The 115,343-nt window shown below is 47.4% G+C and carries 74 protein-coding genes, 3 tRNA genes and 1 riboswitch (1 of these 78 running past the window's edge); of the genes, 16 read left to right on the top strand and 61 right to left on the bottom strand.

The features are described from left to right. Positions 1-355, top strand: the end of a protein-coding gene (locus M3629_RS25800; protein WP_154960183.1) for a cation:proton antiporter. The gene continues 836 nt to the left of window position 1, outside the view; the window shows 355 of its 1,191 coding nt (coding positions 837-1,191); the start codon falls outside the window, past its left edge; it ends in the stop codon at positions 353-355. 460 nt (positions 356-815) lie between these two features. Next, on the top strand, positions 816-1,478 hold the full coding sequence (locus M3629_RS25795; protein ID WP_251511416.1) for a transcriptional regulator: 663 nt from the start codon (positions 816-818) through the stop codon (positions 1,476-1,478). Between the two features lie 966 nt (positions 1,479-2,444). Here the strand turns inward: M3629_RS25795 and M3629_RS25790 are convergent. The 10 genes from M3629_RS25790 to M3629_RS25745 form a co-directional block, all read right to left on the bottom strand. Further along, complete coding sequence (locus M3629_RS25790; protein WP_251511413.1) at positions 2,445-2,930, bottom strand: DedA family protein; 486 nt, start codon at positions 2,928-2,930, stop codon at positions 2,445-2,447. Positions 2,931-2,945: 15 nt separating this feature from the next. Beyond that, positions 2,946-3,491 carry a CDP-diacylglycerol--serine O-phosphatidyltransferase gene (gene pssA, locus M3629_RS25785; protein WP_090924293.1) on the bottom strand — a complete coding sequence of 182 codons (546 nt, stop codon included), beginning with the start codon at positions 3,489-3,491 and terminating at the stop codon, positions 2,946-2,948. Between the two features lie 21 nt (positions 3,492-3,512). Next, on the bottom strand, positions 3,513-5,276 hold the full coding sequence (locus tag M3629_RS25780; RefSeq protein WP_251511411.1) for a sensor histidine kinase: 1,764 nt from the start codon (positions 5,274-5,276) through the stop codon (positions 3,513-3,515). Further along, positions 5,273-5,953 carry a response regulator transcription factor gene (locus M3629_RS25775; protein WP_251511408.1) on the bottom strand — a complete coding sequence of 227 codons (681 nt, stop codon included), beginning with the start codon at positions 5,951-5,953 and terminating at the stop codon, positions 5,273-5,275. The genes M3629_RS25780 and M3629_RS25775 overlap by 4 nt, the downstream gene beginning before the upstream one ends. 286 nt (positions 5,954-6,239) lie before the next feature. Further along, positions 6,240-7,052, bottom strand: coding sequence for a bifunctional hydroxymethylpyrimidine kinase/phosphomethylpyrimidine kinase (thiD, locus tag M3629_RS25770; RefSeq protein WP_251511405.1), 813 nt, complete (start codon positions 7,050-7,052; stop codon positions 6,240-6,242). Between the two features lie 119 nt (positions 7,053-7,171). Then, positions 7,172-7,879, bottom strand: a complete 708-nt coding sequence (locus M3629_RS25765) for an ABC transporter permease (protein WP_251511402.1) — start codon at positions 7,877-7,879, stop codon at positions 7,172-7,174. Then, a complete protein-coding gene (locus M3629_RS25760; RefSeq protein ID WP_251511399.1) occupies positions 7,872-8,795 on the bottom strand; it encodes an ABC transporter ATP-binding protein in 924 nt (307 codons plus the stop codon). Before M3629_RS25760 ends, M3629_RS25765 begins: the two co-directional genes overlap by 8 nt. A gap of 178 nt (positions 8,796-8,973) precedes the next feature. After that, complete coding sequence (locus M3629_RS25755; RefSeq protein WP_251511449.1) at positions 8,974-9,933, bottom strand: sensor histidine kinase; 960 nt, start codon at positions 9,931-9,933, stop codon at positions 8,974-8,976. Between the two features lie 2 nt (positions 9,934-9,935). Continuing rightward, positions 9,936-10,652, bottom strand: a complete 717-nt coding sequence (locus tag M3629_RS25750; protein WP_285889021.1) for a response regulator transcription factor — start codon at positions 10,650-10,652, stop codon at positions 9,936-9,938. 220 nt (positions 10,653-10,872) lie between these two features. Further along, positions 10,873-11,715 (bottom strand): DegV family protein, encoded by an 843-nt coding sequence (locus tag M3629_RS25745; protein WP_251511396.1) that lies wholly within the window; start codon positions 11,713-11,715, stop codon positions 10,873-10,875. A 310-nt stretch (positions 11,716-12,025) separates the two neighbouring features. On the opposite strand from M3629_RS25745, the gene M3629_RS25740 reads away from it, so the two are divergent. The 4 genes from M3629_RS25740 to M3629_RS25725 all read left to right on the top strand — a co-directional run bounded on the left by M3629_RS25740 (position 12,026) and on the right by M3629_RS25725 (position 15,415). After that, the gene (locus tag M3629_RS25740) at positions 12,026-12,802 is read left to right on the top strand and encodes an ABC transporter permease (protein WP_251511394.1); all 777 of its coding nucleotides are present in this window, start codon (positions 12,026-12,028) and stop codon (positions 12,800-12,802) included. After that, positions 12,799-13,599, top strand: coding sequence for an ABC transporter permease (locus M3629_RS25735; RefSeq protein WP_251511392.1), 801 nt, complete (start codon positions 12,799-12,801; stop codon positions 13,597-13,599). The genes M3629_RS25740 and M3629_RS25735 overlap by 4 nt, the downstream gene beginning before the upstream one ends. A 62-nt stretch (positions 13,600-13,661) precedes the next feature. Continuing rightward, positions 13,662-14,630, top strand: a complete 969-nt coding sequence (locus tag M3629_RS25730) for an ABC transporter ATP-binding protein (RefSeq protein ID WP_154960701.1) — start codon at positions 13,662-13,664, stop codon at positions 14,628-14,630. Positions 14,631-14,737: 107 nt separating this feature from the next. Continuing rightward, positions 14,738-15,415 (top strand): succinylglutamate desuccinylase/aspartoacylase domain-containing protein, encoded by a 678-nt coding sequence (locus M3629_RS25725; RefSeq protein ID WP_251511390.1) that lies wholly within the window; start codon positions 14,738-14,740, stop codon positions 15,413-15,415. 127 nt (positions 15,416-15,542) lie between these two features. Here the strand turns inward: M3629_RS25725 and M3629_RS25720 are convergent, their stop codons facing one another. The 12 genes from M3629_RS25720 to M3629_RS25665 form a co-directional block, all read right to left on the bottom strand. Beyond that, positions 15,543-16,046, bottom strand: coding sequence for an SMI1/KNR4 family protein (locus M3629_RS25720; RefSeq protein ID WP_090924304.1), 504 nt, complete (start codon positions 16,044-16,046; stop codon positions 15,543-15,545). Positions 16,047-16,109: 63 nt separating this feature from the next. Continuing rightward, positions 16,110-16,439 (bottom strand): hypothetical protein, encoded by a 330-nt coding sequence (locus tag M3629_RS25715; protein WP_251511388.1) that lies wholly within the window; start codon positions 16,437-16,439, stop codon positions 16,110-16,112. Positions 16,440-16,669: 230 nt separating this feature from the next. Continuing rightward, positions 16,670-17,062, bottom strand: coding sequence for a MerR family transcriptional regulator (locus M3629_RS25710; protein WP_285889025.1), 393 nt, complete (start codon positions 17,060-17,062; stop codon positions 16,670-16,672). 33 nt (positions 17,063-17,095) lie between these two features. Beyond that, the gene (locus tag M3629_RS25705; RefSeq protein ID WP_251511384.1) at positions 17,096-18,592 is read right to left on the bottom strand and encodes an alpha/beta hydrolase family protein; all 1,497 of its coding nucleotides are present in this window, start codon (positions 18,590-18,592) and stop codon (positions 17,096-17,098) included. An 84-nt stretch (positions 18,593-18,676) separates the two neighbouring features. Next, positions 18,677-20,164, bottom strand: coding sequence for a glycoside hydrolase family 32 protein (locus tag M3629_RS25700; RefSeq protein WP_251511382.1), 1,488 nt, complete (start codon positions 20,162-20,164; stop codon positions 18,677-18,679). Positions 20,165-20,209: 45 nt separating this feature from the next. Then, positions 20,210-21,040: a carbohydrate ABC transporter permease gene (locus M3629_RS25695; RefSeq protein ID WP_435368275.1), complete on the bottom strand. Its 831-nt coding sequence runs from the start codon at positions 21,038-21,040 to the stop codon at positions 20,210-20,212. Then, positions 21,037-21,921: a carbohydrate ABC transporter permease gene (locus M3629_RS25690; protein ID WP_251511380.1), complete on the bottom strand. Its 885-nt coding sequence runs from the start codon at positions 21,919-21,921 to the stop codon at positions 21,037-21,039. The genes M3629_RS25695 and M3629_RS25690 overlap by 4 nt, the downstream gene beginning before the upstream one ends. 168 nt (positions 21,922-22,089) lie before the next feature. Then, on the bottom strand, positions 22,090-23,421 hold the full coding sequence (locus M3629_RS25685; protein WP_251511377.1) for an ABC transporter substrate-binding protein: 1,332 nt from the start codon (positions 23,419-23,421) through the stop codon (positions 22,090-22,092). 136 nt (positions 23,422-23,557) lie between these two features. Further along, a complete protein-coding gene (locus M3629_RS25680) occupies positions 23,558-24,538 on the bottom strand; it encodes a LacI family DNA-binding transcriptional regulator (protein ID WP_251511374.1) in 981 nt (326 codons plus the stop codon). Positions 24,539-24,629: 91 nt separating this feature from the next. Further along, entirely contained in the window at positions 24,630-25,073 is a 444-nt protein-coding gene (locus M3629_RS25675) for a FixH family protein (protein WP_251511372.1), read from the bottom strand. Between the two features lie 5 nt (positions 25,074-25,078). After that, the gene (locus tag M3629_RS25670) at positions 25,079-25,528 is read right to left on the bottom strand and encodes a disulfide oxidoreductase (protein ID WP_251511369.1); all 450 of its coding nucleotides are present in this window, start codon (positions 25,526-25,528) and stop codon (positions 25,079-25,081) included. Positions 25,529-25,766: 238 nt separating this feature from the next. Then, entirely contained in the window at positions 25,767-27,407 is a 1,641-nt protein-coding gene (locus M3629_RS25665) for a copper amine oxidase N-terminal domain-containing protein (protein ID WP_154891820.1), read from the bottom strand. A 406-nt stretch (positions 27,408-27,813) separates the two neighbouring features. On the opposite strand from M3629_RS25665, the gene M3629_RS25660 reads away from it, so the two are divergent. After that, on the top strand, positions 27,814-28,020 hold the full coding sequence (locus M3629_RS25660) for a hypothetical protein (protein ID WP_090924310.1): 207 nt from the start codon (positions 27,814-27,816) through the stop codon (positions 28,018-28,020). A gap of 3 nt (positions 28,021-28,023) precedes the next feature. Here the strand turns inward: M3629_RS25660 and M3629_RS25655 are convergent, their stop codons facing one another. Beyond that, on the bottom strand, positions 28,024-28,173 hold the full coding sequence (locus M3629_RS25655; protein WP_251511364.1) for a hypothetical protein: 150 nt from the start codon (positions 28,171-28,173) through the stop codon (positions 28,024-28,026). Between the two features lie 268 nt (positions 28,174-28,441). On the opposite strand from M3629_RS25655, the gene M3629_RS25650 reads away from it, so the two are divergent. Continuing rightward, positions 28,442-29,545 carry a stalk domain-containing protein gene (locus tag M3629_RS25650; protein ID WP_251511361.1) on the top strand — a complete coding sequence of 368 codons (1,104 nt, stop codon included), beginning with the start codon at positions 28,442-28,444 and terminating at the stop codon, positions 29,543-29,545. Between the two features lie 176 nt (positions 29,546-29,721). Here M3629_RS25650 and M3629_RS25645 read toward each other — a convergent pair whose 3' ends face one another. After that, positions 29,722-30,834 (bottom strand): formylglycine-generating enzyme family protein, encoded by a 1,113-nt coding sequence (locus tag M3629_RS25645; RefSeq protein WP_251511359.1) that lies wholly within the window; start codon positions 30,832-30,834, stop codon positions 29,722-29,724. Between the two features lie 100 nt (positions 30,835-30,934). After that, positions 30,935-32,668: a DUF6138 family protein gene (locus M3629_RS25640; protein ID WP_145334713.1), complete on the bottom strand. Its 1,734-nt coding sequence runs from the start codon at positions 32,666-32,668 to the stop codon at positions 30,935-30,937. Positions 32,669-33,150: 482 nt separating this feature from the next. On the opposite strand from M3629_RS25640, the gene M3629_RS25635 reads away from it, so the two are divergent. After that, positions 33,151-33,429, top strand: coding sequence for a hypothetical protein (locus M3629_RS25635; protein WP_251511357.1), 279 nt, complete (start codon positions 33,151-33,153; stop codon positions 33,427-33,429). On the opposite strand, the gene M3629_RS25630 is transcribed toward M3629_RS25635, so the two are convergent. From M3629_RS25630 to M3629_RS25605, 6 genes are all read right to left on the bottom strand, one after another. After that, a complete protein-coding gene (locus M3629_RS25630; protein WP_123065934.1) occupies positions 33,401-33,589 on the bottom strand; it encodes an aspartyl-phosphate phosphatase Spo0E family protein in 189 nt (62 codons plus the stop codon). The genes M3629_RS25635 and M3629_RS25630 overlap by 29 nt on opposite strands. Positions 33,590-33,838: 249 nt before the next feature. Next, positions 33,839-34,873, bottom strand: a complete 1,035-nt coding sequence (locus M3629_RS25625; protein ID WP_251511354.1) for a hypothetical protein — start codon at positions 34,871-34,873, stop codon at positions 33,839-33,841. A gap of 75 nt (positions 34,874-34,948) precedes the next feature. Beyond that, positions 34,949-35,947, bottom strand: coding sequence for a BtrH N-terminal domain-containing protein (locus M3629_RS25620; protein WP_251511345.1), 999 nt, complete (start codon positions 35,945-35,947; stop codon positions 34,949-34,951). Then, on the bottom strand, positions 35,940-36,854 hold the full coding sequence (locus tag M3629_RS25615; protein WP_251511443.1) for a helix-turn-helix transcriptional regulator: 915 nt from the start codon (positions 36,852-36,854) through the stop codon (positions 35,940-35,942). The genes M3629_RS25620 and M3629_RS25615 overlap by 8 nt, the downstream gene beginning before the upstream one ends. Before the next feature lie 140 nt (positions 36,855-36,994). Beyond that, positions 36,995-37,189, bottom strand: a complete 195-nt coding sequence (locus M3629_RS25610; RefSeq protein WP_123065938.1) for a hypothetical protein — start codon at positions 37,187-37,189, stop codon at positions 36,995-36,997. Between the two features lie 181 nt (positions 37,190-37,370). After that, positions 37,371-37,697 (bottom strand): ArsR/SmtB family transcription factor, encoded by a 327-nt coding sequence (locus M3629_RS25605; protein ID WP_145334701.1) that lies wholly within the window; start codon positions 37,695-37,697, stop codon positions 37,371-37,373. Between the two features lie 207 nt (positions 37,698-37,904). On the opposite strand from M3629_RS25605, the gene M3629_RS25600 reads away from it, so the two are divergent. After that, the gene (locus tag M3629_RS25600) at positions 37,905-39,272 is read left to right on the top strand and encodes an MFS transporter (protein ID WP_251511334.1); all 1,368 of its coding nucleotides are present in this window, start codon (positions 37,905-37,907) and stop codon (positions 39,270-39,272) included. Positions 39,273-39,404: 132 nt separating this feature from the next. On the opposite strand, the gene M3629_RS25595 is transcribed toward M3629_RS25600, so the two are convergent. From M3629_RS25595 to M3629_RS25585, 3 genes are all read right to left on the bottom strand, one after another. After that, complete coding sequence (locus M3629_RS25595) at positions 39,405-39,857, bottom strand: nuclear transport factor 2 family protein (RefSeq protein WP_251511333.1); 453 nt, start codon at positions 39,855-39,857, stop codon at positions 39,405-39,407. A gap of 172 nt (positions 39,858-40,029) precedes the next feature. Then, positions 40,030-40,437: an RrF2 family transcriptional regulator gene (locus M3629_RS25590; RefSeq protein ID WP_090924327.1), complete on the bottom strand. Its 408-nt coding sequence runs from the start codon at positions 40,435-40,437 to the stop codon at positions 40,030-40,032. A gap of 132 nt (positions 40,438-40,569) precedes the next feature. Then, positions 40,570-41,409 carry an AraC family transcriptional regulator gene (locus M3629_RS25585; RefSeq protein WP_090924328.1) on the bottom strand — a complete coding sequence of 280 codons (840 nt, stop codon included), beginning with the start codon at positions 41,407-41,409 and terminating at the stop codon, positions 40,570-40,572. Positions 41,410-41,527: 118 nt separating this feature from the next. On the opposite strand from M3629_RS25585, the gene M3629_RS25580 reads away from it, so the two are divergent. Both M3629_RS25580 and M3629_RS25575 read left to right on the top strand, forming a co-directional pair. Next, positions 41,528-42,532 carry a Gfo/Idh/MocA family protein gene (locus M3629_RS25580; protein WP_154891798.1) on the top strand — a complete coding sequence of 335 codons (1,005 nt, stop codon included), beginning with the start codon at positions 41,528-41,530 and terminating at the stop codon, positions 42,530-42,532. 31 nt (positions 42,533-42,563) lie between these two features. Further along, positions 42,564-43,514, top strand: coding sequence for an aldo/keto reductase (locus M3629_RS25575; RefSeq protein ID WP_251511331.1), 951 nt, complete (start codon positions 42,564-42,566; stop codon positions 43,512-43,514). Between the two features lie 63 nt (positions 43,515-43,577). Here M3629_RS25575 and M3629_RS25570 read toward each other — a convergent pair whose 3' ends face one another. From M3629_RS25570 to M3629_RS25560, 3 genes are all read right to left on the bottom strand, one after another. Continuing rightward, the gene (locus M3629_RS25570) at positions 43,578-43,877 is read right to left on the bottom strand and encodes a hypothetical protein (RefSeq protein ID WP_251511330.1); all 300 of its coding nucleotides are present in this window, start codon (positions 43,875-43,877) and stop codon (positions 43,578-43,580) included. A 567-nt stretch (positions 43,878-44,444) separates the two neighbouring features. Next, positions 44,445-45,467 carry a Gfo/Idh/MocA family protein gene (locus M3629_RS25565; RefSeq protein ID WP_090924332.1) on the bottom strand — a complete coding sequence of 341 codons (1,023 nt, stop codon included), beginning with the start codon at positions 45,465-45,467 and terminating at the stop codon, positions 44,445-44,447. A gap of 71 nt (positions 45,468-45,538) precedes the next feature. Continuing rightward, positions 45,539-46,315, bottom strand: a complete 777-nt coding sequence (locus M3629_RS25560) for a sugar phosphate isomerase/epimerase family protein (protein ID WP_145334688.1) — start codon at positions 46,313-46,315, stop codon at positions 45,539-45,541. A 226-nt stretch (positions 46,316-46,541) separates the two neighbouring features. Between M3629_RS25560 and M3629_RS25555 the strand changes: the two genes are divergently transcribed. Beyond that, entirely contained in the window at positions 46,542-47,372 is an 831-nt protein-coding gene (locus M3629_RS25555; RefSeq protein ID WP_251511329.1) for a helix-turn-helix domain-containing protein, read from the top strand. Positions 47,373-47,605: 233 nt separating this feature from the next. Continuing rightward, the gene (locus tag M3629_RS25550) at positions 47,606-48,778 is read left to right on the top strand and encodes a hypothetical protein (RefSeq protein WP_251511322.1); all 1,173 of its coding nucleotides are present in this window, start codon (positions 47,606-47,608) and stop codon (positions 48,776-48,778) included. 159 nt (positions 48,779-48,937) lie between these two features. Here M3629_RS25550 and mmuM read toward each other — a convergent pair whose 3' ends face one another. From mmuM to M3629_RS25515, 7 genes are all read right to left on the bottom strand, one after another. Next, on the bottom strand, positions 48,938-50,014 hold the full coding sequence (mmuM, locus tag M3629_RS25545) for a homocysteine S-methyltransferase (RefSeq protein ID WP_251511317.1): 1,077 nt from the start codon (positions 50,012-50,014) through the stop codon (positions 48,938-48,940). Beyond that, the gene (gene mmuP, locus M3629_RS25540) at positions 50,011-51,405 is read right to left on the bottom strand and encodes an S-methylmethionine permease (RefSeq protein ID WP_251511316.1); all 1,395 of its coding nucleotides are present in this window, start codon (positions 51,403-51,405) and stop codon (positions 50,011-50,013) included. Before mmuP ends, mmuM begins: the two co-directional genes overlap by 4 nt. A gap of 92 nt (positions 51,406-51,497) precedes the next feature. After that, positions 51,498-51,599, bottom strand: a riboswitch (SAM riboswitch). 137 nt (positions 51,600-51,736) lie between these two features. After that, positions 51,737-52,939 (bottom strand): Ger(x)C family spore germination protein, encoded by a 1,203-nt coding sequence (locus M3629_RS25535; protein ID WP_251511315.1) that lies wholly within the window; start codon positions 52,937-52,939, stop codon positions 51,737-51,739. Then, entirely contained in the window at positions 52,936-54,036 is a 1,101-nt protein-coding gene (locus tag M3629_RS25530) for a GerAB/ArcD/ProY family transporter (protein ID WP_251511314.1), read from the bottom strand. Before M3629_RS25530 ends, M3629_RS25535 begins: the two co-directional genes overlap by 4 nt. A 90-nt stretch (positions 54,037-54,126) precedes the next feature. Then, positions 54,127-55,839: a spore germination protein gene (locus M3629_RS25525; protein ID WP_251511313.1), complete on the bottom strand. Its 1,713-nt coding sequence runs from the start codon at positions 55,837-55,839 to the stop codon at positions 54,127-54,129. A gap of 234 nt (positions 55,840-56,073) precedes the next feature. Further along, positions 56,074-56,994, bottom strand: coding sequence for a methyl-accepting chemotaxis protein (locus M3629_RS25520; RefSeq protein WP_251511312.1), 921 nt, complete (start codon positions 56,992-56,994; stop codon positions 56,074-56,076). Positions 56,995-57,292: 298 nt separating this feature from the next. Then, entirely contained in the window at positions 57,293-57,736 is a 444-nt protein-coding gene (locus M3629_RS25515) for a VOC family protein (RefSeq protein ID WP_251511311.1), read from the bottom strand. Positions 57,737-57,843: 107 nt separating this feature from the next. Here M3629_RS25515 and M3629_RS25510 point away from each other — a divergent pair, with 107 nt between their 5' ends. Next, the gene (locus tag M3629_RS25510; protein WP_251511309.1) at positions 57,844-58,890 is read left to right on the top strand and encodes a helix-turn-helix transcriptional regulator; all 1,047 of its coding nucleotides are present in this window, start codon (positions 57,844-57,846) and stop codon (positions 58,888-58,890) included. 69 nt (positions 58,891-58,959) lie between these two features. On the opposite strand, the gene M3629_RS25505 is transcribed toward M3629_RS25510, so the two are convergent. The 14 genes from M3629_RS25505 to ppc all read right to left on the bottom strand — a co-directional run bounded on the left by M3629_RS25505 (position 58,960) and on the right by ppc (position 113,852). Continuing rightward, positions 58,960-77,898, bottom strand: coding sequence for a non-ribosomal peptide synthase/polyketide synthase (locus M3629_RS25505; protein WP_251511307.1), 18,939 nt, complete (start codon positions 77,896-77,898; stop codon positions 58,960-58,962). 227 nt (positions 77,899-78,125) lie between these two features. Next, positions 78,126-79,859 (bottom strand): ABC transporter ATP-binding protein, encoded by a 1,734-nt coding sequence (locus M3629_RS25500; protein ID WP_251511305.1) that lies wholly within the window; start codon positions 79,857-79,859, stop codon positions 78,126-78,128. Then, positions 79,856-81,685, bottom strand: a complete 1,830-nt coding sequence (locus M3629_RS25495) for an ABC transporter ATP-binding protein (protein ID WP_251511303.1) — start codon at positions 81,683-81,685, stop codon at positions 79,856-79,858. The genes M3629_RS25500 and M3629_RS25495 overlap by 4 nt, the downstream gene beginning before the upstream one ends. Continuing rightward, a complete protein-coding gene (locus M3629_RS25490; protein ID WP_251511301.1) occupies positions 81,675-84,983 on the bottom strand; it encodes a non-ribosomal peptide synthetase in 3,309 nt (1,102 codons plus the stop codon). The genes M3629_RS25495 and M3629_RS25490 overlap by 11 nt, the downstream gene beginning before the upstream one ends. A 154-nt stretch (positions 84,984-85,137) precedes the next feature. Then, on the bottom strand, positions 85,138-99,930 hold the full coding sequence (locus tag M3629_RS25485; RefSeq protein ID WP_251511441.1) for a non-ribosomal peptide synthetase: 14,793 nt from the start codon (positions 99,928-99,930) through the stop codon (positions 85,138-85,140). Positions 99,931-100,685: 755 nt separating this feature from the next. After that, positions 100,686-101,969 (bottom strand): diaminobutyrate--2-oxoglutarate transaminase, encoded by a 1,284-nt coding sequence (gene ectB, locus M3629_RS25480; protein ID WP_251511300.1) that lies wholly within the window; start codon positions 101,967-101,969, stop codon positions 100,686-100,688. 874 nt (positions 101,970-102,843) lie between these two features. After that, positions 102,844-104,676, bottom strand: coding sequence for a glutamine--fructose-6-phosphate transaminase (isomerizing) (gene glmS, locus M3629_RS25475; RefSeq protein ID WP_090924350.1), 1,833 nt, complete (start codon positions 104,674-104,676; stop codon positions 102,844-102,846). Positions 104,677-104,832: 156 nt separating this feature from the next. Next, positions 104,833-105,069, bottom strand: coding sequence for a hypothetical protein (locus tag M3629_RS25470; RefSeq protein WP_251511299.1), 237 nt, complete (start codon positions 105,067-105,069; stop codon positions 104,833-104,835). A 373-nt stretch (positions 105,070-105,442) separates the two neighbouring features. Next, positions 105,443-106,783, bottom strand: coding sequence for a phosphoglucosamine mutase (gene glmM, locus M3629_RS25465; RefSeq protein ID WP_251511298.1), 1,341 nt, complete (start codon positions 106,781-106,783; stop codon positions 105,443-105,445). An 81-nt stretch (positions 106,784-106,864) separates the two neighbouring features. Further along, positions 106,865-108,364 (bottom strand): CdaR family protein, encoded by a 1,500-nt coding sequence (locus tag M3629_RS25460; RefSeq protein WP_251511297.1) that lies wholly within the window; start codon positions 108,362-108,364, stop codon positions 106,865-106,867. Beyond that, on the bottom strand, positions 108,357-109,196 hold the full coding sequence (cdaA, locus tag M3629_RS25455) for a diadenylate cyclase CdaA (protein ID WP_251511296.1): 840 nt from the start codon (positions 109,194-109,196) through the stop codon (positions 108,357-108,359). The genes M3629_RS25460 and cdaA overlap by 8 nt, the downstream gene beginning before the upstream one ends. Before the next feature lie 291 nt (positions 109,197-109,487). Further along, on the bottom strand, positions 109,488-110,102 hold the full coding sequence (locus M3629_RS25450; RefSeq protein ID WP_251511295.1) for a zf-HC2 domain-containing protein: 615 nt from the start codon (positions 110,100-110,102) through the stop codon (positions 109,488-109,490). A 136-nt stretch (positions 110,103-110,238) separates the two neighbouring features. Further along, positions 110,239-110,805, bottom strand: a complete 567-nt coding sequence (gene sigW, locus M3629_RS25445; RefSeq protein WP_090924356.1) for an RNA polymerase sigma factor SigW — start codon at positions 110,803-110,805, stop codon at positions 110,239-110,241. 254 nt (positions 110,806-111,059) lie between these two features. Further along, positions 111,060-113,852, bottom strand: coding sequence for a phosphoenolpyruvate carboxylase (gene ppc / locus M3629_RS25440; protein WP_251511294.1), 2,793 nt, complete (start codon positions 113,850-113,852; stop codon positions 111,060-111,062). 581 nt (positions 113,853-114,433) lie between these two features. On the opposite strand from ppc, the gene M3629_RS25435 reads away from it, so the two are divergent. After that, the gene (locus M3629_RS25435) at positions 114,434-114,793 is read left to right on the top strand and encodes a WGxxGxxG family protein (RefSeq protein WP_251511293.1); all 360 of its coding nucleotides are present in this window, start codon (positions 114,434-114,436) and stop codon (positions 114,791-114,793) included. Positions 114,794-115,049: 256 nt separating this feature from the next. On the opposite strand, the gene M3629_RS25430 is transcribed toward M3629_RS25435, so the two are convergent. The 3 genes from M3629_RS25430 to M3629_RS25420 form a co-directional block, all read right to left on the bottom strand. Next, positions 115,050-115,120, bottom strand: a tRNA-Gly gene (locus M3629_RS25430). Between the two features lie 11 nt (positions 115,121-115,131). Then, positions 115,132-115,205, bottom strand: a tRNA-Pro gene (locus M3629_RS25425). Positions 115,206-115,221: 16 nt separating this feature from the next. Beyond that, positions 115,222-115,298 (bottom strand) — tRNA-Arg (locus M3629_RS25420). Positions 115,299-115,343: the final 45 nt, after the last annotated feature.

Raw genomic sequence — 115,343 nt, 5'->3', positions numbered from 1 at the left:
CAATGTGACATTTGAAGGTGTTGGCTCTCAAATTTGGCTCATTGTGGTTATTAGTATAATTGCTATTATTACCAAGCTGCTTGGTGGCGGTGCAGGGGCTCGTTTAACCGGATTTGACCGCACATCTTCCCTTGCCATCGGTTCAGGTATGATCTCCAGAGGGGAAGTTGCCTTAATCATAGCCTCAACAGGTCTTGCTTCCGGACTACTTGATCCCGAATACTTTACCAGCGTAGTGATCATGGTCATTGTAACTACACTTGTCACTCCACCGTTGCTCAAAATCACGTTTGCTCGTAAAAAAGGTGATAAACGTGTAGAACGGGGTATTGAGGAATCTCATCTGAACGGGTAAGGTTCATGATAAATGTAAGATATTAACCTGTGAGATTCTACTTGTGTCAGGCATAGGATTCTCCAAAATTGGTGATATTCCTTAAATGATATAAAGATCGTATGATTTATTGCTAAATCAATTAGATTTTATAAGCATTGCCCTCAATACTTGGTGTGAGCTATACTTGTTCGAGACACCGAATCTAGAATAATCTGGATGCTCAGCCTTTTGACTGGACCTAATGCGTTACCTTCTAAGAAGGTTATAAACTTCCCGTAGTTTAGCTTGGAATTTACTTTAATTAATTTAGAAGTACAAGGATAGTAACTACTCTCTAATTCAAGCTACTGTCATAACACCTAATTGGTCGTGAAGCACACGCCGCTTTGTTCATTTCAACTCCTCCTATGAAGAGGATGAAATGAATAGAGCGGCTTTTTACATTTTTCCACTAACTTTTCTAGGAGGTTTTCATGCCATGAGCACAAAAAGCCAAAACTTTGATGAGGCATATGAGGAATGGACTAAAGCGCTACTTGCAAAAGAAACCAACCCCCGCGTTCGATCACGGATTGAACATGGACTTGAACATGGTACATTGGAATTTTTGCGCTCCGTCTGGTTTCCCGTCATGAAAAATTTCAACCATTTGCATCCCGAGTGGGAAGTTCGAGATTTTCACAACGGTTATCGTTATCTGGATCTTGCCTACTTACCAGGGAACGGTGTGAAAGGCGGTATTGAGATTCAGGGTTATGGGCCTCATGCTCGTGATCTTGATGTGAGACGTTTCAAAGATCTATGCTGGCGACAATGTCTCCTAACATTGGAAGACTGGCTTTTCCTGCCGATTGCCTACCTCTCCATTAAAGATGAACCAAAACAGTGTCAGCAACTGGTGCTAGCATTTATGGGAAAATTTATGGCTTCAGATGCGCCCGCAGCCCTCAACTGGTTGGATGCTGAGGCCGTGAGGTATGCGAGACGTATAATCCGGCCGTTTACACCTTTGGAATTGGCAACACATCTGCGAATCTCTGACGCACATACGAGAAGAGTCCTCCGCAGCCTGTTGGATCAAGAAATTATATATGTTGCGAGCGGCATTCAGCGGTATCGAACTTATGCTCTACGAATGTAAACGGGTGGGGTGCGGGTGGCTCGGATGTGGCTACGTTACACAATCGAATTTGCTCATTACAGTGTTAGCACTTGTTACAAACCTATTGAATGTAGTTCCGTAGTGTAGTAGTTGGATGTTCTTGGAGAACGTTGTCCCACGGCAAAGTGGTTGGACGTGCTTGGAGGAAGTTGTCCCGCAACGTAGTAGTTGGGTGTGCTTGATCGCGTAGTCGTGGCAAGGTGGATGTAGCATGGCAGTATTTATGTTTATGTTAATGATTACTTGCTCGTGGCTGATTTATGAGTGAATGAGGCTACGCTATGTCACGTTGGAAGTATTTCCTTATGTGTGAACTTATCTCCGCAATTCTAACGATCACCAGAGACGCTATTCGGCGTATATCACACCTTTTTATATTCTAACGGTCTCAGGGAAGCTTATTTCGATAATTTAGTGCAAAATCAGACCTAATTCATGAGTTTTTGCTGAAATAAGCTCCCTGGTGAGCGTTAGAATTTCAGAGAGCTCAAAATCGTGCAAATAAGCTCATCTGTGATCGTTAGAATTATTAGGAGGAATGTTACATCTCATTGGCTTTACTTTAGCAGGTTTTGCGGAAACTTCTAATTAAGATTTCTAATGGAGACTTCCACTTTCTGCGTATTGCGTTTATGTTTTGTTTCTGAGTTTCCATCTGTATGGTAGTGATGTCCTCAGATGTTTGCAATGTGCAAATCAGATCCGCTCCCTGGTTGGCACAGATAAGAGGGTTGGGTTGGGTTCGGTATCTTGTTTCGAAGAATAACAAAAAAAAAGACCACCTTACACACGAAGAGGTCTTCCATCCTAAGTTGTATTTGTCAGTTTACTGAGTAACTTCCTACACATTTGTTGCTACTGTACGCACAGCTTGAAGACGATCTCACCAACTATCAGAACTCTTTCATGCAACAGTCTCTCCCTCTGCTCTTCGGCTTGTCCAGCCTAAGTTAACACACCTACATAGAAACCGATCGAGATAAACACAACGCACCAAACAAATGCACCGATTCCGGAAATAACAGCATATCTCCCCATCCTCATGCGACTCATGCCAGAAAAACAGCACATTAGATTACGCACGCCTGGGATGAAATAACCCAGAATAACGGACCAGGACCCATATTTGAGAAACCACGTTTCTACCCTGCTAAATCGCTTGGCATTTACCCCAATCCATTTACCATATTTGTCAAACAGGGGCCTGCCGGCTTTTCGGCCAATCGTATAACTCAGTATGCCTCCCGTAAACGCCCCGCCAAAACAGACAGCGATGGATACGGAATAATCCAGAACGGAGATCGAGGCGAGATAACCGACAAAGGTCATCAACACCTCATCCGGAATCGGTAGCCCAATAACACCAAGAGCGAGTAAACCATATATTGCGAAATACCCATATTGACTAATAATTTCTTTAGCAAATTCCATAACTTAACTCGCTCCTTATTTCGGTTCCACAATATCCTTCTCATGAGAGGGCAGTATTTGCTTCAATGAAGGGAAACGGATTTGACTAACCATGAGACCGGATAATACCACAATAACAAGATATGCTACAGCATGATTAAAATAAGGACTCCATAGAGCGAAGAAGGACATCAGTCCACCTGCAAATGTAATCGGCATTCCGACAAAACCACTAACTGGTGTTTTCTGGCAGTTATATCTTGCAAGACGAAGCGCTCCGCACACCGGGAACAGTGCTGTCAATGCCATACCCAGCATACCAACTTCAGTCATCGAATTAAGGTACAGAATTAGCACAGGTGCTGTCCCGAAGGAAACGACATCAGCGAGTGAATCAAGTGCTTTACCGAATTCCCCTTCACAATTAAGCTTGCGTGCCGCATATCCATCAAATAAATCAAAGAACATCGCTACCCATATCATTGTCACAGCCAAGGCAAACTCCCCATGAATCGCCATAATGACCGCGAGCATCCCCGAACTTAAATTCCCCAAGGTTAAAATGGATGGTAAAGACTTCATAAAATTTAACTTCCTTTCATACTAGGCTTTAGGAAATGTAATATAAAAACGTACGCCATCCGGTGTATTCTCCACTCCATAACCACATCCGTGCAGATCGAGAATCTGTTTTGAAATGGCCAGGCCTAGCCCGGTCCCTCCCATTTTGCGATTGCGCGAACGCTCTACACGGTAGAACCTCTCCCATATATATTGCCGTTCCTCTTCCGCAATGTGTTCACCTTTATTTTCAATCGTGACGTGAACACAACCTTCATGCCTGTTAATCTCAATCATTATATCGGTTTGCGAAACCGCGTGACGTATAGCATTCATCATAATATTGTAAAATACTTGCTCTAGCTTGCTTCGATCTCCTTCCACCGTCTGCTCCGTCGTGGATATAAGCACTACTTCAAGCCCTTTATCTTTCAGCTGAGGCCCGAGGCGCCCAGCAATATCTTCGATCATGTCGGCCAAAGCAATCGCCCCGGTATTTAATTGAATCGCAGCAGATTCCAGTCGGACCAGATCCAGCATTTCTTCAACCATCGTTTCCATCTTGATGGCTTCATCTACAATGACTTCAATGTAGCGCTCCCGCTTGTTTTCACTCACACCGTCTTTCAGCCCTTCAGAATACCCCTTAATGATACTGATCGGTGTTTTGAGTTCATGAGAAGCATCGGCAAAAAACTTACGCTGACGCTGTTCAATTTGCTGTTTCAATTCCATATCGGTACGCATCTGCTCATTGGCCTGTTTAAGCTCTTCCAGCGTCTGACCCAGTGTACCTGATAAAGCGTTCAGACTATCAGAAAGGCTCCCAATCTCGTCCTTGCGCCGGATCGATGATCTCACCGTGAAATCCAGTGTGGACATCTTTTTCGCCACATGATTCAATGCGAGCAGCGGCTTCGTTATAATTTTGGACAATAACAGGGCGAGCAACAGAATCAGTACAAACGCACCTATACCAAAGTATCCGTAAAATAAACGTGTTGCCTCGTTGGCTTCTCGCATCTCCTGTAGCGAGGTGAGTGAAAAAATCAACTGTTGCTCCGCTCCTGCACGGTGCACAGGAGCAATCGTAATAACGTTACGAACACCGCTCCAGCTGTCCGTCCATTCTTCGTTGATCATTTTCCCTCTAGACAACATCTGCTGATCTTCTGACGACAAGGGGAATCGACTTTCAAGAGCCTGCACAAGCAGCCCTTGCCTCTGACTCCACGTAGCCAGGTCAGGTAGTACAACTTCCGTTAGTACCCCCGTCCATTCCTGAACAGGCAGCAGTGATTCCTGAAAAGTTTCTGTGCCCCATGCAGCAGAAGCCCCATCCTGAATTTTGAATGGATACACCATAGGTTCCGATTTCTCTTCAACGCTGGTGGGTCCCTTTACGATTAGTTTTTGCCCAAATTTGAGATGAGACCGAATCCACCCAGCATTTTCACTATTGATGAATAGTGACAGGGACACCTTTACACGTTTGCCATCTTCCTGAAGGAGCGTGATGTGAAAGGGATCATCCACAAGCTTGCCTGTATTCGTCAAAATGACGAGATGAGACTGATTTTGTCTCATGAACCTGCCCGTTTCCTTCGCAAGCTGTAAATCGCTCCAGCGACTAGCTGAGTATTGCTGTTCGAACTTGGACAGTTTCTTTTTCATACTGGTAACCTTCTGATGCTGGTAGAAATCGGGGAACCAGATCAGTTGGGCAAGAACCGTTGTCCCATACAGCAGGACCACAAATCCGGCCATGACCAGAAACAGCTTCATCGTTACGCCATTTCTTCTCATGCTTCAGCCTCAAACCGGTACCCCGTACCAATAACGGTACGTATGCACTTTGCTTCATCGCCCAATTTGCTACGTAGCTTCTTAATATGCGTATCTACCACACGAGAATCACCTTCAAAATCAAATCCCCATACCCGATTTAATATGGCTTCTCTAGATAAGACAATGCCCGCATTTCGAGCCAGATAGAGTAGCAGATCGTATTCCTTAGGTGCAAGCTCCACCTCAATCCCGTCTCTCTCCAAACGTCTGGCCCAAGGATCAAGGGTAACTTCTCCAAAACGAATCACACCCTGCTCCCGCCCTATCGCGCCTTCCACCCGTTTCATCAGCGTCTCCGCTCGTGCAACCAGAACTCGGGGGCTGAATGGCTTCGTAACATAATCGTCTACACCTAACTGGAAGCCGTGGATCTTATCATCATCCTCAGACTTAGCGGTGAGCATGATAATAGGTACGGTAGAAGTGGAGCGAATATGACCACATAATGTCCACCCGTCCATTTCAGGCATTAATACATCCAGAATGACCAGGTCTACCTCATGTAGAGCTAGTTGTTCCAGTGCCTGCACGCCATCCTCGGCTTCAATCACATTCCACTGTTCTTTTATAAAATAATCGGCCACAATCTCACGAATGCGGCTTTCGTCTTCTACCAGAAGCACGGTTCTGATCATGACCGACTCTCCTTCTTTATTTCTATAGATAACATACCTGCTCAATGTGTCGTTCATGTGTCCTGATTTCTCCAGATAAATCCATTCATATTCAGGAACCGGCTCCATCATATATACGATTAATATATACCAAAAGTTACTATTTTTTATCAAAATACGCAAAAAAGAAGCAGCCAACAGATACTACACTGTTCGTTGACCGCTCCTGAGATGAAATTCTGGATATTTTATCAATGCGCTCTAAGCTAGCCCGTCCTGTTCTGGACAAATGCGTTTCATACGCTGATTAACGTTGATGCTCCAAACGATGTGCCACGTGCAGTGTAGGGCCAACGAAGCGGTTCAACGGGAACCCGCCAGCAATGGCTTTGGTTACGAAAGCTTTCCCTTCACGCACAGCCTCTTTCACGGAAAGTCCGCGAGCGAGCCCGGCAGTAATGGCCGCAGATGTTGTGCATCCTGCACCATGAGTGTAACCGGAACCGACAACATCGGCTTCGAACCAATCATAATTGGTTCCGTCATAGAGCAAGTCCATGGCTTTACCCGGGTTAATAACACCGCGATCTTTAATCAGGACATGTTTGGCACCGTGCGCGTGAATGGTAGCTGCCGCAGCTTCCATCTGCTCTTTCGAACGAATCGGGCCGCTCTTCGCCAGTTGGGAAGCTTCGAAGAGATTAGGTGTGACAAGATCCGCACCCGGAAGCAAAAATTCAATCATGGCTTCGGTGTTTTCCGGCTGCAGCACCTCATCCGTACCTTTGCACACCATCACTGGGTCAATAACGATTTGCGGCAGACCGCTACGGCGAACATGTTTGGCAACAAGCTCAATGATATCCACTGAACCGAGCATGCCCGTTTTCATCGCGTCAAAACCAATCCCGTCCAGGACGGTGCGAAGCTGAGCCTCGACTACATTTAATTCGACAGGAAAGACCTGGTGATCCCATGTCTCAGGTTCCATGGAAACAACCGTTGTTAATACGGTCATGCCGTATACGCCCAGCTCCTGGAATGTTTTCAAATCGGCTTGAATGCCTGCGCCACCGCTCGTATCCGAGCCAGCGATAGTTAATGTTTTTGGAATCGTCATGGTCGTTCTATTCTCCTTCGTGTTTCAGTTGACACTATCCTATCCCTTGTACGAGCGGATGTCAATGGCATGTGAGGCCGTATGCAGCCATGCTTTTTCAACACAAAAGAGACCATATCTTAATTCAGATCTTTGGTTTCCAACCTTGTCATGGAACGTGTAGCGATCCATAAGCCAATTGCACCCAAGGTCAACGGAATTACGATGATGTTATTGACCGACATTGTAGGTCCACTGGAACCGCTGACCCCCCCGCATACGATGAGAACAAGGAAAATCGAAGCAACCATTGTAGCCGTCACCGAGTGCTTGCGCATACCGAAGAATAGAGGAATCAGAGCCATGGCGGCAGCAGAGAGCGAACTTATCGTATATTTCAGTACGATCTGCCCCAAAGCAACAGATTCTACAGGCTCGGTAATAAAACCATAGTACTGATTGGCCGCCAGCAGGAGCACACCCATTAGAATGTCCGTAAACATGATCATCGTAAACGTAAAAATAAAAACTAATATTAACTTCGCAGCGATAATTTTATGCCGCTTGATCGGATAGGTAAACATCACATTCATCGTTTTGTCCCTATACTCGCTAATGATCAATTTGGATATCAAGGAACCAGCAAATATAATAAACACTGCTCTGGAAAATGTATCAATTAGCATAAAGGCACCCTGGTAATCGGCAAAGGCATAATCTTCAGCCCCGAAATCTGTAACACCAATCATAATCATAAATAGAAAAATGCTGACAATGGCGATGCCTGCACCCACAAAATTCCGGGCAAAGCGATGCTTGCGCCATTCCAGACGAATGAGTTTAAGCAACGTCATCAGCCCCTTTCATTAGACCCATGAAGTGCTCTTCCAAGGAATGCGAACGTTTAGAGATCGACTCCACCGCAACCCCGTGCTGAACCAGCTTGCTGTTAAGATCGGAAGCCGTTATATCTGGGTCATAGACACGTAACGTCTGCTCATCGAACAACTTATAATTGCTCAGATGCAACAAATGTTCTACGACGTATGCAGCTTTCTTAGGATCTGCAGCCTGTACTTCAATATAATCGGTATGACTGCCACGAATACTCTCCATGGATACTTCTTCGACAAGCCTTCCCTCGCGAATGATACCAATCGTGTCCGCAACCTGCTCGACTTCACCCAGAATGTGACTGGAGATCAGCATCGTGATGCGATATTCTGTGCTCAATCGTTTGAAGAGATCTCGCATCTCTTTGATGCCCACCGGGTCAAGCCCATTAATCGGTTCATCCAGAATTAATAACTCTGGTGTTGTGATTAGCGCACGAGCCAGCCCAAGACGTTGCTTCATACCGAGAGAGAAGTCCTTCACAGGTTTTTTGCCTGCATCCTTCAAACCGACCATTTCCATATGTTTTCCAATCATCTGTTTACTCGTGAATCCCATATACTCACAGTGTAGATCCAGATTTTCCCACGCTGACAATTTGTCATAGAAAAAGGGATACTCGATAATACTGCCCATTCGTTTCAATAACTCGTAAGAGTCCGGATTTAGCTTTTCGCCGAAGAGTTCGATCTCACCCGCAGTGGGTTTAACAAGGTTGGTTAACATTTTCATTAATGTTGTTTTCCCTGCTCCGTTTGGCCCTAAAAATCCATAAATTTCGCCTTGCTTAATATTCATGTTAACGCCGGATACGACCTCTGTTCCTTCGTACACCTTGGTAAGATTTATGGTCCGTGCAATATAACTCATCTGGTCATTCTCCTTTACGTCCCCCTCCTGGGGTGCTTATAACTGTATTGTAAAGAAAAAAGTCTGCTTTTTTATTAATCAAATCTTACAAAAACCTTAAGTTGGAACCTGTGCTATATCAGTTGAACTAAAGGTTTTACACAGACCACTCCGATGACATGTAAAACAATAGTTCAACTCATATAGTTCGACCGTTCACGTCCTGCATTTCTTCCAACGTAAAAGAAAACACCGTCCGCTGATGTGGCACGCTATGAACATCAATACGTCCACCCATCCGTTCAACGAGTCGCTTCGTGATGGTTAGGCCGAGACCGCTGCCCTGATACATCCGATTACGGGAATCTTCCAGCGTGTACATTCGTTCAAAGACACGACTGTGTTCCTGTTCCGGGATACCTTTTCCTCGGTCCCATACCTGCACAGTAACGGGCTCTCCTTCTCTGTTCAGTATAGATATTCCGAGTTGCTTGCCATCGGCGCCATATTTCATCGCATTGGTGATCAGGTTGTCCAGCACGCGATCCAGTGCCTCTTCGTTGGCGCGAACGAACACATCCTGCTCTGGAATGCTCAGTTCCACTTGTAACCCGAGCTTTGTAAGCAATTCGTAAAACGATAACATTTTTACCCGGCACAACTCACTGATATTCACCCGGCTAAGTTCCAGCTGACGGTCTCCCGATTCAAGCTTGGCGAGATCAAAAAAAGAATGCATCAGGCGCAGCACTTCCTGTGCTTTATCCTGTATTTTCTCCGTCATTACCCTCCGCTCCGTATGGGTCAGAGATGAACTGTGCAGCAACGTTTCACTGTACCCGAGTACAACCGTAAGTGGGGTCTTCAAATCATGCGAAATGTTGGAGAGCATATGACGCATCTCCTTCTCCTGGTTGGCATAGTCAGCATTAGCCAGATGGGCGTGTTCAAGCAACCGGTTCATGTCGTTCAACAGCCGGCTTACCTGTGCATCACTATCAAATACAAGCAGACGTTCAAACGTGCCCTGTTCGAGAATACCCGACACTTTATTGTGAATATACGTTAGATGCTTACTTCGTTTATGAAGGCGTAGTCCAAGCACAATAACAGCCCACGCAAGCAGGATCGTTGATACCGCAAGCAACCAGAGGATCATCATCATACCGGCTCCGCCTCCAGCTTATATCCAATGCCCCATAACGTTTTAATGTAACGCGGAGCAGAAGGGTCGGCTTCCAGCTTTTCTCGCAAGCGGCGCATATGTACGTTGATAATATTTTCATCGCCATAATAGTGATCATTCCAGACGGACGCGTAAATCTGAGCCTTGGTGAACACTTTACCGGGATGGGTGACCAATAATTTTAAAATGCCAAATTCCTTGGACGTTAATTTGATCGGCTCTCCTTCACGCTCTACCTCATACGTTTCCATGTCCACCACAAGTCCGCTGAGAATTATCCTGTGGTCGTGGGCTTCTTCTTCCGCAGGCTGAGCCGTGTAATTGGCACGGCGTATTGCGGCTTTGATGCGCGCTGTCAGCTCAATCAGCGAGAACGGTTTGCTCAAGTAATCGTCAGCCCCGAAGCCAAGACCCAGTGCTTTGTCTACGTCCCCATCTTTGGCAGATAGAATCAGCACAGGCACCAGACTTCTCGCGCGAATCGTTTGCAGGACATCCATCCCGCTCCGATGTGGCAACATGAGATCAAGAATAATCAGGTCAAACCCAGGCTTCGCCTCGTTGAACAGCCGTTCTGCCTCCAGACCGTCATAGGCATATGTAAGGTCAAATCCCTCTTTTTCCAAATAGGGACCAACCATCTCACTAATCGAACGATCATCTTCCACAAGCAACAAGCGATGACTTGACATAAACTCCCCTCCGGCATAAAACATTTTCTATGAAGCTATTCTATAAGACCGTTTTCTTTATTACCTCACAGTTTGATGAAATTGGCAATGACAGATCAAAAAAACCTGACCAAGCAGGCACTTCGGGTTGAAGTGTGCTCCATCAGGTTTATTAATGACGTTATTTATGATTGCGTTCGTTCACTAAACGATGCGATGTGGATCAACAGTTATCTTGCAGCTATGCATGTTCTCCCCGAATCCAGCACAATCCAATTGTACCGGCCCCGGCATGAATGCTGACCACTGGGATAAACGGCATAATCTCGGTTTTCAAGCGCGGAAGCAGTTCAGTGATTTGTTGTTTAATCGTATGTGCTTCCTCATGGTTGTTTGCATGCATAATGCACACATGTTTCACCTTCTCCATGTCTTTTTTCAGCATCTCAAGCATGCGCTCTTTTGTACGTTTGAACGTACGAATCTTCTCATTCACTACCACTTTGCCCTCTTCGAACCGAAGCAACAAGTGTATCTTGAGCAGTTGGCTGATAATCAGTTGTGTTCCTGTTACACGACCGCTGCGATGAAGATTTTGAAGACTCGCAGGAATCAGATAAAAAGACATGTTATCAATCATCTGTTCGATATGATGTTTAATCTCGGCAGCGGAACATCCCTGCTTCTGCCATTCCAGACCTTGCATAATCATCTCGCGAAGAGGATAAGCGCCTGCCCTTGAATCAATTGCGGTAACCGTCACGCCTGCCATCTCCGCTGCCTGCATCGAGGTGTGGAGCGTTCCGCTAAGTGCCGTGGAGCAATGAATCGTTATAATCTCATCATACTGATCCTTAATGGATTCATACAGTTCGATAAACTCACCAATCGGCGGTTGTGAACTGCTCGCGCGCGATGAAGTTGCCAATTTCTCATAAAAGGTATCGGACGAGATTTCTTCGGTTTCCCGGTAACATTCCTCGCCAAATACAATGCGCAGCGGCACAATGTAGATATGATTTTGCTCCGCAAAAGCGGAATCCAGTGTACTGGTGCTATCGGTGACCCATGCAATTTTCTTCATGACATCCTTCTCTCTTGCCGGATTGTTCGTGCTGGTAATCATCTACCCGTCGTCAGGCACATGCCCGGCCGTTATTTTAAATTTAAATAAATACAATTGTAAACGCTTGCGCTCTTACCTCTTCATTATAAAGGAATTCGCCCCTGCCTGTCTTGTGGCGCATTCATGAACAATCCCTCACGTTCCAGTATTCGCTAAAAAAATGTCTTGCCTGTGAAGGAATATATTGGTATGCTGTTGTCCTTCTCTCTTTTTCGCCTTGACTGAAGTGAACGGGTCCGCCGTTCAATCCACTTATCGGAGGTGTCATATGCTTTATTTTACGTTGGCTTCCAAAGCCTACGCCCGAAACCTGCAATATCGCGGGGCACACATGGTACATAACCTGGCAAGCGCCATGTTTGGTTACATGTATGCTTGTCTCTGGATCGGCATCGGGGCCGACCACCAGCTCGGAGAATATGGGGTGCAGGGGATGATCAGTTACATTGCATTCACACAATCATCACTCTGGATTTCAGGTTTCCTGACGAACGGACTCGGTATTCCGCTCAGTGTCAGGACAGGGCAGATCGCACTGGATCTCATGCGTCCGGTACATCTGTTTACTCACCTGATGGCACGGGAATGGGGGCAGATCGCCTACCAGTTCGTGTACAAAAGCCTTCCCATCTACCTTCTCTACTCCATCGTTTTTTCCCTAAAATGGCCTTCAGAGGCCTGGACTCTGGGCTATGCCGCACTTGCACTTGCTGGCGCAGCATACTTGTCCATCTGCATGAACTATATTATCGGTGCCACATCCATGTGGACTACGGAATCATCCTGGCTACACTGGGCCAATCATGCCTTGATGAACCTGATGGCCGGTTTCTTCATCCCGCTGGAATGGTTGCCGAACTGGCTGGAACAACTGGCCTGGCTGTCGCCCTATCCCTTTTTACTCTATGTACCCACCCGAATTTACCTTGGTTTTGAAGACGGCTCCTTCCTATGGGGAACCTTGCTTTGGTGTGTTTTCATGACCCTGCTCTGCCTTGCCGTCACCAAAGTGTTACGTCGTAAAGTGGAGGTGCAAGGGGGATGAAACCTATTTCCTGGTTCCACTTATATAAAATACTCATTCGAACCAGCATCCGCAGCCGGATGCAGTACAAGTTTAACTTCGTGCTGGGAGCAATCCTGGCCGCACTTATTCAAATCTCCGAATTTCTGATGGTCGCGTTGGTACTGCACAAATTCGGTGCGATCAAGGGCTGGTCGCTACATGAGATCGGTTATCTTTTTGCGATTATGACATTATCCAAAACGCTATATCGCACATTCGGCAATGAAGTGCATCATTTGGAAAAATATTTGGTGGGCGGTGAGCTGGATCAACTGCTGACACGACCGATGCCTGTCCTGCTCGCGCTGATGCCGCAGAACTTCCGCATCATGATCGGCGAAGTACTACAAGGTGGATTCATTCTATGCTGGTCACTAGCGGGCATGATGCACAGCGGGCAGATCGGCTGGACGGTTGTTCCGCTCTCCCTGTTTGTCATTGTGACTGGAGCTATCATTCTTTTTTCCATCGGACTCGCTACAGCCACACTTGGTTTCTGGACGACACGTATTGAAGAGTTACAAGTCATCACAGAGGATGCGGCCCGTACCGCGGCTCAATATCCGCTCACCCTCTATCCCAAATGGATGTCCGGTCTTCTGCTGACCGTCATTCCTGTAGGATTTGTAAACTACATCCCATCCCTCTACTTGCTTCGCGGCGAAGGCGGCGCTTGGGTACTGGCCGTCATTGCTGCGGTAGCCGTGATATGTTTGGTAGCCAGCTTACGTTTCTGGGCGTTCGGCATGACTAAATATCAAAGTACGGGCAGTTAGAGAAGTTATATACATTGAACGATATATTTACACATAACGGAGGAGGCGAAATACACATGGATATGATTACAGCACGCAACCTGCAAAAACAATTCAAAACCCCTGTTGTGCGGGAAGGGCGCTTCTCAGGGGTACGCACCTTGTTTTCACGCCAGTATGTAACCAAAGAAGCGGTACGCGATATCAGTTTTGATGTCAGGCAAGGAGAGTTTGTTGGCTACATCGGTCCCAACGGGGCTGGTAAATCCACTACGATCAAAATGCTGACAGGCATTCTTCACCCGACTGCGGGTGAGGTGATGCTTGGCGGGATGAATCCACATGAGGAACGGCGTAAAACGGTTCGCAAGCTCGGCGTTGTGTTTGGACAGCGAAGTCAGCTCTGGTGGGACTTACCCGTGAAGGATTCCTATGACATTTTGGCAGAGATGTACGGCGTGAGTTCAGATGTCAAAAAGAAACGGTTGTCCCAGTTCGCTGAACTGCTGGATCTCGAATCCTTCTGGGCCACCCCGGTTCGCAAGCTCTCCCTTGGGCAACGCATGCGGGCAGATCTAGCAGCGTCCATGCTGCATGATCCGGAGCTGCTCTTTCTCGATGAACCCACCATCGGACTGGACGTGAATGCAAAGCGAAATATTCGCCAGTTTTTGCGCACATTAAATGAAGAGTTTGGCAAAACCATTCTGCTCACTACCCATGACATGGATGATATCGAACAGCTATGCAATCGTGTCATGGTTATTAACCACGGACAACTGACCTATGACGGAACCATCGCCTCCCTTCGAGATACGATTGGTTTGCCTACATTGATCCGTGTCGCCTTCCGCGGAAGGGTTCAACTGCCAGATGCATTACCTTCCGCCATTCAGGTTACAAGTATGGACAATCAGGTGCTGACGGCACTGGTGAACCGGAAGGAATGGCGTACGATGGACATTTTGAAAGAGCTGGAGCAGTGGGGAGAGATCGATGATATTGAGATGAAGGAACCCGACTTCGAGGATGTTATACACAAAGTCTATTGATTAATCTAAGGGTTGGCCTATCTTATAGTGAAACGGGTTATAGGGCTGTTCAAACGCCGTTACAGGAGAGAGGGACATGACGTACTGTAGTAACGGAGGTGAGGGTCATGCTTGTGACCAGACATGTTCTTGCTGCACCCAGTCCCTATGCTACGCCTTATTACATCGTGCGTGGAACGAATCCCGGACCCGTCATGATGATTACATCCGGAGTTCATGGCAATGAAACCGCGAGCATGGCTGCTGCACAGAAGCTTGCCGATGATTGTGCCTCAGGGCGGCGTGTGATCCATCGCGGAACCTTGATTATTGTGCCCAGAGTCAACCAGCAGGCTTATGCGAAAAAAATCAGAGGCAAACCTGACCTGAACCGCACCTTTCCTCGCCGCAAGTCAGGAAAATCGAAGCATCCACTGGCAGCCGCCGTGTTCAAGCTTGCACGCGAGCATCAGCCTGACTGGTGGCTCGATCTGCATGAGGCAAATGGTCTGTCACAACTCAGTCCACGCGTGCTTGGACAAACGCTGATCACCAATCCCGGTAGCTCCAGCGTGCAGATCTGCCGCAGGGTGATTGAGCGCATGAACCGCTCTATACCGGTGGGCAAGCATCATTTTAATCTGAAGCGGCATGAGTTGCCCGGCTCCGCTCGGACAGCGGCTTCAAGGTTGCTACATGCGAAGTCTGTCACCGTGGAAACGTGCTGGAGCCTGAAACGCACTGTACGGATCAAGTACCAGACGGAAATTGTTCATCATTTTCTACGAGAAGCAGGTATGACTTGAACGAAAAAACAAAAACCACCTCCATTGCAGGGAAGCCGATGAATGACATCGACGGGCGCAATGGGGGTGATTATTTTTGTATCATCCATGCAGCATCACGAATTCCAGTATGTTTAGAGAACCTTCTTTAGAAAATATACCGATCTGTTTTCCAATACCAGAATTTTTCTCCCTGAGAGATAATAAATCGCTCCAGCCATGTTTTGAAATTAGTATTAAAGTGACCTGAAAAATCAACGGGATTCATACTTTCACATAGTAATAAGTATTCTTCCTCGCCGGAGTGCCACCGATCCAGATCAATCAAGATTCGATCATCAACAATGTTTGCCACGGCAATCTTACGATCTGTCGGTTCGTTATAATGCATGACATCTTGTGCTGAGTACAACAAAACCTCTCCACCATATTCAGGATGCTCGAACAATGAGGCCCCATTACATATTTGTAGAAAGCCTATGTAGTCAGGAGGTAATGAGACAGAAAAGAAATTCGAAATATCCTCAATCTTCTCCTGCGTTGCTCCAGGTTTCAACCTGTTTATAGCTGTCATTTTCCCCGCAGAAGTAAATATTTCAATCTGGCCATCATTTTGGTCAGACCAATCTTTAAACGCTTTGAATAACTCCATCCTTACGGCTCCTTATCAGTAAACTGACTTGTGAAATCGATCTTGAAGCAGTGATTCTATGATTTATTGCTCCATGTTTTTTATATCAGAAACAACCTGAAAACCTTTAGCTTTTCCGCTCAAGTACCCCTGTTCATAAAAATCAATTCCATCGGGGGTTATTGTAATTGCCACCATATCCACATCAATTTCTACCGAATCGGCTACAATGTATTTTCTATCTAATAAATAGGTTATCGCCCTATGTTTCTCGATGTGTTCTGTTTGGTAAAATGCGCTTTTAGGAACAACGGCAGACTCACTTGCTGAAAACCATATGGAATAAAGTTCTGCCAGAATATCGTACCTCTCTTGTATCCTCTCTTTTATGGCTATTTCCAACTCATCAAGCATCCTGAATACCTCCTTTAATATATAGGAATAAGCAAATATTCTGATCCAACGCCGTATCCTCTTGCCAACCGAAATAAAGCTCTGTTTCTCCGATTCGAATAGGTACATGACGCTAACCAACCTGGAATGGAGAATTCAAACGTTGTATTCGTTATATTCGTTTCTTTCCCCACATTTCCTGCTCGTTACATACGACTTGTCTACTCTTAAAATAGAAAAAAGAGCCGTGATTACGGCTCTCTCTTCTCTATTCTAAAGGATTGGATATAACTATCGATGTCGTCCTCGGGTGTAAGCAACAATCCGGCCAGATTTTTCTGCATCTGTTCCAGATGATTGATGTGCTGTTGAATGTCGGCGATCCTTTCGCGGACAAGTGTTTTTAAAGTCTCTTTTTCCATATCCTCATTGCTTAGAAGCTCCAGCGTTTCCTGTATGGCTTTCAGCGAATAACCAAGTGTCTGTGCATCCTTGATGAACTTGACTTTGACCAGATAATCCTCGGTATATACGCGATATCCGTTGGAGGATCGATGCGGAGCAGGCAATATGCCGCTATCCTCATAATAACGAAGCGTGGCCATACTTACGCCCGTCTTTTTGGCCAATTGGCCTCTTGTCATGGTCTGCACAACGCTCTCCCCTTTCCAACTGACTCATTGCGTTGGTTTGTTACGGATCTTCGTATATTCGTGATCATAAGATGCTTCGGGAAATTTTGCTGAATCTCCTTGCAGTAAAGGTTGTGCTTCCCCCTTTAGATAACAGTCAAAAAAGGCAAGTGCATAACTTCTCGTAATATCGATATTATGTTCCGCAGACATATTCTTGGCAAACAAACGCGGTGAGATTAACGCAATATCCGTGAAGCTCTGATGGAAAAATCCATCCACCGTCAGATAATAAGTATCATTCAGACTGTTATTCATCACATGTTTCAGATCAGGTTCGAATTCGGGATAGAATAATTTTTCATGCTCGGTAGGATTGGGTCCCAGACTTTTAGCTGTCTTGCCAGACATGATGTACATAAACGGTTGTTTCAGCGACGACTTGGAAACACTGCCCCAAAATCCACCTTCCAGGCTGAGTCCGGCTTGCAAACGTTCATCCTGTGCGAGTGCTTCAGCTGTTGTGGCCCCACCATAGGAATGTCCCATAATGCCCGTGTGGCTCAGGTCAAGTCTGCCCTCCAGCACCTGATTCGGATCGCTCACATTCCATTGTTCAAGCGTATCGAGTACAAAACGTGCATCCGCCGCGCGAATGCCCACTCCCTGTACATTATATTGATACAGTTCTTCCGATGTTGCAAATTCAGGCCCTGCATCATAAGAAACCTTGTGACCATCCGGGAAAGTTACCCGAGCCGACGTATACGGATGATCCATTCCTACGACGATATAGCCATGGCTGACCAGCTCCTCCACCGCAGTCATACTCTGAAAACGAGCCGAACGGACACCGGGAGAGAACAGGACAACAGGGTAAGAGCTGCTTGCATTAGACATCGCCGCACCTTTTACCACGTGTGTAGGTATCGTATCGAGATAACTGAACACTTGAGGCGGGATGCCAAACACCAGACTGATTGCTTCCCCCAATTCGGCAGGGTACGACTCCGGTTTAATCCCTTTTGTAGCCTGCGGATCGACCGGATACCACACATTAATCATCAGTTCCCGCTTGTCTCCAGCTTCAGGGGAAAGTGTCTCTTCACGGGATTCATCTACGATCCGCTGCGAAAATGTACCGATGGCGAATTGTCCCGTTGGTTCAGGCATCGTAAATGCCGGGAAATACCTCGTTAGCATTCCTGACCCAACACCGGAGAATGCAGCAAGAATGACGATCAACAAGCCGCGAAGCCAGGTACGCCCTTTTGACTTTTTCTTACGTATTTCCGGTGTCATACTTCCAACACTGCGAGTCCATTTAATTACTTGAATCATTAACATGATAAAGAGTATGAGCGCGACAATATAAGACGGCAGTAACATCACCCGTACTGAATCAATCACAGCATGTAGCAGAAATGCGATTACCAAAGCACTAAGCATGCCTATCGCAAGCTTCTGCCTTTTCGCATAGAACGGTAAACCCAGCGCCCCCACTATCGTTATTAGTACGAAAATCCATTCGAATATCTTCATGATTTTTCCTCCAAACGTTGTTGATACAACAACAATAAACCTTGAAGTATACTTCAAGGTCAAGGAGTATTGCTGTATTACGTTTTATACTTGCAGATCCCATTTGCGAAGCTCGGTGAGTGTGCATCTTCCTTGTGAAAAAACTTCAATCCCTTTAGAGCTAGAATCCGGATATATTCGTGCAGACATGACCTGCTCTCCTTGCTGAATAAAAACCTCAATTGAACTAATGTCCACAAAAATACGAAGCTCCAGTTTGCCTTCATCAAGTTCTACTGTCGTTGCACGCTCTCCGCCAAGTCCCTGTCCGGCACGATCGCGATTCATGCTTAAGCGACGGTCCTGCACATCATAAGTAATAACGGTTTCCTCGTGTTCACTTGTGCGCAGTTTTAACCCAAAACGCTGAGCCTCCGCCGCTTCAAATACAGCATGTAATTCATAACAATCGCCGCTGATACCAAGATCATGTGTGCCATCTTCCACCGGACGAGCCTTCTGTTCAACACCTGCAAGTCTGTACTTCGAAAGTTCTGGAAGCGGCTGGAATATCAAACGTTCTCCCTTACGAATCAATTGGCGCGGTAACGTCATAGCTCCTGCCCAGGCGTGGGATGCTTGTGTGGGTATCTCACTCTCCCAAGTCTCCATCCAGGCCATCAGTATTCTTCGTCCTTGTGCATCCTCCATCGTCTGGGGTGCGTAGAAATCGAAGCCGCAATCCAGCGGAACGTACTCGTCATATTGAAGAACTCCCTTGTCCGTGTCCAGTGTTCCCATCATGTATACGGTGGAATGTAGATTCCGATAATGATCACCCTGAGCTGGCATACGCTGCGGAGACATGATCAGCACATCCCGGTCGTCCAGCGAAAATACATCCGGACATTCCCAGTTGTCGCCGAGTGTTCCGTCGCTCTGAGCCAGCACGTTAACATAAATCCAGTTCACCAAGTCTGTTGAACGATAGAGCAGAATACTTCCGTTTCCTGCATCATCATTGGACCCAAGCACACAATAATACATGCCGTTACGTTCAAACACTTTTGGATCACGAAAATCCTTAGAACTTGCATGTTCCGGAATCTGTTGTAATCCAATGACCGGATTAAGCTCGCTTTTGACAAAATCAATTCCATTCTCTGATACAGCAATATTCTGTGTCTGCTGGTAATCCTTATCTTTATTTGGCCCGGTGACTACATGCCCCGTATACATAAGCACGAGTTTTCCATCCTGAACAATAGCACTACCAGAGAAGCAACCATCGCGATCATACGGGTGATCCGGTGCTAATGCCACAGGCAGATACGACCATGTCACCAAATCATGACTTACGGCGTGGCCCCAATGCATCGGTCCCCATACCGGTTCGTAAGGATAATATTGATAGAACATATGATACATGCCATTAAAATAAATAAATCCATTGGGATCATTCATCCAGCCGACTTCCGGCATCAGGTGATACCCTAGACGATAGACTGGACTAACGTTGTGACGATGTTCCTCTATATACGCCTTTGCCCTTTCAAGGGTATAACGATTTTCGATCTGCGCTTCATGCTTCATATGTCTTCACTCCAGTCTCTATATCTCTATCTCGCCTTGTTCAACTTATTTAATGGCGCCCTGCATAACTCCCTGAATGATATACTTTTGTGCAAACAGATAAACGATCAACACAGGCAACAGTGTCAATACCAATCCAGCCATCAACGGACCGTAATCGACGGTGTACGTTCCGTAAAAATAAAAGGTCGACAATGGTAACGTCCGTTGCTCAGACGACGTAAGCACGAGGGATGGAAGCAAAAAGTCATTCCATATCCATAAAACGTTCAGCACACTGATTGTAACGGTGGTTGGCAGCAGTACCGGCAACACGATACGGAAAAAGGTCTGCACTCTTCCACAGCCGTCCATTAGAGCCGCTTCTTCCAGTTCCAGCGGAATGCTTTTGACAAAGCCATGATAAATAAATACGGCAAGCGGGCTACCAAAGCCAATGTACATATAGATTAGTGACCACTTGTTATCCAGTAAGCTGAGTGAGCCGTAAATTTTCACAAGCGGAATCATAATCGCCTGAAACGGAATAATCATCGCCGCTACCATCAGGAAAAAAAGATACTGATTCAGCTTGCTGTGGTGCCGAACAAAATAATGTGCAGTCATCGCAGAGAAGAGAGCAATGAGCAGTACGCCGGCAACGGTAATCAGCAATGTATTGCTGAAGGCCGATAAATAACCCATTTTATCAAACGCATTAGCGTAATTTTCAAGTTGAAAAGAACGGGGTAAGCCAAGCGGATCAGAAGTAATGGCCTGATTGGCTTTAAATGAATTCAAGATCAGCAGTACAAAGGGAAACACGAATAGGATCATGCCAAGGACTAAGGCTGCTAATTTCAGTCCGTTCAACATACGTGATTGTCCAGCCATCATGCCTCGACCTCCAGCTTTTTGCTAAAATACACCTGAAGCAATGTAATAGTCGCCACGAGGATAAACAGAACAAGGGCTTCAGCCTGACCAAGCCCATAATCACGCGCGAGGAAGGCCTGCTCATATACATGCATAGACACCATCTCTGTACTTTTGAAAGGTCCGCCGCTTGTAAGGGAGACGTTTAGATCGTACACCATAAATCCACGTTGCAGTGACAGGAAGACACATACGATAAAGGAAGGAACCATCAGTGGTAGTACAATGCGCATCAGCATTCTACGATTGCTTGCTCCATCAATGCTTGCCGCTTCCAGCACATCTCGTGGTACGTTCATCAAACCCGCGATGTAAATGACCATCATATAACCAGCATATTGCCAGACGGTTACGATCACGAGTGCCCAGAAAGCTTTGTCCGGATCAGCCAGCCAGGAGGCGGAGAAGAACGGTATGTTCAGTTTTTGGCCTGCAAATACAAGTACCTGATTGAATATAAACTGCCAGATGAAACCAAGCACAATACCGCCTACAAGATTGGGCAAGAAAAATCCGGCTCGAAACCAACCTTGCGCCTTGATTCCCCGGGTTACGGCATAGGCCAGCAAAAAGGCAACAACGTTGGTGAACACAACCGTAATAAATACATACTCCAGCGTCATACCAAACGACTTCCAGAACACGGTGTCTTTGAACACGCCGATATAGTTATCCCAGCCGACAAAACTTTGATCTACTGCGATGCCATCCCAGTTCGTGAACGTTAAATAGATACCATACAAAAACGGAATAATCATTACTGTCGCAAAAGCAAACAAAGTAGGGCCAGTAAATATCAGGCGAGTGCGCAGACGTGTCCATAATCCCTTTTCAGTAAGCATTGTCATCCTCCACTCTATCTCTCTCCATGTCATGAACCTAACGGTTCGCCGGTATGATAGGCCAGACAGAATTCACTTATGTTATGTTCTGTCTGGCCCTCACATCAGGCATTATTCCTATGGAGAAAAACTTCCCTTGATGCGGTGTGTAAGGCCACACGAAACCATTTATTTTACGTTAGTCCAATAAGCTTGAATCTCGCTGGCAAGTCCGGCACGATCAATAACATTAGCCAAATATTTCTGCATGGAAGCTCCCAATTTGGACCAGTGATCGGCTGGCAGTGTGCTCATGGATTCTTCAATCTTGCCTGCCTTGATGTATTCACTAATGGATTTGCCAAGCGGGTCAGCTGGCTCCAGCTCAATGTTACTGAATGCTGGAATGATGCTGGCTTGTTTGACCAGGAAATCCTGACCTTTCTCTTTATAAACGATCCAGTCCAAAAACTTCTTCGCAGCTTCTTGTTGTGCTGGTGAGCTTTTTTCTTTGTCCAGCAAAATACGTTTGGATACCGCAGCAGAGATCTGTGAATTGCCGAAGTCAGCTGCGTTATTGCTCACAGGAACCGGCAGGAAGCCGTATTTCCCATCTGCCGTATCAAATCCGGAAATTTGCGGCCAAGCCCAGTTTCCCATGAACCAGATTCCCACTTCGCCTTTGCCAAGCACTTCGGGTCCACGCTCATACGTACCGGAGAGTGGTGAAGCCTTGTCGATATTGTACGTTTTCATCACATCAAATGTATCCATCAAACCATTAAATACAGCGTTGGACGCTAGATCTACTTTACCTGCTTTCAGATCGTTCATGAATTGATCCACTTGGGAACGATCTGCGGATTGTCCACCATAAGCAAGCGGCAGGTAATGCGCTCCAAGTGACCAATCCATTGGGGAAATAATCAAAGGTGCTTTGCCAACAGCTGCTATTTTTTTGAACAAGTCCTCCAGTTGCGCTGTTGTCTCTACCGATTTGGGATCAAATGTTCCACCTACCGCTTGATCGAGAACTTTCTGGTTATAGATGAATCCATATCCTTCAATGGAGAAAGGGAAAGCGTAATTTTTGCCATCAAATGTTGTAGCCGCCGTACTATTCTCTACCGCGTCTTTCATCCAAGGCTCCGAGGTGAGATCAAGAACACGATCCTTGAACTTCTCGACATCCCCGGTATCCAGCATCATCATCGTTGTCGGATTACCTGAGGCATAGAGGGCAGAGGCCTTTTCGAACGGAGACTGTCCACTGCCTACGGGTACGATCTCAAGTGTAATATTTGGATTTTCCGCTTGAAAATCTTTGGCAGCCTGCTCTAGTTGAGCGTTAATCTCTGATTTCGAGTTAAGCATCGTAATTTTGACATTCTCGCTGCCACCATCGGTTGACCCCGAGGAAGCATTCGTATCCGTGGCTGCTTTCCCTCCGCAGGCTGACAGAACCAACATCATAATCAATGACAATACCCAAAATCCCGTCCACCGTTGTTCTTTTTTCATCTTGTTATGGCCCCCATTCATTTGTGTAAAGAGGAAACGCTTACAAATCAGATTATAATGTCAAAGGTTTGACATGTCAATCGTTTGACATATCGATCAAAAAAAATATTCTCGTCAAAAAAAGAGACAACCTGATTCAGGTCGTCTCCCTCTCCACCAATGTTACAGGAAAAATATTCTCCATATTGACCTGTTCCTCTGCAACCTGACGTCGAATCAGATCAACGGCCAACTCGGCCATATCCTCTATCGGCTGTCTGATCGTTGTAATTCCGGGCACAGTATAGCAAGCTGCTCGGCTGTCGTCATATCCAATAATAGCAATATCTTCGGGTACCCTGCGTCCGCTAGAAATCGTTTTTTTAAGTGCATGAACAGCCATGAGATCACTCGTTACAAATAATCCGTCCAACAGGGGCTGCTCTGTGAGCAGTTTATCCATCAATTCCGTATACTGATGCTGATTAAATACATTGAGATCGGTTTCATAAATCATGATTGGCTTGACCCCATTTGTCTCCAGCGTATCCAGAAAGCCTATCGTACGACGATTGGAAAGCATACTTAACCCCAAATTACCACAGATATGAGCTATATGCCTTCTCCCCTTGGAGAGCAGTAACTCCGCCGCCATGACACCGCCATGATAATTATCGGAGGATATAAACGGAATGTCCTCTCCAATCTGTCGATCAAAAGTTACGATGGGGGAATGGAGATTTTCGTATTCATCCACTTCAAGTGTGTGACTCCCCATAATAATTCCATCAACCCGATTTCCTTTGAGCATCTCTACATATTCACGTTCTTTGGAAGGGTCCATATGAGAGTTGCACAGCATAATTTTGAAACCATTCTGGTATGCATAATACTCTACATAACTGGCCAATTCTCCGAAAAACGGATGTGATACATCTGGAATGATCAAACCGATAAGGTTGGACTGCTTGCGTAGCAGGGAACGGGCAATCTCATTGGGTCTATAATTCAGTTCGTCCATCGTTTGGTACACTTTGTCACGTGTCTTCTGACTGATGTAACCCCTGTTGTTCAATACACGCGAGACGGTAGTTACTGAAACACCAGCCTTGAGTGCAACATCATGAATAGTTGCCATAACAGCCTCTTTTCCTGTCTACATTCTTTTGTCCATCCTCATTATATACCTGTTTCACATCCTGAACCATCCCGATGCTCTCACGGCTGCTTCATTCCACGACAACTTTGGCCCTCGGCATGGTGTGCATTGCACCTGAGGTTACATGTGCCTGGACAACATATACCCCCGGCTCCTGAAATGTATACTTCACTTCATATATGCCATCACCTACAGAACTAGCCTTCACTGCCCCACGTGCCTCAAGCTCATCGGCATTCATCATTCCTTCTTCAATGGAAGGTGCCTCAGGTTCGTTCTGTTCATCCCAGATTTGGAATTGTACCTGATCAGCATCATCCACAGGCTTCTCTCCCTGGGTTAGTTTGATCTGTAAAGCGACTTCTTCGTTCACCTTCGCCTGATCTGGCATCATCAGTTTCACTCGAATCATCTCCGGCATCTCGCCAGAAACCGACTGCTCCGTGTAAGAGCAGCCGGACATGATCAGCACCAGTATAAGCAGAGGTGTAAACCAGCGAGCTTGTCCCTTCATCACCGTTAGTCCTTTCTGAGCGTTTTACCGATTCCCCACAACATCACAATAATGATGATAAATGCGATCAGAGCCAGCAATGGGATCGTGATAAAACCAAACCAGTTCAAATAATCGGTATAGCATGGAACCTTACCACACGCCACAGCGTTGCCGGTAGCCGAGAAGATCCGCTGAATCGTTACGTGATACAAAGAAATGCCGCCCCCGATAAAGCTGAGCGGAAGCACGTACTTGGCAATCCCCACATCATCCTTGAAGTACGCGATTCCAAGCAGAATCGTTAACGGATACATAAAGATGCGCTGGAACCAGCACAGATCACATGGCAGAAACTGCTTGATTTCACTTAAATAAAGACTTCCCAAGGTTGCGATAACAGACACAGCCCAGGCAATAAACAATCGGGTATCTACACTCCGTGCGGGCTTTTCTTCATTGGTTGTTGCACTCATACCTCTGTCCTCCTCTTCCATTGTTCGTTTTGAATGATTTTATCATTCCTTTGTATTCCTTGAGTTCACTGAATGCTTATGTAATTGATTACGCGATTAATTATACCAAATATTTGCTCTTACAGGCGAATACAAAAAAGCTGCCACATGGCAGCTTTTTTGGTTTGAATGTGAGATTGATTATATCAACTTATAGAGTGTAACGAATCATAGTATTGATTTTTGCAGTACACTTGCCTTACATTGCTTTAGTCAGCGTAATGGAACCATCTTTCTGAGCCCATTTCACATTCCATTGTAACAATTCAGCAATGAAACGCAGCGGTACTTGTGTACGTCCGTCTTTGTTAACAAACACGGTAGAACCTACGTTTTTCTTCATACCGTTGACTTCCATGACCGTGTTGTTCACCCAGAATACGAGTGTATCATCACCAGCCATAACGGTAACTTGCTGTGCTTTTTTGTCCCATTTCACCGTTGCGCCGATTCCCTCACTCAGGAAACGCAGTGGGATGTATGTTGTATTTTTCCAAAGCACAGGTGTGGTGTCCATGTTCGTTGTTTTATCGTTAATTTTCAGCATTTTGCTGTTCAGCTTCATCCAAACCGTTGTCATATCTGGCGCTGGTGTTGGTGCAGGCGTTGTTGGTGCTGCCTCTTGGAACTTGTCATTGAACTGAGTCACAATGGCATTACCCAGCGCTTGACCTACCCCGAACATCACTTTGAAGCCTTCGCGATTCGTGGTGTAAGAAGCATCATAGTTGCCTGCCGCATATTGATCCAGCACTTTTTGCACTTGGTTTTCATGTGTTGTCAGCGCTTGTTGTGCTGCAGATTTAGGCAGGTTTCCTGCTGTTGCGGAATCCAGGAATGTAGCAAACTCCGTTGTGAAGCCGTCGATTCGTTTTTGCACAGCTGCACGTGCGGTAGCATCATTATCTTTTACAGCTTTAACATAATCACTCTGAGCGTTAACATGGTTAGTTACCCAGATTTTTTCGAATGCATTCGCTCCTTCATTACCGTAAATAGAAGCAATCGCGGCTTTGAAGTCCGCTGTATTTCCAGCTTCTGCGGTTACGAGGGCATTCGATGCCGCTGTGCGTCCATCATATTGCTCTTGCATTTGCAGAGCGGAAAGCGCAAAGTGCTCCGAAGCCAAGTGGTTAAGTGCCGATCTCAGGTCAGCTGCTTTGGTATCCGCTTTGGTGTTGTTAAACTTCTCAGGCATCTGTGTTGTAATCGCGGTGGAAAGTGCTTTACTTACGTCAAACATCTCCTTGAAGCCTTCGCGATATGCCTTGTATGCATCGGTGTAATCTCCGGCTACGTACTCGTCGAATACTTTTTGCACGAGGTCTTCATGCACTTTCAATGCTTGTTTAGCTGCGTCTTTCGGCAGTTTGCCTTCTGTCGCTGTGCTCAGGAATGTGGAGAATTCATCTACGAATCCGTTGATGTTATCCTGAGCTTGCTTGATACCAGCTTGGTTACCCATCTTGGTTGCTTTCACCAGATCATCGGTGTATTTGTTATGTGCGCGGAAGATGCGTTCGAATTCTTTGGCTCCCGCTTCACCGTAGAGAGAAGCAATCGCCGGTTGCATATCCAGTGCATTTTGGTCGAGTGCTTTGTAGGCTGCATCTGCATCTTTGGCTCCATCATAAGCTTTCGCCATAGCTGTTACAGCCAGAGCAAAGTGCTCAGACAACAGATGATCCAGATTCGCTCTCAGGTCAGCCGCAGGGGTGTTCACGGATGCTTTCATCATCGTCATGGAAGTGGAGGTCTGGGGGGCAGCAGCAGCTCCCGCGATTCCCGGCATTAACAGCGACAAGCTAAGTACAGGTGCAATAAATGTTTTCATTTTCATCTTCATTGGTGAGTCACTCCTTAAGTATGTTTTTGGTTCCTTTGTTTCTTTGTCGTTGTCTTCATAGGGTGTAACGCACGGTTCTCCATTCTGGATCACTCCGCAGGCAAAAAAAATTACAGCTTTCGGTAAAGAACGCCGCAAATGCTTGATACACCAGTGTTTTTTTATCTAAAAAAAAATTAAAATTCTAGTGATCCGAGTCTGATCTGAGTCTAAAATGCACAACTCATCTGTAATATACCATATAGATTTAATTCACTCGTCGATCCACAAGTGCGTGTACATCCTTCAAATTCATATCATGCAAATTTCCTATATTTCTCAATAATAGCTTACATTGCGAGTAAACCTGAGATACAATAGAGGCAAACGCTCTCCATCGAATGGAAAAGGAGGTCAACTCATGACTTGGCTACCTTATGCATTGGTTATCGGTATTGCCTTATTTGGCGGGATTGCTACACTTATCATCGGGAATTCGAAAGCCAATCGTATCAGTAACCCCGAGTATGATCGCCGTACACGGCAAAATCTGAGTAAACTTACATATGTATACGTCGGCGCCATCGTACTGGGCATAGGTGGATTTGTCCTGTATTTATACAACTGATCGTCATCCACTGAATGCTAAAGTAACATCTCTTTGAATACGGCAACTCTCCGCACGCCTCGTTCCATGTGTTGCACCATCGGGGAGGTTACTCCCCTCTCCCTGATCCACGCCAGCCAGCCGCGCAGCAACCACAACAAAAATCCGGATCACCTCTTCTCACTCTCCAAAATCGATCAAAACGTCTTTTGCTTCGTAAATAAGATAATCCTTCTGATTCCCTCCTTTTATTATGAAACTCAAACCAAACGCTTCTCCTACAACCTTTACATAGCCACTACCCATCATGATGCAAAGATCGTTACACATGTTTACAAGTTGGAGATAATTCAGAATTATTCTGGATAAGTTCGGGGGGTAATATAAAGCCATAAGGAACAGCAAGACAACAAATAACCCCAACTTAAAGGAGAGATATAGGATGAAAAAGAACATGAAGAAATCTGTAGCTACAATGATGGTGCTAGGTATGACATTAACCGGGGCAGCTGGTGTATTTGCTGGTACACAACTGGAAAAAATCTCGGCTTATCTCAATCATGGTATCAGCTTTAATGTAGACGGTGCGGCATACTCACCAACGGACGGCAATGGTAAAAAACTTGCACCCATCACGTATAACAACTCTACGTACCTGCCGGTTCGCGCACTCGCTGATGCACTGCATGTGCCTGTAACCTACGATGGAGCAAACAAACAAGTCATTATTGGTGAAACGAACAGCAATCCAACTGCGCTTACCAATGTAACCTATACTGCGGCACAAAAAGAAGCGATTCAAAAAGCATTTGCTCAATTCGAAGGCTTTGAGACAGCGTATGCTCCGCAGCAGATGACTGCGGGTGATATGTTCAAGAGCGTTGCCGTTGGCGACGGTGTAAGCTTCATTTTCAATCATATGAAAGTGGATGTTTCTCCAAGAGATTATTCAGATGGCTACACGAGCAAAGAGGTTAAACTGTCCAACGGTGTTCATGCAAAATGGTACACACCAAGCGATATCGGCATGCTGACATTCGAGTTGGATGATCGGTATGTTACCCTTAGCTCGCCAGATCATAAACTGTCGCAAGCACAGTTGCAACAAGTCGCTGTCTCTGTACAAAAAGTAAAAGGCGGTAATGATCAAGGTATTACGGCTTATGAAAATGTAAGTTACTCCAAACAGCAAATGGAACAGATCCGTAAATCATTTGCTCAATTTGATGGCTTCACCACCGCTTATGCACCACAACATATGGTTGCGGGAGATGCCTTCAAAAGTGTGGGTGCAGGCGGAGATGGTGTGAACTTTGTCTTTAACCGCATGAATGTAACGGTGTCTCCTAGAGACTACTCGTTCAGCTATGATGGCCAAACAGTAAAATTGCCTAACGGCGTATCTGCCAAATGGTACACACCGGATAAAACTGACATGCTTACATTCAAGCTGGATGATCGATATGTCACACTCAGCTCGCCAAATAACCAATTGACGCATACCCAACTGGAACAAATGGCCGTAGCTGTGCAAAAAGTAAACTAAACGTTCCTTATTTGATGTAACACATACAATAAGCATGAAATAACACATATACAAGGTCGGCTCTTCGGTTCTCCAGACTTCGGAACCGATCTGGTATATGTGTGTTTTGTTTATGAAAAAAGGTACAGCCCGAAAGCTGTACCTGTGATTATGCCTATTCAAAATACATAGTTAAACTACTTCCCATCCATCTTTACTTCCGTCAGACGGACTACTCGGCGATAATACAACGCGTCCATCAATTCCTCCCAGTCCAGTTCATTCACATTCATGTCCCGGAAAAATACCGAAGCAGCAGGCAGGAAGCTGAGTAATGGCCCTGTTCCTCCACAGATCAGAGCCCCGCCATCTCCGCCTTTTGGCATCACTTCATCATCTGCACCCAGCGTAAGCTCGTATTTATATGGATCTCCGGTAAACTGTATACCGAAGAAATTCGGCAACTCCAAATCATACTGGTGATGATTTGTTCCATCTCGCGAGGATTCAGTCGGCTCCGTAAGTGCATCTGTCCCAGTATCCACAGCTTTATCTATATCTTTTTCTGAATGAACAAACGATTGATCTAGCTGATCTTGATTTTGAGGTATTCCCAAATGTCTTAATCTCATCGTATAGTCAAAGCTGTCTCCCCAAGGGAATAACGTGCGGCAACCTCCACCATAGATATACTCCCACTCGTCTTCCGTCAACAAACTGAATCCAGCCGCTGTTTCTTCCTTTACAATGTCCTCCAGTTCGATCCCTTCATTAAACCAGAGAATGCGAACCTCTCCTTGGTCTTGAATCAGTTTGAATTCCAGATGAAGTTCATATTCATTCAGCCCTGATTCCTTGAATTCGGCTAAGGCTTTAGGAAAGTCATCATGCTCCTGAGCAAATGCTTCTTCCTCGGTTACCTCAATCCACCCCAGGGAGGTGGTCTCACACTCCACAAGCATCGGGCCAATATTGACCGCTCTCACAGGTGACATCTGGCCTGCCAGAAACGATTGTACGTCCTCAATCCCGTAACTGCTTGCAGTTTCGTGCAGATCAGCAGTCGTTTGCTCATCCATTCCGTGATGCCACTTTTCCCAGCCTAATGTTACCTGATCACCTGGAACAAATACGAATCGCTGCTCATCGTGTGTAAACACTCCGGTCTGAGTCCGCTGCCCATAGCGTTCGAACGTCTGCAATCCCTCATACTGCATCCCTTCAGGCAACTGGAGCACAATACGTTGCATCCACTCTTGCTTGTCCTGCTCGGACAGCCCCTGCCAGACGCTTCTTGTTAAAGCTTCCATCCTAACTCCACCTTTCATCACATCTCATGGTGTCTACTGTACTATTCAATGGATCGCCAAGGTCATTTATATGAATTGGTTTAATTGGTAAAAGAATCGTTTATTGGCCTGCGGCCTTCGACAGCCTCAGTAATAATTCTTTTCGTTTCCCCTCCGCCTTGCGAGCCAGTGCGACCAGTTTCTCCACCTTGCCAAAAATCGGATAGAGCACACGCTGAACTTCATAGGATTCCAACTCTTGAACCTGTTCCAGTAGCCATTCAAGCTTCTCTTCCTGCTCGAACTCCGGCAGCAATTTGAGCTTCAGTCCGTCCGTTGAACGCCGCAAACTCTGAACGAGAACCGGCACTGAGTCTGCTGTCACCCCATATTTATCGGCAAAGGCAGCAATAAATTTGTCCTGAATCATCTGATGCTCATCATCGACCTGCCCCATATAATCGTGAATCAGAGGAAAATACTGCTCGCTCGTAAGTCCAAGCCCAAAAGCTGCATAGCTTCCAGGCATTCCACTCTTCTCCCCCTCTGTATCAGCATAAAACTCAAATTCCTGGATGGCTACTCGTGCGTATTGTTCCAGAAGTGAATACAGCTCCGGATATTCCAGAGCATTTGCAAAGAATCGGTGTGTATCTGATTTGGCAAGTCCCTTGATTGGAAGATACTGTTTTACTTTTGATTTCAGTTTGATGTGATAACTCTTGGGGAAACCCTGCTCCAGCAAACGAATAATAAAGGCTATCGCCTGTTGATATGCTCCTGGTCCTTTCTGATGTATCTGAATCGTTATCCTCGCAAAAACATCATTGGCCTGGCACTCCACCTGCTCCGTTTTAACATAGGTATCTTCCGGCTTATATGCACCACTGCCCTCAGTTAACATCCGATCTGCCTGCTCACTACCGAGCTGCTTCGCGAGTTCCAGAAATTTAAGCCCCCTTGGCTTGCTGTAGCTAGGTTCGAAACGCAAAATCATCACCGCTGCATAGAGGAGCAGATCGATGGGGTGTGAACCCTCATCCTGAGCCTGAGCCAGATCGAAATCCTGATCCATTTCCTTATCCTTACTTATATTTATATATTTAACAAGTCCGCCCAGCTTCTGATCCGGCTTCAACGTGTATTCATTTTCACAATATTCTGATATCTTCACGTCGAAATACTGTGGCAAAAACTGCTTCTCCGCCCATAGCGTGAGCGCATAAATGATCGTATGACGGTGCTCGGCGAGAGCCTCTTTCCGTTCCTTATTCAACGTTTGAATCTGTTCATATTGTTTAATGACCCATGCAGCATCCATGGATGGAAACAACACGGGATCAAGCAGATGTTTTGCCAAAAAAGTCGTTTCAAGCGGCTTGGTCGGGTACACACCATTCTCCAGTTTATGCTCTGTATACGTACGAATTCGTTCCAGCAGCTGCTGTCTTTTCTCTTCGTTGATGTATTCCAGCAACGTCAGTTTCAGCATCCCGTTGCTTGTAGGAAACTTCCCTCTAAACGTAAACCGGTAATCAATCAGCGGTGTATCTGCCCATTCAGCCAATTTTTCCTGAACCACTTCAACCAGCCTTGGCTGGATTTCGGCGCGTACCATTTCTTCTGTAAACCGGATCGCCTGCGTCGATAATGAGCCTTCATCCCATCCCATATCCAGGCTATCCACGATCGTTCTTCCCGGCTTGTACAAAACAAAGATATCATCGAATATGCCCATCTGCAGTTTCGTTCGTTGGATCGTCTGCTCTAAATCCTTACGTGCCGTTTGCTCATCAAACCATTCATGAATGGCCTGAATCATCTCTTCCAGAGCTTGTTCCAATGCTGCTGTCATTCTATCTCCTGCCTTTCTCGTAAAACATGTTGTATGTACTCTTGCTCCAACACCACGACGGCTTCTATCTCAAACTGCCTGAGCAGTCTGTACATTGAATGATAAAAATGCGCATTAACGTTCGCATTCAAACTATATTTTACACGCTCGGTCATACTCGCAACAATAAGTCTTACGCACGGTTGTCCCCTACTTGCTTCTGATCAAGAGTTCCTTCTCTGGCGTGAAACTTCGGAGGAAGCACAAAAAATACACCGAAATGAGATGTTAACAACGTCGTTTCAGTGTATTTATGAAATTGCCTATATCCTTGTCGGACTTTCGTACGATTACTTGAAGACTAAACTCCTACAACTAAGCAAACAGAAATCATTTAGGTTATAAAATATTCAGGTTATGTATGATATAGATATCCCCAAATTTTAACAAACGCTATATAATATAAATAGATATTGCATACCAGACTTATGAAGGAGGATCCAATGATGAAGTTGACAGAACAAGGTGTGTTAGTGGTTGAAGAAAAGGATATTGACTATATGTACTGCTACCGGGATCGAGACGGATTTAGGTTTGATGACTCATTTTTCATTGAATTAGAGTCTCAAAAAATAACACTGTCTGAAGGCGATGTCCGAACGATTCACTTTCAGTTTAAAGAAGAGATGCCGCTCTACGAAGAACGCGGACGACTTGTTTCGGAGGTTCAGTCTGCTGTTCGTACACTTGACCCTAGCTATGATGGTTCCTTTGTGAAATAAAGCGTTTGGCATCGTTATATTCGTTAATTAATTCATCCAGCACCATCGACTGACGAATGACTTCCGGATGTTGCAGACTCGTATATTGGTTTGCCATCTGGTAAAGTCTCAACCTTGCGTTTTCGATACATTCCTGAAGGGTTTCCGGGTTCCGTACCATCGTTCTGCCCCCATTCATTCCTTGAATTCATCATCCAAATAAGACCATATATTATAATATTCGGAATGAAGTGGGATTCAGATTACCTTTATTTCAAATTTTATATATTATTTTTCTAAAAGCAGCTTTTATCCTTATTGAGTTCGAAACTCGAATGATATGCAAAAAAGACACCAGATTGGCTTATCGCCTTTCTGGTGTCTAACATGTCTAGATGTACAGCTTATTCAATGTTAAAGTGTCGTATTGTTATCTGAGCCCAATATCCGAGAAGCGATTGTTGATCGTTTCAGGAAAAGCATGTTTAATTGCATCAATGGCAGCCTGTTCCGTACCCCCTGCGTTTCGAATCAGTTCAATAACTTGCTGCACACTTTCCGGTTCCCTTGCATCCCATGCCGCGGAATCATCCAGTACTTCAACAATAGATGCATAGAGATCAGCGAGCTGTGTATATTTTACAATGACTTGATCCATATGCGGCGATAAATGTTCAAGCGCTCTGACATATGAGGCGATGTCCCCTCTTGTATAAGCATAATAGCGAAGCACCGCTGCCGCCTGATTGCTCTCATAGTTTCCGGACTGCAGCACATCCGCAACCGCGGTGTATGCGGCAGAACCGCAAGCGTAATCTTGCGCTGGCAGCATATAGTCGTGCGTTTCCCATTTGTATACAGCCTGGATTAACGACTCCTTGCACACTTCCCACATATCGATGGACTGTTGAGCTTCCAACACTTGATAATACCAATAGGGTGAGTTATTCTGGCCGACTAAGGAATAGGGTAAACGAAGCACGTCAGGCTCATCTCCTGTGCAAAAAAATAGGACTTCCTCGTCATCATCGTATCCAACAACAACAACAAATTGATCATGCCATAACACCGCCCCAGTTCCCCGGTCGATCGAACTTTTGATATTCAGTAATGCATGCTTCTGATAGAGTGGAAACGTCGGTTCAAAGGAAAACCCGGCAGCTTGACTCGCTGTCACTCCGATGAAATCGGCAGCAACAAAGTTTTCTGCCATCCAGTTATATGCCGAGATGGATTCTTTCGTCAGACGACGATCGACTACGAAGCGAAATAGAGTTGCCGTCATGCCCGCAATCATATATCGCGGAAGATGTGTCCACTTTTTGTGTAACAAAATAGGATATAACGCATCTGCATAGGCTCCTGCCCCGTATCGCCGTGTATCCGTGTTCGTGGTACCCGAACTAGCCTGAGGGGGGCGTTGAATTAAATCAGCTAAATCAGTCAATAACCTCATTTTTTTCATTCGTTGAGCCTCATTCCCGCATCCATTCTGCCTTTCTTTTCTTCATTTTCTTCATCGTACATCCCCATCCCAATTCTACCGTGCGGAGTGTGTGCCCCAGCGGGGTACCGTAGATCGTTTACGGTCCGCATACTGCGCTGATATGTTACGAAAAGAATCTACCGCCTGTTCTTCGAGTAACTTCGCCTGTGCAAGCCACTGCGCAAGTTGCTCATTGGCATCCTCCCGCAGCGCAAGCCCATGTTCTTCCCGTACCAGAAGTGCTCTCATCTGCTGGATCAGTTCAGCAATCTGGTTATAACACATCCAGGACTGCTCCAGTTCAGTCCATAAGCCGCGAACATCATGCAAATACATTCGAATCTCGGTACGCGATTGGCAGTACGAATCCAGAAGGTAAGCTGCTCCTGCACCATCGTAATCTCCAGAGCGAAGTCCTTCTATCCAAACATCATATGCAAGCCGTCCAGAAGCTATATTTTGATCAGGTAACAAACGGTACGGAATATCCCAATCCTCCATGGCCAGGCGTAAAGATTCCAGAACTCTCTCCTGCTCTGTACGTTGCACCTGATCACCAAAGATCTGACAGTACCAGAAACCGGTGAAATTCAATCCGAAATTATCATACAGCAAAATATGCGGCTCTTTGCTCCAGCCATCCTGCACATAAAAGACCCGATCTGCATCATCATATCCATAAATGACACCAAACTCGGGCATCCAGTAGATGACACCTTTGCCTTCATCCAGACTCCGTCTGACCCAATTCACAGCATCTTGTTGATAATAAGCAAATGTCGGATGGCGACTGCGTCCCCCGTCATATATGGTAAATAGGCCAAGATTGTCGATACCGCCTTGATGAGACACTCCCCACTGTCCGTATGCCGTTACCGACATCGGCAGTAATCTCTTATGGACGGACAATTTAAAGGCCATGCCGGTGTACCCTGCAAGCATATACTTCTCACCCCGGAATTGACCTGTATGCCGCAAAATCGCATGTAGGCTATCCACAAATGACTTTGACTCCCGCTTCATCACCAGATGCTCCAGCATGTTCTCAGCCATCCTGTTCTCTCCCTTTCTGTCCCCTGCTGAGCCGCTCTGTCATTTCTTCTACCCGTTTCATCAGCTTGCGTCTGAGCCATCCTGGGGAGAGTAGTTCCTCCCACTCCGCGGCGTACAGATGTTGCAAGAATACGTCCGCATCGTAAAATTCAATCAAGCAGACCTCACCCTTTTGCTCCCGAATCCGGTAACCTTGCCAAAGCTCCGATTGCTGCATTTCACGGAAACGAATCTCAGCCACAAACGGTTTTCGCACAGGCAATGTATCTTCATAGCTACTGATCCATGTATCCTGGCTACATTTAAATCGTTCGTTCAAGAGCGTCAGCTGCACGATGCTTTCCAGGCGAATCGGTGTCTGTTGTAGCGGGTCTGTCTCATAACCGACTACATAGTCTGCATTAAACTGGGCAGTCAGCTTCACTGGACAGAAGGTGATCTGGTGCTCCCCCTCATGATTCTTGTAATAGATATGCACTTTTCGTGCATCCTCTATCGCATGGGACAACAATTTAAACCATTGAAGGTGCCTGGGCGATGCCGCAAACACCGGATACTGCTCTTTGGGCAGATGCTCCTCCATCGTAAAACGTTCCAATAAGTGTGCCACCCGTTTCACCGTATCCGAATGCTCATAGTCATAATGCCGATATCGGTGAGCCAGATATTTGAGAACGCCTTGTTCCTCATCCGTCATATATAAATGCGGCAAACGAAAGGTCTGATCCTCGTAACAATACCCTCGATACTTGGCTACATACACCAATGGGGCTCTGAGGGTATTTACCATATATTCAATATCACGCTGCGCCTGACGCCGAGATATCTCGAATTGTTGGGCCAGGCCACCGCTGTTCGGAAAACGCCCGCTTCGAATCTGTTCATCGAACCAATGAATCCGATGCATACTACTCAAGCGATTTCACCCCCTGAATCATTCCAACGTTTATTCCTGTATTATAACAAAAGGGCATAGCCTGTTCCGAAGAACAGGCCATGACAGGTTATCCGTATAACATTTACGTACACGTATGTTAGCTTTCAACGCTATACATTTGCTTCTGCCAGATCTACTCTGGACTGCACGGCTTTGGAGCATTTTTTGCAAACTTTCAGACTCGTGCCATCTGTTTTCGTTTGCGTATACAACAATTTGATTCGTGTACTCTTGCATATTGGACATGTTCCCCGACCTCTGGACGGAAGACTCCACAGAACGCGACCTCTTTTTGTTTTAGCCAATGATTGTGAACCTCTTTTCAATAGGGTTTATGTGTTTTTGTTCACCATCATTATAGAGGCATTGGGACGACACAGAATGTCGCATCAGGAGCAATCTTTTATCGAGTTCAATATGGAGTCTTTCATGGGCATCTATCCCAAAAATAAAAAATGCCCCTTCTTCATATAGAAGAAAGGACATTCATTCAGCCGATTCTGTGCTTGTCAGTGCTGCAGCTTGGAGAAGAGGCTGTAACAACCCTGGAAATCTCTCTTCCAGATCCTCCGACCGTAGTGTAATAAAATGCTGTGTACCCTGTACTCGGACGCGAATGACACCCGCCTCCCGTAAAGTACGAATATGGTGCGACATCGTTGATTTCACAACACGAGCATGAAAATGACTGCATGGTTGCTCCCCGCTTCTGGCGGATTCAGCCACAATGCCCAGCCGTGTCGGGTCGCTGAGCGCATAAAGCACTGAAGAAAGCTCAATATCCGCCACTTGTGGATGATGTAAAATTTTCATAAGGCAGTCTCCTTTTTTTTAAGACTATGCATTGTATTCTAACATACATCCATGATATATTTCTAATGTTCGATACCAATCGAACTTATATCATTTCGCATGCATCCCTTGTTGTGGAACACAGGGGCTGACATTATACACCATTTTGCAAATGTTACACACCGTTTCTGAAATGTTGCGAAATACACATCACGATAGGAGGTTTTTATGAACAACACGGCTACGGCAACTCCGATGGAACGGACTAGCATACAAGAAGGATTAATTGTGGCATTACTTGGTTTCACCGTTGTACTCGTCGTGATGAACACGATGATGTTTAATCTGGCTCTGCCTAAAATTGCGGCTGAATTCAAGCTGACCTCTGTTGCTTCTTCCTGGATTGTTACGGGTTATTCCATCGTATTTGCGATTTCCTCGATTACATTCTCACGTTTGTCCGATTTTGTGCCGATACGCACCCTGTTTACCACCGGGCTTACACTGCTTGGAACCGCATCTGTCTTGGGTTTCTTCAGTGACCACTTCATTATTCTGCTCATTGCGCGTCTGGTTCAAGCCGCAGGTGCAGCTTCCGTTCCGGGACTTGCGATTGTGCTGATTACCCGCTACATTCCGAATGAACGCCGGGGTAAATCCATGGCCGTCATCATGTCCGCCAGTTCGCTGGGTTTGGGACTTGGCCCGGTGCTTGGCGGAAGCATTACACAGTTTTTGGGATGGCATGATCTGTTTATCGTTACCGGTTTAGCACTGTTTTTAATCCCTGTTTTTTATAAACTGTTACCGCGAGAGACGCCGCAAAAGGGTTCCTTCGACATGCTAGGCGCGGTTTTGCTTGCCATCGGTACAACCGGGATTCTGTTATTTCTGACTTCTCGCCAGATCATTACACTCATCATCGGGGTAAGCGCACTGTTGCTGTTCTGGTTCCGCATTCGCCGTGCAGCTGATCCGTTTGTGCAACCGGCATTGTTCAAAGACAAGAAATATATGATCCTCAGCTCGCTGGGAATCGTATCTTACATTAATAACTTCGCTACCTTGTTCCTGCTGCCGCAGGTTCTTGCACATCTCTATGGACTGACACCGGCACAATCGGGACTTGTCATCTTCCCGGGTGCGCTTGTGTCCATGCTGCTGTCAAACCGCATCGGGCGTATGATTGATCGTCATGGCAATACGTTGTTATTGAAGTTTGCTCCTTGGCTGCTCCTGGCCGCTGCCGGACTGTTCGCTCTGTTTGCAGACCAAAGCATCTACGCCATCATGGTTGTATATATGCTACTCAGCGTCGGTTTCTCATCATTGACGACTAGCGTATCCAACGAATTATCAGGCAATCTGTCCATGGATCAAGTGGGCGCAGGCATGGGACTGTTCCAGCTAAGTCAATTTTTCAGCGGTGCATTCAGCGTAGCTGTAACCGGAGTCGCTTTGACCGCGATGCAGAACATGCAGCTATCTTCGGCGTATAGCTTTATTTTCTGGGGCATGACTGCGGTTGGCCTCGCATCGGTTATCTTTTCGCAAATCTATCTGAGGATGCAACCACGGAAAGATAAGGTGGCGTAATATTAACCTCTAACTAATTTAAAAATACTTCAAATAAAACAAAGGAAGAAGCCAATAAAATTAACGGCTTCTTCCTTTGTTTTACCTGAAATTGTTCAGGTTCTTTTCCGATCTCACTATATTTAAATTTCCTTATTCAAACAGATCCAGGCGCAGACGTTTCAAGCTGGTATGCTGGATACGCCAATGTCCATCGATCTTGACAAATGTTTCGTGATAATGCCCAAATCCGTGGAAAGATTTGTTCTCGTTACCTTCCGGGAACGTTACCCAGTCCTCCATCGGAGAAATAACCTTCGCTTCAGTCGCAGATACAAACTCCACCTCCGCACTATGTACGTGATGCACAGTCACCGCCGGGTCTACAAGGTCACGGAATACCTGTACAATCGTGTCACGTCCAGTCAAAACCGGAATCGGATTACCTTCCGTACTGAAATCGGCAACGGCATCCGGTGCAAATACGTCACCGAGTTCATCCCATGCTTTTGTATCAATATAGCGGCAATAACGCGCCTTGGTATTTCTAATATTTTCGAGTGCAAGCAGTTGCTCCAGTTCCGTCATCGTCGTCGTTTGGCTCATGTGTTTTCCCTCCAGAGGTGTAAGATGTGATTAAGTATGTATAGATAGTATCTTCCTTATTGTAGCATTGCCCTTCTGTCAGGCACAACGCCGCACCAAGTAAGAAATCTAAAAGCATTACCCAATCTTACTGGAATAGAAACATACTTGAGGCACACTAGAGCGGTAAATACTACAGCGAATGAGCTTCCCTCATCTGGGATGCGAGTTCAGACATTTTTTTATGTTGGAGGAAACTTTCCATCTCTTCTTCGGCCTGAACCATCACCTGCTGGATCAAACATGCTGCATTATGATTCTGTGAGCATTCAAACAAGGAAGCCTTGCCTTCGATGGCATGAATGATTTCCAGAAAAGAAGGATCAGGGTTCTTGCGACTAAGTCGATAACCGCCATTGGCACCGGATGTGGATTCGATCATGCCCGCTTTGACCAGTTTGGTTAGTATTTTGGACAGGTACGTTGGGGAGACTTTCTGAAATTCAGCCAGTTGATGCACGCTAATCAGTTGCTCAGGCGCAGTGCTAACCAGATATAACATTGTATGGAGCGCATAGTTGGTCGCTTTGGAATATTTCATGAGAGGACACCTCATATATACGGATTTAATTTATCCATAATAGACCTGATTGAAGGCCCTGTCAAACGAATCCACATGAGAGTCCCAAGGTAGATGGCTTTGCTGAAGGTTTGATTCATCCATTTTTCTTTTTTATTTATGGTAAAGCCCACGGTAATCAGTAGGTGTCATGCCCTCATGCGCCATAAACTGACGGTTAAAATAACTCGCATTAGGATATCCCGCTTCCTCGGCAATCTGCCCAATGTTGGCCGACGGGCGTTCAAGTAGCCACTGCTTGGCCATCTGTAGCCGTGAACGTGTGATAAACTCCATTGGCGTCATCTCTACGGCATTCTTGAACATTTTGCAAAAATAATACGTACTCACTCCTGCGCGATCTGCCCAGTCTTGTAACAGAAAAGGCTCACAAGCCTCCTGCTGCATCTGCGGCAATAACGACAGCACTCGGCTCTCCGTTTTGCTCGTGGTACGTGTGTTCTTGAGGGGTACCGCATGCTGTACAAATTCCGCCAGCAGAGCATAGGTCAACGTGGACAACTGGGCTGGACGAAGCATCCGGTTCTGTTCCACCTCTTCAAGCAACGCCAGATGAGCGTCCTCCCAGGAAGTACGCTGTCTCAGCGTCCATAAAAGGTTGCGGTGCAATCCCCGTTCCAGCATATAATCATGCAACCGTTCCCCGTAAAAATGGACCCAGCGTACGTCCCACGGCTCATCTTCGCTACTATAGTAATGTTGCCGTTGATGCGGAAAATAGAGCACCGCTTGACCTGCCCGAAGCTCGTGCACTATCCCATCGGCCTCCACATATCCTTTACCTGCCGCAACATAGTGAATGTTGAAATTATTAAGCACCCCTGCCTCACGTAATACAGCGTGCTGGGTATGATCCGTATAATGTCCAACGGACTCCGGGTAACAGAAATAGGGGATATCCTGCAGGGTCAGCAATACGGTTTGTCTCATCATGGTTGGTTCACCCCATTAAGCAATATTGTGTTAATTCAATTCAATATATTATCATTTTAATTCATTCATCTATTCTTTATAATCACAATATACATTCAAATACAGGAGGAAACAAGTTATGAATTCTGTTCAAAAGTTACGCTGGGGCATTCTCGGCAGCGCCAACATTGCAATAGGTTCCGTCATTCCTGGCTTGCAGCAATCGGAGTTGAACGAGGTTACCGCTATTGCCAGCCGTGATCTCGATAAAGCACAGCAAACTGCTGATAAACTTGGAATTGAAAAGGCTTACGGAAGCTATGAAGCCATTTTGGAAGATGATTCAATCGATGCCGTCTACATTCCACTTCCGAATCATCTGCACCGGGAATGGACGATTCGCGCAGCACAAGCTGGCAAACATATTTTATGCGAAAAACCACTCGCTCTCACGGAAAAAGAAGCACTAGAGATGGTTGAAGCTTGTGCAGATGCAGGCGTGCATCTGGCTGAAGCGTTTATGTACCGCCATCATCCGCGTTATGACCAGATTCGGGAGATTATTGCCAGCGGCGAGATTGGTGAAATTCGTGGCATCCACAGTACGTTTTCGTTTAACAATTCGGGTTCGTCCGGCAATGTGCGTTTCCGCAAAGAATGGGGTGGCGGCGCGCTGTATGATATCGGCTGTTATTCCATTAGTGCGGCTCGCCTCCTGCTGGGACAGGAGCCGAAGGCAGTGACTGTTATCGGTATGTTCTCACCAGAGCATGATCAGGTCGATATGATGGCTTCCGGACTGCTTGAATTCGATAACCATGTTGGCGTTACGTTTGACAGCAGTATGTGGGCAGCCTTCCGTAATACGCTGGAGGTACTTGGCTCTGAGGGTATTATTGAAGTCCCTTCGGCTTATATTGCTCGTACAGACAGTAGCTCCAACTTCTTTGTTACGGCAGGCGGTGAACGCCGTGAAGTGGAGGTGCAGCAAGTCAATCATTATGCGCTACAAGGGGACGATATGGCTCGCGCTGTACTTCAGGGCAAGGAACTTCGTTTCGCCCCTTCCGATGCGGCAGCCAATATGAAAGTGCTTGAAGCTTGCCTTCGCTCGGCGGAAGAACGTACACGAATTACGTTGTGAGGAACTTTATATAAGAGAGGACGGTTTATCTATGGAATATATTGAAATCGCCGGTGCTGGCAAAAAAGTCTCAAGGCTAATCAAAGGAACAGACTATTTCTTTCATGATACGTATGAGAAAGCTGCAACCAACCTGGATGCGTTTCTGGCAATCGGCGGCAACACGGTAGATACAGCGCACATCTATTGCGGCGGACAGAGCGAAGAGGTACTGGGACGTTATATGAAGGAACGCGGCAATCGCGACCAGATAGTGATTCTCACCAAAGGGGCACACCATGACCAGAACGGCCCTCGCGTGAATGCGGATGCCATTCGCAAAGACCTAACTGAAAGCCTTGAGCGTTTACAGACGGAGCATGTCGATCTGTACGCACTGCATCGGGATGATCCTAACATGCCTGTGGCTGCCATTCTGGAGGCACTGAACGAACACATCGAGTCTGGCAAAATCGGCGCCATCGGCGCCTCCAACTGGACCTGGCAGCGGTTAGAAGAAGCTAACGCTTATGCCGCCTCCCATGGTCTCAAAGGATTCACGTTCAGCAGCCCGAACCTCAGTCTCGCCAAAGCGAACGAGCCATTCTGGGCAGGCTGTGTATCGGCAGATGCCGAAACGCTCGCATGGCATGAGCAAACAAAACTGCCGCTCCTGTCCTGGTCTTCCCAGGCTCGTGGTTTCTTCACTGGTCGATTCACACCAGAGGTACGCGACAATGCAGACTTGGTGCGTGTATTCTACAGTGATGGCAACTGGGAACGACTGCATCGTGCCGGGGAATTGGCTGCATCCAAGAATACAACGGCGATTCAGATTGCGTTAGCCTATGTATTGAATCAGTCCTTCCCGACCTGCGCATTGATTGGGGCACAAAATCAGGCAGAGTTGCTCTCCTGTGACGAAGGCTCCCGCATCACGCTAACTTCGGAAGAGATCGCCTGGATCGATCTGGATAGTGAGGTTAAGCCAGTCGGCATCTGAAGATAATGTCTGAAATTCTAAACTTGCTAAACGCAAAGAATAAATCTTAAAATAAACCACAAATCAAGCTAAAAACGGGATCAAGGTAACGGATTTTCCGCCTTGTCCCGTTTTTTGATTGCTGTGCAACTGAACTAATAGAGAGACGCCGGTTAAACAAAATGCTCTTCGCAGTTGAACAATAGCTGGGCCTGCTGTTTTTGGCATTACACCACGCACACGCACACGCACACGCACACGCACACGCACACGCACACGCACACGCACACGCACACGCACACGCACACGCACACGCACACGCACACGCACACGCACACGCACACGCACACGCACACGCACACGTTGCAAAGTATACATACTCACTGCTGCACAGTAAACCCCTCATTTATAGCACTTTGAGCCGAGGATTACAGCCAAAAGACATGCGCTGAACTTCTAACGATCTCAGATGAGGCTATTCTGCCGATTTTAGCCTATTCTCAAATCTAACGATCACAGGAAACGCTATTTTCTCATAGCACCCTCAATTCTGCCCTTTTAGAGGCATTTTTAGAGAAATAGCGTCGCTGGTGATCGTTACATTTTTCAGCCTGCCAAAATCATGCAAATAAGCTCATCTGAGATCGTTAGCGGAGTCCTGATGTTTGCACATACGATTTCTCCCTAGATTACTCGCAAAAAATCATTCCCAGGTATAGTTTACTGGAGAATGTGCCTTCGATTAAATTTATATTCTGCCTGCATCCTATATGAGCATGTAATGTGTTTAACCGTCGCATGTCAACTGATGACTCACATAAAAAGGACATCCCCCAGCACACCGCGCTGGGGAATGTCCTCTAAATTTAATGATTGCAAACCAATAGCAATTTCTATTCTAAATATAGTCCATTACAGTCTATTACAGCCTGTTACGACCTATTAAGTCTGTTACAGCTTAACGATCTGACCTGTTTTCTCGGATTCAAACGCAGCCAGAATGACTTGCAGGGAACGCAAGCCCTCTTCACCCGAGATGGATGGAGGCGTCTTGGTCACGATGGATTCTACGAATGCATCGATCACGCCGCTTGGTACTTGTTTTTCATTGGTAGCCATCGCGCCAACTTTATACGTTTCAACCGTACCGTTGGTCAACTCAACGATAACCTCGTCACCTTCTACTGTACCGATCTTCATTACGCCATTCTCACACCACAGCACGGTGCTGTTGTCTCCGCCTCTGTATTGTGTCCAGCTGGCTACGAGGGTGCCGATTGCGCCGCTTTTCATGCGTAGCAAACATGTCGCATTGTCATCCACATCCGTGCCTTCTTTGTGCAGCGTGCTGATGAAACCAGCCACTTCGGATACTTCGTCGTTCAGCAAATAACGGATAAAGTCGGATTTGTGTACGCCAAGGTCACCCATCGCACCCATAATCGCTTCTTCTTTGCGGAAAAACCAGCTACCTGCTCCATCTAAACTCCAGCCTTCCGGACCCGGGTGACCAAAAGCAGTACGGAAGGTCAGCACTTTGCCCAATCGGCCGGAATCCAGAATTTCTTTTGCTTTCACGTGAGGAGGCATCAGACGTTGGTTGTGACCCACCATCAGATATACGCCGTTCTTCTTAGCCGCCTCAATCATTTGCTCGCCTTCTTCAGTGGAAACCGCCATCGGTTTCTCAACCAGCACATGCTTGCCCGCATTAGCAGCGGCAATCGTCATTGGGGCATGCAGATAGTTCGGTGTGCATACGCTCACCGCTTCCACTGTTGTTTCGTTTGCAAGCAATTCCTCATAACTGGAATATGCTTTACCGCCGTACATTTCAGCCATTTCCTGCGCACGCTCCACTACCGGATCAGCAAATGCGACAAGTTCTACGTTCTCATTGGCAGCGTACTCTGGAATATGTCTGCGCTGAGCGATGGCTCCACAGCCGAATACAGCAACTTTAATTTTACTCATGTACAAAATTCTCCTTTGACAATTAGATTCATGTTTTGCACGGTCAGATGTTACGTTGAGTCGTTTAACTCTTAAAACTGGTTCAGATAGTTTTGTTTCAGCCAGTTGTGGCTGTTCTCAACGCTCTCAAGCGGAGGGTTCTGACATACGTCCTGTTCCACGATCAGCCACTCTACCCCTGCATTTGTTGCGCTTTCAATTACAGCCGGCAGATCCACTTCACCTTGTCCCAGCTCCAGTGTTTTCATCTGACCCTGCTCGTCTTTGCTGAAATCTTTCAAGTGAAGCAGCGGCAAACGGCCCGCATATTTATTAATATACTCGATTGGATTTTGTCCGGCAAACTGTACCCAACATACGTCCATTTCCACTTGTACCGCTTCTGGAGTCGTTTGAGCGAACATCGCATCAAAAGCATTTGCATCCCCAACTTGACCATGGAATTCGAAGTCATGGTTGTGGTAACCAAAGATCAAACCTTGTTTCGCTGCTTCGGCTCCGTACTGTTGCAATTCTTCAAACAGCTTTGTCCAGCCTTCTGCATTGTCCGGGCGATCTTCCGGCATCAGATAAGGGCAGATCATATATTGTGCACCAATTGTTTTCAGGTAATCGATTTGTTTTTGCAGGTCTTCGCGCATCGCATGAAGGGACACGTGGCTGCTAAAACCTTTTAGACCCAGCTCATCTAGTAGCGCTTTCATTTCCTCTGCTGGAATGTCGCCATATCCGGCAAATTCAACCCCTTCGTATCCAAGGGCGGCCACTTTGCGCAGTGTACCACGAAAATCTGCTGCAGTTTCATCACGAAGTGTAAAAAGTTGCAAACCAATGTTCAATTTTTTCATGACAGATACTCCTCTGCTCTCAAATTTGCTTACATTGCTCTATCTGGTATCATCCTAACGCAAAACAGGCTAAAATGAACATATACAATATAGTCAGAACATGAACTATCTGATCATATTTTATTTCCATCCTGGATTGTCCCATCATTTCAGCCGTTTAACTGCACTCGGACAGGATGATGAATCGATGATATAACAGGATCGAATGATTGGGGGGCGTACATCTGTGGACACATTAGACACATCCGTACTGATCTGTGATTACTCCTACCACTACAAGGCATTCACCCATAATATGAAAGGCGAGCTAGCCACCTATCTGTTCCGCTTGCAGACGGAAGGCTCGTGCAAAGTATATGTACAGGAAGAGGAATTCCGTATGACCAGCGGTGATTTGCTTTTATTAAAACCAGGGGACGATTATCGCCTCGTCGTAGATGAACCACACAAGGAAGGGCGTTTGTCGAGTGGGGACTACTATCTCTTCTGTGAAGGCGACTGGATTGAACAGTGGTGGAAACGCCAGCAACGTCCAACCGTAAGCCGTATTGGTCTGGATGACAAATTGATCAGCCTGTGGCGCAACATGCTACTGGAGAAACGTCGCGGCCCGCTGGAGGAAAATACGGAGCTAAAGGACGCTCTGCTACGTGGATTATGCCTGTACATTGATCGGGCGATCACGGAAAATATCCAGACCGACCGGGCCGTTTCTTCTGCACTTAAGCTGAAGCGTTTTATCGAAGAACATGCCACGGTTACCTTCAAATTGGAGGAAGCCGCCCGTTACGCCGGACTAAGTCTATCGCGGGCCGTGCGTTTATTCAAGGAACACTACAATCAGACCATGATCCAATATGCCATCGAAATCCGACTGAATGCGGCACTGGAGCGTATGAAATACAGCGAGATGACATTAGAACATATTGCCGAGTCCTGCGGTTTTGCGAGCTACTCCTATTTTCACCGGGTATTTCGGGCGCATTTTGGCGTGTCTCCAGCAGAGTACCAAAAATCAAAGCAACATGAACCGATAGATGATCTGGAGCATGTGTAGGTTAAATAGTTGTACTTCTCAACCGAGGCTACACCTTATGTGTAGCTTCGGTTTTTATCTATAAACACATAAAGTTATGACTTTTTTCTACATTTTTTGATATGCAGGAGAGAGGAATAGTCCTATATACCTAGCAATTCAGATATGATAAACTTGTTCCATAATATAGAAAAGGAGTTAATTTATTTTTACAACAAAATTGAAAAGAAAATTACATAAGGAGTCTACCATTCATGAATTTTAAGCGAATCAACTTTTGGCTCATAGCCAGCCTGTGCTTCTTCCTTGTTATCCCGTCCGAGCCTACTCTCGCTCAAACTCTTCTACAACCTCAATGGGAATATGATATTACCAACGGCGGAAAGAGCCGCACAAGTTCACATTCAATAGAGAGTGTCACAGATGAAATGGGTAACCAGAGTTTGATTGTAACTAAAGTGGATGATCAACATGCTTATATTGACAGTATAGATGCCAAGACAGGGGAACTCCGCTGGTCCATGCCAGGCGACGACTATTTTGTGCTTTCTAAGGATGGATACCTGTTTATTTTTCATAATAATCAAGTGATTGCCAAGCATGTATACTCGGGGCAAGTCATCTGGACAGCTTCTTTGCCAGAACCATCAAAAAAATTCTCGTATTACTCCTGGAGGGAGAATGCCTTTCCAAGAGAAAATGGGAGTTTGTATATCGTTGTGAACTCGAGTGATTCGAAAAGCACGCTTTATCATTACGATTCCAAAGGACAGAGAAGCAAAAAATTCACGCTCTCACACATGATTGAACAAATTGCTGGAGATATTATCATTAGCAAAAAATATAGCGATCATCCCGATTCGTATATACATAGCCTATCTACAGGTAAAAAATTAAGCATGATTTCTAACGGAAAAGAATATTACAGCAGTATGGTCCTATCAGATAACACTCTTTTACAATACAACATCGAAAAAAATAAACTAATACTAAACGCATATAACGCTGCCGGTAAAAAAAAGTGGTCAAAACAACTTCCTTATCTGGAGTATACAACAGACATTGTTGCACTAAACGATCGTTTTTTATTTGTGGATGCTAAAAATAAACGAATCAAGCTATATACATCGGCAGGAAAATTGATTACTGAGAAGAATTACCTTCCTGTTCCGAGCAACTATAATAGATACTGGAAGTCTATTGACATGGCACAAGATGGTACAAGCTTTATGTTTACAGTTAAACAGAATGGCCAGGATGAACTTATTATTATGGACACAAGCAACTTGAAGGTTCTGTTCACTTATAAGAGAAGCGAATTTAATTTTGATAAGGATCATCTATTCCTGAATAATATGGCTGATCTGTATGTATTGACGGACGAAGGTCAGACTTTAATGAAAACGCAGCTTAGTAAGTCAGAATAACTAGAAGCAGCAGTCTAGGATGTGCTCTTCTTCTTTTAATGTTCACGTTGACTTCTACTACTAAAAGCCCTCACGATCCATAATCGATCAGTGAAGGCTTTTTAACTTCAGCTACTATTAATTTAATTCCCCCTACGGAGAACCTAAGATCAAGTTCTTCTAACCCCGCCACTTCTTCGCAAGCTCGCTAATCTGATAAGGTGTTGTACGGCAGCATCCACCAATAATCTGAGCACCAGCGGCAACCCATTGTTCCGATGCGTCCTTCATGCTTCCGCAGGAACCTTGGCCACTCCATGTTTTGGTCTCGGCATCGTAGGTTTCACCTGAATTCGGGTACACGATGATCGGTTTATCGCAAGCTTGGCGCAGGATACCAATGGCTTCCGTGACCACTTCCATTGGAGCGCAGTTCAGACCGATCGCAGCAATCTGCGGTTCAGAGCCAAATGCCTGTGCACATCCCTCAAGCGGTGTGCCCTCGCTGATGCTTGTCCCATCTTTTAATGAAAACGAAATCCACGCTTGAGTATTTGGAAACTCCTTAAGCAATTCTACAAGAACACGAGCTTCCTGCAACGAAGGAATCGTCTCGAATGCTAGTATGTCAGCTCCTGCTTCGATAAGCGCAGCCATGCGTGGACGGTGAAATGTAGCCAGTGTCTCATCCGATACGCCGTAATGTCCTACGTATTCCGAACCATCTGCCAGATAGGCACCGTACGGGCCGACAGAGCCCGCAACGACAGGCCGCGGACGATGTAGCTTCTCGCCACTAATGTGCCCACCTGCACAATGTTCACGCTGCTCGTCCCCCACGTTCTCGGCTCGTCCCGAAGAAAGGTCTGCAAGCCGCCCTGTTGAGCCTTCGCCTGCCCCACTTGCCTGCACTTCTGCCCATACATCATCTCTGGCCTTCGCCGCCAGCTCTACTGTTTTGCGAATCAGATCCAGGGCGGCCTCTGCTCCAATTCCACGCTTGCGGAAGCCTTCCACTGTTGCCTGATAACTGGAGGTAATTGCACAATCTGCCCCTGCACGGAAATAATCAGCGTGCACGTTCACGATAACATCCGGGTTCTCCAGTAACACCCGTGCAGACCAGAGCGGGTCATCCAGATCACAGCCATGCTGTTCCAGTTCCGTCGCCAGTGCTCCATCCAGAATCATGATTCGATACTCGTCCAGAATACGTTGAACCACATTTATATCATTCGTTTGCTCACGTTGAGTCATGAAGTCAGCCCTCTTTTCTTCTTCGTACGATCCGTCCAATAATACACGATATAACACAAAATAATGAATGGAATACCACAGTATAAAGCAATCCGCTGTGTTGGGTCAAAAGCGATACCTATGCAGGATGCGAGGCACAATACAAATGAAACGATAGGCACAACTGGATACAGCGGCGTTCGGTAAACCAGGTCCTTCACGTCATGTCCTTCACGCAGATACTGTCTACGGAACATGTATTGAGACACGCTGATGCTCATCCATACCGCCACGACAGCAAGACCCGAGATGGATACAAGTGTAATATAGACCGTCCCGGGTGCAATGATGCTGGACAATAAAGCCAGTGCACCACCAGCCATGCTGAGCACAAGCGCATTGAAAGGTACTCCGCGTTTCGTCAGGCGCGCAAACCATGGAGAGATCGTCTTTTTATCCGCCAATGACCAGAGCATCCGTGATGAAGCATACAGTCCCGAGTTCGCAGCGGACAGAATCGCCGTTAATATGACAAAGTTCATGATGTCGGCTGCATACGGAACACCGACCCGCTCCATGACAGCAACGAACGGACTCTCCAGCACGCTCGCATCTGACATCGGAAGCAATGCCGACAGAATAACGATCGTGCCAATAAAGAAAATAATCAAACGCCACAGCGTGGTGTGGATGGCTTTCGGAATCGTTTTTTCCGGATTTTCAGTTTCGCCTGCGGCAATACCAATCAATTCTGTACCCGAAAAGGCAAAATTGACCGCCAGCATCGTCATCAGGATCGCAGTCGCTCCATACGGGAACCATCCAGACGCAGTAATGTTCGAAAAGAACGGAGCCGGTTCAGCAGTTGCCATCGGAATGATACCAAACATGGCGGCACCCCCAAGAATGATAAAAATGACAATCGTCATCACTTTCACCAAGGAGAACCAAAATTCGGATTCGGCAAAAAGTTTTACCGTGAACGCATTAAACAGGAAGATCATCAGAGCAAACAGTGCACTCCAAATCCAGACGTTCACAGACGGAAACCAGCGTTGCATAAGCAATCCTGCGGCTGTAAATTCCGATCCAAGTGCTACAGTCCAAGTAAGCCAGTACAGCCAGGCCACTGTGTATCCTGTAGCGGGTCCAATATATTTGGCTGCATAACTATGGAATGCACCTGTCTCCGGCATATGAACAGACAGTTCGCCAAGACAGAGCATCACCAGGTACACCACCAAAGCGCCAATCAGATAAGAAAGAATCGTACCCAGTGGTCCGGCTTGTTGAATGGTATACCCTGAGCTAAGGAACAGTCCTGTTCCGATGACGCCACCAAGAGAGAGCATAACTACATGCCTCGTTTGCATTTTTCGCTGAAATTGGCCTTTATCGTTACTATTCTCCATATAACCTGCTCCCTGCTTCTTCATCCAGAACAAACAAAAAAGACCCACTCTTTCCTGAAGAGTGCGCCGTAACTGACAAATAAAAACAAACGCTCCTATCTATCAGGCTTTCACCCGCTGGAATTAGCACAGTATCCTTCAGATCTGTTGCTGAGGTTTCTAAGGGCCAGTCCCTCCACCTCTCTGGATAAGAAAATGATTTTGTATAACTATATCGACTGCTGCCTGATGTGTCAACATTTAAATAAACACGATAACCGACCCAAGCAGAGCTTTCCATATTCTTATGCTGAAATTAACACATAAAGTTTTTGCGAATGGGAGTATAGAGCTACTCTGTAGAGGAACCCGGATTTATAATACTCGTTTTAATCTCATACGTAATAGGTACTGTCGCAAATACTTCATCCCAATTATCTTTTACCTTCTTCCACGTTTTTGGATAATGGATGCGGATGCTGTCCCGAAAACCGGCAACGTCAGCTTTATAGGTATGCTGGAGTTTGTAGAGCATCTGATCAATCTGTTGATCTACGATTTTGGCAAAATCCTGTTCCAGTTCTTTCAGATAGGTCCCTTTCTCTTCTTTTTCAGGCACACGCCAATCCTCCATTAACCAGCCTTCCGACTGGGCCTTGACATGAAAGGAAATATCTCCATTTACTACCTTCGGAATGATTTTTGTCGTTTTCTTTTTGATCTCATACAAAACAGTGAATCCCTCCTTGCTGTATGTTTTGATTACGCCCCCACGCTCTTTCGGCATAATCCACGAAAGTGCCTCCAAATCAGTTTGACTGAGTTCACCAATAAATTTTGTAGTTTTAGCTGCGAAGATACTCCCACCCGAAAATTTATCCTCACCATCTGCATTCAACACATTTTGAAGCAGAAAGCTAGAGCCAGATTGCATTTCTGCATCCAGTTTGGCAAGTGAAACAGGCTCTAATATTTTATTCGTTAAGTAGGAGTTATTCGTAATTCCCGTAAGATAAAATGCCGGAATCCGAGAAGGATCTCGCGACGTGAGCACATCCACCGCACTTTGATGACTGATCAACACTAGACAATTGGGACGAATATCGTTATCTCGCAGCACAAAATCGAGCAATTGATCCAGTCCATACTTTTTGGCAATATCTTTGGAAATGACGATCACTTTAAGATGATGTCCAATAAGCGGACGATCTCGGCGCAGGGCAAACTGGCGAAATATCTGAAGTAGCGAATCTCCCGTAAGTCGTTCATTCGAATAGGAGGACTTACCCGATGAAGGGGAACCTCCTTGTTCACTTTGCTGACTACTTGATTTTCCGGGAGCAATCTGAACGGTTGCAGTTACATTTTCTTCCTTGGGATAATGCCCTCCTTGGGCTGATATCTCTTTCTCAAATTTTGTTTCCTGTCCAACATCGATTCCGAGACCCACATACAGACTCAAATCTTCAATTTCCCGGCTGCTCCAGCATCCCGAGATGAGGCTAAGAAGCAGTAACGCAAAGATCATACGCAGCCACAACCGGAGTGAAATCATGCGTGTTTACCTCCTTTTTTACGAATAATGCTCAGTAGCAGCAATATCAGAGGCATAATGGCAAACAAAACGACAGACACGTTACCCAACATGTCACCTAGTGCAAATGTTTCATATACATTTTTGGGAATCATGGCTGCCAAATAGATAAACGGTAGAAGGCAGTACATAATGGTCCGCATCTTTTTAGCTTTAAACAGATCACGAATCCCCACAGAAGCGCAGTAATGGGTGATCGCAAACGTAGAGAAAATCTGCAAAATCCAGATGACCAGCAATAATGATTCGAAGCGCTCAAATATCAATCCCTGAATCTCAAAACTTCGAACCAGATCGAGCGTTGGCCAAGTTCTCGTTTTAATTCCATCGAGGGACAAACTGCCAACGACCATAACGACCGTGATCAAATAAATCGCCGTAGATATGCCCAGACCCCAAGTCATTGCCTTATTGCTTTTTTTGGGATTTTGCATATAGGCTGTAATGACGAGCATTACTTCATACCCTGTGTATGATAACAAAGAAGGCTTCAACCCTTTGATTACAGGTAAAATCCCTTCTCCGAGAACCGGTCTCAGATTACCGATCTCGAACAACTGATTACTAAGCAGAATTTCCATCACAAATATGACCAAGGTAATCGGCAAAATGATCTCAAACACACGCACGATGACTGGAAGTCCGCCAGAGATCAGATAGATTCCAATCCACATAAACACCATCACAATGGCCCAAGTAGGGGTACGTTCGAGCAGATACATTCCGGTAACGTCAGCCATCACCCGAATTTCGAAGGCGGCAATTACCATAAAATAGAGAATGTTGGCAAAGCCGAGTATGTAAGCAATCGAGCGCCCCGTAATTTCCCGAGTAAATTGGAAAACGGTCTTTTCCGGGAAACGTCGGCATAAGGTCACCAGAATGATTCCCACACCCGTAATAATCAGTCCGGAGAGGAGGATAGAAATCCATACGTCCGGTGTTCCGACAGCTTTGCTGGTTGTCCGAGGCAATGTCAATATGCCTGCACCAAGCATGTAATTGACAATAATGACCACAGCTTGCGTGGTGCTAATTTTGAATTGTGAGTCATTCATTACATAACACCTCCAGACCATCTGTGGATTGTATGGGGCTAAACTAAACTGTACAGAACTGCTTTGCACAAAAATTCACTTCGAACTTCATTATTTCTTCCGATCTTCATCGGTCGGATTCATCATGGCAGGGCGTCTTCTCATCATGTTAAGCGGAGCGCGGATGACAAAATCCTTCCAATCACTCAAGTGGTACGGAACCGCTGGTGCAATATAAGGCACCCCGAAGCTGGAGAGTCGAGCCAGATGTGTGCACATCAGCAAGAAGAACATAACCACGCCATATAATCCCATTACAGCAGCGCTAAACATCGCAGCAAAGCGCAACAACCGCAAGGTCAGCCCTGCACTATACACCGGAATAGTGAAGGATGAAATCGCCGTGACCGCCACGACAATGACCAGAAACTGACTGATAATCCCCGCCTGTACTGCCGCCTGACCGATGATTAAACCTCCAACGATTCCCATTGCAGGTCCGATAGGTTTGGGCAAACGAATCCCGGCTTCTCTTAGAATCTCAATGGACAGCTCCATAATCAAAGCTTCAATAATCGAAGGAAAGGGCACACCCGAACGGGTTTCAATAATCGTCAGCACCAGTTTCGTAGGAATCAGACCTGGATGGAACGATATGAAAGAGATATAAAGCGCCGGGGCAAGTAAGGCTAGCATTGCCGCCATGAAACGCAGAATGCGAAGGAAGGTACTTGGAATCCAGCGTTCATAGTAGTCTTCTGGAGATTGGAGCAGCATGCTGAACGTAACCGGCACAACCAGAACAAACGGAGTTCCGTCCAGCAAAATAGCGACACGACCTTCCAATAGAGCACCAATCACGCGGTCAGGTCTTTCCGTATTCAGAATCTGCTGGAAAGGACTCAAGGCATCATCTTCAATCAGTTGTTCTACGTAACCGGACTCCAGCATCGTGTCCATATCAATACTTTTCACACGCTTTATAACCTCGGTTACGAGTTTAGGATCGGCAATATCCTGAATATAAGCAATAGCCAAGTCCTTTTTGATCCGGCTGCCCACTTCAAACTTTTCAATAAACAAACTCTGATCGCTTCCATAACGTCGTAAAATGCCCGTGTTATCACTAAGCTCCTCTGTAAAACCGATACGCGGTCCACGTAGCAAACCTTCAGACAAAGGTTCATCCACCCCACGTGTCTTTAATCTGGACGTTCCGATTAGCATAGCTCCCGACAGGCCGTCCACCAACAAACCGTTTTTCCCTACTAAAACACTTGATGCAAGCTCCTGGAGAGATTGAGTCTCCTGAACCTCACTGACGGGAAGAATTTGAGTTTTCAGATACGTGGACAGGAAGTCTGCTTGTTCAGGATGAAGGAAGCTTTCCTGTTTGAGTTCAGGTATTCCCTTAATCATCAAAGGTTCAATTAAATATTGGTCGATCAGATCTGTATCCGTAAGCCCTTCGGTATACATGATCGCCGCTCTCGTGTTCGTTCCTCGAATGGTGAACTCTCGAATATGTACATCTGCATTTTTGCCAAACGTCTCTCGAACCGTTATCAGATCTGTCGTGTATATTCCGGTTAACTTAATGTTGGCATAGTGCCCCGTTTCTGTCCCTGGCCCGATGCCGGCTTCCGCTGGTGAAATGTCCTTCGGCGAAGGAATCATTTTATTTTTGCGAGAGAAGCTGCCCCGCTTGATTGCCGTATGGAACCAATTGGTCGTGAAATATATCATAATCGGTACAATAAACACCATGAGTGCCTGTGCCCAGATGGTCCATTTCGGTACATAAGATAAGATCGTTGACCACACCCTCCATCCATCCTCCCTTCTCTGTAAAATCAACCACAGGTATTCCCGGCTTATTGTGTCCTGTTTGCCCATAAAAATTCTGTGAATTTGGCAGGATAGGCAATGGAACACATTCCTGCCTGATGGTGAATAACGACTTTTCATTGGCAGGGATTATGATAAAAACAGCAAAAAAACGATCCTGCAATGAGCACAGAACCGTTCTTATCATTCTTACCATACATTTATTTCCGCTTACACAATTCGAGTCACATGCTGTGCCTTATCATCCAGTAAATGAGCCGCGGCCGCGATCGTTTTGAAATCATTTAACGCAATCTCAATTCTTTCGTGACTTTGTTGCACGTATTTCTCTACTTTTTTTGTACCGTCTGTAATATTGGTAATCTCTTTGGTAATTCCCGTTACACTGTCTCGAATCTCGTTAATTGAATTCTCCACCATGGCTGACAGCTTGCGCACTTCTTTCGCCACAATATCGAATCCTCGGCCGAACTCTCCTGCATGTGCAGCCTCAATCGCTGCATTGAGCGCGAGTAATTGTGTCTGAGAAGAGATTTCCCGAATCGTTCGCACCACACCTTGAATGGAGCCAGCCTGTTCTTGCAGATGCGTTAGTGTAGACTGGTTAGCTGCAGATACTTCGGAGATATAAGAAACGCTAGACATTAGCTCATGGCTTCGGCCAATTCCGGCACCTGCCTGCTCATTCAGTTCTTGAGATAGCGCCTTCAATTCCTGAACAACGGCTGTAATGTTATTTTGGCGATTCGTAATATCCGTAGCCATCTTGCAAACGCCAAGTACCTTCTGATTCGACGCATCAAACACGGGCATATATGTAGCTTCGAGCCATACCGATTGGCCTTTGGCATCCATACGCTCAATCTTGTCCTGAAAGCTGTTTCCAGCCAAAATACTTCTCCAGAACTCCTCATATGCCGGACTATCTGTAAATGTTCCAAAGCATAATTGCCGATGCTGCATTCCATACATCTCTTCCTTGGTATACCCCATTCTTGAAGCAAATACATCGTTCACGTATGTAACCCTGCGGTTTAAGTCGAAGCGAATAATCGCCAAACTTTTCTCCATCGCCTTGACCACTAAATCGTCCGTCACCTGATCTTGCCGCCCCGTCTCCAATAAAGACATCCAAATCCCCCACAATCCGTCCCATAGTCAATAAAGTGTTGCATTTAATTACTTCATGCCGTTCATGATAGATGTATTCATGCGATGCGTTGACTCCTAGTAATGATACCCGAATTCGGGACTTTTGGATCACTAATTTGCACGAATCCCAAAAAATATTTTTTTGTGTACATACAACCTTCATACTCTGGGTCATTATTCACAATCTGTGGAGATATAGAGCAACATAAAAAGCAAGTTATGGGTAATCATAACTTGCTTTTTTCTGGAAATTTTAAACGTAAAATCATCTCAAAACTTAAAAATCATGTACCGTTACACACAGCTGAATGACAACACCAAACGGATCACGGACAATCCCGTAGCCTGGACTAAATTCATTCCTTGCATAAGGCACAAGCACCTTAACCCCTTCGTGTTGCGTCAATGCCTCGTATAGTCCGTCCATTTGGCCTTGATCCTGGGATTGAATGCACAGCGATGTACTGTTTCCCAGTACCCACGGTCTCTCCGCATCCATCGCTTCCTCCGCAATCATAATTTTATTCGCTCCGATCTCCAGCACCGAATGGGTGATGTACTCATCCTGACCTGCAGGATATGTGAAACCGGGACTCTTCTGCTTCATTTCTTTGTAGCTTTTTCGGAATAATACTTTCGCACCTAACGTTTTTTCGTAAAATCTAATCGCTTCTGCTGCTTCTCCGTTCATCGAGAGAAAGGGAATCACTTCAATTTTCATTCTGTTTGCCTCCTCTATTCGTTTGCCTTACACTTATCACTATAACGACAAAAGGTGTCAATAGATGGCACCATTGAGGGAACGAGATGAGAACGAGATGAGAACGGATGAAAAAGAGTGAACGTCTACACCATATGCTTCGCTTTATAAATCAAAAACAGCACTTCACGCTGCCTGACTTAATGCAAGAGTTTCAAATATCCAAACGAACCGCCTTACGTGATATTGCGTCTCTGGAAGAGATGGGTGCGCCCATCTATGTGGAATACGGACGTTATGGCGGTTACCGTCTGCTTCAGCAGATGCAGCTGCCTCCAATCTCTTTTAATACTGATGAGCTCCATGCCCTGTACTTCGCTATGCAGGCCCTTCGCAGCTTCACCAGTTTGCCTTTTCAGACGACATTTGACTCTGTGCATGAGAAATTCATGGCGGCATTATCAGACAGACAGCAAGAAAACATTCATAACATGCAACAACGTGTTGCTTTTAAACATACCGAACAGATCAAAGACAGTGCTCATCTGGAGCTTCTATTGAAGGCCGCGGTACAGCAGATCGTTATTCAAATTACGTATCATGACAAAAACAGGAGTGCGGCGAATTGGAGTAAAGTCACAGTTTCTATTAAGAACAAAGAGCCTACGCAAGAGAATCTGGAAGCTTACCATGATCAGTCAGAAGCAGTTTCCAAAACAAAAACCAGCACCCGTGTCATACAACCCATTGCACTATATACCAGTAAAGGGTACTGGTATTGTCAGGCATACGATCTTAAGAAAAAAGCGCCTCGTGTATTTCGCTGTGATCGAATCATTTCGGCTGTATTAACGGAAATCGAACCTGTTATTGAGCTGGATAATCTGAGAGCAGAGCAATATCATTTCATATGGAAACCTTCCGAACAAGCTATCTCGTTTCAATGCAGGATCAGTAAGGCTGGCATGGAGCGGTTTCAGCAAAACCACTATCCCTCCATGCGCCTTGAAGAACAAGACGGTGTGAACCTGCTGATCGGAACCTATGAACCTCATGAACTGGAGTTTATTGTGATCTACCTTGCAGGCTATGGTACTTCCATTAAGATTGTTGAGCCGGAGATGTTGAAGGAATCGTTGAGACAATATTATATGAATTTGTTGAGGTGTATCTAAGGGTATTAAAAAACCCGGTAGAGTGCATACCGAGAAAAAATACGGCATACACCCAAGCCGGGTATAAGATTAGAACATAATATCAATGGCCTCTAGCTCATCTTGTTCCTGTTCAGATTGACCGTTCAGGGAAATATCTTTCAGCAACATCGAAGGCTGTTCACCAATTTGGCTGATGATTAAGAGCAGATCCTGAGCGAAATTATCAATCAGATTGCGTGTAAACAACTTGGTCGCATATTCAAACTGCCCGATCATTCCCTCATCCAGCACCGAAATGACCAAAGTCAGATCGAATTGAGCAACTGTATGCTTTTCCGGATAAGATTCGATCTGGATCTCTCCGAAGTTTTGAACGTTATCTTCCTTCGTTTCCAGAGCAAACATGACATCGAATACAGGATTGCGGCTTAGATCTCGCGGTACCTGAAGTTTCTTCACAAGCTCCTCAAACGGATAATCCTGGTGATCGTAAGCCCCCAGCATCGTTTCTTTGACTTCGTTCAAGTAAGCAAGGAATGTTTTCTCTCCCGACGGATAATGGCGAATGGCCAACGTGTTGACAAACATTCCGATCAGTGGCTCCAAGTCGGTATGTGTACGACCCGAAACCGGCGTGCCTACAATGAAGTCTTCTTGCCCCGAGTACTTGCTGAGCAGGATAGAATAGGCCGCCGATAATACCATATAAAGAGTAGCACCGTTCTGACTGGCGATGCGTTCCAAGCTTTCCGTCATCTGCTGGTCGATATTGAAAGGTAGCACATCTCCCTCAAAGCTGCGAATGACAGGTCTGACAAAATCCGTAGGCATTTCAAGCGTCGGCAGTTCTCCTTCCAGCACGTCCAGCCAATAGGATTCCTGACGTTTCAGCTGTTCTTTTACAGGCTCAGACTGTTGCCAAGCGGCATATTCCTTGTATTGAATTCGAAGCGGTTCAAGAGTCTCGCCGTTATACAGACGTAAGAGTTCTTCGACGAATATGCCCATCGACATGCCATCCGTGATGATATGATGGATGTCCAGCATAAGCAAGTGCCGTTCCGCTTCCCATTCAACTAAGCCCACACGTAGCAGCGGCGGCCGCTCCAAATCAAAGACTCGCACAAATCCGTCTGCGATATTTCTCGTTTCACTTTCTGTCGCTTTGGTATACTCGACGGCAAACTCCAAGTTCGGATAAATTCGTTGTACGGGTTCACCGTCCACCATCTCGAACCCAGTTCGCAAAACTTCATGACGAGCGATTAATCCTTTGAGCGCGGACTCGAATTGATTCCGTTCCAAACGCCCGACGAGAACCGTCATGCCTGACATGTTGTAACTAAGCTCCGCGCCCTCCATCTGTTGCTGGATGTACAACCGTTTTTGCACGGAGGAAAGCGGATAGTAATCCTTCTGATCCAGCACCGGAATGGATCGGTGTTCCTGCCACTCCAATTGACTGATTATTTCAGCCATTGATTCAACCGTCGAGTGTCGGAACACATCGCGCAGCGGCAAGTCTACACTCAACTCCTTGTGCACCTTGCTAACCAGCATTGTCGCCCGTAAGGAGTGCCCGCCAAGATCAAAGAAGTTATCCGTTACACCTATTGTTATTGGTCCGAGCACGTCCTGCCAGATGGCGACCAGTTTCGCCTCTAGCTTGGTTCGCGGCGCCACGGTTTCGCGTCCTCCTCCAGCTCCTTCTTCTGGCGCTGGCAACGCCTTCCGGTCAACTTTCCCATTCGGCGTTAGTGGCAAGTTTTCCAGTTCTACAAAGTACGATGGGATCATGTAACCTGGCAACTCCTGGGCCAGCGCGCCGCGCAGATCATTCACTGCCAGATCCGTTCCCATATCCGACGTGTAATACGCACATAGCACTTTCTGCCCGTTTGCGTCATTTCGAACCAGAACGACTGCTTCCCGTACATGTTCCACCTGTAGTAGCTGTGACTCAATCTCGCCTGTTTCGATCCGGTAGCCCCGGATTTTGGCCTGGTTATCCATTCGACCGATGAAGTCCACGTTGCCGTCTTTCGTCCATCTCGCCAAGTCTCCCGTGCGATATAAACGCTCACCTGCTGAGAACGGGCTGTCTACGAACTTTTCTTCCGTCAGCTCTGGACGGTTCAAGTATCCGCGCGAGACCCCAACTCCGCCGATAACCAGTTCGCCCAACACCCCGACAGGCACCGGATTCAGGTGTGCATCCACAATGTAAAACTTCGCATTTAACCACGCTTTTCCGATAGGCACATGCCCTGTCTCGGGCAGCATTTCCAGTGACTCGTCGTAGAAACTGGAGTCAATCGCTGCTTCCGTTACACCATAGGCGTTGATGATTCGGAATTGAGAGCCGAAGCGTTCCTGCAAGATCCGATAATCGGCCACGCTGCAACTGTCCGAACTTGTGATGATGAGCTCCATCTGACTCATATCCAGCTGATTTTCATGCACATATTCCATAAACGGCACAATCAGCGCTGGCGTCGATTCAAAAATAGTTACCCGCTCCTGCTCAATCCAGTGATGCAGACGCGATGGATCGATCCGGTCGTCCTTCGGCACAATGACCATCGTGCCCCCGTTGTATAGCGTGCGTGCAATATCGCCCACGAACACGTCAAACGAGAAGCTTGCCAGCTGTAACAGCCGCACCGGGAACTGATCCAACCGATATTCCCGTCGGTAGCCTGCCGCCGTATTCACCAGGCTGCGGTGCTCGATCATGACGCCTTTAGGCTGTCCCGTCGTTCCCGACGTATAGATCACGTAGGCCAGATCCTCTGGTCGGACTTCATGGAAGCTGTCCATACCAGAACTTATCGGCGCATTTGCCCGCTCCTCGCTGTACGATGTTTCGTCATCGAGATACAACACATCCGCCAACGCTAGTTCCTCTTCGTCCAACCATGTTTCAGCACGCTCTCGCAGTGGCGTTTGCGTTAATAGTACCTTTGCTCCACTGTCTTCGAGCATGAACCGTACACGGTCTGCCGGGTAATCCGGATCGAGCGGTACATACGCGCCGCCTGCTTTCCAGACAGCGAGCACGGCTACCAGCAAATCCACCGAACGTTCGGCAAGAATACCGACGATGGATTCACGGCCGATGCCGCTTGCACGCAGTGTAGCGGCCAAACGGTTCGCCCGCTCATTCAGCTCCGCATACGTTAGACGGTCGTTCTCGTATACAACGGCCTCCGATTCAGGCGCTTGCTGCGCCTGTTCCTCGAACAGACGATGAAACGTAGCTGCAGGAGCAGCTTCCACTTCTGAAAGCGCCGGGTTAAACGCGCAGAGAATTTGTTCTTTTTCCACAGTGGTTAAGATATCCAATTCAGCAATGGTCCCTGACGGGTTACGGAGAATGGATTCGAGCAGTTGCAAGTAATGGGATGCCATATTCTCCACCGTTTCGGTTCTATAGAGAGCTGTGGCATATTCAAACAGATATTCCAACCCTTCCTCAATCTCCGTCACGTCTAAACTTAGATCGAATTTAGAAACAATCTCTTCGCTGGCGTACGTCGATAAGCGGAGTCCAGGAAGCTGGATTTCCAAATTCTCTGTATTCTGCAAAGCAAACATCGTATCAAACAACGGATTACGGCTTAGGTCCCGAGCCACGCCCACCTTATCTACCAGTTCTTCAAACGGATAATTCTGATGTTCAAAAGCACCCAGGGTGGTCTCCTTGATTTCCTTCAAATAGTCTAGGAACGTCTTATCGGCAGCCGGATAACTGCGAATAGCCAAAGTATTAACGAACATACCGATCAATGGCTGAACGTCACTATGATTTCTTCCCGCAATCGGCGTACCGACGACCACGTCTTCTTGTCCTGTGTATTTCTGCAACAATATCGTATAACCAGCAAGTAGAACCATGTAAAGTGTTGCACCGTTCTCGGATGCAAGTCGTTTCAGACCCTCGCTTTGCTCGCTATTCATAAACAATTGAAGTGTACGTCCCTCGTAACGCTGCATTGTCGGGCGCGGATAGTCAGTCGGCAATTCCAAAACCGGCAGTTCTCCGCGGAACATGTCCAGCCAGTAGGCTTCTTGCTTAGCAAGCTGCGCCTTCTGCTCGTTTGATTGTTGCCATACCGCGTAATCTTTGTACTGAATGCGGAGCGGATCAAGCGACTTACCGCTGTACAAATGTACGAATTCTTCGATTAGTACGTCCATCGAGACACCGTCAGATACGATATGATGCGTATCAAACATCAGAATATGCCGGTCCGGCGCCAGTTCGGCAAGACCTACACGCAGCAGTGGCGGCTTCGCAAGATCAAACGGACGAACGAATTGGCGCACCGTCTCTTCCGCTTGATCTCCGCTGATATGCACATATTCCACATCGAAGACGACTTCATCATAAATCCGCTGAATCGCTTCGCCTTTTATCATCTCAAAGCCAGTACGCAGCGTTTCATGACGAGCTACGAGTTCTCGGAATGTTTCCGCAATCCGCTGTCGGTCAAGCTCACCTTCGAGCATCATAGCTCCCGGTATGTTGTAGCTCAGCTCGGCTCCTTCTAGCTGGTTCAAAATATAAAGACGTTTCTGAGCGGAAGAGAGCGGATAATACGCGCTCGGTTCCGCAACCGGAATAGCTGTGAACGAGCCGTTCTCCAGCTTCTCCATAGCCGTGGCCATTTCCTTAACCGTGGAGTAGCGGAATACGTCGCGAAGCGGGAATTGTACGCCTAGCTCTTTATGCATTTTGCTGACCAGCGTTGTCGCCCGCAGAGAGTGTCCGCCCAGATCGAAGAAATTGTCGGTTACGCCCACTGTTTTCTCCCGCACAAGCACATCTTGCCAGATAACAGCCAGCTTGGCCTCCAGTTCGGTGCGCGGAGCCACATATTCACGACCTCCATCTGCTCCCGTCTCTGGTGCCGGCAGTGCCTTCCGGTCGATTTTCCCATTCGGCGTCAGAGGCAGATGCTCCATTTCTACGAAGTATGACGGGATCATGTACCCCGGCAACTCGCTTGAGATGGCTCGTTTCAGGTCTGCTACGGTTAAGCCTTCTTCCGCAGTATAATAGGCGCACAACGCTTTCTGACCTTCTTGATCTTCCCTTACTACAACGACGGTTTCCTTCACACCCGTTGCACGCAGCAACTTTGCTTCGACTTCGCCTGTTTCAATCCGGTAACCCCGGATTTTTGCTTGGTTGTCCATCCGACCAATGAAATCCACGTTGCCGTCTTTCGTCCATCTTGCCAAGTCTCCCGTGCGATACAAACGCTCACCTGCTGAGAACGGGCTGTCTACGAACTTCTCTTCCGTCAGCTCTGGACGGTTCAAGTATCCGCGCGCGACCCCAATCCCGCCAATAACCAGTTCGCCCAGCACCCCGACAGGCACCGGATTCAGGTGTGCATCCACAATGTAAAACCTCGCATTCAACCACGCTTTTCCGATAGGCACATGCCCTGTCTCGGGCAGCATTTCTAGTGGCTCGTCGTAGAAACTGGAGTCAATCGCCGCTTCCGTTACACCATAAGCGTTGATAATTCGGAATTGCGAGCCAAAGCGTTCCTGCAAGGTTCGATAATCTGCTACGCTGCAGCTGTCCGAACTTGTGATAAGCAGCTCCATCCCGCTCATATTCAGCCCCTGCTCATGCACATATTCCATAAACGGCACAATCAGCGCCGGCGTCGATTCAAAAATATTGACCTGCTCTTGCTCAATCCAGTGGTGCAAACGAGACGGATCGATCCGGTCATCCTTCGGCACAATGACCATCGTGCCTCCGTTATATAGCGTGCGCGCAATATCGCCCACGAACACGTCAAACGAGAAGCTGGCAAGCTGCAATAGCCGCACCGGGAACTGATCTAATCGATATTTCCTCCGGTATCCTGCCGCCGTATTCACCAAACTGCGGTGCTCGATCATAACGCCTTTAGGCTGTCCTGTCGTTCCCGACGTATAGATCACGTAGGCCAGCTCCTCTGGTCGGGCTTCGTGGAAGCTGTCCATACCGGAGATTTTACCGGAGACGGAGTCCGAAGCTATACCAGATTTCACCGTGAAATCCTCCTGCTCATCGCTATACGATTCCTCGTCGTCCAGATACATTACCTTCGCCAACGCTAGTTCCTCTTCACCCAGCCATGTTTCAGCACGCTCTCGCAGTGGCGTTTGCGTTAATAGTACCTTTGCTCCACTGTCTTCGAGCATGAACCGCACACGGTCTGCCGGGTAATCCGGATCGAGCGGTACATACGCGCCGCCTGCTTTCCAGACAGCCAGCACAGCTACCAGCAAATCCACCGAACGTTCGGCAAGAATACCGACGATGGATTCACGACCGATGCCACTTGCACGTAGCGTAGCCGCCAAACGGTTTGCCCGCTCGTTCAGCTCCGCATACGTCAGACGGTCGTTCTCGTACACGACGGCCTCCGATTCAGGCACGCGCTGCGCCTGTTCCTCAAACAGACGGTGGAACGCAAGCGCAGGAGCCGTTTCTGCTTCCGGTTGCGCCGGGTTAAAGCCACCGAGAATCTGTTCTTTTTCCGCCGCAGTCAGCAGTTCCAACTGATTCACACGGATGTTCGGATTAGCTGCAACCTGCTCCAGTGCCCGGGCAAAATGACCGTAGATCGATCTGATATCTTCTTCTCTATAGGTCAGTGCATTGTACGTAAACCGCAGCCAAATATGCTCTTCCGGAATGACGGTAATGTCCAGATCGTAATTCGTTTGCTCCGGTGACTGGATATTAGCGATTTTCAGCGCTTCTTTCCCCCCGCCAACGACCTGCTCAATCTGTTCCTCCATCGGATAATTTTCAAAGACCATAATATGGTTGATCAAGTCGCGCTTTTGCTTACTCAGCGACTGAATTTCGAACAATGGATACGTTTCATAAGCCCCTGATGTCAGTGCCTGATCCTGCGTTTTTCTCAAAATATTAGCTACCGTTTCGGATGCTTTGCCTTGAATACGAACCGGGATGGTATTAATAAACAAGCCGATCATACTTTCGATGCCTGGAATTTCAGCCGGACGCCCGGATACGACCGAACCGAATACGACATCCTCACTGTTGTTGTATATTTGCAGAACCAGTCCCCATACCGTTTGCATGAATGTGTTAAGCGTCACCTGCTGCTGGCGTGCCACCTGTTCGATTTTCCCGGTCAGTTCCTTGCTGAGTTCCACATCCATTTCAGCCATCTCAAAAGCATGCTGATTTACCCGCGCTTTTTCCTGAGGCAATCTGGTCTGCTCGTCGTAACCCTTCAAATACTCGGACCAGTAGTGTGAAGCTTTCGCAACATCTTGCGTTTCCAGCCATTCGATATACTTGGAGTACGAAGTAACCGGTGGAAGCTCCAGCTTCCGATTCTCTTGCAACGCGAAGTAGGTGTCGAACACTTCCTTGATCATAAAGGACATGCACCAGCCGTCCATCAAAATATGATGGTGACTCCAGATCACGTGGTAGGACTCATCGGCTGTACGCAAAACGGTAACGCGCATCAGTGAGCCTTGAGCCATATCGAACTTGTTCGCTTTATCCGCGCTAACGAAATCGGCTATGGTCTTCTCCATGTCTTCACCGCTTACCGAGCGAATATCTTCAAAGTACACTTCACACTTTCGCTCACGAAATACCACTTGAATCGGCTCGTCTCTCCAGCCCGTAATAAAGTTGGTCCGCAATGCCTCATTCCGTTGCACTAACGTATCCAATCCTTTAGCAAAGGTTTCGACATTCAAGCTTCCGTGCAGATCGAAGGTCACCTGTTCGAAGTACGCTTCCGAATCAGCATCCAGCAGACTGTGGAACAACATCCCTTTTTGCAGCGGAGTCAGGGTATACACATTCTCCAGTTCTCCAATCGCCACCGTCTGTTCAGCTAACTGATTTAATTCCTCCACTGTCACATCTTGAAGTAATACATCACTTGGTGTAAGCTCTGGTCGCTCTTTCGAAACACAATAAAGGATAACTTCGCGTAAACTCGATTGAAGCAAGGTTCCTAATTTCTCTATCGTTTCCCGTTTATACTGGGTCTCCCCGTAACGGATCGTGAATTCCAGCATGCCTTCTGACACCATACCATTGATATCGAGGACAAAATCCATCACTGCATTCGGGCTTGAATCCGCGCCCGCATTGAACGGAGAAGAGTGCAAACCGTTGCTTTCCACATCCTGGTCGAACTGACCCAAATAGTTAAAGCTGATCTCCGGTTCCAAAGCGAAGCGGTTGCCGTCACGCGGTGCCGACAAATAACGCAGGATGCCATAACCGATTCCTTTGTTCGGAATACGGCGCAAGCTTTCTTTCACCTGTTTTACCTGATGACCGAGAGCCTGAACATGACTCAGCTCCAGTACAACAGGGAATTGACTTGTAAACCAGCCTACTGTACGTGTAATGTCCACATCTGGCAAAAGTTCTTCCCGGCCGTGGCCTTCGAGATTCACCAACACACGTTCCTGACCGCTCCAAGCTTGTACCGCAAGGCCAAGCGCGGTCAGCAGCAGATCGTTCATTTCCGTATGGTATGCACGGTGTGCCTGCTTCAGCAGATGGTCCGTTTCCTCTGCTGACCAGCGAACAGTCACAAGCCCGCTGTCCTTCAGTTTGGATCTGCCTTGTTCAAAATCTTTTGGAAGCGGCTCATAGGTCATTTGCTCGACATGTTGCCAATACGTTCTTTCGCTATCGATTGCCGAGCTGTTGGCATATTCAGCGAGCTGTTTTGCCCACGTTTGGAATGAATCCGTTTTGAGCGGTAATCGAATGGGTTGCCCTTGCAACGCATGCTCGTAGCTGGTAGCCAAATCCTCAAGCAGAATTCGCCAGGATACACCGTCTACAACCAGATGATGAATCGCAATGAGCAGATGATCGCCGTCGTCACAGCGGAACAAACCGAGCTTCACCAAGGGGCCGTTTTCCAGATCTATGCTCGCTTGAATGTCATTCGCCTTAGCCTCTACCGTTTCTTTAACGTCGCGGACTCCCTTGAGATCGACAACTTCCAGATCGAACAGCACTCCATTCTCCAGGACGCCACGATTCCAAGCCGTATAACCGTTCTCACTTTGGCGGTAAACGGTGCGAAGAGCGTCATGATGCACAACTAGCTGATGCATCGCATGGCGTAAAACTTCTTCGTCAAAACCTTGCTTGGAAAATTGCATGAACGCCTGGTTGCTATGATGTATGTCAGCCGGATTTTGTTCAAAGAACCAACGCTGAATCGGGGTCAAGATAACGTCACCCGTCACTTCGGCCTGGCTAGCCGTTTTTTCTACCGTTTGCAGTCTTAAGCTAAGGGCAGAAATAGTCGGGTAATGGAACAAATCTTTCATGACCAACTTGTAGCCCGTTTGCAAAAGACGGGACGATACCTGCAAGGCCTTGATCGAATCACCGCCGAGCGCAAAGAAATTGTCCTTTGTGCCGACCTGATCCACACCAAGTACAGACTGCCATACTAACGCAAGTGCTTGCTCAGCATTAGTACGTGGAGCCGTGTATGCAACCTCGGCGCGAATACTCCCTTCCGGCACAGGTAACGCTTTTCGGTCTACCTTTCCGTTCGGCGTAAGCGGCATCTGATCCAAACGCATCATGCGCGCAGGCACCATATGGGAAGGCAGGGCTGTGTCCAGATGAGCCACCAGCCTTTCCAGATCGAAGCTTGAATCCGCTACGACATACGCGCACAAATATTTCTGCCCCCGCTCATCCATCCGATCCATGACAAGCGCTTGACGTACACCAGCCACATTATTCATGGCTGCTTCAATCTCACCAAGCTCGATCCGGTAACCGCGAATTTTCACCTGGTTGTCGATCCGACCGATGAAATCTACGTTGCCATCCGGCATCCAGCGTGCCAGGTCACCCGTCCGGTACAACCGCTCCCCAGCGGTGAACGGGCTATCTACGAATTTTTCCGCCGTCAAATCCGGACGGTTCAAATAACCGCGGGCCACACCTACACCACCAATAACAAGCTCCCCGAGTATGCCTATTGGCACCGGCTTCAAGTTCGCATCTACGATATAGAACTTCGCATTCAGCCACGCCATCCCGATCGGCACACTACCCGTCTTCGGCAGTTTCTCCATCGGCTCGTCATAGAAACTGGAGTCAATCGCGGCTTCCGTTACGCCGTAGCTGTTAATAATACGGAACTGCGATCCGAAGCGCTCCTGCAAGATGCGGTAATCTGCTACGCTACACGCATCTGAACTTGTGATCAGCAACTCCAACGAACTCACATCGAGACCTTCGGCATACACATGTTCCATAAACGGTATGATTAACGCCGGAGTCGATTCAAACACCGTTATGGCATAGTCACGAATCCAGCCGTACAGCCGGGTTGGATCAATTCGGTCGTCCTTCGGTACGATGACCATGGTGCCGCCATTATACAGCGTGCGCGCGATATCGCCGACGAACACGTCGAATGAAAAGCTCGCGAGCTGTAATAACCGGATCGGAAACTGATCTAGACGGTATTCCCTCCGGTAGCCAGATGCCGTGTTCACCAAGCTACGGTGTTCCACTGCCACGCCCTTCGGTCGGCCTGTTGTACCTGAGGTGTAAATAACGTAAGCCAAATCACCCGCCTTGTTCACATTTACAGGATTGGATGCCGGATCTGCTACATGTGTGCTCTTCTCAGCTTCTGCTGTGGCAGAGGTTTCAGCAGTAGCCAATTCCACTTCCGCCTGCAACGTAGCTCTCTCTTCAGCGCATACTTCACCCCAAGCTTGTGTACCTACAGTCCCATTTTCCCCAGCAAGTCCGTACGTTGTCTCGTCATCAAGCGCAAGCACCGTTTGCAGCATTAGATTTGCATCAGTATGCCAGACTTCTGTTTGCTCCAGCAGGCAAGTCTGCGTGAGCAGGACAGTTGCACCACTGTCCGCGAGCATATACTCAATTCGTTCCGCAGGGTAATCCGGGTCAAGCGGTACATAAGCGCCGCCTGCCTTCCATACGGCAAGCACCCCAATCAATAACTCCGTGGAACGACCAGCCAAAATGCCAATCACCTGCTCAGGCTTCACTCCGTGCGTCCGCAGTATATATGCCAAACGGTTCGCTTTGGCGTTCAGCTCCGCATATGTCAGCTTGCTATCTTCGTAGACAACGGCCAGCGCTTCTGGCGTACGCTCCGCCTGTTGCTCAAATCGCTCGTGGAATGTTCTCTCCCGCCAAGCTTCATGTGCTTCCGGACCTGTGCCCTCTTCCTCTTCGGAGGATTGTTTCGCGAGAGCCAGAGACGACACGTCAAACCCAACCAGCAAATCATGCTTTTCGTCATCCGTCAGGAAATCCAGATCCGCAATCCGTGCTCCAGGCTGAGCCAGAATCGACTCCAGAAGATGCTCGTAATGCCCTGCCAGCCGTACGATCGTTTCAGGTCTGAATAGCGAGGTAGCATACTCAATCTTGCAAACCAGCTCTCTCCCTGCTTCCACAATATCCAAGCTAAGATCAAACTTTGCTGTCTTTTCCTCGATGTCGAACAGCGACCATTGCAAACCTTCCATCTTTAAATCCAGGCTCTCGTGCTTTTGTAAAGAAAACATCGTATCAAACAGCGGATTCCGGCTCAAATCCCGGTTCACCTGAAGTACTTCCACCAGTTCCTCAAACGGATAGTCCTGATGCTCATAGGCTCCAAGTGTTGTTTCCTTCACTTCCTGCAAGTATTCCATGAACGTCCGCTCTGCCGCTGGACCCAAACGAAGAGCCAACGTGTTGACAAACATGCCGATAATCGGTTGCAGGTCGGCGTGTGAACGGGCGGCAATCGGCGTGCCGACTACGATATCCTCCTGTCCCGCATATTTATGAAGCAATACGGAGTATGCGGCCAGCAAAAGCATGTACAGCGTTGAGCCCGTATCACCTGCAAGACGTTTAAGGGCTTCACTTTTGGCTTCATCCAGTGTAAACGTGAGCGTTTGACCGTCAAACTGCTGAACAGCTGGACGCGAGAAGTCAGATGGTAGCTCAAGAACCGGAAGCTCGGAGCTAAATACCCCACGCCAGTATTCCTCCTGTTGCTCAACGCGCTGTCGCTGCTCCTCGGATTGTTGCCAAACGGAATAATCCTTGTATTGAATATACATCTCCGGTAACTCTTCCCCATTGTAAAGCCGCACGAATTCACGCAGTAGTACGTCCATAGAAAGGCCGTCGGAACCAATATGATGAATATCCAGTGCGAGCAGGAACTGCTCTTCTCCCAGTTCGATCAGCAGGGCACGTAGCAAAGGCGGCGCGCTCAAGTCAAAAGGCTGAATGAAGCCTTCAAGAATGGACGCAATCTGATCTTCACTGGCTCGAAGCTTCTCGATCTTGAAAGCGACATGTGGATGGATACGTTGAACCGGCTCTCCATTTACGATTTCAAAACCGGTGCGTAACATATCATGACGGGCCATCAAGGTATCCAGTGCTCTTTCCACTCTGGCCTCATCCAGAACACCTTCTAATCGCAAGGCGCTTGGGAGGTTGTAATTCAGCTCCAAGCGATCCAGTTGGTTCAGGACATACAGCCTTTTTTGCGCAGAAGAAACCGGATAGTATGCTTTGTCCTCCGCTTTGGGAATGGAAGTATGTTTCGTTACTTCTAAGCTGGAAATAGCCTCGGCCATCGCCCCTACCGTCATATAGCGGAATACATCACGTAACGGGAGTTCGACGTTCATCTCCTTCCTGATTTTGCTGACAAGGTTTATTGCCCGCAAGGAGTGGCCTCCGAGCTCGAAGAAATTGTTCAGGACTCCAATGCCAGAATAGCCCAGCACTTCCTCCCAAATTTTCACGAGTTGAGCCTCCAACTGGTTACGCGGTGCTACGTATTCAACGCCTGTTTCCATGCCACCTTGTGGCTCAGGCAACGATTTGCGATCGACTTTACCGTTGGACGTCAGCGGCATACGCTCCAACTGCACGAAGTATGACGGGATCATATATCCCGGCATTTCCTCCGCCAACGCAGTTCTCATGGCACTGACTGTAAGCGTCCGATCCGCCACAAAGTAAGCGACAAGCGCCTTCTCACCTCCGCTGTCCTCACGAGCGAGCACCACTGCCTCTTCCACGCCCTCTACATTTAGAAGCTGAGTCTCGATTTCGTCCAGCTCAATCCGATAACCGCGGATTTTCACCTGATGGTCGATCCGGCCTAGATATTCGATGTTGCCATCCGGTAGCCAGGCCGCCAAATCACCCGAGCGATACAGTTTCTCCCCCTCCGCAAAAGGAGAATCGACGAACTTCTCCGCTGTCAGATCCGGACGGTTCAGATATCCTCTGGCTAACCCTTCCCCAGCCACATACATTTCGCCGGACACGCCAATCGGCACAGGACGGCGGTTTTCATCCAGAACGTATACGCTCAGCGTAGGGATCGGTTTACCGATATTACTTTTGGCTGCCTCTATCTCGACCCACGTAATTTCCTTATACGTCACATGAACCGTTGTCTCCGTAATACCATACATGTTGATCAGCTTCGTATCAGGGTATTTCGTCTTGTAGCCCTTGAGCAGCAATGGACTAAGCGCTTCTCCCCCAAAAATGACATTGCGAATCCGCAGATCATATGCATGATCCGTCAATACCTCCCGCAACAGTTGATAAAAATACGTTGGCGTCTGGTTCAGAATGGTGACTTGTTCGTGGCCTAACAGTGCCAGGAAATCGGCTGGATTTTTCGCTGTGAGTGGTGGTACAATGACCAACTTACCTCCGTACAGTAGTGCTCCGTACATTTCCCAGACCGAGAAATCAAAGCAGAACGAATGGAACAACGTCCACGTATCAGACGGTCCAAAGTCGAACAGGTTTTTATCATTAAACAGGAGGCGCACAACGTTTTTATGCTCGATCAACGTTCCTTTCGGTTTGCCCGTCGTTCCCGATGTGTAGATGACATAGGCCAGATTGCCCGGGCCAGAGATCGGTTCCAAGTTCGAGACATCCACCGCACTTCCCAAGTCCGCTTTGCCATCTCCCCAAACAAAATCATCCAATTCAAGCCGAGTTCCAGCGAAGTCCGTCTTCTCATGCAATTTCTTTTGAATCAGCAATAATGGTGCACCGGAATCCTCGATCATGAAACGAATACGCTCTTCCGGATAGTCGGGATCGACAGGCACGTAAGCTCCGCCCGCTTTGAGAATCGCGAGAATGCCGACGACCATATCAAGCGAACGTTCGGCCAGAATGGCCACCAACTGATCCGCTTCGACTCCGGTCTCCCTCAGTTTTCGTGCGAGGCGATTCGATTGTTCATTTAACTCACGGTAGGTCAATTGCTTCTCATTCATAACAGCCGCCACGTTATTCGGGTAGAGCTCTGCTTGTTCTTCGAACAGTCCGTGAATGGTTTGCTGACGTGGGTAGTCCGCCTCCGAATCGTTAAACCCGTGCATCAGCTCGTGGATTTCCTCACCCGTAAGCATTTCCAGTGATGCAATGTCCCTGTCCGGTGCTGCTACGATGGTTTCGAGCAACTTGTCATAATGTCTGGCGAACCGCTCCGCAGTTTCCTGTTTATACAGAGCCGTAGCGTACTCCAACCGACATTCAAGCTGACCATCCAGCTCCGAAATATCTAGTAGCAAATCGAACTTGGATGTTCGGTTTTCCAGCGGATAAAAAGATTGTTCAAGCCCCTCGATGACAATTCGCTCGTTCTCCGTATTTTGCAGGGAGAAGAACGTATCAAAGAGCGGATTCCGGCCAGTCGCGCGCGCAATGTGCAGACTCTCCACCAAGTCTTCGAACAAATAATTTTGATTTTCAAAAGCCCCAAGTGTGATGTCCTTAACTTCATCAAGGTAGGAAAGGTAAAGCTTGGAACGCTCTGGACGGCTACGAATGGCCAGTGTGTTGATGAACATTCCCACGATAGGTTGCACTTCTTCTTGCGTTCTTCCGGCAATCGGCGTTCCTACGATCAGATCTTCCTGGCCCGAATATTTATGCATAAGGATGGAGTACGCTGACAGTAGCACCATATACAGGGTCGTTCCCGTCCGTGCCGCAAGTTCTTTCAACTTCTCCGTTCGTTCTTTCCCGATATTAAACTTTACAGTCCGGCCGTCAAAGCTCTGCACCGCAGCGCGCGGGTGATCCGTCGGTAGCTCCAAAACAGGCAATTCACCCGACAACTGTTCCAGCCAGTACTCCTTCTGCGGCTCAAGCATCAGCCCATAGGCTTCGGAATGTTGCCACACAGCATAGTCTTTGTATTGAATGTGTAGTGGAGCCAGTGCCTCACTCCGATACAGACGACTGAACTCGTCGAAAAGTAACGCAGTCGAAATGCCATCGGAGACGATATGATGCATATCGAACAACATAATGTGGCGATTCTCGGCGACTTGGATCAGGCCGATACGTAGAAGTGGCGGCTTGGTCAGATCAAACGGGCGATAATAAGCCTCCACCATTTGATCTAATTCCTGCTCGTTCACCTGGAAATAATCCACGGCAAACTGCACCTCATCATAGATGCGCTGCACAAGCTCGCCCTGAACCTGCTCGATCCCGGTGCGCAGCGTCTCATGGCGCTGAATCAGTGCCCGGAATGCTTGCTCGACGCGCGTATGATCCAATGCACCTTCGAGTAGAAGCGCCGCTGACATATTGTAGCTACGCTCGGCTCCATCAAGCTGGCGCAGGATGTACAAACGCTTTTGTTCAGAGGAAACCGGATAGTACTCTGCCTGGGCTGCCTTTGTAATCTCGTATGTCTCCTGCTGCTTTAAACTACCGATTCTCTGGGCCAACTGTTCAATTGTGGTATAGCGAAAAACGTCCCGCAGTGGTACCTCGACTTGTAGTTCCTTCCGAATCTTGGAAACCAGCGAAGAGGCCCGCAAAGAATGCCCTCCCAATTCGAAAAAGTCATCTTGAACGCCAACTCGCGCAATACCCAGCACCTGTTGCCAAATGAGAGAAATCCTTGTTTCAAGCTCTGTGCGAGGTGCTACATACTCATGTCCTGCCTCTACCTCTCCGCTCGGTTCAGGCAAGGCTTTACGGTCAATTTTACCGTTCGGTGTGAGTGGAAGCTTATCGAGTGATACCAATCGAGCCGGGATCATATGGACAGGCAGTTCTTTCTTCAATAGAGACAGCATATGGCTTATCTGCAAGGAAGCATCGCCAGCCACGTAACCACACAAATACTTCTGCCCCTGCTCATCCGTACGGTCGATTACTACAGCTTGTTTAATGCCAGGATAACGTAACAACGCCGTTTCAATCTCTCCAAGTTCGATTCGGAACCCGCGAATTTTCACCTGGTAGTCGATCCGGCCGATGAAGTCCACGTTTCCGTCTTCCAGCCAGCGGGCCAGGTCCCCTGTCCGGTACAGACGTTCGCCCGGCACAAACGGGCTCTCTATAAACTTCTCGGCGGTTAAGTCGGGACGGTTCCAGTACCCGCGCGCGACCCCTGCACCACCAATGACAAGCTCCCCCGGAATCCCTATAGGCACTGGCTTTAATGCTGCATCAACAATATAAAATCTGGCGTTCAGCCAAGCTTTGCCGATGGGCACATGGCCCGACGGCGGCAGTTTGTCCAACGGCTCGTCGTAAAAGCTGCTGTCAATCGCCGCTTCCGTCACGCCGTAGGCATTAATAACGCGAAATTGTCCGCCGAATCTTTCCTGTAACAAACGATAATCGTTGACACTGCAAGCATCCGAGCTGGTAATCAGCAACTGCATGGAGCTAATGTCCAGCTTTTCTTCATAGATATGTTGCATGAACGGCAGAATGAGCGCAGGCGTTGATTCGAATACCGTAATGTTTTGATCCCGAATCCAGCCGTATAAACGGTTTGGATCAATCCGGTCATCCTTCGGCACAATCACCATCGTACCCCCGTTGTACAGCGTGCGCGCGATATCTCCGACGAATACGTCAAACGAGAAACTCGCCAGTTGCAGCAGCCGTACCGGGAACTGATCCAATCGGTACTCAAGGCGGTATGCATCCGCCGTATTTACGAGACTACCATGCTCAACCATGACACCTTTCGGATGTCCCGTTGTACCCGAGGTGTAAATCACATAAGCCAAGTCTTGCGGAGCACTGTCGACAGAGTCAAATTTCATGCCAACCGCGTCCCCGGTATAAAGCTGCTCATCGTCCATGGCATAAACCGCTTGAAGCTTCAGCCTGTCATCAGCCAGCCAACCTCCGGCCCGCCCCAACAAATGACGTTGCGTAAGCAACACCGATGCCTCGCTGTCGCTTAGCATATACTCGATTCGCTCTGCCGGATAATCAGGATCTAGCGGCACATAGGCTCCGCCCGCTTTCCATACAGCGAGTACCCCTACCAGCAGTTCGACCGAACGTTCCGCCCAGATCCCCGTAATGCTCTCCTTTCCCACGCCCTGTTCACGAAGGAGAGCAGCCAGACGTTCGGCGCGCTCGTTCAATTCGCCATACGTCAGCTGTTTGTCCATGTAGATGGCTGCAGGATGATCCGGTATTTCCCTTGAAAACTTTTCAATATATCGATGAAACGCTTGTGCCTCGCTGAGTTCTGCCACTGGCGGGTTGAAAACGTTCAATATGCGATGTCTCTCCTCATCACTGAGCAGAGAAAGTTCACATACCCGTAGTTCGGGTGTCTGAAGGAACTGATCCAGAACCGTTACATACTGTTCCATAATCCGATCGATCTCGGCCTTGTTGAACAGGCCAGTACGGTAAGAAGCATGCAGAATGACATGTCCTTCATTCAGCATATGGTCGAAGCGTAGCAACAAATCATCCATCTCATGTCTGGCAAAATGAGCCTCCAGGCGTACTTTGATTTCTTCGTACTCCTCAATTTTCAGAGGCAGATATTCCAGAGATGTGCGGAAAAGCTCCGACAGATCGTTCCGTCCATGTTGCTCACGCAAATCCTGGATCAATTGGTTATACGGATATTTCTGATACCGCAGATCCGCCGTATTTTCCTTGGAAACGGTTTGGATCAGGGACATCAGATGAGCGTCTGGATCAAGATGAATCCGTGTGGCCACAGTGCTGACGAACATACCAATGGTTTCTTTTTCCTTTTTGCTGGTACGATTGGCGAAAACCGTGCCGACCGGCACATCGGTGCTGTCAGTCAGCTTGTACAGCAGGGCGTACATGGTGGACAGAAATAACGTATATAAGCTGACCTGATATCGTTCACTGAAGGCCAGAATGCGTTCATACCGGGAACCGTCCAAAATGATGGCGAGTTTATTGGACTCACTGCCAACGGAGAATGATGGCACCGATTTAATGCCCGTCGTTTCAGGCAACGTACTGTACTTTGTAAGCCAATATTCCTTGCCTTTTTGATAACGTTGTGATTGCTCATACTCTTGCTCAGCAGAAATATAATCCAAATAAGAGGGAGCCTGATCATTACCTGAGATATCTTTATCTCTGCCATTCTCATTCTCATTCTCTTTGACTTTGCCTTTTACCTTACCTTTGTCTTTGCGCAGTTTCAGATATTTTTCCATCACGGCATGCAACAAAGCATTTACGGACAAACCGTCAGCAATGATATGATTTATCGTCAAATTAAGCCATACCTGACCGTTCGCAAAATGAATAATTGTAAATTGGTAAAGGTTTTCGTCAAACACGCTTACCGGTTTTTCGCTTACTTCGTTTACCCATGTATAAAATTGTTCAGTTGTATCTAATTCGAGGTGGCTTATCCTGGCTTGCACATTCTCCAGTTCTTCAAACCACTGTGTTGGATGTTGTAAATCTCCACTAAGACGGATGCGGAAAGCATCATAGGTTTTGACGATTTCACCCGTCGCTTGCTCCAGAAGCGGTGTGTCAATCTCACCCGTAATTTGGTAAGTTGCGGAAAGCATCGTGATGGACGTACCCGGATTCATAATTTCCATAAACCATATTCGGCGCTGGGCTTGCGTTAATCCGTATTGCTTGTTGGTATTTTCTCTCACATCGACACACTCCCGTTTTAGAGATTGTTTGTTAATAAGTTGAATTAAAGGGTTTTACACAGACCACTCCGATGACAGAATAACCTTCCAATCGCTGTTATCCCCAGATTTTTTTGATCCATTTCTAAAGGGAAAATCCGGTGATAAAGGCGAGCGCTTCGCTTTTCCAGGTTTTTTCTGTCCTCTCCTTTTTTGTGTAAAAAAATAGTTCAACTTATATAAATCAGCTAACCGTACAGCCGGGCGTAATAACCTCCGAGCGCGAGCAGTTCCTGATGCCGGCCCCGCTCAACGACTGTCCCTTGGTTCATAACCGTAATCAAATCTGCATGTTCCACGGTGCTGAGACGGTGCGCGATCAGAATAGTCGTACGCCCCTTCATCAATACGTTCAGAGCCTGCTGTACCCAATGCTGGGATTCGTTATCCAGTGCAGAGGTTGCTTCGTCCAGCAGGAGAATTGGTGCATTCTTAAGAATCGCCCGCGCAATCGCAATGCGCTGCCGTTGTCCGCCTGACAACGATGCGCCTCTCTCTCCAACTGACGTTTGATACTTCTCAGGAAGTTCCTGAATAAAATGATGAGCGTATGCCGCCTTGGCAGCTTCGACAACTTCTTCATCCGTGGCTTCCGGCTTGCCATAGCGGATATTTTCCTCAATCGTGCCTGCAAACAAGAACGGCTCCTGCGGAACATAAGCAATCTGCCTGCGGATTTCCTCCAGTGTGTAATGGCCAAATGCTTTGCCTTGGAGCAGGATTTCTCCACTGTCCACCGGATAAAAGCCGAGCAACAGCTTGATCAGCGTACTTTTGCCGCTACCGCTGGCTCCCACAATTGCTGCGACCTGGCCGGGAAACACCTTCAAGGACATGCCTTCAATCACCTTTTTATCCATCTGATAGGAAAATTCCACATCGCGAAACTCCACCGCAGCATCCGAAAAATGTTTACTATCTGGAGATCCCAGTCGCTCTGGTTCCTCTTCCTCTGCAAGTACCTCTTGAATCCGGTGAGCCCCCGCGAGCGAATTCTGAGTCATGGACAGAACCATCCCCAGGTTCAATAAAGCGTGCGTCAGATTCACTTGCAAAACCGCCAGGGCAGCAACACTCCCCATTCCCATAAGTCCATAGGCATAGAGAAGACTACCGATGACGATAATGCCACAGAACGTGACGTAGCTAATAAAATGATTCACCGCAGCCTGCATGCCGTTCTTCTGTGCAGTTTGCCGAAGCGTCTGAGTCATCTGTTCGTTCAACGTCTCATACTGGCTATAAATTGAACGGATTCGAAACAGTTTCACCATCTGAATGCCGCCCATGAAATCTTTGAATTTTTCAGTCATTTTACCAAGCGTTTGCAATCCTTGTTCGGACAAGACACGAATATCTCGTGCAAATTTCAGGCTGACCGCGGAGGACAATAGCAGAATGACAAAAGATACGCCAGCAAACCGCCAATCGATCAACACCATGGAAACAATAGAACCGATGCAAAAAACAACTTGTAACAACAGAACGAAGTAAACCTGTGAAAATGTAAACTCAACTGTCGTTACGTCGTTGTTCACCCGTGACAACAAGTCCCCATGGTGCGTCTGCTCCAGAAATCTCGGACGGACTCGGCACAGCTTGTTATAAAGACGCTCACGGATGTTCAGTACAGTCAGCTCGACACTCCGCTGGTACAAGTAAATGAACCAGGGCGAAATAATATTTTCCAGAAACAGCGCCGTGCCCAAAATGATAAAAGCATTCACCATCAGAGACGTGTCTCGAGATACGGCGAAATCAACCAAGTTATGTACAACCAAACTGAAGGCAATCAGAAACAATGTCTGGGTGAGAGCCGTTACAGCCAGGCCGGTGGCGTACTGCGTTTTTTGCTTGCGGTTCATAAATGTCAGCAAATAGCCAAGTTCTTTAACTTGCGAGATCCATCCGCCCTTTTTCATGTGTGCGCCACCTCCCTGCGTTCGGCGGACTCGGTAAACTCCTGGTAGTAAGATTGGGCATACAGCCCATTCATCCCCAGTAATTGTTCATGAGTGCCCTTCTCCACAATATTTCCCTGTTCCATGACCCAAATCTCGTCGACACTTTGTACCGTAGAAAGTCGGTGAGCAATAACCATAGTTGTTCTCTGTTTCATCAATACACCCAGAGCTTTCTGAACCGCACTTTCCGACTCCGGATCAAGGGCCGACGTAGGCTCGTCCAACAACAGCACGGGAGCATCCTTTAAAAAGGCCCGAGCCATGGCGATACGCTGACGCTGTCCGCCGGACAAAAATCCTCCGCGCTCTCCGACATACGTCTGATATCCATCAGAGAGCTGCATAATGAAGGAATGCGCCTGAGCAACTTTGGCAGCTTCAATAATCGCGTCCATCGATGCTCCCTCCTGCCCGTAGCCAATATTTTCGGCAATCGTCCCGCTAAACAAATACGAATCCTGAGTGACCACGGAGAAATGTGACCGCAGTTGCTCCGGATCGGCACCATCAATCTGGTTGCCAAACACGCGGATTTCGCCTTCGCCTTTCTCCGGTAGCGGATAAAAGCCGCAAACCAGCTTAAACACCGTGCTCTTCCCTCCGCCGCTCGCCCCGACAAGAGCAATCGTCTTACCTTCCGGTACCGAGAAGCTAACATTCCGCAGGATCGGAGAGTGATCTTCATATCCGAAGGTTACATTCTTAAATTCAATAGGAGCTGCGTTCGCCTTCGGAATTAAACGGCCATTTTCTGTTTCGGTTGGTTGCTCAACGATGTCGGAAACCCTTCTCAAGGCACCGGCCATTTCGAACGTACGCGTGATAAGCTCGGGAATATGTTCCAGCGGTTCCAGACACAGATTCAGCAAGTATAAGAAGGCTACAAGTTCTCCCGCGCCTAACTGCCCTTGATAGATCAAATAACTTCCGTAACTGACTGCAAAAATGATCGGACTGATCATCAGTGTAGAAAGCAACGGGTTGACCCAGGCTTCCCGCTTTTTTACCGCCAGTTTTTTTTGAGCTGTCAATTGCAGCAACACTTGGTAGGATCGAGATAACATTCCGGATAACAGGTAGCTTTTTACAACAGGCATCCCCCCGAGCGTATCCTGGAGGTTAACGTTCATTCGGCCCATATTGGTCTGAGCTTCCTCCGTCAACCGCTCCAATTGCTTGCCAATCCACTGAGAAACCAGCAAGGCTACCGGAAATAACAGCAGACTGTACAGCATCAGCTCCCATTGGAGGTAGATCAAATATGCAAAACAGCCAATGAACAATAGCGGATGATAGAACCACTGGGCAAAATCCCGAATCATAAACTGCTGGATGAGCTGCAGATCATTGTTGATCCGTGACAGCATGTCACCCGAGTGTTGCTTTTCCAAATCGGAGACCCGAAGTTTGCCAATATGACGCATGACATCGTTACGGACATCCTGAACCGCAGAGGCACTGCTTCGCTCCACGCCGAAACTCATGAAAAACTTCGCAGGTACACCGATCAGGATGACCACAAAGACCGCATACACGATCTGTAACACGATTGGCCCTGCCCCTTTCTCGGCCTGCGTGGTCAGTTGCTCGATCAGACTTCCCGTCCATATCTCAATGACGGCCGCAGCAATTGCGGACAATATACCGACGATCATCCAGCCCTTGTGACGGCCTACATAAGACATCAGCCAGCGAAACGCTTTCCATGTGGCGTAAGCGGTGTGACGCTTGGAAGGTTCCGCTGTGACTTGTTCTCGAACGAATGGTTGCCGCTCAGCTTCCATGCAGTACTCCAGCCTCCGCCTCAATCTGCCGCTTAACTTGCTCTAAAATATCCCTGATGACAACAGCTGTTTCATCCACACGGGCAAGCTCTAATAATTCCTCGTGCGCGCCTTCGAGACGATAATCGGTGTAAACTTGCCTTGTTGCCCGCTGCCAGGACGGCAAATGATGCTCCACACGAAAAGCCTCGCTGTCCTTCGCAATCAGTTCATAAATCCGGGCCGAGATCGTTCCAGAATTAATAAGCTGCGCCTCATACATCAAGGTTGCTTTAACCTTCCGATGAACCCTCTCCCGTACGAGTGAGTTACTCATTAAGTCCTTCTCTTCTTCGTCAAAATCGGCAAGCATTTCTGCAAGCTCTTTCTCTGACGTTTCAGCAGGCGTCAGCGTTTCCTTAATCCACGAGTCCACCATAAGCACGTCCGTTACGACATGCCCTCTTTTTTCCATCACTTTAGCTACCTCAAACGTCAGGTTGCCTCCAAAGCAATAACCGAGTAACACGTAGGGCCCTTCTGGCTGGATGCGAACAATCTCATCCACATAGCGGTTCAGCATGGACTCGTAATCGGTGGCATCGTCAATAAAATCAATACCGTAGAGTATGAATCGTCCATCGAGCCTACTTGCAAGTTCCCGGTAACCTATGCCGAAGCCGCTACCGGGAGGGAAGCAGAACACGTTAAGATCACCTGTTTTATTCAACTTAATGAAAGAGTCTCCCCCTTGATCTAGCCCCATATCTCCCTCTCCAAAAGCCATGGCTTCAACGGTGAAATGATGGAACTCGCGGTTCAGCGGGATCTCAATTCCTGTTTCATCGTAAACAGCTTGAACGAGCCTCATCAGGCTTAACGAATTGCCACCGAGCTCAAAAAAGTTATCCTTTACTCCGACCTGCGGAACGCCAAGCGTATCTTGCCATACACGGGTGATTTTCATCTCAAGCAACGTTCTCGGCGCGACATATTCGGCTTCCCTGGCCGCGGTTTCCCCTGGCGCGGGCAATGCTTTGCGATCAATTTTCCCGTTCGAGGTCAGCGGCATCTGCGGAAGCTGAACGAAGTGAGAAGGAATCATATACCCCGGAAGTTGCTTGGAGAGTTCCTCCTTAAGTTGATGCGCCGAAAACCTGGTTTCTGCGACGTAATACGCAACAAGAAGCTTATTACCGTTCGCGTCGTCGCGATCAAGCACTTTGGCTTCCTGCACAGCTTCAATCTTCAGCATCTGGTTCTCGATCTCATCCAACTCAATCCGGTACCCTCGAATTTTCACCTGATGGTCGATCCGGCCTAGATATTCGATATTGCCGTCTGGTAACCAAGTTGCCAAATCGCCCGTGCGGTACAGTTTCTCCCCCTTCACAAACGGGGAATTGACGAACTTCTCTTCTGTCAAGTCCGGACGGTTCAGGTATCCTCTCGCAAGGCCTTCTCCAGCAACGAACATTTCACCCGCTACACCAATTGGAACGGGTTGGCGGTTTTCATCCAGAACATACACACGAAGCGTGGGGATAGGCTTGCCGATATTACTCTTCGCCGCCTCTATTTCGGTCCACGTAATTTCCTTATATGTCACATGAACGGTCGTTTCCGTAATGCCGTACATGTTGATCAGCTTTGTCTCCGGGTACTTCGTCTTGTAACCCTTGAGTAATAACGGACTGAGCGCTTCGCCTCCGAAGATGACGTTACGAATCCGTAGATGATATGCATGATCGACCAAGACCTTACGGAGCAACTGGTAAAAATACGTTGGCGTCTGATTCAAAATCGTAACTTGTTCGCGGCTTAGCAGCGCCAGAAAATCAGCGGGACTTTTCGCCGTCAGCGGTGGTACGATGACCAGCTTACCTCCATTCAGCAACGCTCCGTACATTTCCCAAACAGAAAAATCAAAGCAGAAGGAGTGGAACAGTGTCCATGTGTCGGCTGGCCCAAAATCGAACAAGTTCTTGTCGTTAAACAGAAGACGCACGACGTTTTTATGCTCAATTAGCGTTCCTTTAGGTTTACCGGTCGTTCCTGACGTGTAGATAACATAGGCCAAGTTCCCCGATCCAGATATCGGTTCTAAGTTTGAAGAGTCCAGTGTACCTTCGGAGCCGAGTCCATTCTCTTCCCAAACAAAATGATCTAATTCAAGCCGAGTCCCTGCGAAATCGGTCTTTTCATGCAAATGCTTTTGAATCAGTAATAACGGTGCGCCTGAATCTTCGATCATGAATCGGATGCGCTCCTCTGGATAATCGGGATCAACAGGCACGTAAGCCCCGCCGGCTTTGAGAATCGCTAGGATGCCAACAACCATATCAATCGAGCGTTCGGCTAGAATCGCTACCAGTTGGTCGGCTTTGACTCCTGTCTCCCGCAACTTCCGCGCAAGGCGATTGGATCGCTCGTTCAATTCGCGGTAAGTCAACTGTACTTCATCCATGACAACGGCTACGTTGTCCAGGTAAAGCGCTGCCCGTTCTTCAAACAAGCCGTGAATGGTTTGCCCACGTTCAAATCCGGTTTCGGTGTCATTAAATTGATTCAGGAGCGTTTCCCTCTCATCTGGAGATAGTACATCGGCTTGTCCAATCTCCAGATCGGGCTGAAATAAAAGTAAGGATAGTAGCCGAACCAAATGGTCGGCAGCCTGTTCCACTAACGCATGCTCATATCGCTGCCCGTCATAACTTATCTCCAACTTGATCGAGCTGTCTTCGCGGTCGAAGCGAAAAATCATATCGTTCACCATCCGGTTGCTCAGCGGTTCAGGATGAATCGGGGCGAAGGTGACCACGGTATTAATGACCGGGAAGCCGTCCTTCGTGTAACCCAGATGGAGCGGCTCCACCATTTTCCGAAAAGGCAGGTGCTGATGCTCCAATGCCTCGCCGATGGAGGTTTTAATTCCTCCAAGTAACGTTTTAAGTGTCGTCTGATGGCTTACATCCGTTTTGATGACCAGGATTTCATGCGACGTCGGCATCTCATCCGCTTCTGCATGATAAGAAGGCATACCGACCAGTACTTGACCCTGCCCTGTATATTTGAACAGCAGGCCTTTTACTCCTGCCAAAGCAACCATGTATATCGCCAAATCGGAACCACTCGCTAGGCCAATAATTCTCTCCGAGAGCTCGCTTGGCAGAGTGCGGTGAATCAAGCCCGGCTTGGCCTGGACTTCCCCACTTGCAGATAATTTGGAGGATTGACTGTAAGGAAGGAAGCTCAGGCTATCACCGGCATCAAACTTGCTGCTCCAGTATCGTTCTTCCTTTTCAAATAAAGATCTCATGGATACCTCCCCTAAAATGAAGTGACCGCATGCCCTGAGCAGATCCCAAAACGTTTGTTTTCGGATCTGTGCATCCAGGGCTTTGCATGTAGTTCGCCATCTTACTTGGGATACTGCAGATTTCGCCAGAGACATCAAAGGCACGTTTGTAGAATCAGAACGCGAATTCGATTGTATCCACCGCATTCTTTCCGCCTGTCTCCGGTTTATGACATTCAATGCGGTTTAGCTCAAGATGTGGATTTTCCACGATTTGAGACAGCACCCGCAGGTAATCCTCGGACAAGGTACGAATCATCGTCTCTTTGAACAGTTTGGTGGCATAGAAGAAGCCTCCGCTCAGCGTGCCGTTGTTTTCATACATAAACAGAGTTAGATCAAACTTGGCTTCTTCCAACTGGTCGAGTTCAACATTTTTCAGGTTGACCCCTTCCAGTTCGACGTCGTGTTCTTCGATATTTTGCAAGTCGAAAACAGCATCGAATAATGGGAAGCGCCCTGGTTCCCGCTTCACATCCAAACGCTCCACAAGCTCTTCGAACGGATAATCCTGGTTCTCAAAAGCACCCAAAGCTGTCTCCTTCACTTCTTCAAGGTAGGACAAGAACGTTTTGTCGCCTGAAGGACGATTGCGGAGCGCCAACGTATTAACAAACATCCCGATGACCGGCTCCAAATCGGCATTCGTTCTTCCCGCCACCGGGGTACCCACGATGATATCCTCTTGTCCGCTATACTTGGAGAGCAACAAGGTATACGCCGCTAGTAGCACCATGTACAGCGTGCTTTCTTGCTGGGCTGCCAATTGACGCAATCGCTCAGAGAGAGAAGCATCAACGTCGAAATCCAGATGCATGCCTTCGTAATCGCGAATCGCAGACCGTTCATAGTCCATAGGTAAGTCAGCCCTTGGGAGCTCGCCTTCAAAGGCTTTCAGCCAGTACGCTTCCTGCCGCCCGATCCGGTCTTGGTAGTCCTTAGAGTGTTGCCAAACAGCATAATCTTTATATTGAATCCGTAGTGGAGGCAGTTCTTCACCGGCATAAACACTTGAGAACTCATCCATCACAATCGCCATCGATACGCCGTCGGATACAATATGATGCATATCGAACAGGAGAATATGCAGGTCCCGCTCCAGTTCTATGACCCCGGCGCGCAGAAGTGGCGGCTTGCCAAGGTCAAACGGGCGAACGAAGCCGCGAATGGTCTGCTCGATTTGAGTCACATCCTCTGGATCTGCTTGATGGTGCTCGATAGCAAAATCAACCTGCTGGTAAATGCGCTGAACCGCTTCACCCTTCACAACTTCAAAACCGGTACGCAGCGATTCATGGCGAGTTATCAATTTGCGCATGGTATCTTCAAAACGCTCTAAATCAAACTCACCTTCCAACTGTACCAGTTCCGGCATGTTATAAAGCTGGTCTGCTCCGTCTAGCGTGTGCTGAATGAACAATCGCTTCTGCGCAGAGGAGAGAGGGTAGTATTCTCTCACATCCGCTTGAGGAATGGCGTCATGCTCCCGTCGCTCCATCCGGGCGACTACCTCGGCCATCGCTGCAATGGTCGAGTGACGGAATACGTCGCGCAGCGGCAGATTGACATTTAATTTCTTAAATACCTTGCCTGCCAATGACGTTGCCCGTAGAGAGTGACCACCAATATCGAAGAAGTTCTCGTACACGCCGATCTCCTTCGTTAGCCCCAGCACCTCTTTCCAAATCGAGGCCAATTTTATTTCCAGTTTATTGCGCGGTGCGACATACTCCACTCCGCTTCCTGCCTCCCCTTCCGGGGCTGGCAACGCCTTCCGGTCAATTTTTCCGTTTGGCGTCAGAGGCAGATGCTCCATCTTCACGAAGTACGATGGGATCATATACCCTGGCAACTCCTGTGCCAGCGCTCCACGCAGATCGTTTACTGCCAGCTTCGTTCCTGTATCCGGTGTGTAATATGCACATAGCACTTTCTGCCCGTTTGCGTCATTTCGAACCAGCACCACGGCTTCGCGTACATTTTCCACCCGCAAGAGTTGTGACTCGATCTCGCCCGTTTCGATCCGATACCCCCGGATTTTTGCCTGGTTGTCCATCCGACCGATGAAGTCCACGTTGCCGTCTTTTGTCCATCTCGCCAGGTCTCCCGTGCGATACAACCGTTCCCCCTCGGTGAACGGACTATCGACGAACTTCTGATCTGTCAGCTCTGGACGGTTCAAGTATCCGCGTGAGACCCCAACTCCGCCAATAACCAACTCGCCCAGCACCCCGACAGGCACGGGATTTAAATGTGCATCCACAATGTAAAACTTCGCATTTAACCATGCTTTGCCGATAGGCACATGCCCTGTCTGTGGTAGCATTTTCAGTGGCTCATCGTAGAAGCTGGAGTCAATTGCTGCTTCCGTTACACCATAGGCGTTGATGATTCGGAATTGAGAGCCAAATCGTTCCTGCAAGGTTCGATAGTCTCCTACGCTGCAGCTGTCTGAACTTGTAATGAGCAGTTCCATCTGACTCATATCCAGCTGATTTTCATGCACATATTCCATAAACGGCACAATCAGCGCTGGCGTCGATTCAAAAATGGTGACTTGCTCCTGCTCGATCCAGTGGTGCAGACGAGACGGATCAATCCGGTCGTCCTTCGGCACAATGACCATCGTTCCCCCGTTGTATAGCGTGCGTGCAATATCGCCCACGAACACGTCAAACGAGAAGCTTGCCAGCTGTAACAGCCGCACCGGGAACTGATCCAACCGATATTCCCGTCGGTAGCCTGCCGCCGTATTCACCAGACTTCGGTGCTCGATCATGACACCTTTGGGCTGCCCTGTCGTTCCCGACGTATAGATCACGTAGGCCATATCCTCTGGACGGGCTTCGTGGAAATCATCCATGCCAGAACTCAGCGGCGCATTGGCCCGCTCCTCGCTGTAGGATGCTTCGTCATCAAGATACAACACATCCGCCAACGCCAGTTCCTCTTCACCCAGCCAAGCTTCAGCACGTTCTCGCAGTGGCGTTTGCGTGAGTAGCACCTTCGCTCCGCTGTCTTGCAGCATGAACCTCACGCGGTCTGCCGGGTAATCCGGGTCGAGTGGTACATAAGCGCCGCCTGCTTTCCAGACGGCCAGCACGGCTACCAGCAAATCTACTGAACGTTCGGCAAGAATGCCGACGATGGATTCCCGGCCGATGCTACTTGCGCGCAGTGTAGCCGCCAAACGGTTCGCACGCTCATTCAGCTCCGCATACGTTAGACGGTCGTTCTCGTACACAACGGCCTCTGATTCAGGCGCTCGTTGCGCCTGTTCCTCAAACAGAAGGTGGAACGCAACCGCAGGAGCAACTTCCACTTCCAGCTGCACCGGGTTAAATGCGCTGAGCATTTCTTTTTCCTCAGCCGTTAACAAGCTCAGCTCAGCAATCTTCGCATCCGGACGGCTTACAATCGTGACAAGCAACTGCTCATAATGTTTGGCCATCCGTTCGATGGTCTCCCTTTTATAAAGAGCCGTCGCATATTCGAAGCTGTATTCCAAGCCGTCGTTCTCCTCACCCACATCCAAGCTAATATCAAACTTGGCGGTATCCATTGCGCTCGGACAAGAAGTCAAGCGGAGCCCTTCCAACTCGAATTCCTCGTTCTCCGTATTCTGCATCGTAAACAACGTGTCAAAAAGGGGATTACGGCTTAAATCACGGGTGACTTGCACCTTGTCCACCAATTCTTCGAACGGATAGTTTTGATGCTCAAATGCATGGAGGGTGGTTTCTTTAATCTCGTTCAGGTATGACAGGAATGTCTTCTCCGAAGACGGATAACTGCGAATCGCCAGTGTATTCAAGAAAATCCCGATTAACGGTTGCACATCTCCATGGTTCCTTCCGGCAATTGGCGTACCAACAACTACATCTTCCTGACCTGAATATTTGTGCAGAAGCACGTTATAAGCAGCAAGCAACACCATGAACAGTGTCGTGCCCGTTTCTGAAGCCAACTGCTTCAGGGCATCGGTTTTCGAAGCTTCTAAGAAAAACTCCAGTGTGTGACCATCGTAGCTCTGCACAGCAGGACGCGGATAATCGGTTGGCATTTCCAGCACCGGAAGTTCTCCTTGGAACATGTCCAGCCAGTACGTTTCCTGATGCTGAAGCCGTTCCTTCTGCTCCTGTGAATGTAGCCAAACGGAATAATCTTTGTACTGAATGCGTAAAGGCTCCAGTTGTTCTCCCCCATACAAGCGGACGAATTCTTCAACAAAGATCTCCATCGATACACCGTCGGAAATAATATGATGCATATCGTACATTAGAATATGGCGTTCCGGAGCAAGCTGGACAAGGCCTACTCTCAGTAGCGGAGGTTTCGCCAAGTCAAACGGACGGACAAACCGACGAACGATCTCTTCGACCTCTTGCTCATCTGCTGAATAGAACTCCACGGCCAAATTCAAGTCTTGATAAATCCGTTGCGCTGCTTCGCCATCCACCATCTCGAAACCGGTGCGCAACATTTCATGTCTATCCACGAGCTTACGGAATGCGTCTTCGAACCTTGCACGATCCAAAGCCCCCTCTAGCACCATGGCTTCCGGCATGTTGTAACTAAGCTCCGCACCTTCTAGTTGATTCAAAATAAAGAGACGTTTTTGAGCAAAAGATTGTGGGTACACCTCACGTCTCTCCGCCAGCGGAATAGCAACGAATTGCTGCTCATCTAGCCGGGAAATGGCAACCGCCATGTTCTCGATCATAGAATGACGAAACACCTCTCGCAGTGGCAGATCCACGTTCAACTCTTTATGAATCTTACTGACCAGTGTCGTTGCCCGTAGGGAGTGACCGCCGATGTCGAAGAAGTTCTCGTACACGCCGATCTCCTTCGTAAGCCCCAGCACCTCCTGCCATATCGAGGCCAATTTTCTTTCTAGCTCATTGCGTGGTGCGACATACTCCGTTCCGCTTCCTGCCTCCCCTTCCGGCGCTGGCAACGCCTTCCGATCGATCTTTCCGTTCGGCGTCAGAGGCAGACACTCCATTTCCACGAAGTACGATGGAATCATGTATCCCGGCAACTCTTGTGCCAGTGCACCTCGCAGAACGTTCATTGCCAGATCCGTTCCAGTATTCGTTGTGTAATAAGCGCATAACATCTTCTGTCCTTCTCCATCAGTTCGAACCAGAACGGCTGCTTCGCGTACGCCTTCCACACGCAACAGCTTCGCTTCGACCTCACCTGTTTCAATCCGGTAGCCCCGAATTTTAGCCTGATTGTCCATTCGACCAATGAAATCCACGTTGCCGTCTTCCATCCACCGCGCCAAGTCCCCTGTGCGATACAACCGTTCACCTGTGCCAAAGGGACTGCCTATGAACTTCTCTTCCGTCAGCTCCGGACGGTTTAAATATCCGCGCGAGACCCCAACTCCGCCGATAACCAACTCGCCCAGCACACCTACAGGCACGGGATTCAGGTGTGCATCCACAATGTAAAACTTCGCATTTAACCACGCTTTGCCGATAGGCACATGTCCTGTCTCTGGCAGCAGTTCCAGCGGCTCGTCGTAGAAGCTGGAGTCAATCGCTGCTTCCGTTACGCCATAGGCGTTGATAATACGGAATAAAGAGCCGAACCGCTCCTGCAAGGTTCGATAATCTGCCACGCTGCAGCTATCCGAACTTGTGATGAGTAGCTCCATCTGACTCATATCCAGCTGATTTTCATGCACATGATCCATAAACGGCACAATCAGCGCTGGCGTTGATTCAAAAATAGTCACCCGCTCCTGCTCGATCCAGTGGTGCAGACGAGACGGATCAATCCGGTCATCCTTCGGCACAATGACCATGGAGCCTCCGTTGTACAGCGTGCGTGCAATATCGCCCACGAACACGTCAAACGAGAAGCTGGCAAGCTGTAACAGCCGCACCGGGAACTGATCTAATCGATATTCCCTGCGGTATCCTGCCGCCGTATTCACCAGACTGCGGTGCTCGATCATGACGCCTTTGGGCTGTCCTGTCGTTCCCGACGTATAGATTACGTAGGCCAGATCCTCCGGTCGGGCTTCGTGGAAATCATGCATGCCAGAACTCATCGGCGCATTGGCCCGCTCCTCGCTGTAGGATGCTTCGTCGTCGAGGTACCACACTACCGACAACGCCAGCTCCTTTTCAACGAGCCAAGCTTCGACATATTCTCGCAGGGGCTCTTGGGTGAGTAGCACCTTCGCTCCGCTGTCTTCGAGCATGAACCGCACACGGTCTGCCGGGTAATCCGGGTCGAGCGGTACATAGGCGCCGCCTGCTTTCCAGACAGCCAATACGGCTACCAGCAAATCCACCGAACGTTCGGCGAGAATACCGACGATGGATTCCCGGCCAATGCCGCTTACACGTAGCGTAGCCGCCAAACGGTTCGCCCGCTCGTTCAGCTCCACATACGTCAGCCGATCATTTTCGTACACGACAGCCTCGGATTCAGGCGTGCGTTCGGCTTGTTCCTCGAACAGACGGTGGAACGCAGCCGCAGGAGTCGTTTCTGCTTCCGGTTGTGCCGGATTAAACGCAAGGATCATTTTTTCTTTTTCCGCTGTGGTCAACAGATGTAGCTCAGCAATCTTCGCATCCGGGCGGCTTACGATCGCCGCAAGCAAATGTCCGAAATGAGCCTGCAGTCTTCGAATCGTGCTTTCTTTATAAAGAGCCGTTGCGAATTCAAAGTTGCACTCCAACACGCCGTCTTCTTCTGTAACATCTACGCTCAAATCGAACTTGGCCGAGCCGTAGTCGCTAGGGTACGGTGATAACTTCATTCCTTTCAGTTCTATCTTTTTATCCTCCAAGTTTTGCAAGGAGAACATGGTATCAAAGAGCGGGTTACGGCTCAGATCCCGGGCAACCTGCACTTTATCGACGAGCTCCTCGAACGGATAGTTCTGATGCTCGTAAGCCCCTAAAGTCGTTTCTTTCACTTCTTCCAAATACGATAGGAAGCTTTTGTCCGAAGTCGGATAATTGCGAAGCGCCAGCGTATTAACGAACATTCCGATTAAAGGCTGCGTATCTGCATGTGTTCTGCCCGCAATCGACGTTCCGACAATCAAATCGTCCTGGCCTGTGTATTTATGCAATAGCACGGTATATGCCGCAAGTAACACCATATATAGCGTCGTTCCTCTTTGAGCGGCCAGTTGCTTCAAACCTTCGTTCGTCTTCTCATCTACGAAAGACGTTAACGTCTGTCCTTCAAAACTTTGCACGGCAGGACGCGGGTAATCGGTCGGCATTTCCAGCACCGGAAAATCGCCTTGGTAACGTTCCAACCAATAGCTTTCCTCCCGTTTCAACTGCTCCTTATGCTCGTCTGACTGTTGCCATACCGCATAGTCCTTGTATTGAATGCGTAAAGGCTCTAATGACTCGTCGCTGTATAGATGAACGAGTTCATCGACGAATACGTCCATCGAAACTCCGTCGGAGATGATATGGTGCATGTCAAACATCAGTAAATAACGTTCGGTCGCCAGCTCTACGAGTTTCGCTCGCAGCAGTGGAGGCTTCGCCAAATCGAAAGGCTGGATGAAGGCCTGTACAACGTCTGGCGCTTCTTCCTCGTTCGCATGGCAGTACTCCACAGCAAAGTGGGCACTCTCGTAAATGCGCTGTACTGCTTCGCCTTGCACGATCTCGAAGCCGGTTCGCAGCGTTTCGTGCCGTGCAATCAGTCCGCGGAAAGCCTTTTCCAGCAGACTCCGATCGATCGTTCCTTCCACCAGTAACACACCAGGCATGTTGTAGCTCTGATCTGCACCTTCCAGCTGATTCAGGATATACAACCGCTTCTGAGCTGATGAAAGTGGATAATATGTTCTTCTGTCTGCCAACGGAATCGACGAGAACGTCTGCTCTCCGATCCGGGATATGGCTAGGGCCATCTCTTCAATTGTCGAATAGCGAAATACGTCCCGCAGAGGCAACTCAACGTTCAACTCCTGGTGCACCTTACTTACCAGTGTTGTCGCCCGAAGTGAATGTCCGCCAAGGTCGAAGAAATTATCATGAACGCCAATGTGCGCGAGTCCGAGCACACTTTTCCAAATATCAGCCAGGCTAGCTTCAAGTGGAGTCCGTGGTGGAGTCCCATCTTCGCCTACCTGCAAGCTCTCCTCTGGTGCCGGGAGAGACCTGCGGTCAACCTTGCCGTTCGTTGTCAGCGGGAGTTGCTCTAGCTGGATCAAGTACGACGGAATCATATAGGCCGGTAGCTCCTGGGAAAGTACACTCTTCACCTCAGCCGCTGGAAGCTCAACGTCAGCTTCATAATACGCACAAAGCTGCTTTTCGCCGGAAGCACTCTCTCTGGCGAATACCGTTGTTTTCCGAATCCCCTCAACTTTCTGAAGCTGAGCTTCAATCTCGCCGAGTTCAATCCGGAAGCCACGAATTTTCACTTGGTCATCCGTCCGTCCAACGTATTCAATCGTACCGTCCGGCAACCATTTCGCTAAATCCCCCGTCCGGTACATGCGCTCTCCCGGTTCAAAAGGATTGTCCACAAATTTCTCCGCCGTCAGCTCGGGGCGGTTATTGTAACCCTGTACCAAACCTTCCCCACCAACGCAGAGTTCGCCAGCCACACCGATCGGCAGAAGTTGGTTACGGCTGTCAACAATATATACCGTTGTATTACTTATGGGTCTTCCAATGGGAACGGTAACCGCTGCGTCATCAATGAAGTCGACCGGAAGGTATGTGGTATACACCGTGCTTTCCGATGGACCATACAGGTGGTTAAGTTTTCCCGGTCCGATATGGGCGAGCGCTTTACGCACATGACCAACCGACACTCGCTCTCCTCCGAACAATATTGCCCGGACATCTCGCAAGCAGTCGATGTTCACATCTACAAGCACGTTGAAAAACGCCGTCGTTATCAGCATCACAGAGATATGCTCGCGCTGAATGAGATCCGCTAGCTGGCTAATCTCCAGCACAGTCTCACGGGGAACCAGAACCAACCGTGCTCCGTTGGTCAAAGCACCAAAAATATCGAAGATCGCTCCGTCAAACGAATAACTCGAAAGTTGCAGGACATGATCATGCTCCGTGATGTCGATATAATTCGTATTTCGCACGATACGTACGATGTTGCGGTGTGTAACAAGGTTGCCTTTCGGCTTGCCCGTCGTTCCTGACGTATAGATGATGCATGCCAGATCTGTCGCTTCCGTGCCTGGATGTAGATCAGTGCTGTCCTCGTGATAGAAAAATTCATCATCCAATAAGATCACGGAGTCCGAATCCGCCAGACGTTCACGCAAGTGGCTTTGGGTCAGCATGACCTGAGCTCCCGAATCCTCGATCAGAAAACGGATACGCTCTTCGGGATATTCCGGATCAATTGGTACGTAACCTGCTCCGGCTTTGTGTGCCGCCAGCATACCCACTACCATTTCAATGGAACGCTCAGCCATAATAGCGACTAGCCCTCCTCGGGTTATCCCGTGAGTACGCAAGGTACGGGCAAGGCGATTGACACGTTCATTCAGAGCGCGGTAGGTCATCTCGTGTCCATTCAAGGTGACAGCCGTTGCATCCGGGATGCGCTCCGCTTGTTCCTGGAACAATTGAATGAGCGTCTTATGGCGAGGGAACGCTGTGGTGGTATCGTTAAAACGTTCGAGTAGGTCCGTCTTTTCAGTCTCCGTCACAAGTTCCAACTCACCCACCGCAATTTTCGGATTAGCCGTCACCTGCTCCAGCAGATGTACGAGATGCCCCTTCAGCCGCTCGATACTATCTTTGTCGAACAATTCAGCATTAAAATCGAAGCGAATTTCGATCTCGGCTCCTGGTGATACGGTCACGTTGAAGTTATAGTTCGTCTGCTCCTCCATCTGAACGTCTGCGATGGTTAGTTCCCCATGGTTCTGGTCACCTGCCTGCTCCATCTGTTCATCTACAGGATAATTCTCGAAAGCGATGATATGGTTGATCAGGTTCTGCTTTTGCAAGCTGAGGGCTTGAATCTCATACAGCGGATAGTAATCATAACTCCCGGACTCCAGTGCTCGCTCCTGAAGCTTCACCATCAGGTTGGCAAATACGGTGTCGGCTTCACTCGTGACGCGAACCGGAACTGTATTGATAAACAGACCGATCATGGACTCGACGCCTGGAATCTCCACCGGTCTTCCGGCTACAACGCTACCGAATACGGCATCGTGGGTTCCGTTATATTTTTGCAACATCACACCCCATGCAGCCTGCAAAAGTGTATTTACCGTAACCAGGTGCTGTTTCGCTACCTGATCCATCCGTTCGCTTAAATCCTTGCCCAGCAGAGCTGTGACGTGATCGGCTTTAAATCTGTTATGCGGCGCTGATTCCTTTTGCCCGGGGAGTACCGTTTGCCCCTCATAACCTGCCAAGAATGCCGTCCAATAATCGGATGCTGCCTTATCGTCCTGCTTCTCCAACCATTCGATATAAGTACCGTAATCTGCTCCTTGATCTACCACCGGTTGCTCACCAGAGACCAAAACAGAATACATCTCGAACAGCTCCTGTGTCAGCTGAGACAGACACCAACCATCCATTAAAATATGCTGGAAACTCCACAATACATGGTAGCTTTGCTCTTCAGTACGCAGGATCGTAAAGCGAACAAGTGCATCATGTTCCATGTCGAAGCCGCGAAGTTTGTCATCCTCAGCCTTTTTGTCCAGATAGGCCTGTTTTTCCTCCATTTTCAAATGAAGCAACTCTTCATATTCGAAGCCAACTGGTTTATCACGGTACACAATTTGCAAAGGCTCCCCTGTCGGACCTTTCACAAAATTCGCCCGTAACACCAGATGTCGTTTCGCAAGCTCCATCCAGCTTCTCTTGAAAAGCTGCACATTGAGTGCTCCCCGCATCGTAAATCGTGTCTGCTCGAAGTAAGCGGCTGTTTGCTGATCAAGCGCGCTGTGGAACCACATACCCTTTTGCATCGGAGTAAGCGAGTAAATATTTTCGATTTCCCCGAGATGACCGGAACGCTGAGCGATTTGCTCCAATGCTGTAATGGTCAAACCTTTAAATTGTACGTCGCTTGGCGTCAGTTCGGTATGTTCTTTCCCTACACAGTGGGCTATGAGCTCTCGGAGACTTTGCTCAAGACCTTGAGCAAAAAATTCCATTGTTTCCTTCCGATACTGCTTTCGACTGTAGCTAAGATCAAGCGATAGAGCTCCGTCCAGCACCATGCCGTTAATATCCAGCACAAAGCTGCGGGCCTGTCGATCACTAGCCGGGCTACCACTGGAATAAGCAGATATGCCGATCTCATCTTGATTGACATCATCGTCGAACTGACCGAGGTAATTAAAATTAATTTCCGGTTCTGCGCCCCAAACCAAGCCATCCTCCAACTTGGAGAGATAACGGCATACGCCATAGCCGAGTCCTTTGTTAGGAATGCGGCGCAAGCGTTCCTTGACCTGTTTAATCTGGTAGGCCAAATCCCGATCGCTTTCCGGCTCCAGGACCACTGGGAATTTGGTCGTAAACCAGCCAACTGTGCGATTAATGTCGATATCAGTTCCCATGGATTCACGTCCATGTCCTTCGAGATTGATCCGCACACGTTCGTGTCCTGTCCACTTGCGAATGGCTATGCCGAGCGCCGTAATTAAAATATCATTCATTTCAGTGTTATAAGCTCGGTGAACCCGCTTCAGTAACTGCTCTGTTTCTTCGGGAGTTAAACGGACGAATAGTGATTCGCTGTCTAGTTGCGTTGTCATGTCCGTCTCCATATCCTTCGGTATGGCCGGAACCTCAATTAGCTCCACGTCCTGCCAGTAGGCTCGCTCCTTCGTGATTTCCGAACTTTGTGCGTAAACGGCCAATTGTTCTGACCAAGTGCGGTACGCGTCCGTTTTCGCAGGGAAACGAATGTCCTCGTTTTTGACGGTCTGCTCGTAACCCAGTGCGAAATCCTCCATCAAAATACGCCATGACACACCGTCCACCACGGCATGGTGAACCGCCAGTAACAGATGATCCCCATCCGCACACTGAAACAGTCCTGCTTTCATAAGAGGTCCATTCTCCAAATCAATACCTGCTTGAATGTCCGTTGCCCTTGCTTCCACAACCTGCTCGGTGTGTTGCTCCTCCTTGAAGTCGAACACATCCAGTGTGAACAGCCCGCCTTCCTGAATCGCTCGGTTCCGGGCATTGAATCCTTGTTCCGTTTTACGGAATACCATTCGCAAAGCGTCATGATGCTCGGCTAGCTTTTGCAGTACATGTCCTACCTTTTCTTCTTCGAAGCGATCCTTCCGGTACAGCATCACCGACTGATTGAAATGATGCGCATCCACAAAAGCGCTCTCGAAAAACCATTGCTGGATCGGCGTCAACGCTGTTTCACCCGTTATTTCTCCTTGATCAATGGTACGTCCAATCGTTTTCACATGCAGACTGAGTTGTGAGATCGTCGGATATTTGAACAAATCCCTTATTTCCAGCTTGTATCCGGCTTGATGAAGACGCGAAGATACTTGGATGGACTTAATTGAGTCTCCACCCATCTCAAAGAAATGATCGGTTACCCCAACGCGATCAGCGTTCAATACGCCCTGCCATACATCGGCAAGGGTCCGCTCCACTTCATTTCGGGGAGCTACATACTCGCCTCCAATCAGTGCATTTCCTTCTGGGACAGGCAGTGCCTTCCGGTCAATTTTGTCGTTCGGTGTAAGTGGCATCCGTGGAAGCTGAACAAAGTGGGCCGGAATCATGTAATTCGGCAAGTTTTGCGCCAGCGTGTTTCTCAACTCACCTAGTGTAAGTGGGTGGCTCGCCACCAGGTAAGCGCACAGTTCTTGGCCGCTTTTCCCTTCCCGAGCGATCACGATGGTCTCCTGCACGGAGTCAATCTTCAGAAGTTGCTCTTCAATCTCCCCAATTTCGATTCGGAATCCACGGATTTTCACCTGATGGTCGATCCGTCCCAAATACTCCATATTTCCGTTTGGAAGCCAGCGCGCCAGATCTCCCGTCCGGTAGAGGCGTTCTCCCGGTGCAAACGGATGTTCCACGAACTTCTCTGCTGTTAGCTCCGGTTGGTTCAGATAACCTCTCGCAAGCCCCACTCCGGCCACGCACAACTCGCCGTCCAATCCTGGAGGTACAAGTTGAAGGTGGGCATCCAAAATAAAAATTTGGTGATTAGCCAGCGGCCTCCCGATTGGAATCACTCTGTGTTCCGGCTGCTCCTCGTCTGCATCCCAAAGCGTCGTAACAATGGAAGCTTCAGTAGGGCCATAAGCATTGAAATAGTGAACCTTCGGTTTCCACTGTTGCACGAATTCGGCAGATACCGCCGATCCTCCGGTCACGAGTTTCGTTAAGCTAGGGAGGCGATCCGGGTTCAAATAAGCGCTATACGTCGGCGGCAAAATCGCCGCTGTAATTGCATGCTCGTTCATATATTGCTCGAACAAACGGGTGTCGAGAATCGTTTCGGCCGTAGGAATGTACAGAGTCGCACCAAAATAGAGTGCTTTGAACATTTCCCAGCAGGATGCATCGAATGACAGGCTGGCAAATTGAACAATTCGGTCTTGCTCGGTAATACGAAGCCTGTCCGCAAACATCAATTTCAAGCTTACCAAACCCCGATGCTCCAGCATGACTCCTTTGGGTTTGCCTGTCGTACCTGACGTATAGATGACATAAGCGAGGTCATTCGGTCCGCTAGCGAGCTCCAGATCCGCCCCATCGTTGTCATAGGAGTTCTCATCATCCAGTGCAAGAACAGTCCCTTTGAAAGGTACTTGGTGCATCAGTTCCCTTTGAGTCAGCAGTAACTGCGCGTTAGAGTCATCCAGAATGTAACGGATTCGTTCTTCGGGGTATTCGGGATCAATGGGCACGTAAGCACCGCCAGCTTTTAGAACCGCCAGAATACCAACAACCGTCTCCAGCGATCTCCTTACCATCAAGCCGACTAATTGATTGGGTAACACACCGACGGATCGTAGCGTTCTCGCCAGCCGATTGGCCCGTTCATTCAACTCCGCGTACGAAAGTAGCTGATTTTCAAATACAACTGCTGTCGCTTCTGGCACCCGCCGTACCTGTTCTTCTATGAGTTGATGAATTGTCCAATCCCGGGCATAGTCCTGCTTGGTATCGTTAAAGCTTTGGAGCAATTGAAATCTCTCTTCTTCAGACAACATATCAATCTTCACGATGCCCAGTTCCAACTCGTGGAGACCCACAGTTAGCAGGCTGTTGAGATGACTAACAACCCTAATCATGAATTCAGAATCATATAAATGCTCGTTGTATGAAAGAGCTAGCTGTATTGTCCCGCCTTTTATGCTGAACTCAAAAGAACAATCCGTGACTACATATGGTGCGATTTCGTCCGTATGTAGCTCTTTGAGAGATACTAGTGTATGGATGATGGGCTTTCCATCCTGATATTGCAAGTCCAGCTTCTCCGTCATTTTCGAGAACGGAATATGTTGATGCTGGATCGCTTCCGGTAAGGAAGTCCTCAATTCATTCAGAAGTGTTTTAAAAGTCGCACCCGCCGCAAACGAGTTTTTTAATATGACAGTATGATTAATGGATCGGCGCTGATCTGTCTTTTTCGGTACAATCGGCATACCAACCAAAATGTCGGAAACGCCCGTATATTTATATAAAAGTGACTGAACACCCGCAAGCATAATCATAAACGTCGCCAGCGGAGCTCCCTTACTCATTTGAAGGACACGCTGTGATGCTTTCTCTGCGAGTGAACCACTAATGGTTTTCATCAAGGGTCTTAAAGGGCTTTGCGTTTTGCTGTAAGGCAACCGTGTCAAAATATCATCATCACTACCGAGTTTTTCGTTCCAAAACAACGTTTCTTTTTCAAAAGCCACCTGGATCGTTCCCCTCTCTTCATCGGTAAAAGCAATCCGGCAGAGCCTATGCCGCAGCAACGCTCCCCGCCTTTTCAAAATGTGACAACAATAGCAATGGCTTATGCCAAATCACCGCTTTGCTTGTCCAATAGATCTATGACACTCTTCTGTCTGGCAACTGTCTCGAACACTCCCATGCTTAAAAAAAATAAAGACATGGTTTACGCAAAAGATGTAGCTGTTACTGGCTCCCTTGCTTCAGTATGTTTACTGTGAACACCGATGCCCGAGAACGGACTTTGAGTTTACCTTGGATTCGGAATTGGAATTAGAGGTGTACAAAGGAGGTTCCTCCCATTGATGTAAGACCTGCTGCAGGATACTAGTAGGCCAGCAACGAAATTAGCCGCACCTCCAGATTTAGCTAAGGAGTTGCCTTGATCGAAACCTATGTTAAGGGGCATGGATACACTCTATGTACGATTAATGCATTCCCGCAGTCCCGATGTGGATAAATCAAGATCAGGCTGCGGGGTAGTGATCTTTTTCCGGGCGATTACATGTGAAGATGGTATTTCATGCGGCTCTCAAAAATACTTTGTATTAGATGAATGGATTTAGCTCTAGGGTCAGCAGTGAATCCCCCTGTTACCTGACGGTATCAAGGAATACTCGAGTGAAATATTCCGATAGGAGCAAAATTCATCTTCAACACCAGATTCGGCGCAGCCCCCCCGAAAGAAGCATTATTGCAAGGGCAACTGTCGGTCTGACCAAGCTTAGGTCGTTACCAGCAAACGCTGGGTCTCTTGTGAGATTACCTGCTGAATACTAGATTTGATAATATTGCAACCAGCAGCCAGATTCTCCATGGAAACCGTCAGCGGAGGCATGATCTTCAGGACGAGGTCCCCTCTGCCGGCCCTTTCAATAATAAGTCCGTTCTCGAAACTGATCTCCGACATCCGCTTCGCCCCTGCTTCATCCGTGAAGCCCGAAACGTCAATGCCCCAGATCAGGCCAATCCCGCGGATGGTGATAGATTGATGTAGAGGTTTAATTTCTTTATCAAGAAACGAGCGCACGAACTCTTCCTTCTGCTTCACCTGTTCTTCCAAAGCGGCTCTATCTCGGAACTCAAGAGCAGCCTTGGCAGCCACAAAAGCAAGCTGGTTACCGCGGAAGGTACCGTTGTGTTCTCCAGGCGTCCAAAGATCCAGTTCTGGCTTTAAGAGCAGTAGGGACATTGGCAGGCCGTAACCGCTGATCGACTTGGATAGGGTAACCATATCCGGCTCAATCCCTGCACGTTCGAAGGAGAAAAATTCACCCGTTCGGCCGCAGCCGACTTGAATCTCATCGGTAATGAGCAGGATATCATGCTTACGGCAAATCTGTTGCAAACCACGTAGCCACTGTGCTTCAGCGACGTGAATGCCGCCTTCAGCTTGTACTGTCTCAAGCAGAATCGCGGCCGGTTTATCGACTCCGGAGTGCGAATCACTCAGAATATTCTCGATGTAACCGAGTGTATCCATCTCTGCGAAAACCCCACTCGGGTGTGGTATGAAGGTAACTCCATCTAGAGGAAGTCCTGCACCTTCCCTCATCGACTTGGAACTTGTTGCCGAAAGACTGCCGAGTGACATACCGTGGAAACCGCCCATGAATGCAAATATACCGGTTCTTTTCTTCGCCTTGCGTGCAAGCTTGAGTGCCGCTTCCACTGCATTTGTGCCCGTCGGACCGCAGAATTGAAGCTTGTAATCTAGCTTCTTTGGCTCCAATATCCGCTCAGAGAAGCTCTGAATAAATTCGCGCTTGGCCATTGTGTACATATCGAGACCATGCATAATCCGGTCAGAAGTCAGGTAATCGAGAATCCGATCCTTGATATAGTCATTGTTATGACCGTAATTCAGTGCCCCAGCACCTGCAAAAAAATCAATATACGCTCTCCCATCCTCAGCATATAACAGGTCTTCCTTGGCCCGGTCGAATACTACCGGAAAGCTTCTGCAGTAAGATCTTACGTTAGATTCCAGCTTTTCAAAAATGCTCACGCGCTTCATCCTCCATCGTAATTGGGATAAGTTTAGCTTCATTCTTTCTGAAACTTCTGGCGTCATCGAGCAAAAAATTCTTGGCTGTCGTTACCACAATTGTCGGTCCTCGCATGCCGGCTTGCTGGGTATCCAGTAGACTGGTCTCTCGCACACAGCTTAGGTATGTATAAAAACCCACCAATTCAATTTTTTTCAATAATTGGAAGGTCGACCTGGGTAGAATTATATCAAATTCCCAAAGAATGTATAGTAAAATTTTGGTTAAATTAGATCTTCGAAGTATAAAGTGTTAATATTTCGCCTTAAATTAACATAATTAGGAGGATTACAAGTATAGTTTGTCATCAATCGAGGAGTTAAATCGAAGTAAATGTCTAAATTTACGAATGGAATTAATGGTATATATTACCTTTAAGTTCTTCTTTAAAGTTTAGATTCCTCTCAATTTACAGAAACTTAACACAATTGCCTAAATTACTCTTGTTAACTTAAATAAATAAATAAAAAAATTAAGGACTGTAAGAAGGTATACTTTTCATTTTAGTTTGCTTTTGTTTTGTAAAGATTAGCAGAGTTAAAAAATAGATTGAGGTCGATTTAACAACTATTTTACAAATTACATTTGTTTTTCGATATCAACAACGTGGTTACGCGCTCTTTTTCATTTGCTCCCTACAATGCCACTGCAACAAATGATCAAGGGCCGTATAGTGTATTTTATAGAACTAAAAAAGGAGCCACGAGTTAATTTCTCGGGCTCCCTTTTCGATGTTTAAAGCACAATCATTCTTCATAAATTCGGGTTCGAAACTGTTTTACTAGTTCACAACTTTTTCATCACTGAACATACTTGTTCATTCAAGCCTGGATTTTACTCAACCGTTACACTTTTCGCCAAGTTACGTGGTTTATCGACATCGTGACCCAGAGCGAGGGAAGCGTAATACGCCAGCAATTGCAATGCAACAACAGACAGAGCTGGGCTTAGAAGTGGCAATGTCTTAGGAATCGCAAACGCTTGGTCAACGGATTTAAGCAATGGAGCTACGTGCTCTTCGTACGTAATCGCCAGTACGTCTGCGCCACGTGCTTTTACTTCTTTGATGTTACTTACCGTTTTCTCCAGTACGTTCTCCTGTGTTGCCAAGGCAATAACAGGAATACCGTCCTCGATCAACGCGAGTGTACCGTGTTTCAACTCACCTGCAGCATAAGCTTCAGAGTGAATATAAGAGATTTCTTTCAGTTTCAATGAGCCTTCTTGTGCTACCGCATAATCCAAACCACGGCCGATGAAGAAGAGATGTTCATGTTTAGAGATTTGCTCCGCATACCCTTTAATCGCATCCGCTTGCTCCAGCATGGATTCCACTTGTTCAGGCAGTGCTTGCATCGCTGCCAGTGTGTGTGCAATCTCATCCGGTGTTTGTGTACCACGTACTTGTGCAAGGTACAGACCAAGCAGGTTGAACGCAATCAACTGGGACGTGTAAGCCTTAGTGGAAGCCACTGCGATCTCAGGTCCAGCCAATGTAGCAATTACATCGTCTGCATCACGTGCAATCGAGCTACCCACAACATTTGTAATCGCCAGTACATGCGCACCGTTAGATTGAGCTTCACGCAGTGCTGCCAGCGTATCTGCTGTTTCACCGGATTGGCTTACCACAATTACAAGTGTATCTTTATGAACGATCGGCGAACGGTAACGATACTCGGAAGCAACGTCCGTTTCAACCGGAATACGAACCATTTGTTCAATCACTGTACGTCCAACCAGACCAGCATGGTACGCTGTACCACATGCGATGATTTGAACGTTACGAATATTTTTAATTTGCTCTTCCGTCATTTTGAGCTCAGGAAGCTGCACTTTTTTGCCTTCATTGTCGATGCGACCCAGCATTGTATCACGATATGCTTTTGGTTGCTCATGAATCTCTTTCAACATAAAGTGCTCAAATCCGCCTTTTTCCGCGGTTACTGCATCCCAATCGACACGAATCATTTCCCGAGAAATAAAATTGCCCTCAATCGTCATCAATTCGACAGCATCATGTGTCAATACAGCCATTTCGCCATCATTCAGAATGTACACATTACGTGTATGTTCCAGAATTGCCGGAATATCGGAACCAATGAAGTTCTCGCCTTCACCAACACCAATAATCAATGGACTAGCTTGACGCACAGCAACAAGTTTCTCAGGCTCATGCTCTGTCAATACACCCAGTGCGAATGCACCACGCAACAACGTGATCACTTTTTGCACAGTTTTAACAATATCACCATTGTATTCACGTGCAACCAGGTGAGAAATGACTTCAGTATCTGTCTCGGAAGTAAACGTGTGACCTTGGGAGATCAGCTCATCCTTCAGCTCCAGATAGTTCTCAATAATCCCGTTATGCACAACGGAAAACTTCTGGCTTCCATCCGTGTGTGGATGGGAATTCTCGTCCGATGGTTTACCATGCGTAGCCCAGCGAGTGTGTCCGATTCCGGCATTACCTACCAGCGGAGCACCATCCAGCTTTGCTTCAAGATTCGCCAAACGTCCAAGAGCTTTCGTAATTTGCAGACCTTGCGGTGTAAATACAGCGATCCCTGCAGAGTCATAACCACGATACTCGAGCTTCTTCAATCCTTCGACCAATACCGATTGAGTGTTCTTATTACCAATATATCCAACAATACCGCACATAATTTAGTTCCTCCGTTTGTATATGAATACTGTGTCTGGAAGAGAAACAGGCAGAGGTGGACGTATTGGAAAATGATAGATTGCTTACCGTATCATGAATATCATTTCCTATTCAATTATCAATGATCAGAACGGCCTTCTGCCGCCCTGCTGTGTTCATGCTCTATTACGAATGCAATCATGAATGTACATCATTTTCCCGTCCGCGCACTGTTTACGCTCTTCACGCACATTCATTTTGAATTTTATCTGATCCTTTGCACCTACCGGCGCGTTGTGTGGACAGTCACCTATCCATTTTCCGCAATCCGGTTTACGGCTCTGGTGCATCACCGGGAGGTCCCCGCCGAACAATCCGAACACCTCCACCTCGTCAGCTTGATAGCCGTCCATGTTGACCATGTTATCTCCTGATTAGCAAAAGAGACATCCATCAACATGCGTCCCGCGCAACTTCAAGCTCTGGCGCTTGTGTAACTGTAACCTTACAATCCTCACTTTCCGTGTCTGAATGACGACTCCACTCATTATATGCACCTTAAGTCTATTTTGCAATGGAGCAAAGTACCTGTAACCATTTCAGCATATTTACCCACGCTCCCGGCCAAATAATCAGACCCATAGTCTTATCTGGCCAGGACGCAGGAACAATGAATGAATCGTTAATATATGGAATTAAAGCAGCCTCTGTATAACCATATGCCAAGATATCAATTATGTGAAAAATAACACTCAAATCACATGACAACAGGCTTTTTTCAGTAGGTTATACCAGTTCTTTTTGCACAACATCTGCAATCTGGGATACAAATTGCTCCAATTCATCCTTATCCGGCCCTTCAGCCATAACACGGATCAAGGACTCGGTACCCGATGCACGAACAAGTACACGACCATTATCCCCCAGTTTTTCTTCTACTGCGGCGATCGCTTCTCCGATGGCAACATTGCCTTCGTATTTGCTCTTGTCTTCAACACGAACGTTAACCAGCACTTGCGGGTACTGTGTCATGATTGCTTTCAACTCACTCAGTTTTTTACCCGAAGCTTTCAATGTGTCGACGAGTTGAATTGCCGTTAGCATGCCATCTCCCGTTGTATTGTAGTCCAAGAAAATAACGTGACCCGACTGCTCGCCGCCCAGATTATATCCACCACGGCGCATTTCTTCCATCACGTAGCGGTCACCAACAGCCGTTTTGGCTGTTTTCAGCGCCAGCTTTTCCGTTGCTTTGTAGAAGCCAATATTACTCATTACGGTAGACACCACCGTGCTATCTTTCAGCTTACCTGCCCGATTCATTGCGTCTCCGCAGATACAGAGAATAAAGTCACCATCCACTTCGGCACCCGTTTCATCAATAGCAATTAAACGATCGGCATCACCATCAAAAGCAAGACCAAGATCCGCTTGATGTTTCAGCACCTCTTGCTTTAAGTGCTCTGGATGAGTCGAACCGCACTGTTCGTTAATGTTCAGACCGTTCGGCTCAGCGCCAATGGCAATAACTTCGGCCCCAAGTTCACTGAATAATTTTGGCGCCAGTTCGTATGCTGCACCATTGGCACAGTCCAGTACAATTTTGAGACCAGAGAACGACTCGGATACAGTTGTTTTCAGAAAATCCAGATAACGATAACGAGATTGCTCATCCATCGTCACTGTTCCAAGACCTGCACCAACGGGGCGTGGTAGTTCGTCTTTTACCGCATCCATCAGTTCTTCGATCCGATTCTCCGTTTCATCTGACAGCTTGAAGCCATCTCCACCGAAAAATTTGATGCCGTTATCCTCCACAGGGTTGTGAGAAGCCGAGATCATTACACCCGCATCCGCTTTGAGCAAACGTGTAATATATGCGACACCTGGAGTAGACACAACACCCAAACGAATCACGTCTGCACCAATAGACAACAGACCCGCTACGAGCGCTGACTCCAACATGAGCCCAGAGATTCGTGTGTCCATACCGATCACTACTTTAGGTCTTTCCACCCCACCTGCAAGCACATAACCACCACAACGTCCGATGCTGTACGCCAGCTCCGCCGTCAACTCTTTATTCGCAACCCCTCTGACACCATCTGTACCAAAATATTTACCCATGATCTAACTCCTTCTATTTGCATCATATATGATCACATCAATATCATTTTTAAATTTAAAAATAAATAAAAATTTGCATAATTACGGATTAGAACCAGTTTTACTGCCGTTGTTATTATTTGCACTGTTGTTTACACTACCACGACTAGTTGATGCATTTCCCTGCTGACTTTGATCCTGCTGTTCCGTATTCGATTCGGTTTGCTCTTCTACAGGATCTGTATTTGGCTGTCCATTCTCAACTTCTGCTGGTGATGGATCTGGCCCTGATGGATTGCCCTCACCCGAATTCTGCTCTGGAGGAGCAGTCGCATCCTCCGCTTTCTCACTGATCTTCACCGTGGCTCTTAAATTATTGGATGCCTCATCCAGCTTGGCGAACCTCGGTAAATTAGCTTCCAGTTTAACTTCATGTGTGCCCACACCAAGTCCCTGGAGATTGGCCGTAAGCTTGATGTCATCCCCGCTTAGACCTTCAAGCATGCTTCGTGATCCGCTCAGCGTAATGTTCTGTCCACCACTTTTCGGAGTAACCAGTTCACCTTCCAGCCCACTCCCCACACCAGTTAAATGAATCGGCACGTTAGGAAAGACTTTAGTCGTCGTTTCGACCTCATCATATGGGGACACCGTTACTTTGATCTGAATCGAACTAGGCTCGATTTTCTCAGAACCAGAAGGCGACGTCAAGTCCACGTTAACTGTAGAGGTACCAGACTCCGTGAATTGCGTAAGATCAAGAGTAGCTTGGTCGTAGGACTGTATACCTGCAAGTACTTCCTCACTCCCATAAATCGAGACTTCTTTCACGCTTGGCTCGACCGTAGAGAGCACCAAACCTTCTGGTAATTGTCCTGCATATTTGATCCTCAAGGGAACTTTTGTGTAGGGCTGATTGACTGGTACTCGTACTTCGACCGTTTGAGGTGATATGGTTGCATTCTCGATCACTTTACCCTCAGCATCATATGCCTGAAGCTTCACTTTTTTCTGAACTACATCTTCCTTCGCATCCTTCACACTGACACTGCCCTGAACACTCGCTACAGCATCAAGCTGTCCTTCCGGCAAAGTTACCTTAACCGGAGCAGAAGGTTCAACCACGGGCTTTCCAGCCGTATATCCAGCAGAAGGCTCTCCTTCGGGTACAATATTCACGTTGAACGATTTGGTGCCCAATTTCTCCACGTTCACTGTCACCATGGACGGTTCCATACTGACCACTTCAACACCGGAAGGCAGATCAGGTACAAGCGGCAATGTGTTCGAACCATCCTTAACCTGACTCAAATCAACCAGAACTTTATAATCATCATTAGTAAAAATCGATGTCAACATCGAACGCTGTCCTTTAATTTCCAGTCGAACCTCATCTGTGCTAAGTGACGTAAGAACATAAGCATTACTATCCAGTCCGTACGGTTGAACAGGCACAGTACGTTCTACGACCTTGCTGGATATCCCCGTTGTAATGGTTGGTGTTGTTGGCACCTCATCCAGATGAATCATGAACCAGAGAAGCAGGCTTACCGCCAGTGCGAGTATTTTTGCAAAGTTATTGTTGTTAAACCATTTATCCATTTTTTCGTCCCCCCTTCCGTTTCCAGAAGGTCGACCATGCATTCTTTTTGCTCAGATTGGAGGTTGGACGCAATTCCTCATACAGTTTGGCGATCAGCGACTCTTCCTTAATATCACGAACCACTTGTCCGTTCATCGCCAGAGATACTTGCCCTGTCTCCTCCGAAACAACCAGACAGATTGCATCGGCCACCTCCGTTATTCCAATCGCAGCACGATGGCGCGTTCCCAACTCCTTGCTGATAAATGGATTTTCGGATAATGGCAGATAACAGGCTGCTGCAGATATTTGTTTCCCTTGAATGATGACGGCTCCATCATGGAGCGGTGTGTTGGGAATAAAAATGTTAATCATCAGCTCAGAACTGACAAGAGATTGCATTTTGATCCCGGATTCCGTGTAGTCATTCAGTCCTGTTTCACGTTCAAAGACAACCAGTGCACCAATTTTTCGGCGAGACAAATAATTCACGGACTTAATAATTTCACCAATTAACACGGTTAACTCTTCGTCACTTGCGGCGGCTGAGCGCCCAAACAGCTTACCTCGACCCAATTGCTCCAAACCACGACGGAGTTCCGGCTGGAATATGATAAACACCGCAACAACCCCAAACGTAAACATCTGGTTCATTAGCCATTTAAGAGTATACAGGTTTAGCCATGTACTTAACGCCCAGATTAACACAAGGAACAAAATCCCTTTGAGCAACTGAACCGCGCGTGTACCCCGCACAAGTAAAATCAGTTTGTACATAATATAGGTAACGATCAATATATCGATAACGTCCTTAATGGACTCTTTCCACGTTAAGTCAGCAAAATAATTCATAAGCCAGCCCCCGCTATCCCCATTGATGAGTAAACTCTGATCTCATATTAACCATTCGGGATTTTACATAATCCCTTCTTCGCATTTATCCAATGCTTATCTATATGTAGTATGTTCTCATTACTATCTAGGTTATAACGTTACCGTTCATGTTGCAAGTTACTCCAGTCACAAACTGCACATAAGCTTCCTTTTACCGCTTTTTCTTCCATTTAGGCAATAAAAAAAAGAGCACCCCACGCAATTCGGAGGTACCCTGCTTGGTATATACCCGTGAAGTTATACCCTGACTTAGCGGTAAGCCACTTCATTTACCATATTGGTTATTTTGTACCAAAACCAGTCCAGCGCCTGATCAATACTTTTCACCTGACCTGACACGTGGGCCGTGGAAGCTTGAAACAGTTGTCCGTCGATTACCGTCAGATTGCCGTCTACGTCGCCATACACCTGAGCGGTTCCATTCTCTATCGTAAGATCGCCAGCAACTGACTTACCTTCTGGAACAATAACCGTGTTGCCTTGAATCACGAGCTGATCCAGACTGTTCCCCTTAACGACCATTTCGTTGTTCTGATTCCAGAAACTGAAGGCGCTAAAGAGCATCACGACCAAAAAGAAGGCTGCCGCCGTCAGCGCGGGATGTCCTTTGACCCATCTGAGCCATACTTGCTGTCTCTTGGGCTGTGGCAGAGCATTCATAATTCGATTGGTCAGCTCATCCGAGGCAGACGGTGAATAATGTTTCATGGCAAAGAGTAGCATTTCCGTCTGTTCCAACTCTTTAAAGCGCATGCGACAATCCGGACAGATCAACAAATGGCTTTTCAATTCAGTTTTCTGATCCGGGGACAACGACTCATCCAAACATTCATGCATTAAAGAGACGGCCGAGTTGCAATCCATATGAGAGCCAATCCTTTCCTTAGACACTTAGTCCATACACCTGCAAAAAGCATGCATAAGACTTGCATACATTTCATACGCACCCGTTTGAGATATGTTTCAAATTATTTTTGCCCAAAATTTCGGGTGATTGTGATTATAACTTATATTCTAGTTTTTTGCGCAGAAAATCACGGCCACGGTGCACCCTTGTCTTAATCGTTGTTACGGGCATACCTGTGACATCACTGATCTCCTGTAATGACAAGTCCTGTAAATATCTCAAAACCATAACGGACTTATACTTGGCTGGTAAGCTATCAATCGCCTCACGGATGAGGGTCTGTGTTTCGGAAAGCAGTGCTTCACTCTCTGGTGTTCGATCATCACTAGGAAGCATTGCGTAGCCGTCAGATCCTTCCTGATCATTCAGTTCTGCATCAAGTGAGTAAGAAGGTTTCTTTCTCCGTAACCGGTCAATGCACAAATTCGTTGCAATCCGATAGATCCAGGTCGAGAATTTCTGATTCGGATCATACTTTTCCATATTTCGAAACACACGCAAAAACGTCTCCTGAACAACATCCTCCGCTTCGTGACGGTTGCTCAGCATCCGATATGCCAAATGAAACAGCTTGTCCTTGTATAATTCAACGATTTCTGCAAAGGCTCTCTGGTCTCCCTTGAGTACCAGCTTCACAAGCCTGTTCTCCAAATTGTCCACCCTGATTCCCCCAGACATGCTGATGGGTCTTCCGTCTTCTGATACCCGTCCACACTTGTAATTCACCAATCAAATCGTAAATCAACTTTGGTCAAAAATCAAGACTGTATGACAAATATCCTCCAAAAACAGTAAAAACGGGAACTCCGTGAGGAGTCCCGTCTAATCTCTCCTCTCATAAGAAGAGATGGATATTTATTTTGTTACATAAATCATTCATTATATGAGTGTTGTGAAAGGTCTCTCATCATACATCAACCTGTATTCCGCAACCCTGCTGCAATACCATTGATGGTCAACAATACTTCCCGAAGTAGTTCAGTATCATCCTCACCACGTTCACGCATGTCACGCAGTTCACTGAGCAACTGCACTTGCATGTAGGAAAGTGGATCAACATACGGATTACGCAAACGGATCGATTCCTGAATTACAGGCACATCATCCAGAATTTCAGCTTCACCTGTAATTTTCAAAATCAGCTCTTTGGTAAGTTTAAACTCCGATTCGATCTGACCGAAGATACGGTCACGAGCTTCTTTATTGGAAGTCATGGCCGAATACTCTTTAGCGATCACTAGATCTGCTTTGGCAATCGCCATCTGCACCGTATCAATCAGCGTACGGAAGAACGGGAAGTTAGCATACATATCCTTCAGGACGTTCAGGTTTTCCTCTTTGCCCTGATAGTAGCTTTGTAGCCCCGTACCTGCCGCATACCATGCCGGAAGCAAGTAACGACTTTGGGTCCAAGCAAATACCCATGGAATCGCACGCAAGTCTTCAAACTTGTCACTGCCTTTCCGTTTAGAGGGACGCGAACCAATATTGAGCTCGCCCACCTCAGGAAGAGGCGTAGACTCCTTAAAGAACGTGAAGAAGTCCGGGTCACGGAAAATGAGATCTTGATACTTCGTCAGTGACACTTCGGAGATGTCTTTTATAATCTCATCCCAAGCTTGCTCAGATGCCGACTCTTGCGGCTCCAGACCATTCAAAGCCGCTGTAATTAGCGCTGAAGTAGCCTGCTCCAGACTACGGTAAGCAATCCCCTGCAGAGAATACCGAGATGAAATAACTTCACCTTGCTCCGTAATCTTGATGCCGCCGCCAATCGTATGAGGAGGTTGTGCAAGAATACTACGGTTCAGTGGCATTCCGCCACGTCCGAGCGCTCCGCCGCGTCCGTGGAAGAATTTCAGCTTCACACCATGCTCATTGCCCACAGCCGTAATCGCATTCATCGCTACGCGCAGTTCCCAGTTTGCCGTAACTACACCGCCATCTTTATTACTGTCTGAGTATCCAAGCATAATTTCGTGCAACTCATTACGTCCAGTCACGCTTGCACGATATATAGGTAAGTTAAACAACCGTTGCATAATTTCCGATGCTGCATGAAGGTCGTCAATGGTTTCAAACAATGGTACAGCTTGCAGTGTAGAGATCACTTCGCCGTTTGCCCCTTTGGAGAACAAACCAACTTCTTTGGCAAACACCATCACTTCAAGTAGATCACTTGCTCCTTGTGTCATACTGATCAAGTAACTCGTGATGCAACCTGTACCGAACTCATTCTGTGCACGCTTAATCGCGCGGAAGACATCCAGACACTCTCTTGTACCTTCCGTGTACTGATGATACGGAGAAGTAAGCGGTCTTGGATCATCCAGCAAACGAGCAAGCAGATCGATTTTCCCGTCTTCTGTCAGACGTGCATAATCGTCTACAATATTCATTTTCGCCAAAATTTCCGACATTGCACTTTCATGCTCCTTGCTGTGCTGCCGCACATCCAGAGAAGCCGTATGGAATCCGAACAGTTCAACCTGACGAATCATTTTACGAACCGTTGTATCCGCTACATAGTCAGCAAAATGATGACGCAAGCTACGGTCGATAATTAACAGATCATCAATCAGATCTTGAGCGTTCTGGTAGCGATCCGGCTGACCAACCTTGTTCTCATCAAGAACATTGTTCAGCTTGGCAATCATGTAAGCCAGTTTAATGCGATAGGGCTCTTTTTCATTACGCCAAATGTCAACTTTTTTCAAAGTAACACAGTTGCGATCCTGCTCAATCGACTGCGCCAGTTCATCCGAGATATGAATGATGTTGGTGCTGAAGCTGAGGTGTCCCATAAGTTCAATCATAATCCGCTGATACTCACGCAAAGCGAGCTTGCGTTGCATGAGAAGCGTTTGCCATGTTACATCTGAAGTTACCGATGGATTTCCATCCCGGTCTCCACCAATCCAGGAACCGAAACGCAAATACGTCGGCACATGCCAGTCATGGTCTGGATAAAATTTATTCAGGCAGCGTTCCAGCTCCTGATATACATCCGGAAGTACATGGAACAACGTTTCATGAAAGTAATACATCCCGTTCCGCACTTCGTCGAGTACGGTCGGTTTGCGATCGCGTAGCTCATCTGTCTGCCAGAGGGTAATAACCTCATTCAACAGTTTCTCACGCAGCTGTTCACGTTCACGCAACGTCAGCGTAGGATTGTCGAGCAGCATGACATCTTCAGAGATCCGTTTATGGATATCCAGAATAACCCGGCGCATCGCCTCCGTCGGGTGAGCTGTCATCACGAGTTCCAGTGATAAATCATCCAGAATCTCCTCTACTTCGGTATGAGACAATCCACGTTCCTTCAGATCCTGAACTGCCTTTTCAATCGAACCTGGCTGCACAGCGTCTCCTGCAGAACGTTCATAATCCCGTTTACGCCGAATCCGATGGTTTTGTTCAGCAATATTAACTAATTGAAAATAAATAGCGAAAGCTCGAATAACCTGATGACGATTGTCCGAGTCTAATTCCTGGATCATCGTTTTGAACTCTTCATACAGTTCTGGCAAAAACTCTGCACGCAACGATTTGCTCGTTTCCCGAATCTTCTCAACGACATCTAGAAGCTCCGTGCCTCCTTGATGGACAAGAACCTCTCCGAGTATGTTGCCCAGGAACCGCACGTCTCGCCGAAGCAGGTTGTTGGATTGGCTTTTGCTGGCGGTTACCATAGTTTCAGTCATGCTTATCCTCCCATCTGATCGTTCCATTCGTACACGTAAATTTGACACCTTCATAACATCATACAATAAAATGGCACGAAAATCTTTATTTTTCTACTAGTAAAAATGAGGATTATCCCCGAAATACATCACAAAAACACGCTTTTTTATTCATTTTCTTGTTCTGCTTCTATGAATAGCCATATGCTGTCGCATGATACCTTTTTCACGTACTTTTTACACCTGGAACATCTCATAACTAATCTAAAAAATTCATAATTATGCAGTTTACTTATTCTAGGTTTGAAATACGGAAGTCAGCTTTCAATTTTCCAGCTTTAAGCATTCATTGATATACAGACGTTCCAAAGAAACATGACCGGCAAAGCAAGCTTTTGTATACTTTACCACACTGACGCAATGAATTAAAGAGAAATTTCGATTTTCTAACACTTACCGTTGTCTTTTGATATATTTCTTATGTATTTCACAGTAAATTTGTTTGTCCCCCATAACTTAACACTCCTCCTGCTACATAATGTTCTTGTGTATTTGGGCAGATTACTTGATAGCTCGTACAACATAAAGGAGGAGTTCACATCATGAAAAAAGCCACAACCCTTATTGCTTCTATGCTAGTTGTTGCCGCAATGGCTGGTTCTGCAGGTGCTGAAGGCCATATGACCAACGGAATGGATACCAACGGTTCACGTGTCAAGTCTTATCAGAACAGCAACTACATGGACCGTACAAACAGCAACTTGAACATGAACATGGATGGTAACTATCGTACGAATGGTGATTACCGAAACAATGGAGATTACCGTACAAACAGTGTACGTACGAATGCAGCTACAACAACAGACCGCGACAACGGAATGGACTGGGGATGGCTTGGCTTGCTAGGATTGCTGGGACTGGCCGGTATGCGTAAAAGAGCAACCGATCATCACGAGCGTTAATGGATTGATTCCTTTGTAAAAAAAAAGACCTCCGCTACTAAGATGGTCATCCACTGACCTTTAGCGAAAGCAACCATAAGAGAGCCAAACCCTTTGTATGAAGCGATACACAAAGGGTTTGGCTCTTGAGATACATACAAGGCGATATATGCCTCAGATCGCCCCCTAACACAGTATATCAATATCTCAAATTCATTCTTATATATGCAAAAAAAGTCCCTGCTATAAGCAGCAGAGACTTTAGTTTGAATCAGTAAGCGGGTGATGGGAATCGAACCCACGCTATTAGCTTGGAAGGCTAAAGTTCTACCATTGAACTACACCCGCACAAACAAAAATCGGGATGACACGATTTGAACATGCGACCCCCTGGTCCCAAACCAGGTGCTCTACCAAGCTGAGCTACATCCCGATATGAAAGGTAATAATGGCGCGCCCTGAGAGATTCGAACTCCCGGCCTTTTGATTCGTAGTCAAACGCTCTATCCAGCTGAGCTAAGGGCGCAAATATTGGAGCGGAAGACGGGAATCGAACCCGCGACCCTCGCCT

It is taken from the genome of Paenibacillus polysaccharolyticus (assembly GCF_023714295.1).
Taxonomy (GTDB): domain Bacteria; phylum Bacillota; class Bacilli; order Paenibacillales; family Paenibacillaceae; genus Paenibacillus; species Paenibacillus polysaccharolyticus_A.
This window is presented reverse-complemented; position numbering and strand designations above follow the sequence as displayed.

Coding starts and splice junctions, on each gene's coding strand:
- M3629_RS25795 (WP_251511416.1), top strand. CDS start 816: ATGAGCACAAAAAGCCAAAACTTTGATGAGGCATATGAGGAATGGACT.
- M3629_RS25790 (WP_251511413.1), bottom strand. CDS start 2,930: ATGGAATTTGCTAAAGAAATTATTAGTCAATATGGGTATTTCGCAATA.
- pssA (WP_090924293.1), bottom strand. CDS start 3,491: ATGAAGTCTTTACCATCCATTTTAACCTTGGGGAATTTAAGTTCGGGG.
- M3629_RS25780 (WP_251511411.1), bottom strand. CDS start 5,276: ATGAGAAGAAATGGCGTAACGATGAAGCTGTTTCTGGTCATGGCCGGA.
- M3629_RS25775 (WP_251511408.1), bottom strand. CDS start 5,953: ATGATCAGAACCGTGCTTCTGGTAGAAGACGAAAGCCGCATTCGTGAG.
- thiD (WP_251511405.1), bottom strand. CDS start 7,052: ATGACGATTCCAAAAACATTAACTATCGCTGGCTCGGATACGAGCGGT.
- M3629_RS25760 (WP_251511399.1), bottom strand. CDS start 8,795: ATGAGTTATATTGCACGGACCATAAATCTTACCAAGGTGTACGAAGGA.
- M3629_RS25755 (WP_251511449.1), bottom strand. CDS start 9,933: ATGATCCTCTGGTTGCTTGCGGTATCAACGATCCTGCTTGCGTGGGCT.
- M3629_RS25750 (WP_285889021.1), bottom strand. CDS start 10,652: ATGTCAAGTCATCGCTTGTTGCTTGTGGAAGATGATCGTTCGATTAGT.
- M3629_RS25745 (WP_251511396.1), bottom strand. CDS start 11,715: ATGAAGAAAATTGCATGGGTCACCGATAGCACCAGTACACTGGATTCC.
- M3629_RS25740 (WP_251511394.1), top strand. CDS start 12,026: ATGCTTTATTTTACGTTGGCTTCCAAAGCCTACGCCCGAAACCTGCAA.
- M3629_RS25735 (WP_251511392.1), top strand. CDS start 12,799: ATGAAACCTATTTCCTGGTTCCACTTATATAAAATACTCATTCGAACC.
- M3629_RS25730 (WP_154960701.1), top strand. CDS start 13,662: ATGATTACAGCACGCAACCTGCAAAAACAATTCAAAACCCCTGTTGTG.
- M3629_RS25725 (WP_251511390.1), top strand. CDS start 14,738: ATGCTTGTGACCAGACATGTTCTTGCTGCACCCAGTCCCTATGCTACG.
- M3629_RS25720 (WP_090924304.1), bottom strand. CDS start 16,046: ATGGAGTTATTCAAAGCGTTTAAAGATTGGTCTGACCAAAATGATGGC.
- M3629_RS25715 (WP_251511388.1), bottom strand. CDS start 16,439: ATGCTTGATGAGTTGGAAATAGCCATAAAAGAGAGGATACAAGAGAGG.
- M3629_RS25710 (WP_285889025.1), bottom strand. CDS start 17,062: ATGACAAGAGGCCAATTGGCCAAAAAGACGGGCGTAAGTATGGCCACG.
- M3629_RS25705 (WP_251511384.1), bottom strand. CDS start 18,592: ATGAAGATATTCGAATGGATTTTCGTACTAATAACGATAGTGGGGGCG.
- M3629_RS25700 (WP_251511382.1), bottom strand. CDS start 20,164: ATGAAGCATGAAGCGCAGATCGAAAATCGTTATACCCTTGAAAGGGCA.
- M3629_RS25695 (WP_435368275.1), bottom strand. CDS start 21,040: ATGATGGCTGGACAATCACGTATGTTGAACGGACTGAAATTAGCAGCC.
- M3629_RS25690 (WP_251511380.1), bottom strand. CDS start 21,921: ATGCTTACTGAAAAGGGATTATGGACACGTCTGCGCACTCGCCTGATA.
- M3629_RS25685 (WP_251511377.1), bottom strand. CDS start 23,421: ATGAAAAAAGAACAACGGTGGACGGGATTTTGGGTATTGTCATTGATT.
- M3629_RS25680 (WP_251511374.1), bottom strand. CDS start 24,538: ATGGCAACTATTCATGATGTTGCACTCAAGGCTGGTGTTTCAGTAACT.
- M3629_RS25675 (WP_251511372.1), bottom strand. CDS start 25,073: ATGAAGGGACAAGCTCGCTGGTTTACACCTCTGCTTATACTGGTGCTG.
- M3629_RS25670 (WP_251511369.1), bottom strand. CDS start 25,528: ATGAGTGCAACAACCAATGAAGAAAAGCCCGCACGGAGTGTAGATACC.
- M3629_RS25665 (WP_154891820.1), bottom strand. CDS start 27,407: ATGAAAATGAAAACATTTATTGCACCTGTACTTAGCTTGTCGCTGTTA.
- M3629_RS25660 (WP_090924310.1), top strand. CDS start 27,814: ATGACTTGGCTACCTTATGCATTGGTTATCGGTATTGCCTTATTTGGC.
- M3629_RS25650 (WP_251511361.1), top strand. CDS start 28,442: ATGAAAAAGAACATGAAGAAATCTGTAGCTACAATGATGGTGCTAGGT.
- M3629_RS25645 (WP_251511359.1), bottom strand. CDS start 30,834: ATGGAAGCTTTAACAAGAAGCGTCTGGCAGGGGCTGTCCGAGCAGGAC.
- M3629_RS25640 (WP_145334713.1), bottom strand. CDS start 32,668: ATGACAGCAGCATTGGAACAAGCTCTGGAAGAGATGATTCAGGCCATT.
- M3629_RS25635 (WP_251511357.1), top strand. CDS start 33,151: ATGATGAAGTTGACAGAACAAGGTGTGTTAGTGGTTGAAGAAAAGGAT.
- M3629_RS25630 (WP_123065934.1), bottom strand. CDS start 33,589: ATGGTACGGAACCCGGAAACCCTTCAGGAATGTATCGAAAACGCAAGG.
- M3629_RS25625 (WP_251511354.1), bottom strand. CDS start 34,873: ATGAAAAAAATGAGGTTATTGACTGATTTAGCTGATTTAATTCAACGC.
- M3629_RS25620 (WP_251511345.1), bottom strand. CDS start 35,947: ATGGCTGAGAACATGCTGGAGCATCTGGTGATGAAGCGGGAGTCAAAG.
- M3629_RS25615 (WP_251511443.1), bottom strand. CDS start 36,854: ATGCATCGGATTCATTGGTTCGATGAACAGATTCGAAGCGGGCGTTTT.
- M3629_RS25605 (WP_145334701.1), bottom strand. CDS start 37,697: ATGAAAATTTTACATCATCCACAAGTGGCGGATATTGAGCTTTCTTCA.
- M3629_RS25600 (WP_251511334.1), top strand. CDS start 37,905: ATGAACAACACGGCTACGGCAACTCCGATGGAACGGACTAGCATACAA.
- M3629_RS25595 (WP_251511333.1), bottom strand. CDS start 39,857: ATGAGCCAAACGACGACGATGACGGAACTGGAGCAACTGCTTGCACTC.
- M3629_RS25590 (WP_090924327.1), bottom strand. CDS start 40,437: ATGAAATATTCCAAAGCGACCAACTATGCGCTCCATACAATGTTATAT.
- M3629_RS25585 (WP_090924328.1), bottom strand. CDS start 41,409: ATGATGAGACAAACCGTATTGCTGACCCTGCAGGATATCCCCTATTTC.
- M3629_RS25580 (WP_154891798.1), top strand. CDS start 41,528: ATGAATTCTGTTCAAAAGTTACGCTGGGGCATTCTCGGCAGCGCCAAC.
- M3629_RS25575 (WP_251511331.1), top strand. CDS start 42,564: ATGGAATATATTGAAATCGCCGGTGCTGGCAAAAAAGTCTCAAGGCTA.
- M3629_RS25565 (WP_090924332.1), bottom strand. CDS start 45,467: ATGAGTAAAATTAAAGTTGCTGTATTCGGCTGTGGAGCCATCGCTCAG.
- M3629_RS25560 (WP_145334688.1), bottom strand. CDS start 46,315: ATGAAAAAATTGAACATTGGTTTGCAACTTTTTACACTTCGTGATGAA.
- M3629_RS25550 (WP_251511322.1), top strand. CDS start 47,606: ATGAATTTTAAGCGAATCAACTTTTGGCTCATAGCCAGCCTGTGCTTC.
- mmuM (WP_251511317.1), bottom strand. CDS start 50,014: ATGACTCAACGTGAGCAAACGAATGATATAAATGTGGTTCAACGTATT.
- mmuP (WP_251511316.1), bottom strand. CDS start 51,405: ATGGAGAATAGTAACGATAAAGGCCAATTTCAGCGAAAAATGCAAACG.
- M3629_RS25535 (WP_251511315.1), bottom strand. CDS start 52,939: ATGATTTCACTCCGGTTGTGGCTGCGTATGATCTTTGCGTTACTGCTT.
- M3629_RS25530 (WP_251511314.1), bottom strand. CDS start 54,036: ATGAATGACTCACAATTCAAAATTAGCACCACGCAAGCTGTGGTCATT.
- M3629_RS25520 (WP_251511312.1), bottom strand. CDS start 56,994: ATGTCTTTATTGGAGACGGGGCGGCAAGATCAGGTGACGGACGATTTA.
- M3629_RS25515 (WP_251511311.1), bottom strand. CDS start 57,736: ATGAAAATTGAAGTGATTCCCTTTCTCTCGATGAACGGAGAAGCAGCA.
- M3629_RS25510 (WP_251511309.1), top strand. CDS start 57,844: ATGAAAAAGAGTGAACGTCTACACCATATGCTTCGCTTTATAAATCAA.
- M3629_RS25500 (WP_251511305.1), bottom strand. CDS start 79,859: ATGAAAAAGGGCGGATGGATCTCGCAAGTTAAAGAACTTGGCTATTTG.
- M3629_RS25495 (WP_251511303.1), bottom strand. CDS start 81,685: ATGGAAGCTGAGCGGCAACCATTCGTTCGAGAACAAGTCACAGCGGAA.
- M3629_RS25490 (WP_251511301.1), bottom strand. CDS start 84,983: ATGAGATCTTTATTTGAAAAGGAAGAACGATACTGGAGCAGCAAGTTT.
- glmS (WP_090924350.1), bottom strand. CDS start 104,676: ATGTGCGGTATTGTTGGATATATTGGTAATAAGAACACTCAATCGGTA.
- M3629_RS25470 (WP_251511299.1), bottom strand. CDS start 105,069: ATGGACGGCTATCAAGCTGACGAGGTGGAGGTGTTCGGATTGTTCGGC.
- glmM (WP_251511298.1), bottom strand. CDS start 106,783: ATGGGTAAATATTTTGGTACAGATGGTGTCAGAGGGGTTGCGAATAAA.
- M3629_RS25460 (WP_251511297.1), bottom strand. CDS start 108,364: ATGGATAAATGGTTTAACAACAATAACTTTGCAAAAATACTCGCACTG.
- cdaA (WP_251511296.1), bottom strand. CDS start 109,196: ATGAATTATTTTGCTGACTTAACGTGGAAAGAGTCCATTAAGGACGTT.
- M3629_RS25450 (WP_251511295.1), bottom strand. CDS start 110,102: ATGGATTGCAACTCGGCCGTCTCTTTAATGCATGAATGTTTGGATGAG.
- ppc (WP_251511294.1), bottom strand. CDS start 113,852: ATGACTGAAACTATGGTAACCGCCAGCAAAAGCCAATCCAACAACCTG.
- M3629_RS25435 (WP_251511293.1), top strand. CDS start 114,434: ATGAAAAAAGCCACAACCCTTATTGCTTCTATGCTAGTTGTTGCCGCA.